At 44.2% G+C, this 115,343-nt stretch carries 102 protein-coding genes and 1 tRNA gene (2 of these 103 only partly in view); 35 read left to right on the top strand and 68 right to left on the bottom strand.

Annotated features, from left to right (window positions below):
- Positions 1-1,909, top strand: partial view of a YDG domain-containing protein gene (locus MD536_RS12340; protein WP_239600054.1) — the end only. 2,459 nt of this gene lie to the left of the window's left edge; only the last 1,909 of its 4,368 coding nucleotides appear in the window; its start codon lies beyond the left edge, outside the window; it ends in the stop codon at positions 1,907-1,909.
- Between the two features lie 53 nt (positions 1,910-1,962).
- Here the strand turns inward: MD536_RS12340 and MD536_RS12335 are convergent, their stop codons facing one another.
- The 6 genes from MD536_RS12335 to MD536_RS12310 form a co-directional block, all read right to left on the bottom strand.
- Positions 1,963-2,775, bottom strand: coding sequence for a penicillin-binding transpeptidase domain-containing protein (locus tag MD536_RS12335; protein WP_239600052.1), 813 nt, complete (start codon positions 2,773-2,775; stop codon positions 1,963-1,965).
- 46 nt (positions 2,776-2,821) lie between these two features.
- Positions 2,822-3,883, bottom strand: a complete 1,062-nt coding sequence (locus MD536_RS12330) for a bifunctional transcriptional activator/DNA repair enzyme AdaA (RefSeq protein WP_239600051.1) — start codon at positions 3,881-3,883, stop codon at positions 2,822-2,824.
- A gap of 72 nt (positions 3,884-3,955) precedes the next feature.
- Complete coding sequence (locus MD536_RS12325) at positions 3,956-5,482, bottom strand: sulfatase family protein (RefSeq protein ID WP_239600049.1); 1,527 nt, start codon at positions 5,480-5,482, stop codon at positions 3,956-3,958.
- Positions 5,482-7,353, bottom strand: coding sequence for a beta-N-acetylhexosaminidase (locus tag MD536_RS12320; protein WP_239600047.1), 1,872 nt, complete (start codon positions 7,351-7,353; stop codon positions 5,482-5,484). Before MD536_RS12320 ends, MD536_RS12325 begins: the two co-directional genes overlap by 1 nt.
- 77 nt (positions 7,354-7,430) lie before the next feature.
- Positions 7,431-8,087 carry an HD domain-containing protein gene (locus MD536_RS12315; RefSeq protein ID WP_239600031.1) on the bottom strand — a complete coding sequence of 219 codons (657 nt, stop codon included), beginning with the start codon at positions 8,085-8,087 and terminating at the stop codon, positions 7,431-7,433.
- Positions 8,088-8,097: 10 nt separating this feature from the next.
- On the bottom strand, positions 8,098-8,802 hold the full coding sequence (locus MD536_RS12310) for an energy transducer TonB (protein ID WP_239600029.1): 705 nt from the start codon (positions 8,800-8,802) through the stop codon (positions 8,098-8,100).
- A gap of 28 nt (positions 8,803-8,830) precedes the next feature.
- On the opposite strand from MD536_RS12310, the gene MD536_RS12305 reads away from it, so the two are divergent.
- Genes MD536_RS12305 through MD536_RS12285 form a run of 5 tightly spaced genes read left to right on the top strand, consistent with a single transcriptional unit; the run spans position 8,831 to position 13,327 of the window.
- The gene (locus MD536_RS12305; RefSeq protein ID WP_239600018.1) at positions 8,831-10,528 is read left to right on the top strand and encodes an amidohydrolase; all 1,698 of its coding nucleotides are present in this window, start codon (positions 8,831-8,833) and stop codon (positions 10,526-10,528) included.
- Positions 10,518-11,006: a peptide-methionine (S)-S-oxide reductase MsrA gene (gene msrA, locus MD536_RS12300; protein WP_239600016.1), complete on the top strand. Its 489-nt coding sequence runs from the start codon at positions 10,518-10,520 to the stop codon at positions 11,004-11,006. Before MD536_RS12305 ends, msrA begins: the two co-directional genes overlap by 11 nt.
- Positions 11,007-11,033: 27 nt before the next feature.
- Positions 11,034-11,909 carry a DUF2157 domain-containing protein gene (locus MD536_RS12295; RefSeq protein WP_239600014.1) on the top strand — a complete coding sequence of 292 codons (876 nt, stop codon included), beginning with the start codon at positions 11,034-11,036 and terminating at the stop codon, positions 11,907-11,909.
- Positions 11,890-12,855 carry a DUF4401 domain-containing protein gene (locus tag MD536_RS12290; RefSeq protein ID WP_239600012.1) on the top strand — a complete coding sequence of 322 codons (966 nt, stop codon included), beginning with the start codon at positions 11,890-11,892 and terminating at the stop codon, positions 12,853-12,855. Before MD536_RS12295 ends, MD536_RS12290 begins: the two co-directional genes overlap by 20 nt.
- The gene (locus MD536_RS12285) at positions 12,842-13,327 is read left to right on the top strand and encodes a GDYXXLXY domain-containing protein (RefSeq protein ID WP_239600001.1); all 486 of its coding nucleotides are present in this window, start codon (positions 12,842-12,844) and stop codon (positions 13,325-13,327) included. The genes MD536_RS12290 and MD536_RS12285 overlap by 14 nt, the downstream gene beginning before the upstream one ends.
- A gap of 8 nt (positions 13,328-13,335) precedes the next feature.
- On the opposite strand, the gene MD536_RS12280 is transcribed toward MD536_RS12285, so the two are convergent.
- Positions 13,336-14,286 carry a nitrilase family protein gene (locus MD536_RS12280; RefSeq protein WP_239599995.1) on the bottom strand — a complete coding sequence of 317 codons (951 nt, stop codon included), beginning with the start codon at positions 14,284-14,286 and terminating at the stop codon, positions 13,336-13,338.
- A 56-nt stretch (positions 14,287-14,342) separates the two neighbouring features.
- Here MD536_RS12280 and MD536_RS12275 point away from each other — a divergent pair, with 56 nt between their 5' ends.
- Entirely contained in the window at positions 14,343-14,720 is a 378-nt protein-coding gene (locus MD536_RS12275; RefSeq protein ID WP_239599993.1) for a hypothetical protein, read from the top strand.
- Between the two features lie 362 nt (positions 14,721-15,082).
- Here the strand turns inward: MD536_RS12275 and MD536_RS12270 are convergent, their stop codons facing one another.
- From MD536_RS12270 to MD536_RS12260, 3 genes are all read right to left on the bottom strand, one after another.
- Positions 15,083-16,519 (bottom strand): glycoside hydrolase family 27 protein, encoded by a 1,437-nt coding sequence (locus MD536_RS12270; protein ID WP_239599992.1) that lies wholly within the window; start codon positions 16,517-16,519, stop codon positions 15,083-15,085.
- Positions 16,520-16,530: 11 nt separating this feature from the next.
- A complete protein-coding gene (locus tag MD536_RS12265) occupies positions 16,531-17,628 on the bottom strand; it encodes a hypothetical protein (protein ID WP_239599990.1) in 1,098 nt (365 codons plus the stop codon).
- 89 nt (positions 17,629-17,717) lie between these two features.
- Entirely contained in the window at positions 17,718-19,094 is a 1,377-nt protein-coding gene (locus MD536_RS12260) for a hypothetical protein (protein WP_239599982.1), read from the bottom strand.
- A gap of 144 nt (positions 19,095-19,238) precedes the next feature.
- Here MD536_RS12260 and MD536_RS12255 point away from each other — a divergent pair, with 144 nt between their 5' ends.
- Genes MD536_RS12255 through MD536_RS12245 form a run of 3 tightly spaced genes read left to right on the top strand, consistent with a single transcriptional unit; the run spans position 19,239 to position 26,419 of the window.
- Positions 19,239-22,271, top strand: coding sequence for a SusC/RagA family TonB-linked outer membrane protein (locus MD536_RS12255; protein WP_239599980.1), 3,033 nt, complete (start codon positions 19,239-19,241; stop codon positions 22,269-22,271).
- A 30-nt stretch (positions 22,272-22,301) separates the two neighbouring features.
- Complete coding sequence (locus tag MD536_RS12250) at positions 22,302-23,981, top strand: RagB/SusD family nutrient uptake outer membrane protein (protein WP_239599978.1); 1,680 nt, start codon at positions 22,302-22,304, stop codon at positions 23,979-23,981.
- A 29-nt stretch (positions 23,982-24,010) separates the two neighbouring features.
- Positions 24,011-26,419 (top strand): hypothetical protein, encoded by a 2,409-nt coding sequence (locus tag MD536_RS12245; protein ID WP_239599976.1) that lies wholly within the window; start codon positions 24,011-24,013, stop codon positions 26,417-26,419.
- A gap of 386 nt (positions 26,420-26,805) precedes the next feature.
- Here MD536_RS12245 and MD536_RS12240 read toward each other — a convergent pair whose 3' ends face one another.
- The 5 genes from MD536_RS12240 to MD536_RS12220 all read right to left on the bottom strand — a co-directional run bounded on the left by MD536_RS12240 (position 26,806) and on the right by MD536_RS12220 (position 30,524).
- A complete protein-coding gene (locus tag MD536_RS12240) occupies positions 26,806-27,720 on the bottom strand; it encodes a helix-turn-helix domain-containing protein (protein ID WP_239599974.1) in 915 nt (304 codons plus the stop codon).
- 60 nt (positions 27,721-27,780) lie between these two features.
- Positions 27,781-28,617 carry an SDR family NAD(P)-dependent oxidoreductase gene (locus MD536_RS12235; protein ID WP_239599962.1) on the bottom strand — a complete coding sequence of 279 codons (837 nt, stop codon included), beginning with the start codon at positions 28,615-28,617 and terminating at the stop codon, positions 27,781-27,783.
- A gap of 365 nt (positions 28,618-28,982) precedes the next feature.
- Complete coding sequence (locus MD536_RS12230; protein ID WP_239599940.1) at positions 28,983-29,591, bottom strand: DUF6596 domain-containing protein; 609 nt, start codon at positions 29,589-29,591, stop codon at positions 28,983-28,985.
- Positions 29,588-30,175 carry a sigma-70 family RNA polymerase sigma factor gene (locus tag MD536_RS12225; protein WP_239599938.1) on the bottom strand — a complete coding sequence of 196 codons (588 nt, stop codon included), beginning with the start codon at positions 30,173-30,175 and terminating at the stop codon, positions 29,588-29,590. Before MD536_RS12225 ends, MD536_RS12230 begins: the two co-directional genes overlap by 4 nt.
- Positions 30,162-30,524 (bottom strand): YciI family protein, encoded by a 363-nt coding sequence (locus tag MD536_RS12220; protein WP_239599932.1) that lies wholly within the window; start codon positions 30,522-30,524, stop codon positions 30,162-30,164. Before MD536_RS12220 ends, MD536_RS12225 begins: the two co-directional genes overlap by 14 nt.
- Positions 30,525-30,612: 88 nt before the next feature.
- Between MD536_RS12220 and MD536_RS12215 the strand changes: the two genes are divergently transcribed.
- The 3 genes from MD536_RS12215 to MD536_RS12210 are packed head-to-tail and all read left to right on the top strand — an operon-like array spanning position 30,613 to position 31,720.
- The gene (locus tag MD536_RS12215) at positions 30,613-31,149 is read left to right on the top strand and encodes a Crp/Fnr family transcriptional regulator (protein WP_239599930.1); all 537 of its coding nucleotides are present in this window, start codon (positions 30,613-30,615) and stop codon (positions 31,147-31,149) included.
- Positions 31,150-31,206: 57 nt separating this feature from the next.
- Complete coding sequence (locus tag MD536_RS22165) at positions 31,207-31,506, top strand: SDR family NAD(P)-dependent oxidoreductase (RefSeq protein ID WP_369075804.1); 300 nt, start codon at positions 31,207-31,209, stop codon at positions 31,504-31,506.
- The gene (locus MD536_RS12210) at positions 31,421-31,720 is read left to right on the top strand and encodes a Rossmann-fold NAD(P)-binding domain-containing protein (RefSeq protein ID WP_239599928.1); all 300 of its coding nucleotides are present in this window, start codon (positions 31,421-31,423) and stop codon (positions 31,718-31,720) included. Before MD536_RS22165 ends, MD536_RS12210 begins: the two co-directional genes overlap by 86 nt.
- Here MD536_RS12210 and MD536_RS12205 read toward each other — a convergent pair.
- The 5 genes from MD536_RS12205 to MD536_RS12185 are packed head-to-tail and all read right to left on the bottom strand — an operon-like array spanning position 31,704 to position 37,517.
- Positions 31,704-33,941: a patatin-like phospholipase family protein gene (locus tag MD536_RS12205; RefSeq protein WP_239599920.1), complete on the bottom strand. Its 2,238-nt coding sequence runs from the start codon at positions 33,939-33,941 to the stop codon at positions 31,704-31,706. The two genes, MD536_RS12210 and MD536_RS12205, sit on opposite strands and share 17 nt — an antisense overlap.
- Before the next feature lie 45 nt (positions 33,942-33,986).
- Positions 33,987-35,060: a COX15/CtaA family protein gene (locus MD536_RS12200; RefSeq protein WP_239599914.1), complete on the bottom strand. Its 1,074-nt coding sequence runs from the start codon at positions 35,058-35,060 to the stop codon at positions 33,987-33,989.
- Positions 35,061-35,110: 50 nt separating this feature from the next.
- Positions 35,111-35,944 carry a universal stress protein gene (locus MD536_RS12195; RefSeq protein ID WP_239599912.1) on the bottom strand — a complete coding sequence of 278 codons (834 nt, stop codon included), beginning with the start codon at positions 35,942-35,944 and terminating at the stop codon, positions 35,111-35,113.
- A 21-nt stretch (positions 35,945-35,965) separates the two neighbouring features.
- Entirely contained in the window at positions 35,966-36,283 is a 318-nt protein-coding gene (locus MD536_RS12190) for a DUF202 domain-containing protein (RefSeq protein ID WP_239599903.1), read from the bottom strand.
- A gap of 34 nt (positions 36,284-36,317) precedes the next feature.
- The gene (locus MD536_RS12185; RefSeq protein WP_239599901.1) at positions 36,318-37,517 is read right to left on the bottom strand and encodes an NAD(P)/FAD-dependent oxidoreductase; all 1,200 of its coding nucleotides are present in this window, start codon (positions 37,515-37,517) and stop codon (positions 36,318-36,320) included.
- Positions 37,518-37,699: 182 nt separating this feature from the next.
- On the opposite strand from MD536_RS12185, the gene MD536_RS12180 reads away from it, so the two are divergent.
- Positions 37,700-38,584: a helix-turn-helix domain-containing protein gene (locus MD536_RS12180; RefSeq protein ID WP_239599898.1), complete on the top strand. Its 885-nt coding sequence runs from the start codon at positions 37,700-37,702 to the stop codon at positions 38,582-38,584.
- A 1-nt stretch (position 38,585) separates the two neighbouring features.
- On the opposite strand, the gene MD536_RS12175 is transcribed toward MD536_RS12180, so the two are convergent.
- Genes MD536_RS12175 through MD536_RS12165 form a run of 3 tightly spaced genes read right to left on the bottom strand, consistent with a single transcriptional unit; the run spans position 38,586 to position 45,624 of the window.
- Complete coding sequence (locus tag MD536_RS12175) at positions 38,586-40,994, bottom strand: glycoside hydrolase family 127 protein (RefSeq protein WP_239599889.1); 2,409 nt, start codon at positions 40,992-40,994, stop codon at positions 38,586-38,588.
- A gap of 29 nt (positions 40,995-41,023) precedes the next feature.
- Positions 41,024-42,619 carry a RagB/SusD family nutrient uptake outer membrane protein gene (locus tag MD536_RS12170; RefSeq protein ID WP_239599881.1) on the bottom strand — a complete coding sequence of 532 codons (1,596 nt, stop codon included), beginning with the start codon at positions 42,617-42,619 and terminating at the stop codon, positions 41,024-41,026.
- A gap of 17 nt (positions 42,620-42,636) precedes the next feature.
- Complete coding sequence (locus tag MD536_RS12165; protein WP_239599861.1) at positions 42,637-45,624, bottom strand: SusC/RagA family TonB-linked outer membrane protein; 2,988 nt, start codon at positions 45,622-45,624, stop codon at positions 42,637-42,639.
- A gap of 178 nt (positions 45,625-45,802) precedes the next feature.
- Here MD536_RS12165 and MD536_RS12160 point away from each other — a divergent pair, with 178 nt between their 5' ends.
- Positions 45,803-47,212: an APC family permease gene (locus tag MD536_RS12160; protein WP_239599852.1), complete on the top strand. Its 1,410-nt coding sequence runs from the start codon at positions 45,803-45,805 to the stop codon at positions 47,210-47,212.
- Here the strand turns inward: MD536_RS12160 and MD536_RS12155 are convergent.
- The 4 genes from MD536_RS12155 to MD536_RS12140 all read right to left on the bottom strand — a co-directional run bounded on the left by MD536_RS12155 (position 47,181) and on the right by MD536_RS12140 (position 52,796).
- Complete coding sequence (locus MD536_RS12155) at positions 47,181-48,419, bottom strand: NAD(P)/FAD-dependent oxidoreductase (protein ID WP_239599850.1); 1,239 nt, start codon at positions 48,417-48,419, stop codon at positions 47,181-47,183. The genes MD536_RS12160 and MD536_RS12155 overlap by 32 nt on opposite strands.
- A gap of 3 nt (positions 48,420-48,422) precedes the next feature.
- Entirely contained in the window at positions 48,423-50,015 is a 1,593-nt protein-coding gene (locus MD536_RS12150) for an aldehyde dehydrogenase (NADP(+)) (RefSeq protein ID WP_239599848.1), read from the bottom strand.
- The gene (locus tag MD536_RS12145) at positions 49,999-50,943 is read right to left on the bottom strand and encodes a dihydrodipicolinate synthase family protein (RefSeq protein WP_239599843.1); all 945 of its coding nucleotides are present in this window, start codon (positions 50,941-50,943) and stop codon (positions 49,999-50,001) included. The genes MD536_RS12150 and MD536_RS12145 overlap by 17 nt, the downstream gene beginning before the upstream one ends.
- A gap of 104 nt (positions 50,944-51,047) precedes the next feature.
- Positions 51,048-52,796 (bottom strand): DUF885 family protein, encoded by a 1,749-nt coding sequence (locus tag MD536_RS12140; RefSeq protein WP_239599833.1) that lies wholly within the window; start codon positions 52,794-52,796, stop codon positions 51,048-51,050.
- 183 nt (positions 52,797-52,979) lie between these two features.
- Between MD536_RS12140 and MD536_RS12135 the strand changes: the two genes are divergently transcribed.
- Positions 52,980-53,981, top strand: coding sequence for a 4-hydroxyproline epimerase (locus MD536_RS12135; RefSeq protein ID WP_239599832.1), 1,002 nt, complete (start codon positions 52,980-52,982; stop codon positions 53,979-53,981).
- A gap of 26 nt (positions 53,982-54,007) precedes the next feature.
- Here MD536_RS12135 and MD536_RS12130 read toward each other — a convergent pair whose 3' ends face one another.
- The 7 genes from MD536_RS12130 to MD536_RS12100 all read right to left on the bottom strand — a co-directional run bounded on the left by MD536_RS12130 (position 54,008) and on the right by MD536_RS12100 (position 58,240).
- Positions 54,008-54,535: a DUF6691 family protein gene (locus MD536_RS12130; protein ID WP_239599826.1), complete on the bottom strand. Its 528-nt coding sequence runs from the start codon at positions 54,533-54,535 to the stop codon at positions 54,008-54,010.
- A gap of 12 nt (positions 54,536-54,547) precedes the next feature.
- Positions 54,548-55,111: a YeeE/YedE family protein gene (locus tag MD536_RS12125; RefSeq protein ID WP_239599816.1), complete on the bottom strand. Its 564-nt coding sequence runs from the start codon at positions 55,109-55,111 to the stop codon at positions 54,548-54,550.
- A 36-nt stretch (positions 55,112-55,147) separates the two neighbouring features.
- A complete protein-coding gene (trxA, locus tag MD536_RS12120; protein ID WP_239599814.1) occupies positions 55,148-55,441 on the bottom strand; it encodes a thioredoxin in 294 nt (97 codons plus the stop codon).
- A gap of 5 nt (positions 55,442-55,446) precedes the next feature.
- Positions 55,447-55,698 (bottom strand): hypothetical protein, encoded by a 252-nt coding sequence (locus tag MD536_RS12115; RefSeq protein WP_239599801.1) that lies wholly within the window; start codon positions 55,696-55,698, stop codon positions 55,447-55,449.
- A 64-nt stretch (positions 55,699-55,762) separates the two neighbouring features.
- On the bottom strand, positions 55,763-56,068 hold the full coding sequence (locus MD536_RS12110) for a rhodanese-like domain-containing protein (RefSeq protein WP_239599799.1): 306 nt from the start codon (positions 56,066-56,068) through the stop codon (positions 55,763-55,765).
- Positions 56,069-56,108: 40 nt separating this feature from the next.
- A complete protein-coding gene (locus MD536_RS12105) occupies positions 56,109-57,524 on the bottom strand; it encodes an MBL fold metallo-hydrolase (RefSeq protein WP_239599798.1) in 1,416 nt (471 codons plus the stop codon).
- An 80-nt stretch (positions 57,525-57,604) separates the two neighbouring features.
- The gene (locus MD536_RS12100; RefSeq protein WP_239599796.1) at positions 57,605-58,240 is read right to left on the bottom strand and encodes a Crp/Fnr family transcriptional regulator; all 636 of its coding nucleotides are present in this window, start codon (positions 58,238-58,240) and stop codon (positions 57,605-57,607) included.
- 65 nt (positions 58,241-58,305) lie between these two features.
- Between MD536_RS12100 and rnhB the strand changes: the two genes are divergently transcribed.
- A complete protein-coding gene (gene rnhB, locus MD536_RS12095; RefSeq protein ID WP_239599794.1) occupies positions 58,306-58,902 on the top strand; it encodes a ribonuclease HII in 597 nt (198 codons plus the stop codon).
- Here the strand turns inward: rnhB and MD536_RS12090 are convergent, their stop codons facing one another.
- On the bottom strand, positions 58,903-59,517 hold the full coding sequence (locus MD536_RS12090; RefSeq protein WP_239599790.1) for an L-threonylcarbamoyladenylate synthase: 615 nt from the start codon (positions 59,515-59,517) through the stop codon (positions 58,903-58,905).
- Positions 59,518-59,546: 29 nt separating this feature from the next.
- Here MD536_RS12090 and MD536_RS12085 point away from each other — a divergent pair, with 29 nt between their 5' ends.
- Positions 59,547-60,413 carry a cupin-like domain-containing protein gene (locus MD536_RS12085; RefSeq protein ID WP_239599781.1) on the top strand — a complete coding sequence of 289 codons (867 nt, stop codon included), beginning with the start codon at positions 59,547-59,549 and terminating at the stop codon, positions 60,411-60,413.
- A 299-nt stretch (positions 60,414-60,712) separates the two neighbouring features.
- Here the strand turns inward: MD536_RS12085 and MD536_RS12080 are convergent, their stop codons facing one another.
- The 3 genes from MD536_RS12080 to MD536_RS12070 form a co-directional block, all read right to left on the bottom strand.
- Positions 60,713-61,756, bottom strand: a complete 1,044-nt coding sequence (locus MD536_RS12080; RefSeq protein ID WP_239599780.1) for a 2-oxoacid:ferredoxin oxidoreductase subunit beta — start codon at positions 61,754-61,756, stop codon at positions 60,713-60,715.
- Positions 61,757-61,823: 67 nt separating this feature from the next.
- Complete coding sequence (locus MD536_RS12075) at positions 61,824-62,912, bottom strand: lipase family protein (RefSeq protein WP_239599779.1); 1,089 nt, start codon at positions 62,910-62,912, stop codon at positions 61,824-61,826.
- Between the two features lies 1 nt (position 62,913).
- Positions 62,914-63,783 (bottom strand): META domain-containing protein, encoded by an 870-nt coding sequence (locus MD536_RS12070; protein WP_239599778.1) that lies wholly within the window; start codon positions 63,781-63,783, stop codon positions 62,914-62,916.
- A gap of 202 nt (positions 63,784-63,985) precedes the next feature.
- Here MD536_RS12070 and MD536_RS12065 point away from each other — a divergent pair, with 202 nt between their 5' ends.
- Entirely contained in the window at positions 63,986-64,999 is a 1,014-nt protein-coding gene (locus tag MD536_RS12065) for a LacI family DNA-binding transcriptional regulator (RefSeq protein ID WP_239599777.1), read from the top strand.
- Positions 65,000-65,084: 85 nt separating this feature from the next.
- Here MD536_RS12065 and MD536_RS12060 read toward each other — a convergent pair whose 3' ends face one another.
- Genes MD536_RS12060 through MD536_RS12050 form a run of 3 tightly spaced genes read right to left on the bottom strand, consistent with a single transcriptional unit; the run spans position 65,085 to position 68,111 of the window.
- A complete protein-coding gene (locus MD536_RS12060; protein WP_239599776.1) occupies positions 65,085-66,335 on the bottom strand; it encodes a DUF2264 domain-containing protein in 1,251 nt (416 codons plus the stop codon).
- A gap of 3 nt (positions 66,336-66,338) precedes the next feature.
- Positions 66,339-67,682, bottom strand: coding sequence for an alpha-L-fucosidase (locus MD536_RS12055; protein ID WP_239599775.1), 1,344 nt, complete (start codon positions 67,680-67,682; stop codon positions 66,339-66,341).
- Between the two features lie 60 nt (positions 67,683-67,742).
- Positions 67,743-68,111: a carboxymuconolactone decarboxylase family protein gene (locus MD536_RS12050; protein WP_239599765.1), complete on the bottom strand. Its 369-nt coding sequence runs from the start codon at positions 68,109-68,111 to the stop codon at positions 67,743-67,745.
- Positions 68,112-68,188: 77 nt separating this feature from the next.
- On the opposite strand from MD536_RS12050, the gene MD536_RS12045 reads away from it, so the two are divergent.
- Complete coding sequence (locus MD536_RS12045; protein ID WP_239599749.1) at positions 68,189-70,618, top strand: hypothetical protein; 2,430 nt, start codon at positions 68,189-68,191, stop codon at positions 70,616-70,618.
- Positions 70,619-70,664: 46 nt separating this feature from the next.
- Here the strand turns inward: MD536_RS12045 and rbp are convergent, their stop codons facing one another.
- Both rbp and MD536_RS12035 read right to left on the bottom strand, forming a co-directional pair.
- The gene (gene rbp / locus MD536_RS12040) at positions 70,665-70,973 is read right to left on the bottom strand and encodes an RNA-binding regulator (protein ID WP_234866546.1); all 309 of its coding nucleotides are present in this window, start codon (positions 70,971-70,973) and stop codon (positions 70,665-70,667) included.
- Positions 70,974-71,137: 164 nt separating this feature from the next.
- Positions 71,138-72,334, bottom strand: a complete 1,197-nt coding sequence (locus MD536_RS12035; RefSeq protein ID WP_239599746.1) for a TCR/Tet family MFS transporter — start codon at positions 72,332-72,334, stop codon at positions 71,138-71,140.
- A 92-nt stretch (positions 72,335-72,426) separates the two neighbouring features.
- On the opposite strand from MD536_RS12035, the gene MD536_RS12030 reads away from it, so the two are divergent.
- The 5 genes from MD536_RS12030 to MD536_RS12010 all read left to right on the top strand — a co-directional run bounded on the left by MD536_RS12030 (position 72,427) and on the right by MD536_RS12010 (position 79,000).
- Positions 72,427-73,704, top strand: a complete 1,278-nt coding sequence (locus tag MD536_RS12030; RefSeq protein ID WP_239599743.1) for a sugar MFS transporter — start codon at positions 72,427-72,429, stop codon at positions 73,702-73,704.
- Positions 73,705-73,783: 79 nt separating this feature from the next.
- On the top strand, positions 73,784-75,223 hold the full coding sequence (gnd, locus tag MD536_RS12025; RefSeq protein WP_239599728.1) for an NADP-dependent phosphogluconate dehydrogenase: 1,440 nt from the start codon (positions 73,784-73,786) through the stop codon (positions 75,221-75,223).
- A 29-nt stretch (positions 75,224-75,252) separates the two neighbouring features.
- Positions 75,253-76,773: a glucose-6-phosphate dehydrogenase gene (gene zwf, locus MD536_RS12020; RefSeq protein WP_239599725.1), complete on the top strand. Its 1,521-nt coding sequence runs from the start codon at positions 75,253-75,255 to the stop codon at positions 76,771-76,773.
- A 62-nt stretch (positions 76,774-76,835) separates the two neighbouring features.
- Complete coding sequence (gene pgl, locus MD536_RS12015; protein WP_239599722.1) at positions 76,836-77,567, top strand: 6-phosphogluconolactonase; 732 nt, start codon at positions 76,836-76,838, stop codon at positions 77,565-77,567.
- A gap of 263 nt (positions 77,568-77,830) precedes the next feature.
- On the top strand, positions 77,831-79,000 hold the full coding sequence (locus MD536_RS12010; protein WP_239599719.1) for a T9SS type A sorting domain-containing protein: 1,170 nt from the start codon (positions 77,831-77,833) through the stop codon (positions 78,998-79,000).
- Between the two features lie 101 nt (positions 79,001-79,101).
- Here the strand turns inward: MD536_RS12010 and MD536_RS12005 are convergent, their stop codons facing one another.
- The 8 genes from MD536_RS12005 to MD536_RS11970 all read right to left on the bottom strand — a co-directional run bounded on the left by MD536_RS12005 (position 79,102) and on the right by MD536_RS11970 (position 93,747).
- Positions 79,102-79,467: a Dabb family protein gene (locus tag MD536_RS12005; RefSeq protein ID WP_239599717.1), complete on the bottom strand. Its 366-nt coding sequence runs from the start codon at positions 79,465-79,467 to the stop codon at positions 79,102-79,104.
- Between the two features lie 79 nt (positions 79,468-79,546).
- Positions 79,547-81,235: a CRTAC1 family protein gene (locus tag MD536_RS12000; protein WP_239599714.1), complete on the bottom strand. Its 1,689-nt coding sequence runs from the start codon at positions 81,233-81,235 to the stop codon at positions 79,547-79,549.
- On the bottom strand, positions 81,223-82,575 hold the full coding sequence (locus tag MD536_RS11995) for a vanadium-dependent haloperoxidase (protein WP_239599699.1): 1,353 nt from the start codon (positions 82,573-82,575) through the stop codon (positions 81,223-81,225). The genes MD536_RS12000 and MD536_RS11995 overlap by 13 nt, the downstream gene beginning before the upstream one ends.
- 5 nt (positions 82,576-82,580) lie before the next feature.
- A complete protein-coding gene (locus MD536_RS11990; protein WP_239599696.1) occupies positions 82,581-85,901 on the bottom strand; it encodes a VCBS repeat-containing protein in 3,321 nt (1,106 codons plus the stop codon).
- Between the two features lie 72 nt (positions 85,902-85,973).
- The gene (locus MD536_RS11985) at positions 85,974-87,854 is read right to left on the bottom strand and encodes a RagB/SusD family nutrient uptake outer membrane protein (protein ID WP_239599695.1); all 1,881 of its coding nucleotides are present in this window, start codon (positions 87,852-87,854) and stop codon (positions 85,974-85,976) included.
- Between the two features lie 10 nt (positions 87,855-87,864).
- The gene (locus MD536_RS11980) at positions 87,865-91,101 is read right to left on the bottom strand and encodes a SusC/RagA family TonB-linked outer membrane protein (protein ID WP_239599692.1); all 3,237 of its coding nucleotides are present in this window, start codon (positions 91,099-91,101) and stop codon (positions 87,865-87,867) included.
- Positions 91,102-91,460: 359 nt separating this feature from the next.
- Positions 91,461-93,257, bottom strand: coding sequence for an acyl-CoA dehydrogenase FadE (locus MD536_RS11975; protein WP_239599689.1), 1,797 nt, complete (start codon positions 93,255-93,257; stop codon positions 91,461-91,463).
- A 49-nt stretch (positions 93,258-93,306) separates the two neighbouring features.
- A complete protein-coding gene (locus MD536_RS11970) occupies positions 93,307-93,747 on the bottom strand; it encodes a MarR family winged helix-turn-helix transcriptional regulator (protein ID WP_239599686.1) in 441 nt (146 codons plus the stop codon).
- A 96-nt stretch (positions 93,748-93,843) separates the two neighbouring features.
- On the opposite strand from MD536_RS11970, the gene MD536_RS11965 reads away from it, so the two are divergent.
- Genes MD536_RS11965 through MD536_RS11955 form a run of 3 tightly spaced genes read left to right on the top strand, consistent with a single transcriptional unit; the run spans position 93,844 to position 96,992 of the window.
- Positions 93,844-94,665: an alpha/beta fold hydrolase gene (locus MD536_RS11965; RefSeq protein ID WP_239599684.1), complete on the top strand. Its 822-nt coding sequence runs from the start codon at positions 93,844-93,846 to the stop codon at positions 94,663-94,665.
- Between the two features lie 12 nt (positions 94,666-94,677).
- The gene (locus tag MD536_RS11960; protein WP_239599681.1) at positions 94,678-95,820 is read left to right on the top strand and encodes a glycosyltransferase; all 1,143 of its coding nucleotides are present in this window, start codon (positions 94,678-94,680) and stop codon (positions 95,818-95,820) included.
- Positions 95,821-95,837: 17 nt separating this feature from the next.
- Positions 95,838-96,992 (top strand): ABC transporter permease, encoded by a 1,155-nt coding sequence (locus MD536_RS11955; protein ID WP_239599678.1) that lies wholly within the window; start codon positions 95,838-95,840, stop codon positions 96,990-96,992.
- A gap of 35 nt (positions 96,993-97,027) precedes the next feature.
- Here the strand turns inward: MD536_RS11955 and MD536_RS11950 are convergent, their stop codons facing one another.
- Together MD536_RS11950 and MD536_RS11945 are read right to left on the bottom strand one after the other, a co-directional pair.
- On the bottom strand, positions 97,028-97,444 hold the full coding sequence (locus MD536_RS11950) for a hypothetical protein (RefSeq protein ID WP_239599675.1): 417 nt from the start codon (positions 97,442-97,444) through the stop codon (positions 97,028-97,030).
- 160 nt (positions 97,445-97,604) lie between these two features.
- The gene (locus MD536_RS11945) at positions 97,605-98,072 is read right to left on the bottom strand and encodes an Lrp/AsnC ligand binding domain-containing protein (RefSeq protein ID WP_234866527.1); all 468 of its coding nucleotides are present in this window, start codon (positions 98,070-98,072) and stop codon (positions 97,605-97,607) included.
- Positions 98,073-98,214: 142 nt separating this feature from the next.
- On the opposite strand from MD536_RS11945, the gene MD536_RS11940 reads away from it, so the two are divergent.
- The 4 genes from MD536_RS11940 to MD536_RS11925 all read left to right on the top strand — a co-directional run bounded on the left by MD536_RS11940 (position 98,215) and on the right by MD536_RS11925 (position 100,481).
- Positions 98,215-98,334: transfer RNA gene (locus MD536_RS11940), tRNA-Asp, on the top strand.
- Positions 98,335-98,779: 445 nt separating this feature from the next.
- Positions 98,780-99,415: a porin family protein gene (locus MD536_RS11935; RefSeq protein ID WP_239599661.1), complete on the top strand. Its 636-nt coding sequence runs from the start codon at positions 98,780-98,782 to the stop codon at positions 99,413-99,415.
- Between the two features lie 55 nt (positions 99,416-99,470).
- Positions 99,471-100,139, top strand: a complete 669-nt coding sequence (locus MD536_RS11930; protein WP_498366312.1) for a YiaD family glycine zipper/OmpA-like lipoprotein — start codon at positions 99,471-99,473, stop codon at positions 100,137-100,139.
- Between the two features lie 6 nt (positions 100,140-100,145).
- Complete coding sequence (locus MD536_RS11925) at positions 100,146-100,481, top strand: hypothetical protein (RefSeq protein ID WP_239599633.1); 336 nt, start codon at positions 100,146-100,148, stop codon at positions 100,479-100,481.
- Here MD536_RS11925 and MD536_RS11920 read toward each other — a convergent pair whose 3' ends face one another.
- Positions 100,482-101,576, bottom strand: coding sequence for an alkaline phosphatase family protein (locus tag MD536_RS11920; RefSeq protein ID WP_239599625.1), 1,095 nt, complete (start codon positions 101,574-101,576; stop codon positions 100,482-100,484).
- A gap of 206 nt (positions 101,577-101,782) precedes the next feature.
- Between MD536_RS11920 and trmB the strand changes: the two genes are divergently transcribed.
- The 3 genes from trmB to MD536_RS11905 are packed head-to-tail and all read left to right on the top strand — an operon-like array spanning position 101,783 to position 103,074.
- On the top strand, positions 101,783-102,493 hold the full coding sequence (trmB, locus tag MD536_RS11915) for a tRNA (guanosine(46)-N7)-methyltransferase TrmB (protein ID WP_239599622.1): 711 nt from the start codon (positions 101,783-101,785) through the stop codon (positions 102,491-102,493).
- Positions 102,444-102,686 (top strand): C1orf53 family protein, encoded by a 243-nt coding sequence (locus tag MD536_RS11910; protein WP_317208123.1) that lies wholly within the window; start codon positions 102,444-102,446, stop codon positions 102,684-102,686. The genes trmB and MD536_RS11910 overlap by 50 nt, the downstream gene beginning before the upstream one ends.
- The gene (locus tag MD536_RS11905) at positions 102,661-103,074 is read left to right on the top strand and encodes an MGMT family protein (protein WP_239599585.1); all 414 of its coding nucleotides are present in this window, start codon (positions 102,661-102,663) and stop codon (positions 103,072-103,074) included. The genes MD536_RS11910 and MD536_RS11905 overlap by 26 nt, the downstream gene beginning before the upstream one ends.
- A 3-nt stretch (positions 103,075-103,077) precedes the next feature.
- Here MD536_RS11905 and MD536_RS11900 read toward each other — a convergent pair whose 3' ends face one another.
- The 14 genes from MD536_RS11900 to MD536_RS11835 form a co-directional block, all read right to left on the bottom strand.
- Positions 103,078-103,551 carry a hypothetical protein gene (locus MD536_RS11900; RefSeq protein WP_239599582.1) on the bottom strand — a complete coding sequence of 158 codons (474 nt, stop codon included), beginning with the start codon at positions 103,549-103,551 and terminating at the stop codon, positions 103,078-103,080.
- Positions 103,552-103,573: 22 nt separating this feature from the next.
- Positions 103,574-104,116, bottom strand: a complete 543-nt coding sequence (locus MD536_RS11895) for a DUF420 domain-containing protein (protein ID WP_239599580.1) — start codon at positions 104,114-104,116, stop codon at positions 103,574-103,576.
- A 5-nt stretch (positions 104,117-104,121) separates the two neighbouring features.
- Entirely contained in the window at positions 104,122-104,841 is a 720-nt protein-coding gene (locus MD536_RS11890; protein ID WP_239599568.1) for an SCO family protein, read from the bottom strand.
- A 101-nt stretch (positions 104,842-104,942) separates the two neighbouring features.
- Positions 104,943-105,392, bottom strand: a complete 450-nt coding sequence (locus tag MD536_RS11885) for a cytochrome C oxidase subunit IV family protein (RefSeq protein ID WP_234866517.1) — start codon at positions 105,390-105,392, stop codon at positions 104,943-104,945.
- Positions 105,393-105,411: 19 nt separating this feature from the next.
- Complete coding sequence (locus MD536_RS11880; RefSeq protein WP_234866516.1) at positions 105,412-106,083, bottom strand: cytochrome c oxidase subunit 3; 672 nt, start codon at positions 106,081-106,083, stop codon at positions 105,412-105,414.
- A gap of 50 nt (positions 106,084-106,133) precedes the next feature.
- Complete coding sequence (locus MD536_RS11875; RefSeq protein WP_239599564.1) at positions 106,134-106,700, bottom strand: cytochrome c oxidase subunit 3; 567 nt, start codon at positions 106,698-106,700, stop codon at positions 106,134-106,136.
- An 86-nt stretch (positions 106,701-106,786) separates the two neighbouring features.
- The gene (gene cyoE, locus MD536_RS11870; protein WP_239599561.1) at positions 106,787-107,713 is read right to left on the bottom strand and encodes a heme o synthase; all 927 of its coding nucleotides are present in this window, start codon (positions 107,711-107,713) and stop codon (positions 106,787-106,789) included.
- Positions 107,714-107,814: 101 nt separating this feature from the next.
- Positions 107,815-109,647: a cytochrome c oxidase subunit I gene (locus MD536_RS11865; RefSeq protein WP_438839267.1), complete on the bottom strand. Its 1,833-nt coding sequence runs from the start codon at positions 109,645-109,647 to the stop codon at positions 107,815-107,817.
- A gap of 28 nt (positions 109,648-109,675) precedes the next feature.
- Entirely contained in the window at positions 109,676-110,743 is a 1,068-nt protein-coding gene (locus MD536_RS11860; protein ID WP_239599537.1) for a cytochrome c oxidase subunit II, read from the bottom strand.
- 73 nt (positions 110,744-110,816) lie between these two features.
- Entirely contained in the window at positions 110,817-112,037 is a 1,221-nt protein-coding gene (locus MD536_RS11855; protein ID WP_239599534.1) for a quinol:cytochrome C oxidoreductase, read from the bottom strand.
- A gap of 33 nt (positions 112,038-112,070) precedes the next feature.
- The gene (locus MD536_RS11850; protein WP_239599533.1) at positions 112,071-112,718 is read right to left on the bottom strand and encodes a c-type cytochrome; all 648 of its coding nucleotides are present in this window, start codon (positions 112,716-112,718) and stop codon (positions 112,071-112,073) included.
- 21 nt (positions 112,719-112,739) lie between these two features.
- The gene (locus MD536_RS11845) at positions 112,740-113,333 is read right to left on the bottom strand and encodes a DUF3341 domain-containing protein (RefSeq protein ID WP_239599531.1); all 594 of its coding nucleotides are present in this window, start codon (positions 113,331-113,333) and stop codon (positions 112,740-112,742) included.
- A gap of 78 nt (positions 113,334-113,411) precedes the next feature.
- Positions 113,412-114,854 (bottom strand): NrfD/PsrC family molybdoenzyme membrane anchor subunit, encoded by a 1,443-nt coding sequence (gene nrfD / locus MD536_RS11840; RefSeq protein ID WP_234866509.1) that lies wholly within the window; start codon positions 114,852-114,854, stop codon positions 113,412-113,414.
- A 125-nt stretch (positions 114,855-114,979) separates the two neighbouring features.
- A protein-coding gene (locus MD536_RS11835; RefSeq protein WP_239599521.1) for a TAT-variant-translocated molybdopterin oxidoreductase crosses the window boundary here: on the bottom strand, positions 114,980-115,343 show its 3' portion. The gene runs 2,789 nt beyond the window's last position; the window shows 364 of its 3,153 coding nt (coding positions 2,790-3,153); its start codon lies beyond the right edge, outside the window; its stop codon occupies positions 114,980-114,982.

Raw genomic sequence — 115,343 nt, 5'->3', positions numbered from 1 at the left:
AGCCGGACAGGTAACTATTACTGCCAGCCAACCCGGAAATGCAGCCTTCAAGCCTGCACCTGCTGTAGATCAGTTGGTTACGATTCAAAAAAGAACGCTGAGTATTGAACGCAATACTACTGTAGCACTTGAAAAAACCTATGATGGAAATCATTTGCTGACGCTGCCTCAAAATGCATTAACCATTCAAAACACCGTAAATGGTGATGTACTCGAAGCTACTGCCGCTGCAAGATTTGAATCAGAAGCAGCAGGAACAAACAAAGCAATTACAATTGATAATTTCCAACTCACTGAAGATAATCTTGAAAACTATCTTCTTTCTACAACTTCGATCTCAACTACTGGCGCCATCAAGAAGAAAACCATTAGCGCACAAATCAAAAACAATGCGCAGTTGGTGAAAACCTATGATGGTTCTTCCGACCTGGAACTGGAAAGTAATCCTGTTGAATTAACCGGACTGGTAGGATTAGATGAAGTGTTTGTACAAACTGCTGCAGCTTTCGACAACAAGCATGCAGGCACTAATAAAACGGTCACCCTAAGTCTTCAGGCTCTTGTCGGAAACGATAAAGACAATTATGAACTTTCCTCTACCACGCTTACTACACCAGGAACGATTCAACCTAAACTTGTCGCAGTTACCCAAAGCACCCAGCGTGGTTTGTACAAAACCTATGATGGCACCACTTCTATGAACCCGAACGATCTTTCCCTGGAAATTTCGGGTACGGTAGCAGGTGATGAACTGAGTGTACTGGCTGCTGCTGATTTTGAATCTAAAAATGTTGGCACCAATATTCCGGTTGATATTCACTCAATCCAACTGGATGGTAAAGACAAAGACAATTACCAGTTAACTAGTCAGCATACAACCGCCGTTGGAACAATCGAGCCTTATGTATTGACGCTGACGTTCAGCCAGGATCAACCAATTTCCAAAATCTACGATGGCACCACAAAAGCCGCTATCAGTAAAGAACACCTCGTGCTTCCAACACTTTTCGGAGAAGATGAGGTAAGCCTGGAAGTACCAGCTTTTGCTTCTTACGACAGCAAAAATGCTGGCACCGGCAAGCAGATCACAGTAGAGGGCATCAGCCTTTCCGGAAAAGATGCAGGTAATTACACGTTGGAAGCTGCATCCGTGAATGGTTCAGTTGGAACTATCTTACCAAAAGCAGCTACTGTTAAAGCTACAGCAGCAACGAAAGTATATGGCAGTCCGGATCCTGATTTCAGTTTCACCACCGAAGGAGTACTGGAGGGCGAAACCCTCGAAGGAAAACTTTCAAGAATCGAAGGAAAGAATGTGGGTGTATATGATATCACCATTGGATCCCTCACAGGCGGCTCTAACTATATCATTGAAAGCTTCGAAAAAGCGAGTCTGACGATCACCAAAGCAGACCTGTTAATTAAGGCCAATGCAACTACCAAAATACAGGGTCAGAGAAATCCTGCATTTACCTTAGAGTATATTGGTCTTGCAGGCGGAGATAAGCCATCCGACCTGAGCACAGAACCAATGGTTACCACGAATGCAGTTACCAATTCCCCCATCGGAATCTTTGAAATCAAAGTTGAAGGTGCAACATCTCCCAATTATAACATCAGTTACCAAAATGGAGCGCTCACAATTGCACCTGCTTCCAGTCAAAATTCCGTTCAGGCATGGAGCAGTGGTTCAGGTCAACTCCAGGTTCGTATTTATGCAGACCGGGCACAGAAAGCATCGATTGTTTTGTACACGGTAAACGGACAAACATTGATCCTGGAAGCCAAACAACTGAACCAGGGTATCAATACATTTACCCTGCGTACAGGTCATCTGACAACGGGCACTTATATCCTCGGGGTATACGGGCAGTATTTTAAAGAAGCCGATAAGCTGAATCTTAAATAAGTGGCAGGCATCATAAACACGAAGCTGCCTCAATTGAGGCAGCTTCTTTTATTTTAGTAGGCTCCAAACTCTTTCAGCATCGTCATGGTTATCCTTTTTCTACAAGTCCCAAAATCAGCTCGATTGTTTGTCCTCGGTTGTAATAACCGGGTCGCAAAAAAATAAACACCTTTTTTGGTTTCCATCCAGCCAACCCACCAGCCGGTATTGATACCAGCCTGGCGTGTCCAACCCGTTTTTGCATGGATTACATATTCAGCAGTTTTTTCGCTGATCATTATTTTTTTAACTAGCTCTATGGATCGTTTCGAAAAGGGCAGTTCATTCTTATACAAGCGTATCAAAAATTCTACCTGGTTTTTCGGACTTATGCCAAACACTCCATAATTCCAGAAATCATCTTCCGGGTGGGTAAGGTTTCCATTTCCATAACCAGCTTTCTGCAAATAACTGTGATAGCGCTCTTTACCAATACGCTTTGCCAGTTCGATATAAACCCATCCTGCTGAAACCTCAAATGCTTCACGAACGGTCATATCATGATAAATCTCAGGTCGATAGCCATACAAAACGGTATCGGTTTTACCAGGCCACCTGACAACTTCATTTTCATCTTTTATTACCCCGGTTTCCAATGCGATCAAACTGTTTATGATCTTGAAAGTGGATGCTGGTAGCGAACTTTGTGCTGCTTTGACTGTATCACTGATCAGCCACTTGTCTCTTGCAAAATCATACAGTACAATGGTTCCATCTACTTCACATTGTTTGCATAAGGTTTCAAAGGATTGAGCTTGTAAAGCAGGAATCAATACAAATTGCCAGCCCATTACCAAAAAAAGAAAAGGAAAGAATTTCAGTTTCATACCATAGATTCGAACTGCCAAATTCCATGTAAAAAAGAAACTGATTTTAAAAAAGTGATAAACGGATCGGCGCCCCTTCCAGTTGCAACAACTTCTCTTTCCTCCACAACCCGCCACCATAGCCGGTTAAACTTCCATCCGAACCTATCACCCGATGACAGGGCACGATAATACTTATCTTGTTCAGTCCATTTGCATTGGCTACTGCTCGTATCGCCAGGGGTTTGCCCAAGGCATCCGCCTGCTCTTTATACGAACGTGTTTTACCATAAGGGATCGTCAATAACTGATTCCAGACTTCCAGCTGAAACGGACTTCCAATCAAATCAATAGGTGTGGTAAATATTTTTAACTTTCCATCAAAATAAGCCGTGAGTTCTTTTTCCAGTAATTCAAAATGTGGATTGGGTCCCTGTACAATGGTCGCATTTAACCGCTTTGCTAAATACACCAGTTCTGTCTCCAGCATCCGGCGATCTGAAAACTCCAGCAGACAAATCCCTTTGTTTGTTGCACAGGCCAGCATGGTGCCTAAAGGTGTTTCAATTCGCTTACAGTCTATCATACCGGCATTTTTTGATTTAGAAGGTGTTACCCCAAAGATCGAACGAAATCCTTCTACAAAGCCACTGTTGGATTCATACCCCGCGTCGAAGGCAGCACCTGTTACCGATTCTCCCTGTTGAATTTTTTTGAATGCACTGTTGATTCGAAGCATACGCTGAAAAGCATGAAAACTCATGCCATGGTGTTTGAGAAACCAGCGGCGAAGCGTAGCAGGCTCAAAGCCTTTCTGCCTCAAATCATAATCTTTTAACCGGATGGATGGATCATTTTCCAGCTCCCTGATCAAGCCCCGGATAGCCTCCGGTGTTGCAGCAGGTTGCTCCATGGGGCGGCAAACTTTACAAGGCCGATAGCCTGCAGCAATGGCATCCCGTACTCCCGTAAAAAACTCTACATTCTCACGCTTGGGTTTTCGCGCCGTACAGGTAGGGCGGCAAAATATACCTGTCGTTTTCACGCCAGTGATAAAAATTCCTTCAAACTCCGGGTCCTTCTCTACCAGGGCCTGGTACCTGCGATCATCGGTGAGTGCGTTGGCCATGCATTAAATTTAAGCATACAAAAGAACACCACCGCAAGCACCCGCACCACCGAAAAATGAACAGGTATTTTTTTATTGAGGTGCTGAAGTTAACAATTTCAATGCTGCCGCCAGCTCCTTCACTTTCTCCGGATATTTCTCTGCAAGATTAACCCGCTCCCCCGGATCAGCCGATAAATCATACAACTGCGCCTGTTCCGAATGCCCCGATTCAATATTGGTTAACTGGTAAACAGCCGGTCCCCTGGATGGTGCAATATATTTCCAGTTATCCTGTACCAAAGCATAACTGGCCCCCTGCAGCACCAGGGATGTTCTTCCTTTTGAAGAACGGCCAATTAATGCCAGCAATTGATTCTGAGAATCCTGCGCATCTTCTGCAGTTAATTTAACGCCCAGCAAATTCGCAAAGGAGGCCAGCAGATCTACCTGGCTCACAAGGGCATTACTGACTCCCGACTTCACCAATGTTGGATGATATACAATAAAGGGCACCCTTGTTCCTGCCTCAAATATGCTATACTTTCCGCCTCTTAACACACCTGCCGGTGTATGCCCATTCAATTGGGTTACTGCGCCATCTTCATATCCATCATCCAGTACGGGACCATTATCACTTGAAAAAAGAATCAGGGTATTCTCCAAGTTTCCGGACTGCTCCAATGCCTTCAGGATTTCACCTACTGTCCAATCAATTTGCAGGATGGCATCTCCTCTGAATCCTAAGCCACTTTTTCCTTTAAACATCGTGGAAGGCATACGCGGCACATGAGGCTCTGTTAAGGAATAAAACAAAAAGAAAGGCTCGTCGGCACCTGCTCGTATAAATTCCTGCGCTTTCGAAAGAAAGGTCAGGGGCATTTCTTCATCTGTCCACCTGGCTGTTTTGCCACCCTTCATATAACCTATTCTGCCAATCCCATTCACAATCGTCTGATCATGCCCGTGATTCGGAGACGCTTTCATCTTCAACAACTGCGGGTGTTCTTTACCGGTAGGCTCATCCCCGATTTTCTCTTTATAACTCACTTCAATCGGATCTGAAGGGTCTAATGCCACTACCTTATGGTTCTCGACAAACACGGTTGGCACTCTATCGGCAGTTGCAGGAAAAATAAAAGAATAATCAAATCCCACTTCATTCGGTCCGGGTTTGATGGCTTCATTCCAGTTCTTTGCTACTGCCGTTCCCAATCCCAAATGCCATTTGCCCACTATCCCGGTTCTGTAACCTGCCTGCTTGAACACCTTTGGCAAACTGATTTTATCGGTTGGAACGATCAGTGCTGCATCACCCGGCAATACCCCGGTTCCGGATTTTCTCCAGGGATATTGCCCCGTCATCAGCGCATACCGGGAGGGGGTACAGGTGGCGGATGTGGTATAGGCCCTGGTAAACCGTAGTCCCTGCCTGGCTAGTTTATCAATATTCGGAGTTTGCAGCTTGGTGGCCCCATAACTACTGAGATCTCCGTAACCCAGGTCATCCGTATAAATTACCAGCACATTCGGCCGATTTTTCTGTTGCTGGGCTAAACCATTCCTGCTGCCAAATAACAGAACAACTAACGCAATTGTATATACGAATGTGGCCTTCATCAGAGCACAATCTGTTGAATGGTTGTCTTACCCACCTGCTTTCCATTTTTGAAACTTGCTGCTTTCACTGTTACCGAACGACGCACATCAAAGGGCTTTTTATACAGGGTTGATTTAGTAGTGGGTTCAGATCCATCCAGCGTGAAATAAATCTCCGGTTGATAACTATCTGTACTGAAACTTACTGTCGCTTTGCCCTGGTCACCATCTATTACAACTGACTGCTTCACGTTGTACGCACTCTGCGCTGCATTGTAATTCCAGAAGCGATACCGGTCGTACTGTGCTTCCAAACGTTGCGTGAAATCATTCCAGTCCTTCGGATGGCTTGTCCAGGCAATATCAGCTATCGCTGCCATCCTGGGCAGGGTCATATACTCCACTTTATCTGCACTGGAAATATATTCGGTCCACACATTGGCCTGCACGCCCTTGATATGTTTTGCTTCTTCAGCAGTTAAGGAAGCTGGTATCGGCTCATAAGAATATACTTTCTGCAGTGTCAGGTAACCCCCAATCGCCATGGGCTCCAATGCAGGTTTGCCCTGGAAATAATCAAAATACACATAATTGTTGGGGGTCATGATAACATCATGCCGTTGCTTGGCAGCTTCGATTCCACCTGCTTCTCCCCGCCAGCTCATTACTACTGCATTGGGGGCCAGTCCGCCTTCCAGGATCTCATCCCAACCTATCAATACGCGCCCTTTTGAATTAATGAATTTTTCAATGCGCTGTACAAAATAAGATTGCAGTTCATGTTCATCTTTCAGCTTCAGGTCTTTGATTCGTTGCTGACAACGAGGACATTTTTTCCAGTTGTCTTTCGGGCACTCATCCGCCCCGATATGGATATATTCAGAAGGAAAGAGATTGATTACTTCTGTGAGGATATCCTGCATCATATTGAATACCGTATCGTTTCCCGCACAGTATACATCGGTATGCACGCCCCAGGTTTCCTGCACCAGCTTACCACCTTTTTGCTTGCTCAGTTCTGATGGAAACTTATTGATAAAAGTCGGCTGATCCGGGAAACAACTCAGAAAAGGAAAAGCAGCAATCGCAGCAGATGCATGTCCCGGCATTTCAATCTCCGGTACAATGGTAATATGCCGTTGCGCAGCATACTGAATGATATCTTTCACTTCTGCCTGCGTATAAAATCCGCCATAGCGCTGATTGGTATTTCCCTGTCCCGGATAATTGCCAATAACCGTTCCGTTTCTCCAGGCACCTACCGAAGTCAGCTGAGGATATTTCTTGATCTCAATTCTCCAGCCATGGTCATCTGTAAGATGCCAGTGCAGGCGATTCATTTTATGCAAAGCTAGCAGATCAATGTATTTCTTGATGAAATCAGCAGGGAAGAAATGGCGACTCACATCCAGCATCATACCCCGATATTGAAAACGCGGCGCATCCTGCACCAGTATGGGAGCAATGGTTAACAGAGCAGCCGTATCTGTTGGTAACAATTGGATCAATGTCTGAATACCATAAAACACACCTGGTGCATCTGTTCCGGTGATCGTAATTGACTTCCCGGAAACCTCCAGTTGATATGCCCCTGAAACGGTAGAAGCTGTATTGCCCAACCGCAGTTGAATCGTATTGAGTTGCTTCCCTTTTTTAATTTTTGCCTGTTTTAAACCATACCGATCCAACAGGTAACTGTTCAAAAAATCAGCGCTGGATTGCAGACTTTTATCTGCCACAACCACAGCAGTTTGTGGAGAGATCAGAAAGGGATCTCCTGAACTGCCCATCACTATTTTTTCAGGCTTTGGGAGGAGGGAGGGTTGCGCCTGTACAAATTGGCTGGCAGCAACAAAAAGCATCAAACAAACAATACGAACTACTGACTTCATGGTAATCAAGCATTTTTATGAAGTCCTGAAAATACCGAATAACCGGGAAAGCCGCCGATGGAAACGTTTGCATAAAATCAGCGCTGCCCATCCCACTCGGCATAGAACTGCTCTACATAGGCTTCCATAAATGCATGTCGCTGTTCCGCCATCGCCTTACCTGTGGCTGTGTTCATGCGATCTTTCAGCAGAAATAACTTTTCGTAAAAATGATTAATCGTGGGATCATTATTGAATTTGTACTGCTCCACCGTCTTCTGTAGATTGGGTGGTTGAGCCGGATCATACAGGGGCCGATTTTTAAATCCGCCATAATTGAAAGCCCGGGCAATACCGATGGCTCCAATTGCATCCAGGCGATCCGCGTCCTGTACAATTGACAACTCAAGTGATTGATACGTTCCTTTATTATGTCCGCCTTTAAATGAGATATGCGAAATGATCAATTGTACTTCCTGAATAATTGCGGGATCAACTCCCTGCGATACCAAAAATTCCCCTGCTATTCTGGGACCCACCGTATCATCGCCTCCATGAAATTTGGAGTCAGCGATATCATGCAGCAACGCGGAAAGTTCCACTAGCAGCAGATTGGCCCCGGGCTCCTGCTCAGCAATATTGGTAGCAGTTTTCCATACGCGATGAATATGCCACCAGTCGTGCCCCCCTTCAGCATTAGCTAATTGTTCTTTTACAAAATCAACCGTACGGTTAATTAGTAGTTCATTATCCATCGGACTCAACTTATTGGAAAAAAGAAATGTAGAGGCGGTAATAGATTCGTTTTGGCTGACCATCCAATTTAGCACCCGATCGAAAACGGATTTTTTTCATGATCCGCATGGCTTCTTTATCAAGATAAACATTCACGCCATTTTCAACAGTAATCCTGGAAACAGTACCTTCTTCATCAATCTGTAATCCAATTAACACTCGACCATATTGTTTATTCACCATCGAATAGTAGGGAAAGACCAGGTTGTTCTGCATGAATTCCGACAGATCACCATCCCCGGTTGCAAGCACTGGCGCTACATATTTTTTCTCAGGTACATCAACCAGGAGATTGGTTATTTCAGGAAGGTTGGGCACAAAGAATGCTTTCTCAGCAGAATCCGGTGCTGCAGATCCATAGACTAAATTGAAATCATAATTCAGGAGGCGACCTCCATTGGCAAGATGATAGTACCACATCCCTACCGGTTCGTCCTTTTTCAGAAAAGCATCCAGCACAATCTGATCAAGTGTTATATGGCGGATCTCAACATGTGTGATGCTGTCTGCACCAACGGTTACCGTCTCCACAAAATCGGCTCCTTTTTGAGGGGATTTTACCCGATCGAAAAAGCTCTTGAAATAGAATTTCTTCACTTCTGGCATTGCCGCAGGCTGCTGTGCAAAAGAACCTACAGTCAATACTAGCAGTAAACTCAGGAATACTACACGCATGGCTGAAAGTTAAGTATTTTTAGATACTATGCGATTCCTCCTATCTATTACCGCACTACTCATTAGCAGTCAACTCCTGTTTTCTCAAAAGAGCGCAGCTCCCACCCTCATTTTATACAATGGGAAAATCTGGACAGGTAAAGATGCTCAGTTTGTCGATGCGATTGCCATAACAGGCAACACCATCACCCATATCGGATCAAACACCGACATCAAAAAACTGGCACAGAAATCCACTCAACTAATTGACCTCAACGGCCAACTCGCAACAGCAGGGATCAACGATGCCCATACCCATTTTCTTTCCGGATCCATGGGACTCACAGGTGTTGATCTCTACCAGGCAAAAACACTGGAGGAAGCCCTATCCGCAATTGAAAAATTTGTAAAAGAACACCCCAATAAAAAATGGATTACCGGCATGGGCTGGCAGTACAATCTTTTTAAAGGAGGGATGCCCAACCGCGAAGCTCTCATCGCCTTAGATAAAATCAGTCCTGACCGCCCGATTGTATTAGATGCCTATGATGGTCACAGTATCTGGGTGAACAGCAAAGCGATGGAACTGGCAGGCATTTCCAGTACTACCCAATTTGATGGATTTGGTTCCATCATTAAAGATCCGGAGGGAAAGCCAACGGGTGCCTTCACAGAAGCAGCCGGCAGCCTGGTTGAGAAAATAGTTCCTCCTCCCACTACAGAAGAAAAACTGGAGGCACTTCGCATAGGCATGAAATATGCAGCGCGACTCGGTATCACCAGTATTCAAAATGCCAGTGGCTCTGTTGCTGAATTCCAATTGTATGAAACCCTGCTTAAACAAGGAGAACTCACCCTTCGGTCTTCCACTGCCTTCAGTGCCGGCAAAAACACAAAGGAAGAAGACATCCAGCAATTCATACAAGTAAAAAACCGCACCAAAAGCCATCCCCTACTCAAAGCCGTTAGTATTAAATTCATGCTGGATGGTGTGATTGAATCGCACACTTCTCCCATGCTGGAACCCTACAGTGATGCCCTTCCTGATGGCACCCATGCCAACAGCGATTTTGCCTTGCCTTTGGAGAAATACCAGCAACTGTTAAACCGATTTGATAAAGAAGGATTCCAGGTATATACCCATGCTATTGGAGATCGCACGGTACGGGAAGCATTGAATGCCAATGAAAAAGCACAGCAAAAAAATGGCACCAAAGCCAGGCGCCATCGCATTGAACACATCGAACAATGTAACCCGCAGGATGTTCCCCGCTTTGCAAAGTTGGGCGTTATGGCTTCCATGCAACCTATTCATGCAGATCCGGGCAATATCGAAGTATGGGCAAAAGCTGTAGGAGAAAAAAGAATTCCGCATGCCTTTATGTGGAAGTCCATGTTGAAGAACAAGGCGCACCTGGTTTTCAGCAGTGATTGGCCGGCCTGTACCACCCCCGATCCTATACGTGGATTGCATATTGCGGTGAACCGGCAAACCCCTGAAGGACATCCGCCAGGCGGATGGGTACCCGAGCAAAGAATCACCATCCAGGATGCATTAAAAGCCTATACCCAGGGTGGCGCTTACTCCTCCTTCGAGGAAAAGATCAAAGGCAAATTGCAGCCGGGTTACCTGGCAGATATCATCGTGTTTAACCAGGATCTGTTTTCTATACCTGCAATGGATATTGCCAAAACAAAAGTAGTTTTAACAGTGTTTGATGGTAAACTAATTTTCAATGAGAACTGAAAAAGCAATATTGGCCGGTGGTTGTTTCTGGGGTGTGGAAGAACTGATCCGGCACCTGCCCGGCGTAAAACATACTATCGTTGGCTATACAGGGGGAGATGTACCCAATGCCACCTATCGGAATCATGGCACCCATGCTGAAGGCATCGCTATCAGCTTTGATGCTGATGTGCTGTCCTACCGGCAACTACTTGAATATTTTTTCATGATCCATAACCCTACCACTAAAAACCGGCAGGGAAATGATATCGGGTTGTCGTACCGATCCGCCATTTTTTACCTGGATGAAGAACAAAAGCAAACAGCCCTTCAACTGATCCAGGAGATGGAAGCTTCGGGTAAATGGCCGGGTAAAATTGTTACCGAAGTGGTACCTGCCACAGATTTCTGGGAAGCGGAAGAAGAACACCAGGATTACCTGCAAAAAAATCCGTTCGGGTATACCTGCCATTTCGAACGACCGGAATGGAAGTTGTAAATTACCTTCCTTAAAACCTTAACCAACATGAATCAACCACCCAGCCTGCAGGATTGGTCCCGTTTTGTCCGGATCCTGCTGCTGACCCTGGGTATTGGGTTTACAGTAGCTGGAATCATTTTCTTTTTTGCCTACAATTGGGATGCCCTTCCAAAATTGGCAAAGCTTTCGATAACAGGCGGACTGCTTATTGTAACCACGCTTCTTTCCCTGAGGCAGCAGTTTGATCCTATGATCCGAAACATCCTCTTAACCGCAGCTGCTGCTTTGGTGGGGGTATTGTTTGCGGTGTACGGGCAGATCTATCAAACAGGTGCAAATGCCTATGATTTTTTTCTCGCCTGGACAGTTTTCATCTCGATATGGGTATTGGCAGCAAACTTTGCTCCCTTATGGGTACTCTATCTCTTACTGATCAACACAACAATTTTACTATATGCCGATCAGGTAGCCAATCACTGGTCTGATCAACTGGTTTTCATCCTTCTTTTCCTCGTAAATCTGGTAGCATTAATCATAAGCAAATTCCTGTTGAAAGCAGGAAAGGCGATTCCTATTTGGTTCACCAACCTGGTCGCACTGGCTGCTATCAGTTTTTCTACCCTGGGTATCATCATTGGAATATTCGAAAACAAGCAGTTTGATTTCTGGTTGCTTGTCGCGCTGGCAGCATTAGCCTATGCTACAGGCATTTGGTATGGTTTTAAACAACATTCTCTCTTTTATCTGTCAATTATTCCGTTAAGCCTGATCATCCTGATTACTTCCTGTATTTTTAAAATCTCCGATAACTCAGGCGGCTTTCTGCTGGCAAGTTTTTTTATTATAGGCAGTGCTACGGTAACGATCAAGTATCTGCTGGACCTTCAAAAAAAATGGGCACATGAGCAACATGGAAACTAAACCACCGGTACAGGTTTCACTTCCAATAAAAATAATTTCAATTATTGGGGGTGTACTTGCCGGCTTCAGTTTTGTAGGATTTTTATTTCTCGTCGGACTGTTTGAATCTCCCGTTGCACAACTGGCGGGCGGATTGTTGTTTATTGCGATGGCCATCTGGCTGGATAAACAATACAACAATGTGCTGCTGGATACAATGAGTATTTCGCTTTTCCTGATTGGTGGTTTCTTAACCGGACTGGGACTGAGTGAATTTGGAGCATCCAATACAGTAATCTGCCTCGTTTACATTTTGATAGGGGCTATCTGCTTCTTTATAACCCAAAATTTAGTGCTGGCATTGGTTGCATTGTTGTCAATTCATGCAAGTATAGTATCCATCATACTGACCAACGACTTGCACGAAATGATTCTTGCTTACATTCCTATTTTAGCTGCAGGCTGCTATTATATTTACAGCAATCAGGATGAATTTAAAAAATATCCTGCCATTCGAACAGCCATAACTGTGGCCTTTTTAAGTGCATTGATACTCCCGGGTATCCGATATACAATACCCATATCGCCGGCGCATGTATGGATTGCTTCTGCAGGCATTATACTTATCGTTTTATACCTGGTTCATTCGATCAGCAAACAATATTTCGAACCAACTAGTGGATGGTCATTAAAGCTCCAGCTTGCAGTATTGCTATTCCTGCTGCCCACCTTGTTTGCGCCTTCGATAGCAGGGTCCATTTTCCTGCTGTTACTGGCTTTTCAGTTTGGATATAAAACCGGTTTCGTGCTCGCCATTATCAGTGGCATCTATTTTATATCGCAGTATTACTATGATTTGAGCTTTACCTTGTTAACAAAGTCAATGCTGCTACTGCTTTCGGGAAGCGTATTCCTTGTGCTGTATTTTATCCTATCAAAAAAACTACGACTGGATGAAAAAATTTAACTGGCTTATATTGATCAACCTGCTGTTAGTGCTGGGTTATTTTCTTTATTCCATCATGGAAAAAGAAAAGCTGTTGACAACTGGTCAACTGGTATTGCTGGAACTGGCACCTGTAGATCCCCGATCGCTTATGCAGGGCGATTATATGCAGCTGGATTATAAAATCGCCCGCGATTTCAGTGAGGATAGCGTACCCAAACGCGGCTTCCTGGTTGTAAAGCTGGATCAGGCCGGCATTGCATCACCAGTTAGAATACAAACCGATGGAACACCTATTCATCCCGGGGAACAACTGATACGATACACAGCTCCAGAACCCTGGAATATCAATATCGGTGCTGAGTCATATTTTTTCCAGGAAGGCAAAGCTGCCAATTACGATTCCGCCAGGTATGGAGGACTGCGGATAGATGCTAAAGGAAATAGTCTGCTGGTGGGATTGTATGATAAAGAAAGAAAATTGTTAAAGTAGGTGTGAATTTATTTCTTCTCCAGCCAAACTACTTTCTGCTCGGATTGATGCTCTTTTCCTATCAGGTCTCTGTACAACTCTGGGCGTCTTGCTTTCAGGTACCGATGCCCTCCTGCCAGGGTTAGTTTCTCAGGCGTCAGCGTTGCGATCACATAACTATCTTCAAAGCTTCTGCACTCCGCAATAATATCTCCATAAGGATCAAGGATCATGGAGCAACCATTTTTCAGCTGGTCATCATCCATGCCAATCGGGTTGGAGAAGATGGCATAAATCGCATTGTCATAAGCTCTTGCCGGCAACCATTTCATTAACCACGCTCTTCCCTTCATGCCATCGAATTCCAGTCGCAGTGAGGTTGGATCCGCTTCCCTGTTTGTCCATAAGGCAGGATCAACAAATCCGGCACCTGGACGTGTAGAGGGCGTACACATCGTAACATGTGGCATGAAAATAATATCTGCTCCCAGCAATTTGGTTGCTCGTACATTCTCGATGATATTGTTGTCATAACAAATCAGAATGCCACACTTCCAGCCCAACAGTTCAAATACGCAATATTCATTTCCTGGCAGAATATGCGGATTGATAAATGGATGCAGCTTTCTGAATTTAGCGATCAGGCCATTTCGATCTACACATACATAGGCTTTGTAAATGTTATCGTCCCGATCCTTTTCAAACAATCCTGCCAGAACTACAATATTGTGACGCGCGCTGATTTGCCTGAGTTGCGAAATGCTCTCACCTTCGGGAATCAGTTCTGCCTGTGCCAGCAATTCTTCCCGGGATAATTTACGCGCAAAACTGTATCCCGTAACCGAGCACTCATGGAAGGCAATTACCTGTGCACCATCCGCTGCAGCCTTAGCTGCCAGCGAATCCATTACCGACAAATTATAAGCCTTATCACCCGACCGGTTTTCAAATTGAGCAGTTGCTATTTTCAGGTTTTGCATATATTTTCTTTTTGTCCCTATTGCAGTTGCTAAATCTAATGAATATCTTGGCTCCGATGAAAAATTCAATACCAGTTTGTATTTCCATTTTTATACTTGTAGCAATCAGTTCCTGCAGTTCACCTGATTATGCAAAAACGATTATCGGCAAATGGGAGTTCTACCAGTTTTATTCCAAAGAGGATCTTTCAACCAACCAAAAAGAAGATTTGAAGTCCTTCAACAAGTCCAATAAAGGATTAACCATCCGGTTTTCACCCAACGGTCAATTTGAATCGGATCAACCCGGAGGCGTTATAGAAAACAATACCATAGCCGATTACAAGGTTCTGGAAGTAAGTGAAAAGTTTCTTCGCTTACATAAAGACAATAACAGTCCGGATGTGATGTTCAAACGTATCAATTTCACTGGCACAGAACCAGGGAGACAATAAAAATTCCCTATTTTTTAATCAGGCATAATGAATGCTTACTGAGGTATTGAATTTATACTCCGAATTCAGCTATTTAATCGGACACTAGTTATTTCTTTATATGTATTTTTGAAATTTATTTATTCGCTTCATAATATAGATTATCCAATTCGTCTTTTTTCTATTTTGTCAGTTATTCTTCCTCTGATTTAACTTCCTGGAAAAATGAATGAATTGCATTGGCTTCAACAAGAGGGAGTACTATTGTTGATTTAGATACGGGTAATGTATTTGAACGGCCCGCAAATGAGTTTTAAAAAACGTGAATTCATTGGTCATTTTTTTAATCAACAAGCGTTGCTCGTAGTTATGACAAGCTCAGTTCAGTTTTCAATTTTATATAGTCCAGCTCCATGTTTCGGTATTGTTTGTTCAAAATTTCCTTCAAATGCTCCCAGTTCTCTCTTTGCCCACAAGTCTCTTACCTTACATTTTCCGTTGATCCCCAATTTTGAAAAAGAGAAGGTAACTGGCTTTTCCTGTTCCGTCTGATTGAAAATAGCAAGATATTTTACTTTACCACCGGAATCGGTGGATTCCCAAACTACTATACCATTATCAGTATAAAGTTCTCTCGGTAACTGACCGTTTTTGTTCACTGCAATTACTTCCGGATTGGTAAGTACCTTCAGTGTTGCTTCATCATTTTGTGTAAGATCATTTCCAATAATCAGAGGCGATCGGGCTATACACCATAAAGTCATTAATGTTACCTGTTCTTCAGGTGTAAAATTTGAAAACCGCTCACCGCCAGCATCGCCCGAACGAGTTGCAATTTTTCCGAAAGGAATCATGTCCAGATCCGGCCAGTGGCCGGGGAAACTTCCTGCATGAACTGCCCATATTTTGGCTAAGCCAAACTGTTCTTTGAGGCGAGGCCAGCTATCCCAAAAATCAGCGGATATCCTGAACATATCAGCATTGGTTAAGACGTGATAACGGGCTGTTACAGGTGTAGAACCCGGAGATGTACTAAACACTATTTTTCTGCCACATTGGTCAATTGCTTTCCGGATAGCAGTTAATTCATCTGCCCGATACGGCATGGATAAATCATCCACTTTGATGAAATCTACCCCCCAGGAAGCGTACAATTTAAAAAGAGAATTATAATATTCCTGCGCACCTGGTTTCGACATATCTACTCCATAGGTAGCATTATACCAATCGCATATATCTGCTGCATTAGCAATATCTCTGGCCCTGAACTTAGAACCCAGAATAGGCAGGTCGCGTTCTACTGCCTGCCAAGGTATTCCACGCATGATGTGAATACCAAACTTCAAACCTTTCGCATGAACATAATCGGCCAGGTACTTGAATGATCCGTTAGCAGAAGGAAATTTATTCTTCGCAGGGATAAATCTGCCATATGCATCCAGTTCTGCATCGTGGCGTGGAAAACCAGGATGGTGAAACGGACTTCTGGGATCAGCAGACACACTGGGAGAATACCAGGAAATATCAATTACCATGTATTCATATCCGGCATCCTTGAGATAGTTTGCAGCATAATCAACCTGTTCAAGAAATTCCTTCTCCGTTATATCACATCCAAAGTTATTCCAGGAATTCCAGCCCATAGGAGGCGTTGGAGCTACTACCTGCTTAGGTGTATTATTAAGGCGTTGTGTTTTTTCATCCACAGGCGTACGGATATTAGCCACCTTAGAGATGGCATATTGTGCAAAACTGCTCCCAGCCTGAAATAAAAGAATCGCAGTCAGTAACCTGCTTTTGTTCCTGAGTTTATTCATCATATAAAAGTTGATTAAAAATTAGGTGCCATAGGTGCTAAACGATTGATCCAATCATGTGTTGGACCTCCCCCTAATAAATCTTTCTGATTATTGCTTATAACATAGAGCGCTTTAAAAATTCGCCGGAGATCACGACCCCAGGCAGATTTTTCCAATCCCCCAGATACATTGATTTCAAAACCAAATTGCTTTTTGAACTCGTTCCGAACCAATCCGTCAGGACCATTTTCAATAATAAATGCATAACAATCCCATGCGGTATTATCAACCGTATAGGCCCCATATTGCTGAAGTGTCCTCGCAATGATTAGTCCGGGTTCCGTTTCCAGTCCAAGTGAGTTATTGGAAATTGAGGAAAGATCCAGGCCTTTATGTAGTGCCAGGAGAGCGCCAATTCGCATCTCAGGATTTTTACCACCGTAATAATTAAAGTCAGTAGGATCATCAAAACCAGTATCTGCCTTCACAGCCGGCCAACGATATCCACCTCCACCTTTATAAAAGTTCTTCTTCCCCCACAAATTAATCTTAAGTACGTGTGGAATTCTACCTGCTGTAAATTCTCCTACCCGAATGGTACCACCAATCGCAGAGAGCCCGCTTCCCCCGTGCGCTCCGATTATGCATTCTCCTTTTAATACACAACTATCTTCTGACCAGGTATACTGTGAGGTAGCAAAATCAGTACTACACTTTGCAAAGGGTTGTGTTTGCTTAATCTTACCATTGGGAAGTAAAATAGCAGCTCCTGCATTAGGCGTTCTTCCATACCATACAGTTGCATCATACTTCCATGCGGCAGGAATAGGTGCGGTGAATAAGGTTGGGCCAGTTGCTACACATCGATCTGCCCCTGTCCATCCAGCAGTATTGGTCTTTATACTTAAAAAGGTAGCCTGTGGATATAGAATAATAATATCCTCATCGGCCTCAAAATTGTTGGCATCCTCAATACAGGCAGGCTTATAAATCGCCTCCTTATGAATAGGCATATTCCAGATGGATGTCTTGTCAAAGGGCCATTTCAGGGGATCACGGGTTTGTCCCAACAAATCAACACATAAAAAATGCAAAAGAATGGCAAAAGCGTTTATTTTCAATTGATACATATAGAGGATAATAAATGTAATATATACAATTATTTAATTTCCTCTGTCTTTTAGCAGCAACATCTGCTACTTTATACTTGCCGAAAATTTCACTGCATTTCTGTTAATTCAACCTGCTCAATCGATCCGGTTCCGGAAAAGTTTATTCCTATTCCCTGAATAGTTCCGATCGATTTAGCATAATTGGTAGTAAATATCTGTTTACCGTTTGTGTATACAGCCGCCTTTTTATCTTTTACCAGAATTTGTATTTCACCTCCATCTGATAAATCAACCCCCAGGGACCGTAGATCAGAGCTTCCACCATAAAAACGTTTTTCTGAAAATCCAACTGTTGACCAATTGGTACATCCAGGTTTGAGTATTAAAACTTCATGGTAATATTGGTCGCCAAAAATCTTTGTCCATACTTGTGAACAACGTACGCCTGGTCTATCCCGGGAGGTTTTTAGCTTTATGGTTAATTTAAAATTATCACCCGACTTACCGGACGAATCACCACGATAAAAACTAACCAGAAAGGTTTTATTTGTATCAATGCCGGAAGCGAAAAGTGCTGGCGGCGTAACCTGCAGGTTGTCATTTTGCCGGATATCATCAGCAGAGATTGGATATACCCGGGTTGTATCCCTTAAAATACTGGCTGTAGCTGTCCATTCATTGGATTGCAAGCTAACACGGGAAGTATCAATAGGTTGATTATTATAATATAAAATGGGATAATATACACCCGGCATCTCAAAATAATGATTCAATAATTCACCTGGCTGAATCGCTCGCTTTGATTTTCCATCATTAAAATCAATGGAAAATCCTCCGCTGGTAGTCATCTCTTCTTGTTCAGTTTGAAGTTTGAACAAGGCTGTATGAGGATTAGCCCCCTCTGGATTCAGACACAATAAACGGACACTTCCCTGCAAAATTCTATCATCTTTCATTTTTTGAAGAAATAAACTGAATGCAAGTAATACAAGCACCCCTATCAATCCGAAAATCCATTTACGATAAGCCCACCAAAAAGCGAACCTTGATTTCTTCATTTCCTGTTCAGCTGGTAACTGCTGGTGAGTAGTAACAACTGCTCTTTTACGTAAGATTACATCTTTGTCAACAGATTCTCCTGGCTCCGTAAGTGTATCCTCTTTGGTGGGAAGAACGGGCTGTGGTATTTGTTCAACCATCGCTGCCCAATCAGAATAACCGGAAAATTTAGCAAGTGCATCTCTTGTCGCCTGTTGAGGAAAATAATGGGAGTTTGTATGAATTTTTCCAAAAATCCGCTTCAGCGTGTTTGGACTGATCAGAATATTGGTCTCATGTGATATAGTATGACTTAAATAAATATAATCCCGATTGGTCCATTCACCAACTTGCTTATTGCCATACCGACGTTCAATCTGCTTACAACAGAAAAGCAATTGTGCCGATTGAACTGGTGTTGCGACTTGTCCAGAATCCCCAAGCATTATTTCTAAGTTATTGAAAGCAAATTAGTTAAGTTATCCATTTTTTTGGTCAGTCTTTTGGACAGGGCAAAACTTGTAAAGCCATTTCAGAGTTCCGAATTTACTTTTTCTTTCTAGTCCACCAACCAAAACGATTGTTTAGTCATGAAAAAAAAGCAGCTCTTTCTATTAGTATTGCTGGTTTTTACTACGGTCATCGGTAGAAGCCAGAACCGAACCATCAACGGTCGGATTATTGACAGTACCAGTCAACAGGTACTTTCAGGTGTTTCAATTATTCTGTCCGGTAGTTCCATCGGAACCCAAACCGGCGCAGATGGCCGATTTGAATTAAATGTTCCAACAGGCAATCAGGTACTCGTGATTTCGATGACCAATTATCAACCCCTTCGGATTTCACTTGATCAGTTTGTCGATGGCAATCCTCTTACTATTTCGCTTACCCGCAATGCTACAGAAATGGAACAGGTTATTGTTGTGGGATATGGTACCCAACGCAAAAAAGACCTTACTGGAGCTGTATCTACCATCAGTGCGGAAGATGTAGGCGGAAGGCAAACAGTTCAGGTTTCTGAAGCCTTACAAGGTGCTGTAGCCGGCGTTTCCGTAACCCGGGGCAGTGGAGCACCAGGGGCCTCTGCCAATATTCTCGTTCGAGGTATTACAACGCTTGGGACCAATTCACCTCTGATAATTGTGGATGGGATTCCTGTTAGTAGCATCGATAATGTGAATCCTAATGATGTTGCCAGCCTTACCGTGTTGAAAGATGCAGCTTCCGCTGCCATTTATGGTTCAAGAGGTGCGGCGGGTGTTATCCTGATCACCACGAAAAGAGCAAAATCCGGACAAGCTCAAATGGAATATACCTATGAATATGGGGTGCAGCAGCCTACCCGATTACCAGAATTTGTGAGTGGTCCGGATTACATGCGCTATTTTAATGAACAACAAACCAATGATGGCGCCACAGCAGGCTCCTACCCACAAGCTTTCATTGATAATTTTGCAGATAGCGCCCGTCTTAATCCAGATCAGTTTCCTTTTGCCAATACCAACTGGCAGGACCTTCTGATGGAAAGAAAACTGGCTCCCCGTCAACGACATGACCTGGTTTTTACCATGGGTACAGGAAAACTGAAGACCAAGGCATCCATGGGCTATACCAGTGCGGGCTCCTTTTTTGATCAGCAACAATTTGATCGCTACCAGATAAGAATCAATAATGATTTGCAGGTACTTGACAACCTGCTGGTCAGCCTTGATATTGGATATCGCCGCGTATATCAGGAGAATCCGATTTTAAATCCATTTTATGAAGCAAGGATTATGCCCTCTATATATGATGATTTCTATTCTGATGGCAGGTACGCATTATCAAAAGACGGACGAAATCCTGTTGCACAACTAAGAGAAGGGGGGTCGGATGAAGCTTACAGTAATCAAATGACAGGCCGACTTTCCTTACAATATCGCCCGCTCAAAGGTCTTACACTTACTGCACTTGTAGCGCCAACCCTGGATTTTAACAAGGGAAAACGTTTTTCCAAAAGGATTGATTTTACCAACCCGGATGGCACACCAAGTTCATTGAGCAATTTTCCAAGAACGACCCTGACAGAAACCCGGCAGGAAAGTATTTCATTAACTGGTCAATTCCTGGCTGACTACTCTACTGAATTGGGTGATGGTCATAGTATCGGCGTTTTAGGTGGTTACGAAGAATTGTATTTTTCCAATGAATTTGCCATGGCTTCCAGAAGTGGATTCGCACTTACAGATTATCCTTATCTGAATGCAGGTTCACAGGAATTTCGGGATAACTCCGGAACAGCTTCCGAAAATGCACTTCGATCATTTTTTGGCAGATTGCAATACAACTACAAAAACAAATATTACTTGCAGGGTAACCTTCGGTATGATCAATCTTCCCGCTTTGCACCACAATACCGTGATGCCCTTTTCCCTTCCATAGCCGCTGGCTGGACGATTAGTGAAGAAAAATTTATGCAATCTTTTAATTGGTTGTCTTTTCTTAAACTAAGAGCATCATATGGTACAGTAGGCAATGAAAGAATTGGAAACTATCCATATCAATCACTGATCGCATTTTCAAATGCCCTTTTTTATCAGAATGGTGTTGTTGTTCCTTTAAACGGTGGCGCTCAACAAGTTTATGCAGTAGAAAATATATCATGGGAAACTACGCAAACAACTAACTATGGATTAGACGCCTCCTTCTTCTCCAACCGATTAAGTGTTTCTGCCGATTATTACAACAAGAAAACAAGAGATATTTTATTATCGCTCGATATTCCTTTGTTTATAGGATTCGATAAGCCCAGTCAAAATGCAGGAACGCTGGAAGTTAAGGGATGGGAAGTGGAAACTTCCTGGAGAGACAAAGTAGGCAAACTTCGATATACCATTGGCTTTAACCTGAGTGATTCCAAATCTAAAATTCTGGATATGAGAGGTACTCAGATCCTTGGAGCCCAATCAACGTTTGAAGGAAGTGAGTTTAATGAGTGGTTTGGGTATCGTTCTAATGGATTGTACCAAACTACGGAAGATACGGTTGGCTCTCCCCGTTTGAATAACAATGTTACAGCAGGGGATGTACGATATGAAGATATAAACAAGGATGGTCGGATTACTCCGGATGACCGGGTACTCTTAGGGGGATCTTTGCCCAGGTATCTATATGGCGCCACCATTCGACTGGAATACAACAGGTTCGATTTCGGTATAGTGGTGCAGGGTGTGGGTAAACGAAACAGCCGTTTAAACGAAGATTTGATTCGACCATTTGCAGAAGCATTTGGAAATGTACCCAGTGATATCGTTGGTAAATTCTGGAGTAGGAATAATAGTCCGGAGCAAAATATGGCAGCCCGCTATCCAAGATTATCCACCAGATCTCTTGGTAATAATTATGAAATGTCTGATTTCTGGTTGATCAATGGCGCTTACTTCAGGATGAAAAATATCACACTTGGATATACTATTCCATTACCAGCAAAAAATGCGAATACAGCGAAAACCTGCAGGGTATATTTCTCCGCGAATGATGTTTGGACCATCAGTAATTTCCCCAAATATGCAGATCCTGAATCAAATTCTTATTCCTATCCAATCGTCACTACCATGATGCTGGGAGCTACAATAAGACTCTGATTATTCTTCATACAGATTAAAAATATTGAAATGAAATACTATTCTTATATACTGCTCTTATTTTTACTTACTGCCTGTGTGAAGCTGGAACTTACACCACCGGCTGAACCATCTACCGCTTCCTTTTACTCCAACCAAACTCAACTGGAACTCGCAGTAAATGATTTATACAAAATCGATTTCTGGGGAAATGACAACGAACAATATACCGACAATTACTGGCATCGTGGACAACTTGGAAACGCCGTTACCTTTGGCACCATGAATGCAGATGATGCCATGGTCCAAAACTATTGGAGTCTGGCATATAAAGCAATAGGACGTGTGAATGCCTTTCTGGAAAACAAGGACAAGGCAGCAGCTAATACGCCAGCTGAAATAATGACCCGACTGGAAGCTGAAATGCGCCTGATCAGAGCCTACCAGTACAGTCGCCTTATTACCCATTTTGGTGATGTGCCGTTTTTAACTACTCAGCTTTCTCTGGACGAAGCATCTTCTGTTACTCGTACGAATAAGGAGGAAATACTAACCTTTATTTTTGCAGAACTCGATTTCGCTGCTAATAACCTACCCGAAACCTATCCGGCTTCTGCCATTAAACGATTCACCAAAGGGGCAGCACTTGCAATCAAAGCGCGTACGGCACTCGAGATGGGAAAATGGACAGTTGCAAGGGACGCCTCCAAAGCCATACTTGATTTAACCGCAGCGGGTGTATATGCCTTGAATCCAAATTATGAGCAGTTGTTCCTAAAAGCAGGTGAAACAAGCAAAGAAATCATTATCAGTATTCCACGTGATGAGGCACAGAAAGTATTTACCTCTGGCACTCCCGTACAAGACCAATTACCCCGAAATACAGGAGGATTTGGTGCGCAAATCCCTACCCGGGAAATGATGGATGCCTATGAATGTATTGATGGCTTACCAATTGATGAATCACCACTTTACAATCCTTTGGATCCATTTGCAAATCGGGATCCGCGATTGAAAGCTACCATCGTTCCCTTTAATAGTTTGTGGCTTGGACATTATTATCAACCACATCCGGATTCAATAACAGTTTTTAGTACTACACAGAATGCTCGCGTGAGTAACCGCGATTGCAGAACAGTTGCCACTTTCGCCAGTTATACCGGTTTACTCTGGAAAAAAGGTATTGACCAGTCCTGGGCAGATAAAAAATCAGAAGATAATGACCTCATTTTAATTCGCCTGGGAGAAATACTTTTAACCTATGCCGAAGCAAAATTGGAACTGGGTGAATTGGATGCGAGTTTATATGAGGCGCTGAACAAGGTTAGGGCAAGAGCCTACGGGGTGGCAGTTGCTGAAACAGGTTTATATCCAGCCATCTCCACTGTTGATCCAGTGGAATTACGAAAAATCATCCGTAGGGAAAGAAGAGTTGAGTTGGCTAAGGAAGGAATTCGCTACATGGATTTGATTCGCTGGCGCCTCGCAGAAAAAGCGTTGACCAAACCCGTAATCGGTTTGCCGGATCCAACTGTGCAGGATCGTTCAAAATGGCCATTCCCTGGAGTAACACCTTTGGATGAAGATGGTATTGCCGACTATTCAGGTTTTGGGAATCAGGTAAAAGTAGTAGCACAAAGAAATTTTGATCCATCTCGTCAATACCTATGGCCCATCCCCGCATTAGAGATACGGGTGAATCCCAACCTCGAACAAAATCCCAATTATTAAATCTCTCCCAATCGCTTAAGTTTCTATATATGTTTAAGAAAACAGTTTGGTCAATAGCTCTGCTGGCAGGTAGTTATTTTTCTTTTGCACAACCCGGGGCCCATGAAAACCGTTTAAAAATTTCGGGTGTTTATCCTCACCTGGCAGTTTTCAATGAAGGATTTGGATTGCCTTGTACCGGAAATGGAAATGAAGGGGGAATAGGTGCTATTACCCCCTGGGCAGGTAAATTATGGATGGTCACCTATAGTCCGCATTGCCCCTATGGGAGCGCCGATAAACTTTATAGCATTGATTCAAATCTGAATCTCGTTATTCATCCCGAAAGCGTTGGTGGCACACCCGCTAATCGGTTAATTCATAAAGAGTCGAAACAACTCATAACCGGACATCATTTCATAAATGAATATGGTCGAGTGCGAACCATTTCTCCTTCGGTTATGCCTGGACGTATGACAGCAACCACCAGACATTTGACGGACCCTGCCAATTGGGTATATTTTTATGACATGGAAGGCATGTTGTATGAAACAAATGTAAATACGCTTGAAGTCCGTAAGCTCTTTCATAAACCGGTGCCGGGATGGCATGGCAAAGGTGCCTATGTAGCTCAAAAACAACTACTGGTTGCGAACAACGGAGAGCACGCAGTATTTGATATTAAGTCTACTGATTTGAAAGCAGGCGGCCCTCCACGCTCTTCAGAAGATATGGGCGTATTGGCTAGCTGGGATGGCAACAAGTGGTCTATTGTAGAGCGTAAACAGTTCACCGATATTACTGGTCCGGGCGGCATTTATGGCAACAGCTCAGAAAATGATCCTGCCTGGAGTATTGGCTGGGATAAGCGGTCGGTAATTTTGAAACTATTAGATAAAGGAGAATGGCTTACGTATCGTTTACCCAAGGCGACACATACCTATGATCATATTGGCGGATGGTATACAGAGTGGCCGCGTATACGAGAAGTAGGTGAAGGAAAAATGCTAATGGATATGCATGGTATGTTTTATTCCTTTCCAAAATCTTTTGCTAAAACAACTGCGGGTGGAATACATCCGTTGGGCAGCCATCTAAGGTATATTCCCGACTTCTGTGAATGGAATGGTGCCCTTGTGCTGGCAACAGATGAAACCACGATTCTGGAGAACCCGCTGGCGGGTAGATCACAATCCAATTTATGGTTTGGAAGCTGGGAGGAACTTAGTACCTGGGGGCCCGCATCAGGCTGGGGAGCGGTATGGATGAAAGATTTGGTGGAGGCAGGCAAAGCTTCTGATCCTTTTCTGTTGAATGGATTTCAGCATCGTACAATGCATATTACGAATGATGGTTCAAAGACAGTGGAGTTTACTATTGAAGGCGATATGTCAGGCAATAACCAATGGCAGGTTTGGAAAAAGGTATCAGTAAAGGCAAAGGGCTATACCTGGATCAATTTACCAACCGACTGGAAAGTACAATGGGTACGCGTTAAGGCAAATCAACATACAACGGCATCGGCAGTGTTCCAATTAAGTGGAAAACTGCAACCAACGGAGTCAGATCCAATGTTTCAGAGTGTTATGCGGATAGATGATTTAGCTGCAACCGCATCAACATACCAGTCAGCAATTATTCGTCCTGCTGGCCATAATAAAAATTTGCAGGTACTATTTAGCCAAGCGGGTAATAAATACCGTTATGAAGAAGTAAATGAAGAATTGAAATTTTCCAAACCACGTTATGATAGTACGGACAGGATATTGGCAATTGGCAAAACAAGTCAGGATTTTCAGATGGATGAAGCCTCTGTATTAGTAACCGATAAAACCGGTACCTGGCGATTACCGAAGACGAACACACGCTATGAACAGCCATTTCCAGGAGGTTGGCCACGTGGAAAAAGAGAACTGGAGTCAGAGCGATTTATGTTGAACGCCCATGGTACTTTTTATGAGGTGGGTCGGGAATCGGGATATGCAGCCATCCGACCTGTATCCACGCATGAAAAAGCAATCATGGATTTTTGTACCTGGCGAGGCTTGCTGGTCTTAAGTGGAACTTCAACAAATGCACAATCAGACGGCCATTATTTTCCTGGCATGAAAACAGATTCGGGTTTATGGTTTGGTGCTATAGATGATTTATGGAAACTGGGAAAACCCCGAGGAGAAGGTGGCGCCTGGAAGAAAACTGCTGTAAAGGCACAGGAGTATTCCATTCCTTATCTGATGAGAGGATATGATAAAAAGAAACTTAGCCTGACTGCTGATAAGGATGTCATAATCACCATTGAAGTTGATGTGGATCAGGGAAACTGGCAAACATACCAGCAGGTGAAATTAGTAGCTGGCAAAACTGTGGAGCTTACATTTCCAGACTCCTACCAGGCGAACTGGATTCGCTTTAAGAGCAATAGGGATTGTATTGCTACTGCATGGTTATCGTATTATTAGTAAAAGTTGTTATTTGCCTTATTGCATTTTAGGTATTCGCAACCTATTCCAGATTTCTTACGCAGGAAGATACCACCATGTTAACCGATATGCTGACTGACCTTAAAATACCGTATAAGATTGAAAAAGAAATCAATCAGGTAGCCAGCGTTTTTATGGGTGAAACTCCTGAATCTGTAATTGAAGTGAAAATTCAACAGCAGGATTTTCCTAAAGTTACATGTTAGTTTTTGGATGCATCAGCTCACTGTTCATTATTCTGTACAAACTTAGAGGGGGATATTCTTTTTGGTCAATTCTTCCACTCTAATTTAAAGATCTTAATACCTTACCCAGGTGGGCGCACGAAGCCTTTGTAAGTTGTTTGGCAAAACCCGGCATGTGTATTATGACATGCTTCTGAATTCAGTCGGCGTCAACCCCTCTTTTTGTTTAAATAGTCTACTAAAGTATTGCGGGTATTCGAATCCAAGGTCAAATGCAATTTCAGCTACTGATTTATTTGTGGTGAGTAATTCTGTCTTAGCTTTTTCAATTAAATGCAAATTAATATGCTCCTGTACACTCTTGCCTGTGTATCTTTTTAAAATATCAGACAGGTATTTTGACGAAAGATTCATTTTTTCTGCAAAATATTTAACTTCAACAAGTCCATTGGCAAATTGAGTATTTTTTATAAAATACTCTTTTAGTAAGCTTTCAAATTTTGAAACAGTATCAGTATTTAATGTTTTCCTGGTTATATGTTGCCGTTCATAAAATCTATTTGAATACTTCAGCAATAGTTCAATATTATGAACCAATACCTCCTGTGTATGATTGTCTATCCGGTCAGATATTTCTTCTTCAATATTTGAAAAAATAAGACTCATTTTTTGTTTTTCAGCATCCGAAAGATGCAAAGCTTCATTGGTTCGATATTCAAAAAACGAATAATTTGAAATAGTCTTCGAAAGAGAAGTTCCTGAAAGCAAATCAGGATGAAAGTAGAGTCCAAATCCTGAAAAATTATTATTAAGATCGATATCTGGAATTGAATAAACCTGATTAGGTGCCATAAAAATCAAACATCCTTCTTCAAAATCATACTTGCTTCTTCCGTACCGAACATCCTTTGGGCCAATATTTTTAATGCTAACCAGGTAAAGATCATTCACAATATTATAATCTGATAGTGCCTGAATTGGTTTTACCTTGGAATAGTCAATAAGTGAAATTAGCGGATGTCTTGGGCTTTCAAAACCAATAAATCGATGTAAATCTGCAACTGATTTAATTCGTATAAAGTTGGTGTTTTTCATTTTACAAAAGAAAATTGCAATTGAATAAAATCATACTATAATTTACCATTATTTATTTGGTTAGTTTAATTTCAATTGTTTTAAGAGCATATTATCAAAAGATCTGTCAGACATAAGCCTCTTCATCAAGAGAATCATTTTTGCCGCACTCCCTATTCTATATCTTGTTTTTGGTTTTGAGTCGTTTATCGCTTCAATTATTACGCTTACTACCTTATATGGAGTTAATAGAGCAAAACTACTCTTACTGGGGTCCAAAATCTTATCTAACATTTCATTATACTTCTTTCGCTGTATTTCGTAAGGGTTACCTTTAATTGGATTGGGGTAGTTTGATCTCGAATTAGCTGTAAAATCTGTTGCTACACCACCTGGCTTGATGAGTATAACATCAATACCAAATGCTTTTAACTCTTGGCGCAATCCATCAGTAAAGCTTTCAATTGCATACTTTGATGCATGATATGCACTTGCTCCAGGTGAGGTAAAGTCACCTCCGATAGAACCAATATTGATAATTTTACCTTTTCTAGCTTTCCGCATAGAAGGTAATACCATTTGTGTGACTTTAATTAAGCCAAAGACATTCACCTCAAATTGATAACGAAGCTGATCTATTGATAATTCTTCAATAAAGCCATTTTGTGAAAATCCTGCATTGTTAATTAAAATATCAATCTGAGGATATTTTGAGAATATTTTATAAAAGGCAAGTTCAACGCTATTGGTATCGGAAATGTCCATGTCATATAGGTCGATACCTTTAGACTTAAGTTCCTGCGATTTTGAAATTGACCTTGAGACAGCAATTACGTTGTATCCCTGTTCTTTGAACTTTAAGGCAGTTAGTTTTCCGATTCCTTGTGACGCTCCTGTAATTATGACTGTTTTGCTCATTTTGATAATAATTTTTATGTGTCACAAAAGTCAGTCACTTTCTAAAGCTTGACTTATACATATTTCGGTAACATGTATACTTTTTGCGGGTTCAAATAAAATGCCCCATTACAATACAAGGCCTGGCGTATTTTCATCAGAATTTATGTAAATTGCACTAAGCAAATAGATTCTAGTTTTTTTACAACTGTACAGTTCTTTTTGGTCAGACAATTTTTCCATTCGGCAGCTTTTAATCGTCCATTCGGCACTGTTTGATCGTTCAAGTACCGTTCCGCAACCGTTCAGGTACCGTTCTGCAACCGTCAGTGAACCGTTCTGCAACCGTTCTGCAACCGTTCCAGAGCACTCAAAAAAACAAGCAATCAACCCATTTCCTTTAACCGCTTTTCAATAAAACTTCGATCAGCCTCTGTATTCGCTAATTGAAATGCTTTCCTGAAACATTCCCGTGCATACTGTTTATCCAATTCACTGTGTAGTTCCCCAACCAACATGTAGTAATACGGATTGCCGGACATCGTCAACTGCTCTGCCAATCGAATGGCTGCTGGAGCACCCTTCAGTTTGTACACTGCAAAAATCCTGTTCAATGCTACAATAGGTGATGGCTTTAATACGATCAACTGTTCGTATAGCCCTACTATAGCTTCCCATTTTTCAGCACTATCCTCTGGCCGCGTATACCAATAAGCAATCGCTGCCTCCAAATGATAAAAACTGATCTCTTCACCCACACTCGCCTTGTGCAACCACTCCACTCCCTTTGCAATCAGTTCCTGGTCCCACAAGGAACTATCCTGCTGATCATAGAGCAACCATTCCCCCGCTTTATTCCTGCGCGCAGTAAACCGGGATGCCTGAAAACAAAACAAGGCCAGTAAGGCCCGCACCTTCGGGCTATCAGTTGGCGACTGCTCGGTTAACAGATAAGCCAGGCGCATGGCTTCAAAACACAACTCCTCGCGTATCAATTCCTCCTTTGTTTCTGAATAATACCCTTCTGTAAAAGTCGCTCCTGCAATGCAATACCAATTGGCATTTCCAGCACAATCCCTTGCTCCTTCAGCGTCTCCCTTCCCCGATACAATCTTTTCTGAATAGTCTCCTTACTGATAAATAAGGCAGATGCGATTTCATCCAGTCCAAATCCCCCCAGTATGCGAAGCGCCATCGTCACCTGCGTTTCTTTTGACAAAGCAGGATGACAGATCGCAAACAACATCCGCAACTGATCCCCTTCCGCTTCCGGATAAGGAATATCCTCCAACTCCACTGCCGGTAACTGAGCTTCCACCTTTCTTCGCGTTGCTTTTTGCTCCAGGCGGTTCATCGCTTTGTTCTTAGCCACCCGGTATAACCAGGCAGCCGGATTTGGAGGTATCCCTTTATACGGCCAGCTTTCCAGTGCCGCCAGGAACGTTTCACTTGCAATATCCTCCGCTTCTCCCAGGTACTCCAACCCATAAAGGTGGCAGAGATGCGTAGTTATTTTCCTGAATTCCGTCCGGAATAAATGAGGCACCAATTGCGCAGTATCCTGCTTAATGGATGCCATCCCCACTTGCAATTTTGCGAACTTCCACACTGTTGCCAATTCCCTGCAAAACCGGACTTCCCTTTGCAAATTCAACCGCTTCTTCCACGGAATCCGCTTTAACAATGATGTACCCGCCGAGGGTTTCCTTGATATCCCCAAACGGACCATTGGTTACCATCAATCCCTTATCAGTTGCCTTCACCACTTTTGCTTCCTCAAAGGGAAGACCCGTTCCACTTACAAATTTGTTTTTCGCGGCTATTGTGCCAATCCAGTCCATGGTTTGCTTCATCCATTCCTGCATTTGCTCAGGGGATGCTACTGCTTGTCCATCTTCATGACGGAAGATCAATACATACTCTTGCATACTGATTAGTTTTATCGATAACAGGTGAAGTACTCAAAACCGGACAGCTATTTTAGTAAATTTAAGCACCTAACACGAGGAACCCACTATGATTGATGCGTCGCATTTAGCTATACTACAGGATATCGGCCAGCAAACCATCCTGCAAAAAGGTGATTTTTTTATTCGGGAAGGACAGATTCCCAGGAAGTTTGCACTTGTTCAATCCGGTCTCTTTCGTTATTACTATCAGAACGATAAAGGCATCGAATTCACTAAAAGTTTTATTGCTCCCGGTAATGTATTAGCTTCTTATACTTCCATGCTCAAGCAATCTCCCTCCTTATTTTTTATTCAGGCGCTCGAAACTTCTACCCTGCTTGAAATCAATTATCAAAACTGGCTCACTTTACAGGAGCAAGATCCCTACTGGGATAAATTCCTCATCAGGGCTCTTGAAAAAGGCTATGCATCCAAAGAAAAACGCGAACGCGATCTGCTATTATTAGATGCCGAAACACGCTATCGAAACTTTCTGCTGGAATTTCCCGGACTCGAGCAACAAATTTCGCAACAACAAATTGCTTCTTACCTCGGTATACAACCTGAATCCTTAAGCCGTATCCGCAAAAAAATGATCGGTTAACATAGATCAATTTCCGGGTCTTGGCTGCAGACTAGCTTCGTTGCAAAATCTATCAGGATGCAACGCTCTGGCAATACGATTCTCATCACTGGCGGCAGCTCCGGAATCGGACTGGAAATGACGAAACAATTCAGTGCACTCAATAACACTGTAATTATTTGCGGAAGAAATAAAGAAACACTTTTACAAGCGCAGTGGCAAGTCCCCGGTATTCATATTTACACCTGTGATCTTTCCATAGAAAGCGATCGACTCAAACTAGCTGCATGGCTTGCAGATAATCTACAACGCCACCAAAGCTGCTCTTCATTCTTTTACCCAGGTATTGAGAGAACAAATCCAACCCGATCCTATTGAAATTATTGAAGTCTTGTTTCCCGTTGTAAATACCCCCTGGCACAAAGGAGCTGCACCCAGGATTGCCATTCAACCACAAGAGGCAGTTGCAAAAATGCTGAAAGGAATAGAAAATAATAAAACAGAAATTCGGGTTGGTGCTGTGCAGCTACTCTATTTTTTACACAGAATAGCACCTCGATTTGCGTTCAAAAAAATCAATCAGCTTCCGTAGTTATTGATTCCTTAAACCGTATAAACCCTAACGCATTGAGTTCATTATCCAACGCATGCCGGATATCCACTTTCTCGCGTTGCGTTAAATGAAAATTCAGCGCTGCCTTGGTTTCTTCTTTCTCCGGCAGATAATGAAAACTGATACGGTTGAATTGTCCGGGTAATAAATCACTCACCATGCCCAACTGATCCTGGTGATTGTACTGCTGCATTTTATACCAGTTCAGTTGCAAGAGCAACAAGGGCTTGGTTACTATTTCAGATACCGCCTTCGATTCAAAAGGATGCTCCCATCCACCACCCTGGCGATCCTTGATCTGCAAAAGCGTTACACCGGTAGTATTCTCCTTGATCCAGTTCCGAAAAACATGAATAAACCGTACCGCTGTTTCAATGCCATAATTATCTCTTAACCCCGCATCCATCACATCAATAACCGGATCTGTTGGCAACCATACATTTGGTAACACATAAGGAAAGGTAGCATTCATACGCAATGCCGTGAGTAACCGAAGATTCATCGGGTCCTGCCTTTCTAACAAGGCTGCAAAATCCACCGCATCCGGATCTGTTGGGTGCTGCAGACGCGGATCACCCGATGGCTTCATCAAAAAACTCAACGGATGCGTGCTGATCAACATTTTCCTGCCATCCCTCGTAATGACGGAATTGAAGATCATGGTTGGCATCAGGGCCTCTTGTTCCTCCTTTGCCAGCGCACTGAATTCTTTATCCAATAAATAACGGGTATTGATGTTTAATTGCTGCTCAAACGCATACGCACGGTCTTTTACATACTCGTATTCACCAACACTGAACTTCTGTGCAGGTGCGGCCAGGTCGCGCGCCACAAAGGAAGAAAAAGTCGGATTCAGCAAATCTTTAGAAATATCATCCACATAAACCGGATCCTGCAACCGAAACGGTTTGCCCAAATCACGTTCTCTTGACAAAGCCCTGAAATACGCCGCTCCCAGCATACCACCGGACGCCCCTGTGATCATAAAGGTTTTCCGCATCAATTGCCCACCGCAGATACTATCCAGTTTTTGCATCACGCCCATAGTAAATGTGGCACTTCTGGTTCCGCCGCCACTTACATTAATGATATAGAGATGTGGCTTCTCCTCTGTTTGTCTTCTTTTCCAGTTCTCCAGCACCTGCACCATTCGTAAGGAATCTGTACGCACCCGTTTAGCTGAACTCAATGCTGCAAGATTCGCGGGTGTATACGCCGCTTTCCAGATCTCTTTTCCATAATTCAATCCATACGCTTTATTGGTTGGATCGATTACCCCATACCGGTACAACAGATTCAATACCACAATCAACACCACGGCAAAAGGAACACTCCAGCTTTGTAAAAAATAGGAAAACGCTCCTGCTACTGAAACCAGTATTGCAAAAAAGATGGTGATGCTGGCTGCTGCCGGCAGTTTGAACATTTCATAATCAAGCAGAAATCCCACCAGCATCAAAAACACAAAAGCTATAAAGATGGATAAGACCGCAGCAAAATGATGGCGACTGAAAATACTTTCCAGGAATTCTTTGCTATAGTGGGTTACATCTCGTACTGCTTTTACATTGAGGCGGCCACTCAGGTAGGTCGTTACCTTGATTAACCGGCTGCCTCCACTGTTTAACACAATATGCGGTTTCACTCCCCTGTGCAAGGCCATGGGGGAAGGATCCAGGCTGATCATGTTCCTCGCAATCGTGATATCCGCACCAAAAAAATAACCCAGTGAAAGAAAAATGACCAGGACCAGTCCCATTAAAAAACCTCCTACCAGGGTCATCACTTCACTTACTGATAATAATTCCTTGTGCAGATCAAAATCAACCGCGTTCACAAAATAAAAGACCAGGAATAGCAATGGAATAACTGCATTGTTGATGCAATACTTTAGAAAGGGTCTGGTAGTAGTTGCCAAAAACCGGAAATGCCGGCAGAAGAGGATGAACGTAGTAATGTTCCAGCTCATGATGAAGATGCCGACCGACATGCCTACAATCCCGGCTGAAATGGCATTCACACTGCCCAGGTATTCCGGTGATAAATACAGGGAATCTACTCCAAAACTGGCCATGAAGTTGCCACTTACCGCCCCAAATAATGCCAACCAGAAGATCAGCAGGATCTGGAATTTCTTGAAATGCAGTAACACCAGTTGTACGGCAAAGGAATAGAATATGGCTTTCAGGCGTTGCTTCATCGCGGTTCCAAGATACACTCTTAGAACGTTTAGACAAGTCTCAAATTATGCGCGCTGCCTGCGCTCACCGAAAAGATACAACATGCCCACCAGTGACAGTACCAGGAACATCGCTACCAACTGGTGCAATTGAGCCATCCATTCAAAATTGCCCCACTGATTGGGCACGATGGATTTGCTGGTTAATAGGGATAAAATTCCCAGCAATACCTGCACCACCACAATCATCAGGGGCCAGCGCAGATAAGCACGCGCAGCGGGAGAGATACTTTCAAGACTAGCTTTCCGGTACCAGAGAATCACCATTATGGTAATCAGGTAAGCCAGGTTCCTATGTATAAAATGAACCGTGATGGTATTATCAATCAGGTTGATCAGCCAGGGACTGTGACTTCCCATTCCTTCCGGCACCCAGGCCCCGTTGATGGTTGGCCAGGTAGATGCTACTGCCGCAGCTTTATGTCCGGCCATTAAGGCCCCATACACCAATTGCAGGGCCAATAAACCAAGTAGAATCCAGGTGAACTTTTTTACCTGGGGTGCAAAACGCCGCTCCTGGTTGGGAACCAGTAATTGTAAGGCAAACCAGAAAGTATAAGAGAGTAATCCGAGTGCCAGCACAAAATGCATGGCCAGCCGGGTAGGCTTCACGTATACTGCATCTCCGGTTAAGCCACTTGCCACCATGATCCAGCCTACAGCTCCCTGCAGTGCTCCCAGCACAAAGAGAGTCAGGAGGGGATTCACCATTTCACGTTTCAGGTAACGCTTTGAAATCAGGTAAACAAATCCCACTACGAATACCACTCCAATAAGCCTGGCCCAAAACCGGTGAAACCATTCCCAGAAGAAAATAAACTTGAAATCATCCAGGTTGAAATCGGTATTCAGCAGGCGGTATTGAGGGGTTTGCTGATACTCCCGGAATTTATCCAGCCATCCGGCTTCATTGAGGGGCGGCAGGGTGCCAGTCACCACTTCCCATTCAGTTATGGAGAGTCCTGACCCGGTTAAGCGGGTTATTCCTCCCAATAAAATCTGTACGATGAGCATCCCTACCCCAATGAGCAGCCAGATGGCTACGGCTCGTTGTCCTCTTTGCTGACGAATGGTTTCCATGGCCCGCAAAGTTATCCTATCGGGGTGGTTATGCCAACCGCTGTTGAAACTCAGGACTTTTTAGTAGTAGGAATTGCCAACAGCGGTATATGAATGCCATCCGCTACCTTAGAAGTAATGCTATAATTGAAAAGTTTATCAAATACGTTCCGCTCATGAACAAACATCAGTAGGGCTGCCTTTTTGCGATCTGCGGTATAATTCACCAGGTTCTTCCACATGGGCAGATCGTCTTTCTTGGGAACCAGGTGTGCAGTGATCTCGGGATAGGCCCTTACAGCAGCCTCCATTTCATCCTGGTCGGCTTCAGGTACTGAAGTAAGTGAAATAACTTCTGCCTTAACGTTGAACCAGTTGGCCCATTCTGCCAATTTCGGCAGGCAGGTTTTTGCTTCCTTCAGGGAGATGGCTGCCAGTAATTCCTCAATCTTCATGGGGTGCCAGTCGCGCGGTACAGCCAAAATAGGAAACAAGCTATGGTTGATCATAGTGCTGGTATTGCTACCCCAGAAACGCTCCACGGCATTGGAGGCACCATGGGTGCCCATTACAATTAGTTCGGCTTTGTTTTCCAGCATATGGTTGATGATCCCGCCATTGATCATCACACTTTCCCGAACCGAGGTAGTCACTGTAGGAGTCGCCTCACCACAGCAGGCTGCACTGCGTTCGGCAACAATCTCTGCCAGCTTTGCTTCAATCGCGCCTAAATCAACATGATGCGGATCTATATGCCATTCATTGGGATAATCATGTGCCGCTTTAAAATTCAGGATATGCAATACTTCGATTGTCAATCCCTTGTCATTTGCAATGTATAAGGCCTGGTCCAATGCACTGATGGCATTGGGGGAAAAATCAAAAGGAACTAAAATATTCGCCATGTGCTTCTTTTATTCAATACGTTAAACTTCTTCTTCCATTAATAAATGCCATCGCTTTTGCGCAAATGCTGAGATATTCAGTTTTTTCGCAACCCGACGGTACCGGATGATCCCACTGATCAGAATCCCTGCTGCTACCAACCAGAATGCAAGTTCCAGCAACCAGCCGAGTTCCAGTTGAAAAAAACTATTCAGGGTAAGTCCGGCGATGGAAAAATACAAACTTGATCGGATATAGGCCAATAAAGTACGTTCATTGGCCAGGCGGGTCCTTTCTACCGCCAGTTCGTCTGTTAACGATAGCTTGGTGCGTGTAGGAGTAGGTTTGTCTGCAGTCATGCCGGCACTTTCACCCAATTTACGCAAGAATTGATTAGGCTGTTCCCTTCAGGATTTTATTCCAGTACATCCAGGGTAAGACATATTTTTTCAGCGCCCACATGCTCCAGCGCGGCTTGGACTGGTCAAAGGGAAAAGTCTCCATAGGTTTATTCTCATAACCAAATTCGGCAAGAATCAACTTACCGTAGCCCACTGTCAATGGACAACTACCATACCCGGTATAATTTCCTACCAGTGGCTGTCCATCTATGACAGCTATCAGGTTCTTCACCAATACCGGAGCCTGCTTGCGAACTGCTGCACCAGTTTTAGCATTGGGTGTGCTGGTAGCATCTCCTAATCCGAAAATATTGGGGAAGCGATTGTGTTGCAACGTGAACTTATGTACATCCACCCAGCCGGCTTCATTGGCGAGCGGACTGTTTTTAATAAAATCCGGTGCACTTTGAGGGGGCACTACATGGATCATATCAAAATGTTTGGTGATATAACTTGCCACGCCTTCAGAATCGGTTACTTTAAAAGTCGCGGTTTTACCCGGACCATCAATCTCAACCAGGTCGTGTTTGAAATGCAGCTCAATACCATACTCATTCACTTTTTTCATGAGCTGATCCGCATATTTTTTGATGCCAAAAATCACACCGCCTGCAGTAACTAATTCAACTTTTGTTTTGCCCTGCAATCCGTGTTTACGCAGGTAATCGGCTGTGAGGTACATGATTTTTTGAGGCGCTCCACCACATTTTACCGGGGTACCCGGACTAGTAAACAAAGCCGTATCGCCTTCTTTTATACCTTTTAATAGTTCAAATGTATAAGGTGCAAGGTCAAAGGAATAATTGGAAGTAACCCCATTTCTGCCCAATGTTTCGGGTAAGCCTTTCACCTGGTGCCAGTTCAGTTGAATACCCGGTGCAACGATCAGGTAATCATACGTGTATTCATTGCCGTTAGCACTGATCACTTTGTTGGATTCCGGTTCAAATTTGGCCGCAGCCTCCTTGATCCAGCTTACGCCGGATGGCATTACTGAAGCCTCGGACCGAACTGTGTCATGTATATTAAACGTGCCGGCACCTACTAATGTCCAGGCCGGTTGGTAATAGTGCTTTTCAGATGGCTCCATGATCGCGATCTGGAGCGATTTTCTTTTACGGAGCAGTTGAGCGGCTACCGAAATACCAGCATTGCCACCTCCAATTATTAAGATTTGATGATGTTGTTGCATAGTGGTTGCATTATGGACTAAAGGTACCCAGAGAGTCAGCGGGCAATTGTGACCGGGGTCACCCCCAAAGCTGATTTTGGTTTGCCCGTATTTTAACCGCTTATCATCATATTTTCACTATTGCAGGATAATTTAATGGAATACAGTAAATTACTGTCATTCCTACACTTAATTAACTGAACATGAAAGTCCTGCAATTCACCATTCCGGTTCCGGGCGAGAAGAACATCATTGTTCAACGAGACAGGCTCCCCTTTATGTACCAACATTTACACCGGCACGATGAAGTTCAACTGACATGGATTATTAAGGGTGAAGGAACCCTGGTAGTGGAAAACAATATGTATCCATTTCGGGCGAATGAAATCTTTTGCATAGGTGCCAACCAGCCCCATGTATTTAAAAACGATCCTGTTTATTACGGAGGGAACCTGGAAGTGGAAGCCCTTACCATTTTCTTTAATCCATCCGGCAAGCTGCATTTCCTCTTTGACCTAATGGAGACCAAACTGATTCGTCAGTTTCTTCAGAAATATCGTTCCGGTTTTATGCTGCAAGAGGAGATGACGGATGAAATCAGCAGTCTGATGTTAAAAATGGAGCAGCAATCCGGCATTGATCAGATCATCAGTTTTCTGGAATTGCTGCGAGCCTGTTGTGCATCTTCCCAATTGAAGGAATTGGGAAGTGTTTCTGAAATGGCCCAGTTCAGTGAAAATGAGGGACTGCGACTTGGCAGGATCTACAATTTTATCCTAAGCAATTATGCAGAGCAGATAACCCTGGACGATGTGGCGAAACAGGCACATATGACGCCACAGGCTTTCTGCCGGTTTTTCAAAAAAAGAACCCGCCATACCTTTGTTTCATTCCTCAATGAAGTGCGGATCAATGAGGCTTGTAAAAAACTCACGGAAGGCGGGTTCGACAGTATTTCAACAGTTGCTTATACCTGCGGATTCAACAGCATTACCAATTTCAATCGCGTGTTCAAAGCTGTATTGGGCAAATCACCCAGCGAATATGTGGAATCCTATACGTTGCATGCCTATGATGTTGCGAGCTAAATCAGTTCACGATCCATTCATGAATACCGGCAGAATGTTTCTCGGGTAATTTAACCTCCAGGCGAAGCCCTTTGGTCTTAACTGGTTTAAACCGGATGCTGTTATACGCATCCTTTGTGATCGCATCCTGCTGCTCCACTTCCACTGGTACCCAGTTGCCCTCTTTTTCATAGAGCAGCTGGTAGCCGGCAGGAATCCTGCATCCTCCAAATGGTCCATCATCAAACCAGTAGAATTTACTGGACTGTACGGTTTGCGGCTGATCAAAATCATATTGCACCCACTCTGTGGTATTTTCTTTCGGCCACCAATGCAGATATATGGAATTGCGATCCTGTGAACTGGATGGTTCATACTGATCGTTCATCCCTTTCAGCATACGGGGATTTTTCTGTGATGAACTCACGGTACTTTTGGATGCAATGGTTGGCGCCGGCATTGGCATAGCTGCTGATTCTGCATAGGGAATCCAAACCTGCATTTCTCCCGCACCACGATTATTCCAGGAATAGTAAGGAATAGCCTTTACGGTTTGCTCCGAACGCAGGAGAGTACTTGTATTCACCTGTCTTTTTGTACTGCTTCCTTTTGCAGTCAGCACCATTACACCATTTAACAAGTCCGGCTCATAGTTGGCCTGAATACCGGCAGAACGATCCACCACAATATTATTCACCGCATTGTCTTTATTGTCGGGGCCTTCAATACAATATACGATTGGTCCTCGCTGCAGAGCAAAACGATTGATATTATCCTTTACCTGCTGGTTGGCGATCACTTTTTCAATTTCCAGGGGCAGCTCCAGTTCCAGCTTATCTCCTTTTTTCCAGCTGCGATTGATTACAGCATAGCCTTTCTCCATCTTATATTCAATAGCCTTCCCATTCAGGAGGATTCGAATGGGCTTTCTTTGAGTATCCAGGAAGGCATACAAACTTCCAGGAACTGCTTCCTGCCTTGCCCAACCGGGAATACGCAACCGTACGGTAAAGGATTTGGAGGGTGCCTGCTTTATCAGTAAACCAACCTGCCCTTTCCAGGGATATTCTGTCACCTGCTCCAGTTGTAGTTTGCCCGCAGGCAGCTCTATATCCGAAGTGCTGGCCACGTATAAATTCACATAGAGATCATTCTCTTTTTTCGCATATACATATCCGGGAACTGAAGGCATAAAGCGGGTCATATTGCTGATACAACAGGCACAACCAAACCAGGCACTTCGCTGGTGCTGCCCCATTGATGCCAGTGGATTGGGATAGAAAAACCGGTCGCCGCTCAAGGATACTCCTGATAACAAGCCATTGTATAAAATGCGCTCCAGTACATCCACATACTGCGCATCCCCGTTCATTAAAAACATGCGACTGTTCCAGTACACATTGGCAATGGAGGCACAGGTTTCTGCATAGGCCGACATATTGGGTAACTGGTATGCAGCGCCAAATGCTTCACCATGACCGGTTGCACCAATACCGCCGGTGAGGTACAGCTTGTGTTCCATCACGTCTTTCCAGATATCCTGGATGGCGTTAATATACTCTTTGTTTCCGGTGAGTGCAGCAACATCCGCCATACCGGTGTACATATAGGCTGCACGAACTGCATGCCCAACTGCTTCGTGCTGGTCGGTGACCATCTTGTGCGACTGACTATATTCTGATCCCTTGATATTGCCATTGCCCCGGATATCGAGGAAAAACTTGGCCAGGTCGAGGTACTCTTTTTTGCCAGTGACGCGATACAGGCGCGCCAGTCCCATTTCTACCACCTGGTGACCAGGAAAATAGGCTGCTTTACCCGGACCGAAATCACGCAATAAGAGATCTGCATTTTTTAATGCGATGTCCAGAAAATTGCGCTTCCCAGTTGCCAGGTAATGGGCAACCGCAGCTTCAAACAGGTGTCCGCTATTGTATAATTCATGGCTCAGATCAGGATCCTTTTCCCAACGCTTCGGACTGATCCATGGATGCAGGGTATCTGGTTTCATGGTGCGGAAAGTATAGAGATAGCCATCCGGTTCCTGTGCGTCAGCAATGATACTGATAAGGGTATCCAGTGTTTTTTCAAGCTCCGGATCAGGTTTGGTCTGCAGCGAATAAGAAGCTCCTTCAATCAGCTTGTAGACATCTGTATCGTCAAATGGATACTCTGTGATTTTCCCCACAGGCATTTTTCCCGCAGCTTTCAGGAAATTATCAATGCGTCCGGTTTCCCGGCATTTCTGAAGAGTATAGGGAATGCTAACTTTTGCATTCACTTCAATTTTAGGTGCCCAGAAAGCATCATGAAAATGCACTTTTGTAAATGGCACCGGTTGTATCGGATAATCGTGTTGAGCGTCCTGTGCAATTCCGGTCTGTGTTATCAAACCAGTGGCGAGTAAAATCGATAAACAGAAATTTCTCATGCTTTTTTCAGTTTAACATATAAATGTAATCATCTGTAATCAGGGTTTTGCGCCAGATTGGGATTCTTATTCAATTCCGCTTCCGGAATCGGGAACAGGGTTCTCATCTTGCCATCATTTTTGGGCCGGTGATTGAACCAGGTTTTGCGATGGAATACACCAAACCGGATCATATCCTGCCGGCGGTGTGCTTCAGCTGCAAACTCCCAACCCAGTTCATCATAAAAGCGACCAAAGGGAATATCTGAACCACCCTGCACTTCTGTAACGGCGCCATCTTTCCAGTAACCATAATTGTAAACACTTCCTTTGGTAAGCTCATCAGCTGTTACGGCAGCCTTAGCCGGATTGGTTGTTGCAAATGCACGCTGTCTAACCTGTGTTACCAGGGTTGCTGCATCTGCAGCATTTCCTGTTCTGAGCAACGACTCGGCTTTCATCATGAGGATATCCGCATATCGGAATACCGGAAAATCTGTGCTTAAACCACCACGTGCACCAACTTTGATTTCATATTTACCGATGCGGTAACCCTGGAAAAATCCTGCTAGCGCTATGCCATCGACATGGCGGGTATAATTCAGGATCTCTTCACCGGTTGTTACACTGTATTGAGGTCCCATGATCCAGGTATCCTTCATTCTTGAATCATCCGGGTCATAGGTATCAATGAATTGAGGTACTGCACAGTTGCCACCCCAGGGCTGCGCTGCCATGTTCAGCACATTGCGATGTGCTGTTGCCAGGGTTTTCATATGAATGGAATTCTGAGTTGCAAATACTTCATCATAAGGAACTGCCAGAATCAATTCTTTTGAATTTTCATTCGCCGTTACAAAATTGTTCTTGTAATTCGGCTCCAGGATATAAATGTTTGCATTGATGATATCATTGCACTGTTCCATACATTTCTGCCACTGCGCCGTTCCAGTATATACTTCCGCATTCAGGTAAAGGCGTGCCAGTATTGCTTTAGCTACCCATTTATTAATGCGTCCATACATTGACTTATCCGCAACTACACTCAGGTTATTCATATTCTCCAGTAATTCCTTCTCTACAAATTCATATACCTGCTGCCGTGTTGCCTGTTGCGGCAAGGTAGCATCCGAGAAATCCGTTACCAATGGAACATTGCCATGCGTATCCACCAAGAGTGAATAATAAAATGCTCTCAGCGCTTTCAATTCAGAAATCAGGGCATCTTTTCCATTGGCAATTGGAATAGAGCCAGACTCAATCTGGAACAAAATCCGGTTCACTGTATTGATCCCATTGTAACAGTTATTCCATAAGTTCTGCGGTTGCCATTGCACCTGGTTCCACTCGTGGTTGTGCATCCGCTGGTAAGTACCACCATCATACCATCCATTCGGACGCGCCGGTGTTACAATTACATCAGCCGGTTCTTCCTGCAGATCAAAATTTCCCTGCCAGCCCGCATACATGGGACGCATGATGGTATAAGCCGGACCGATAATTGCCGGTATATCCTTTTCAGACGGGCGAAAAGAAGTTTCCAATACCTGGTCGTATACTTCCTCATCCAGTTTGGTACATCCTGTATTCAGCAGGATTCCGCCTGCCATCAATACTGAGATACTTAAAATTTTATGTTGTTTCATGATTACTCTTTTTAACATTAAAAACCAATGTTTACTCCCACAGTGAAGGTTCTGGTAGTAGGATACTTATCTCTTGAATCCACGCCCGGATCCAACCCCAACCGGTTTACTTCTGGGTCGATTCCCTTGTAACCGGTCAGCACAATCAGATTAAGCGCTGATGCATATACCCGTGCGGTACGGAAATACTTGCTGTTTGTTACATTAAAGCTGTATCCAAGCGTTACGTTATCCACTTTCCAGTGGTCACCATCCTCTATGTAGTGGGATACATAAGCCAGGTCATTATCCAGCATTCTTTTTCCATAAACCGGGTCCAATGCTGATTTAAGCATATTGTACTGCTTGATCTTGGGGTTCTCATAATACATGCGCTGGAAATTCAGAATCTGGTAACCAAATGCACCACGCATGTTTACAGCGATATCTGCTCTTTTGTATCGGAAATAGAGATTGAGTCCCGCAACATGTTTTGGAATACCATTACCCAGCACTTTTTTATCTGAAGGGGTAGACTGTCCGATTGGCTTGGGTTTGCCATCCTCCCCTTCAATGATCCATTTACCATCTTCATCCACATCAATGGTTTTGTAACCCCAGAAATTTCCAATGGATTCACCCACTTTCACACGGTGTGTTGCTTCCTGGATGGGTTCACCGGTATACCCTGCAAAAAAGAAATCATTGGTAGTCTGATACAAATCATTTGAAATGGAGATCAGTTTATTCTTATTGGCCGAATAGGTAAGATTGGCTCTGAAATCCATATCCTTCTTGCGGATAAAATCATAATTCACCAATACTTCCACACCACGGTTTAACATGCTGCCTGCATTTGCCAGGGTGGTACCAAACAAGTTGGGTGGAACCGGAACCGGGAAGTTGTACAACATATCCTTGGTATTACGCTGGTAAAAATCAATACTACCACTCAGGCGACCGCGGAACATTGCATAATCCAATCCGATATTGTATTCCTCCTTTTTTTCCCAGCGTAAATCTGGGTTGGGGTTCCTGGTGGGAGAAATTGGCTGGATCCACTGACCATTGTACAGGTAGCGGTTATTGCTATATGTTAGTGAAATGAGCGACTGATAAGGATCTGTCGGAACAGTACCAGTTACACCAAATCCTGCCCTGAGTTTCAGGTCATCCAGGAAATCAGCATTGGCCAGGAATGATTCCTTGTTAAGGCGCCATCCAACTGAAACTGCCGGGAATGTACCCCACTTGTAGTTGGCTCCAAACTTGGAAGATCCTTCATAACGCATACTGGCCATGAGCAGATATTTTTCACTGAGTGAATAATTCACACGACCAAAGAAGCCGATCAGTTTGTGATTGGTTTTAAAGGATCCCAATCCAAATGCGCTGTTATTCTGTAACAGAAGGGCATCACCGGCGGCGAGGTTATTATAGGTATAGAGATCTGTTGGGAAATTGGAGTTGGCCGCGTTAAATCCTTCATTGGTTACATCCTGCCAGCTATATCCACCCAGCACTGTTACCCGATGCTGACCAAAGGATTTGGTATAATCAGTAGTAAGTTCCAGCAGGTTGTCCTGGAAGAGGTTGGTAGTACGCGATGCATAACCAGTTCTGTTATTCACCACAGATGCGCGGTGATTAAAGGTCTCGGAATAACCCGAGAGTGAATTGATCTTCACATTGGATACCAGCAGCTTGATATTCAGATCCTTTATAGGAGAGAAGATCACACTACCGTTCAAACGAAGTTCTGAGGTTCGGAATTCACCAGATGTTTCTTCAATGCTGCGAACCGGGTTGTCATAGTTATAGGCGTTGGGATCTTCTTTCCAGCGACCTAAATAATCATATACACTGTCGGTTGGATTGCGAATGATTGCCTGACGATAGATATAATCGTAATTGGGGCCAGAGAAATACTTCCGGTTTCTGCCTAACAAACTAACGTTAAAGCGCAAGCGGTTATCCAGCATGGAATGATTCAGGTCAATACGACCTGTAAACTGTTTGTTATCCGAACGATTGAACAACCCTTCCCAGTTACGGAGGTTCAGCGTTGCAATATAATTGGATTGGGCAGTGCCACCCTGCAGCGATACATTATGTACATGGCTTACAGGATTGCGACTGATTTCCTTTAACCAGTCGGTGCTGGTTCCTTTATCATAAGACGCAGGATAAAATCCATCATTCACCAGTTTCCGAACATCACCTGCTTCCAGGAATTCCATGCGCCGGGCAATCGTCTGCACACTAACATAACTGTCGTAACTCAGTGTAGCAGGCATTTTCCCGCTTCTCTTGCGCGTAGTGATCAGGATTACTCCATTGGTACCCCTGGTTCCATAAATCGCAGCAGCAGATCCGTCTTTCAATACATCAATGGATTCAATGTCTTCCGGTGCAATCGTATTCAATGAGCCTGGGATACCATCAATCAGTATCAGCGGTTCAGTGGAAGATAATATCGTACTGTTACCTCTTAATGATATCTGCGTGGTGGCATTGGGGTTACCACTGGGACTAACAATTGCGAGTCCGGCTACCTTACCCTGGATCAATTGGCCCGCATCCCGCGCAAAGCCCTGAGTGAAATCTTCTCTTTTTACATTCGCCACCGCACCTGTTACTTCACCCTTTTTCTGCTTGCCATAACCCACTACTACCACATCATCCAGGCTGGATTGAGCTGCACTCATTTGTATAGTAAAAGTGGAACGACCGGCAGCATCAATATCCTGGCTCGCAAATCCTACAGAACTGATCCGGATCTTTGAGTTGGCCCGGGTAAGTGTTAAAACAAACTCTCCTTTTTCATCTGTAGTGGTTCCATTCTGTGTACCAATTTCCGTTACGGAAACACCCGGCAACGGAACACCCTCCTCATTGGTAATTTTTCCATTTACCTGGTTGGGTGATCTTTCCTGGGCACGGAGTTCTAACCCCGCACCAACAAGAAATACAGTCAGTAGTAGAAAGAAAAGCAGCGTGCTGATCCTCCCAAATGAAATTCTCATAGCTTGACAATTTTTGGTTGTGACAGAAAGCAATCGGTTAATTGTAATTTTTACACTTAAATGTAGAACGAGAAAACAGCTATGGATTCACACATTTTATTTAATTGTTACCAGATATTAGCCCTACTGGCTTTCTAGAAAACGAATTCCTTAATTTCCCTTTATCTAAACGAACTGTATGCAGGATTCGAACTTTAAGCCTACCCTTAGATTACTGGATGCAACTATGATTGTTGCCGGCTCAATGATTGGTTCCGGAATCTTTATCGTCAGTGCAGACATCACCCGCAATGTGGGAAGTGCCGGCTGGCTGATCGCCATCTGGTTGATCACCGGCTTTATGACCATTACTGCAGCGCTCAGTTATGGAGAGTTAAGTGCTATGTTTCCGAAAGCAGGTGGTCAGTATGTTTACCTGAAAGAAGCCTATAATCCACTTATCGGATTCTTATATGGCTGGAGTTTTTTCTCCGTCATCCAAACAGCTACGATTGCAGCAGTAGCTGTAGCCTTTGCAAAATTTACCGCTTATATTTTTCCGGCTGTTGGAGAAGATTCCATCCTGTTATCCATAGGCAGTTTCCATTTTTCAGCAGCACAGTTGCTATCAATTGTAATTATCATACTGCTGACTTTTATAAACACCCGCGGTATTCAAAGTGGAAAACTGATTCAAACCACGTTTACCCTAACTAAGATTCTCAGCTTGCTCGGATTGATCCTGTTTGGTTTATTCGCCTTTCAACCTGAGGTGTGGAAACAGAACTGGGAATTGCCCTGGCTCCTTGGCAAATTCACTCCGGGTGAGGGTACTGAACTATATTCAGGGATCGCTGTGTTAGGTGCCATTGCTGCAGCCATGGTTGGCTCAATTTTCAGCAGCGACTCCTGGAACAATGTCACGTTTATTGCAGGTGAAATTAAAAATCCACAACGTAATATCGGTCTGAGTTTATTTTTCGGAACGCTACTGGTTACTATCATCTATGTGTGTACCAACCTGGTATACCTGGCTGTGCTTCCGCTTGATGGTATCGCCGGTACTGAAAAAGACAGGGTCGGTGTTGCTGCTGCACAGGTAATTTTTGGTCCTGCAGGAACTATTATTATAGCAGTCATGATAATGATCAGCACGTTCGGATGCAATAACGGACTGATCCTTGCGGGAGCAAGAGTATATCATACCATGGCCAAAGACAGACTTTTTTTCAAAAAAGCAGGTACGCTGAATGGCAACAACGTGCCCGGTTATGCGCTTTGGTTTCAGTGTCTATTTGCATGTGCCTGGAGCGTAAGCGGGCAATATGGTCAGTTGCTGGACATGATATCCTTTGTAGTTGTTGGCTTTTATATGCTGACCATTGCTGGCATATTTATCCTCCGTAAAAAAAGACCGGATCAGCCAAGGCCTTACAAAGCCTTTGGTTATCCGGTTTTACCAATTCTTTATATACTGATGGGATTGAGTTTCTGTGTACTGCTGATCTTTTTTAAACCGAATTATACCTGGCCGGGATTGATCATCACCCTGCTGGGAATTCCTATCTATTATGCGATCAGGAAAAACGATTCGGGTCAAACGCACTGATATCAACGGAAGTGCTTTGGGATTGTGCTAATTCAGCAATGAGCTTACCGGTGGCGGGACCTAAACTGAGTCCCATCATGGCATGCCCTCCTGCTACCAACAGGTTCCTTACATTTTTTGCATACCCGATAAAAGGCAGCCCATCCGGAGAACAGGGTCTGAATCCATACCATACTTCCTTTTCCCGGGGCATTTCCAGCTTCATCGCCGGAAAATACCTGGGTACTGATTCCACAATACCTCTAACGCGGTTCATACTTACCTTATGCTGGAAGCCGGCCAGTTCCATGGTTCCTCCAAAACGCAGTTGGCCTGCCATTGGCGTAATTGCAACCCTGGCTTCACATAGGATAGCTGGAATACGTAATGCAGGTCCGCCTTCATTTCCTGTAAATGAATATCCTTTGCCCGGCATCAGGGGAATGGATATGCCTGCCTGCTTCATTGTTTCAGGTAACCAGGAGCCACTGGCCATTACAAACAGATCAGCTTTTATCGAATCACCCCCTGCGATGATTTCTTTGATCTGATCCTGATCCCGCACCATTTTTTGAAGAGGTTTACCAGCTGATAACCTGACACCTTTTTGCTTCAGTATAGTAATCATTTCACGCATCAAAGAGTTGGGATGCAAATGCGCATCACATCGATAATGCACAGCCCCCAATACATCCGGCTGTTGCTCCGGTTCGAGATGAAGTACTTCCTGCCTGCTCAGGTAAACGGCATCCAGCCCCATCGCTCTCGCCTTTTCAGCAAGATGATTTTCTTCCTCCGCAACCGACTCCGTTTTGAAATACATCAGGATGCCCTTTTTCTCCAGGCCGAAATTCAGGTGCGTTGCAAGTTCTTCATATAGTGATTTGCTGAACAGGTTTAGTTCCAGCAAAGGTCTGGCTGCTGCTTCCGCCTGCTTTGCATTTGCACTGCGAAGAAATTTTAAGCCCCAGTTAATCAGTTTTGAATTCAAGCCAGGTTTTATATAAAACGGACTGCTGGAATTGAACATCCAGCGAACTCCCTGTGCTACTATTCCGGGTGCTGCCAATGGTACAAAATGACTGGGCACAACCATGCCGAGGTTACCATAAGAACAGTTATCGGCAAAATCTCCAGCCTCCAGCACTTCTACTTCCCAACCCGCTTCCGATAAATAATACGCACTGCTCAGACCAATGATTCCTCCTCCTATTATTAGCGCTTTCATTTTTTAACTGGTTATCGAATCCCTGGTGTACTGACCATTGATCTTGCGCATGATCCCTAATGGATTGTTGTTTTGTAAGGCCTCCGGAAGAAAATCAGCCGGACAATTCTGCCAGCATACCGGCCGCAAAAAACGTTCTATGGAAGAAGCTCCCACGGAAGTTGAACTTGCATCAGTGGTTGCAGGAAAAGGACCACCATGTACCATCGCATGGCAAACTTCCACACCGGTTGGTACCTGGTTAAAGATCAAACGACCCACGCGACTTTGCAGCATCGTAATACAATCTTTGAAATCATCCAGCTCCGTTAATTGCCCAAAGACAGAGCCGGTTAATTGTCCCTGCATATGCTGAAGGGCCTGCAGCATATCTGCTTTTGATTTACATCTTACTAACAGAGATGCAGGACCGAAAACCTCTTCCTGCAAAGCTGGTTCTTTTAAAAAATCAGCAGCACTTACTTCATACAAAGCAGCGCTTCCTTTGCAACTGTCAGATGCATCCTCCCCTTCCAGTAATGCCTTCACACCGGCTATTCCTTTAAGCTGGGTTCGGTTCGTATAATAACTCCGGCAGATGGAAGGATTCAGCATTACTCCGGCGGCAGCTTTTTTCAATGCTTCTGTGAGTGCATGTACGAGCTTGTCTGTAGTTGCATCTTCCAAAATGAATAATAATCCCGGATTGGTGCAAAACTGTCCAACACCCAGTGTAATAGAAGCTGCCATTTGTGCTGCAACTGCCTCCGGATCCGCTTTTACAAGAGCAGGTAATAACAGTACCGGATTGATACTGCTCATTTCAGCATACACAGGGATGGGTTCTTTTCGCTCTTTGGTTGCTGTATGAAACAGGGCCATACCTGCCTTAAAAGATCCGGTAAACCCGATTGCTTTGATGCGTTCATCTTTTGCCAGTTGCTGACCCAGTGCAGCGCCTTCACCATTGAGGGAAGAAAACACACCTTCCGGCATTGCACATTTAATAGCTGCGTTTTGTATGGCAATAGCAACCAGTTCATTGGTACCTAAATGCGATCCATGTGCTTTTACAATAACCGGACAACCTGCTGCCAATGCAGCTGCTGTATCACCTCCGGCCGTTGAAAATGCCAGGGGAAAATTGCTTGCAGCAAAAACTGCTACCGGCCCAATCGCCACCTTCATCTTACGGAGATCAGTCCGTGGTAAAGGTTTGCGATCCGGTAAGGCAGTATCAATAACAGCTTCCACCCAACTTCCTTCGCGTAATACAGCAGCAAATAATTTTAACTGATTAACGGTACGGTCTCTTTCTCCACTCAGCCTTGCCTCCGGTAAACCGGTTTCAAGATGCGCCCGCTCCAGCAAAGCCGGACCGATAGCCATGATCTCTTCTCCAATGGTTTCAAGAAATGCTGCCCGTTGTTCCGCTTTTATGGCACTGAATTCAGGAGCAGCATTTGCCGCCAGTTCCAATGCCCGGTTAATTTCATCCGGACTTGCTATATGAAATTCCTCTGGTAAGGATTGACCGGTAACCGGACTTTTTGCCTGTAATTGATGTGCAGTTACTGCTCCGCGGTTCCGACCAATAATACTAAGCCCACTGAGCATTGGATACGGTTTGCAGGTTGAGATAATCTGGTAATTCAGGGCGACAGGCTAAAGCATCATCTATTACTTTCTGTACACGTGTCAACTCCTCTCCTTCCAGCAATAAACGGGGCGCTCTTACAAATTCAGATCCGATACCAGTTGCTTTTGCAGCAAGCTTAATATATTGTACCAGTTTCGGATGAATATCCAGCTCACAGAGGGGAAGGAACCATCGGTTAATGGCAACCGCTTCCTCATACCGACCTGCTTTTACCAGGCGGAAAATCGCAACTGTTTCACGCGGGAATGCATCTACGAGTCCGGCTACCCAACCATGAGCACCTAACAGCAGGCTTTCCAGAGCAATCGGATCAACGCCGGTTAAGATTTTATACCGCTCACCAAATCGGTTAAGCATTCTCGTTACATTCATCGTGTTGCGGGTGGATTCTTTTACAGCCTGGATGTTTTCAAAATCAAGTAACTGTTCAAACATATCCAGCGTGATCTCAATTTTATAATCAACCGGATTATTATATAAAAGGATCGGTAGGGAGGTATTTCGTGCCACCGCTTTAAAAAACTCCACTGTCTCGCGATCATCTGCTTTGTAACGCATAGGTGGCAACAGCATTAAGCCATCTGCTCCATGCTGTTCAGCCTCCTGTGCCAGGGCTATTGCCACTTTTGTACTTTGCTCTGCTATATTCACCAGTACCGGAACATGAGCAGGCGCCACTTCTTTTGAAAAAATGAGTAAGTCTCTTTTTTCTTCACCTAAAAGCGTGCTGGTTTCACCCAGCGATCCTCCGATAATAACTCCATCCACACCTGCCTCCACCTGAGCGTCCAGGTTGATTTTATATAGATCGAAATCAATTTCTTCCTGCTGATTGAAAGGCGTAAGCAGAGCAGGGTACACCCCGTTCCAGTTTATACTTGCCATAGTATGTAGTTTTGCTTGTTATGATGTTTCGAAATTAGAATATGTGTTTGCAGTCAGCTATCCGGCATTTAATTAAAAATTTACCAATTTTAACTGGCATCTTTTTATTTGAGTTTGGGATAAAAACGCCATTCCGTTTTAAAAGCTTTCTTCGGCGGTTGGTTGGTTAAAATTTGGCGGATCATTTCCACCGGCATCTGGTGTTCCTGCAGAATCCGGTCATGAAACTGCAGATAACTCATTTTTCCCCCATCCACCAGTTCCTTTTTCAACTGGTAAAACTGTAGGCCACCAATCATGTAAGCCAGCTGGTAAAGTGGTCCATAATTGCCCTGGAAGGACCTGCGCACTTCCCCTTCCGCATTGGCCCTCTCATGACCCACCCGATCCACCAGGAAATCGATGCACTGCTGAGGTGTCCATTTACCCAGGTGATAGTTCAGGGAGAAAATGATCCGCGCACAACGATGCATCCGCCAGAATAACATCCCGATTTTATCTTCCGGCCCGCGAGGAAAATTCATATCCCAAAGGATCATCTCCCAATACAGGGCCCATCCCTCAATCCAGAAAGGTGTATAAAAATTACGATAAGTTTTATAGCGCTGGTTTTGGTATAGCTGCAAATGATGCCCTGCAATTAATTCATGATGCACCGTTGCTCTTGAAAAATGCGGATTATTACCCCGCATGCTCATCAGCTTATCCGCCTGCGCCATGGTATGCGTGGGATAGGAAATGATAATACTTTCTCCCCCCAGGAAAAAGGGATTGATTAATTGCCTTTCCGGCGACATCATATTCATCCTCCAGGTCTCTTCTGCAACAGGTGGTATGGTTACCAGTTTATGCTTTTTGATAAACTCTACACTCTGGTTAAACAGATCCAGAATCATCTCTGGTTGTCTTCCTTCCGGTACATAACTGTTCTTCACTTTCTCCATAGCTGCTTTCCAGTCGGTTCCAAAGCCCATCTCTTTGGTAGCCTTTAATAATTCCTTATCACACCAGGCAAATTCTTCCTCCGCTATCTTTATTAATTCTTCAGCTGTATAAGGGATGAATTCCAGTTCCAGCTGTCGCTTCAGTTCAGCAGCTCCTATCGGTCGGCCCAGGATCCCGCTACCATCATCTGCCGCCGCCGAATTTTTTCTTGCCTTAGCCATTACAGCACTGCTGTACCGTTTGATCAGGCTGTCGGTTCCTTTATAGGGTTGTTCCATCCACCAGCTGAATTGAGGATCATAGCCATAATAAAAATCATAAATAGATTTTGCAGCTGCCTGAATATCTTCCAGCCTTTTCTGAACTGCATAAGCCATCGATAGCGTTAACTGCTGATCTTTTTCTATTGCAGAAATGCGTTCTTCCAACTGTTTTTTCCAACCCTGCCATTCGCCGGCCAGGGTTGCTGCAGGCAATACCGCACCCCTTCTTCTTTTTCTTTCATAGCTAAACAAATCATCAGAAAAAGGAACATAGGCTTTTGCGATAGGCAGTTCTGCTTCACCGGTCTCCAACAGGTTCCATTCATTCTGCAGATTTCGGCTGAATAATACATAGTCAACCTTGCCATCCATACTGAGCTGGTTGAAAGAAAAGCGATCCAGCAAGTTTTGGTATTGCTGCGTTAATTCTTTCATCCGCTTAATACGTTCCGGTGAAGTTTCCAGGAAATAAAACCGGCTCAGACTGCCTCTGTCCGCTTTATACTGCTGTATGGTATGGGTCAGCTCCGATGCCTGGCTGGAAATTTCTTTCTTCGTATCTACCTGGGCAATTACACTGCCTCCTGTTAACACTGCAAGCAGTATTCCACTGCAAAAGATCATTCGGAATAAATAAGTACTCATAAGTAAAGCGGCCTGTTTGCATCAAACATACTGGAAATCGAATGGAAGATATAAACCTGGTTTAGCCTGTCATTCTCAGAATTTAACCAGTAAAGGGATTGGCTAAAATCTGTAAAGTTTTCACTAAATACAGGTGATTGCACTAGAATAACTACCCGTAATTTCGGATATTCAGGATTCTATATGAAGAAAACTTTTTTCTGTATTGATGCGCATACCTGTGGAAATCCGGTTCGACTGGTAGCTGGTGGTGGACCAACACTGGAAGGCCGAACCATGAGTGAGAAGAGACAGCATTTTCTGAACAAGTTTGACTGGATCCGCAAAGGCCTGATGTTTGAGCCTCGCGGGCATGATATGATGAGTGGCTCCATTTTATATGCGCCACATGATGCTGCCAATGATGTAGCAGTACTTTTTATAGAAACCAGTGGCTGTTTGCCTATGTGTGGCCATGGCACGATTGGTACCATTACCATTGCAATTGAAGAAGGATTGATTACACCAAAGATTCCCGGTAGTATCAGAATGGAAGCACCGGCCGGATTGGTGGAAATCAGCTACAGGCAGGAAGGCAATAAAGTAAAATCTGTAAAGCTCACTAATGTAGCTGCTTACCTGGCGGCAACTGAATTAACGATAGATTGTCCGGAACTCGGAGAACTAGTGATCGATGTTGCTTATGGAGGTAATTTTTATGCAATCGTGGATGTGCAGAAGAATTTTGCCGGACTTGAACACTATCCTGCCGATAAGCTCATTGCCTGGGCAAGGGAATTGAGAAAACGAATCAATCAGCAATATGAATTCGTTCATCCGGATGATCCAACCATCCGGGGTTGTTCTCATATTCTCTGGACGGGTGCTGTGCTCAATCCCGCATCCACAGCAAGAAATGCGGTTTTCTATGGAGATAAAGCCATTGATCGCAGTCCCTGTGGCACCGGCACTTCTGCAAGAATGGCGCAATGGTACACCAAAGGTTTATTGAAAAAAGGAGATCCGTTTATTCATGAAAGTATAATAGGATCCACTTTCATAGGCACGATCGAAGAGGAAACAACGATAGCCGGTAAACTGGCTATCCGTCCAGGTATTGAAGGATGGGCCAAAGTGTATGGATACAATACCATTACCATTGACCCCGAAGACGACCCTTATGCCTACGGCTTCCAGGTCCTCTGATTTTTCACGTCTCACGTTTCACGTCTTTAGTGCGGCAACTTCTCCCTAAACCTTCCATACACCCAGGTTCCCGCAATAGCGCTCAGCAAGGTAACTACTACAGCTGTTGCTCCGGTTCCGATCTGTGCAAACAGCGGACCAGGACAAGCACCTGTGATCGCCCAACCTAAACCAAAGAGCAGTCCTCCATAGATCTGTCCCTTGTTGAATTTTTTATCGTGGAATTCAATTTTCTCCCCATGAATGGTTTTGATATTGAATTTCTTGATCAGGAAGATAGAAAGCATACCAACTGCTATGGCAGATCCGATCACACCATACATATGGAAACTTTGCAGGCGGAACATTTCCTGGATCCGGAACCAGCTGATGATTTCAGCTTTTACAAATACAATCCCGAATAACACACCTATTACGAGGTATTTCAGATTGCCATACCAGGGTTCTTTAATTTCTGTATCACTCACACACATGGTGTCGAGTGAACGGACTTCAAAATCCGTATCATGAACCTTGGGTTCCTGGTTTTGAACAAATGTATTGGTAGTTGACATTTTCAATAAATCTTAAAGTGATAAAATGAAGGGAAGGATCAGGTTTGCCATGATAAATCCGCCTGCCATGAAACAACAGGTAGCAATCACAGAAGGCATCTGCAGGTTACTGATACCCATAATGGCATGACCGGAAGTACAACCTCCTGCATAGCGGGTACCAAATCCAACCAGGAAACCACCGGCAACCATCATAATAAATCCTCGCGGAGTAAGAAGGGCAGGCCAGTTAAAAACTTCAGTTGGCACCAGGCCACTGTAGTCAGTAATTCCATAACCAGCCATCTCTGCCTGGAGATTCGGATGTACTACCATAGGGTCAGGATTTGACAACAACCAGGCTGCCAGCACACCGCCAAAAAATATCCCAAGCACAAAAAACAGATTCCATACTTCTTTTTTCCAGTTGTACTGGAAGAATGGAATTTTGGCAGGCAGACAGGCTGCACAAACATGCCGCAGGGAGGATGAAATCCCAAAACTTTTGTTTCCTAAAATTAACAGTGTAGGCACTGTAAGCCCAATCAGCGGACCAGCTACATACCAGGGCCAGGGCTGCTTTAACCATTCAAGCATATAGATCAATTAATAGTTACGATTTGAATTTATTGTTTAGACTGAGCTTAAAACATGTTCTATCTGACGCGCTTGTACAACGCCGCTCTGGCGCCATTTGACTTCTCCCTTTTGAAAAACCATCAGCGTGGGTACTCCCTGAATATTAAACTGACGGGCCGCATCGGGATTTTTATCCACGTCCACTTTTACAATGGTAACCGCATCACCCAGTTTGTTTTTCACTTCTTTGAGTATGGGGGCCATCATTTTACAAGGGCCGCACCATTCTGCAAAAAAGTCAACCAGTACGGGTTTCTCAGAATTGATGAGTTCCTGAAATTTATTCATGGTACTTAGTTATCTGATTTTACTTCTTCAAATTGGATGGAAGTTCCGGTAGCCTTATTGCCTGAGTTTCTCCTGGGCATAGGTGCACAATAACCGCCTGCACAACATCCGAATCCAAACACTGCCATTGCTGTCAGAAAAATTCCTGCAACGCCAAGTATCAATTCCTGTTGCTGCACCGCAGCCACCAGCGCATACACCCCAATACCCAATCTCAACCACCGCATGAAATTCCAACCCCTTACTACTCTTTCCATTTTTACTAGTTTTTTAATCCTCCTTCTTCCATTCCACCCTTTTCCATTCCCCCCTCTTCCATGCTCACAACTTCCCCTGCAAGCTGTTCCATGCCCCACCATTATACGCTTCAATACCAGCTGCTTTCAACTGGGAAACCGCCATAGCGCTTCTGTTTCCAGACCGGCAAACAGCAATGATTGCCTTTCCTTCTTTCTTCAGACTGTTCAACTGCTTGTTGAGGATGTCCAGCGGAATGTTTACAGATCCCTTTACGTGTCCGGATTGAAATTCACCAGGAGTTCTCACATCCAGCACAATTGCTCCGGCTTCTTTGAGGGCTTTAAAATCTTCAGCCGGCCCAAACATTGATTTAAAAATATTCATCATAATTTTTCTTTTTTACATTTCACTTCTCACATCTCACATCTCACAGTAACGTACTCGGACACACATACTCCGTCACTTTCAACTTTTCGCTCTCTTTGATTGCTTTAAATCCACCTTTTACATCAATCAGGTTATCATATCCTCTTGCACGCAGAATGGAATTAAAGATCATGGAACGATATCCTCCTGCGCAATGCACATAATAGGTTTTGTTTTTATCTACTTTGAGCATGCTTTCATTAACATAATCCAATGGTGCATTCTCCGCATGCTCAACATGCTCACTCAGGTACTCACTGTTTTTGCGCACATCCAGGATATGTACATCCTCTTTTGCGGCAATCGCAGCCAGTTCTTCAGCAGTAATAGACTTAATACGATCCACTTCCTTACCTGCTTTCTCCCAGGCTTCAAATCCACCTTCCAGGAAACCAATGGTATAATCATAACCCACACGGGCCAGTCGGGTAACCACTTCTTCTACGCGGTTGGGTTCTGCCACCAGGAGGATCGCCTGTTTTACATCCGGAACAAGGGCACCTACCCAAGGGGCAAAGTTTCCGTCAATCCCTATATTGATAGAGTTAGGTACAAATCCTTTTGTAAACACCTGTGGATCACGGGTATCCAAAATCAAAGCACCCGTTTCATTCGCAGCTACTTCAAACGCCGCAGGTGATAAGGCATGTTGGCCGCGCTCCAGCACTTCATCAATGCTATCATAACCCTCTTTATTCATCATCACGTTCAGTGGGAAATAAGCCGGAGGAGGCATTAGGCCGGTCGTTACTTCTTTTACAAATTCTTCTTTTGTCATATCCGCTCTCAACGCATAATTGGTTTTCTTCTGATTGCCCAATGTATCCGTTGTTTCCTTACTCATATTCTTTCCACAGGCACTGCCGGCACCATGGGCAGGATATACGATGATATCATCCGCCAACGGCATGATCTTGTTTCTCAAGGAATCAAAAAGTGTTTCAGCTAATTGTTCCTGTGTCATGTGTGCTGCTTTTTGCGCCAGATCAGGCCTGCCCACATCCCCAATAAACAGGGTATCACCTGAAAACAGTCCGATATGTTTTCCCTGGGCATCTTTTAACAGATAACAGGTACTCTCCATCGTATGGCCAGGTGTATGGATAACTTTGAAAGTCAGTTTACCCACTTTAAATTCTTCCCCGTCTTTAGCGATATACGCATCAAAACTGGGATTGGCATTCGGTCCGTATACAATCGCGGCTCCGCTTTTCTTTGCCAGATCGATATGACCGCTTACAAAATCAGCATGGAAATGGGTTTCAAAAACATATTTGATGCTGGCACCATCTGCTTTTGCACGTTCCAGGTAGGGTTCTACTTCGCGAAGCGGATCAATCACCACTGCCTCTCCTGCACTTTCAATATAATAAGCACCCTGTGCCAGACATCCCGTATATATTTGTTCGATTTTCATGTTGCTATAATTTGGCTGTTACGAATACAAATTTGATACTAATTAAAGCCCTGGTCTATGACTTTTGTCACATTGTTCCACTAGCTCAGGTGAATCACTTCTATTGAGTTTCGCTGCAGCTTCACCTTGCCCAATTGTTCCATTTTCTTTAACAATCGGGAGATCACTTCACGGGATGAATTAAGCTCGTCCGCAATCTCCTGGTGACTGATGGGGATGATCTTTGAGCCCAGGGTCTGGACATGTTTTTTCAGGTAAAATTCAAGCCGTTCGTCCATCGCCCTGAACGCAATATGATCAATCGTAACAAGCAGTTCTTCAAACCGTGCGCGATAGGTCTCCAGCACAAAATGGTACCAGGATTTGTACTTGCCCATCCATTCGTCCATATACGCCAGCGGAATACTGATCACCTCGGTATCTTTTACTGCCTTAGCCATAATCTGGCTGGTTTCCTGCTTCACAGCACATACCATACTCAATGCACAGGCCTGCCCAGGCTGCAGGTAGTACATGAAAAACTCGTTCCCCTGGTCATCTTCCCGGTACACTTTTACGAGTCCCTCTACAATCAGCATGGTACTTTTAAAATACTGCCCTGTGCGCATCAGTTGCTCCCCTGCGGTAAAAGAGCGGATTTCACTTTTTGCTTCTATATCGTCGATCAATTCCTTTTCGAAAGTTGGAAAATGCTCCCTGATTTCAGTTGCTGACATATTTCTGAGTTTTTGTAAACCAATAAAAATACGACAAAAGATTCTTTCTATTTTTGAGTCTGCAGATGCTTAAAAACTACTACCAGACGGAATTATTGGAAGCCGGAATAGATGAAGCCGGACGGGGTTGTTATGCCGGCCCGGTATTCGCTGCAGCAGTTATCCTGCCTTCCGATTTCTATCATCCCTTACTCAACGATTCCAAACAGGTAAAGGAAAAAGACAGGTATGAATTACGTGCATTCATCCAGGAAAAAGCATTGGCCTGGGCTGTAGCATCCGTGGAAGAAGCAGAGATCGATCGCATCAATATTCTGCAAGCTACCTGGAAAGCCATGCACCTCGCTATTCAGAACCTGGGCACAAAACCGGAACTTCTGCTCATTGACGGAAATCGCTTTCGTTCTTTTTCGGATATTCCTCACCGTTGTATTGTCAAGGGTGATTCCCTCTATGCATCAATAGCTGCCGCAAGCATTCTTGCCAAAACCTGTCGCGATGATCACATGAACCAATTACATCATTCTTATCCGCAATACGGCTGGAAACAAAATAAAGGGTATGGTACAAAAGTTCATCGTGATGCCATTCTGCAATACGGACTCTGTGAATTCCATCGTAAAAGTTTCCAGATCAATCCACTGATCCCATCCCTATTCTGATCAATCTGATTCGGACCATTCTCCTGCTCCCTGGCGAACCAGTTCCGGTGGATCCTGTGTGCAGTCTATGATAGTGGAAGGAGTCCATCCTCCAATCCCCCCATCTACCACTACATCAACCAGCTTGCTGAAATTGCTCTGCATCATTTCCGGGTCGGTATATTCTTCTACCATTTCCCCGGGCAGAGAAGCACTTAAAATGGGATGTCCCAACTCCCGAACGATGGTACGGGCTATATTGTTATCGGGTACACGAAGTCCAATGGTATCTTTCCGGCTTTTTAATATTTTTGGGACCTCTTTACTGGCCGGAAGAATAAAGGTATACGGACCAGGTAAATGACTTTTCAACAAACGATACAGCGGCGTGGAGATGGATTTGGTATACTGGCTCAGATCACTCAGGTCGTAACAGATAAAGGATAACTGTGCTTTGGCAGGATCGACCTGTTTGATCCGGCAGATACGTTCAATCGCTTTAGGTTGAAAAATATCACAACCAATACCATAAATCGTATCGGTTGGATAAATGATGATCCCTCCCTCTCGTAAAGTATCAACAATGGTCCGGATCGCCCGCGGTTGCGGATTATCAGGATGCACATGAATAAGCATATTCTAAGTTAAGAAGAAACACCAGACCTATGTTATTGAAATCAGTTGATGTTTGGGATTCAATCAGCCCGGATGAGTTTAAAAAACTGTATTACAACAAAGGAATCCCTGTTGTTATCAAAAAGCTTTCGCATCAATGGCCTGCTTATCAGAAATGGAACTGGGATTATTTTAAGGATGCTGTGGGTTCCATAAAAGTAGGAGTGTACAATAATAGCAAGAGCGATGCCCGAACCCCCATCAATACAGCAGACGATTATATGCTTTTTGGCGATTACATCGACCAGGTAAAACAAGGCCCGGTTGAACTACGCATTTTCCTGTTCAATCTCTTTACCCATGCACCCCAGTTAGTAGAGGATTTTTCCTGGCCGGATGAATACCTGAAAGGATTTGTGAAGCGATTTCCCATGTTGTTTGTTGGCGGGGAAGGCTCCGTTACTCATATGCATTTTGATATTGATATGTCGCATATTCTGCATACCCAATTTGTTGGCCGTAAGCGTGTTTTGCTGTTTCCATACAACCAGCATCGGTATATCTACCGCAAACCCTGGGAAGTATTGAGTTTTGCCAACTTTGAAAAGTATTATGACCCTGCTTTATCCAAATTGAACCTGGAGGAGTTTCCGCTACTAAAAAAAGCAGCCGGATTTGACCTGGTACTTGAACACGGCGATACACTCTTCATGCCAGCTGGTTACTGGCATCATATGGAATACCTGGAGAGTGGCTTCGCGATGAGTCTCCGCGCTTTGCAACAGTCCCTGGAAGGCAAACTACATGGCGCCTGGAACCTGTTTGGTATGAGAAATATTGACACGCTGATGAAAAAAACAGTACCGGACTGGTGGTATGCGTTCAAAAGAAAGAAAATAGCTAATTTTTCAGATTAATTTTTGCGTTGTATTGCTTCAGGCTTTAATTTTAACCAGTCTTTTAGACATTTTAACTGATTATCCAATTCCTGCGACTCCAATCCCTGCCTTTTCTCTGTATCGTTGCGAAGCTTGCCTTATCCTGACAAAGCCATCTGATTGATTACTCCCTTTATTTATTGTGTGCAATCCGTTTGCATACCAAATTAGATTATTGAAAACCCATATATAACCTCTTTCTTTTTGTGGTTTCAGAGGTAAGCACAGGCCGGCGATTTCCATCGCTGGCTTATTTTTTATACTATATAATAGACTGATTATTGAATGGTCCAAACTTCTGAACCACGTAACAGGCGGTCAAGATCACCGCTACCCTTAAGCGAAATTGCCTCTTCAATCTGCATTGCCATTATATCTTCATAACAGGCACGATCCGTTTCATAGAAAACGCCGAATGGCCTTGGCATATGTCCTTCAATCCGGGGATCATCAAAGAGACGAACCAGGATCTGGGCTTTGTAAAAATCTCTTTCATCATGAATCCAGCAATCCTCGGCACTGAATCCTTCATTCAGGTCTACCAGAACAGGTTTCAATCCATCCAGCTTTATGCCCTTGTCTTTATTTGCGCCAAACAATAGCGGCTTACCCTGTTCCAGGAAAAGGGCCTGCTCCTGTTTGGTTGATTTCTCAGTAAAAATTTCAAAGGCACCGTCGTTGAAAATATTACAGTTCTGGTAGATTTCCAGGAAAGAAGAACCTTTATGTGCATGACTGCGGATCAGCATTTCCTGTAAGTGCTTGGGATCACGATCCATGCTCCGGGCAACAAAACTGGCATCCGCACCCATTGCCAGGGCAAGTGGGTTAAAAGGATGATCAATTGACCCAAATGGCGTACTCTTGGTAATTTTATGCTCCTCCGAAGTGGGCGAATACTGCCCCTTGGTCAGACCGTAAATCTGGTTGTTAAAGAGCAGGATATTTACATCAAAATTGCGGCGCAACAAATGGATGGTATGATTCCCTCCGATACTCAATCCATCCCCATCTCCGGTTACAATCCAAACACTCAGTTCCGGGCGGGTAGCCTTTAATCCACTCGCAATGGCAGTGGCTCTGCCATGAATGGAATGCATTCCATAGGTATTCATGTAATAGGGGAAACGGCTGCTGCACCCAATGCCGGAGATAATGACAATATTTTCTCTTGGAACACCAATTCCGGGCATCACTTTCTGCACCTGGGCCAGGATAGAATAATCCCCGCATCCGGGGCACCAGCGCACTTCCTGGTCTGTTGCAAAATCTTTGGGTGTCAATCCCGGTATTGGTGCCGGGGCCGCTTCAATTGTACTCATATCCTCAAATAATCCGCAAAGTTAGGTTTTTCGATCCATCCACCCGTCGGGTACCCGACGGGTAAAATCAAGGAAGTTTATGTAGCAGGAAAAGATAAGGGCTGTGCAGGTGATGCACAAACATATCCGTTTCACTATCCTGCCAGCGCGCCCTGTATTCTTCATCCGGATGCAATACGATAGTAGTACCTGTTCGAACGTAATGATTTGAATTATAATATCCTGGAGCCTGGAATCCATTCAATTTTTTTCCTACTATTTTGGAAGTATGTTTACCCAGGTATTTCTGGTAATTCCGCTGCGCCCGAATGCTAGGCTTACTCAGCCGGTTGTAAACATATTTCAAGACCAGTTTATCCGGAAATTTCTGCTTCCTGATCAGGGATTTGGCATTGGTAAAAGGATTAGTTGTGTTGAAATCCTGGATCGTTTGTATAGAAAGTGGAACCTCCGGCACCCAGTCGGCCGCATTCACCACATTAAATGCCCATCCCCCATAGGTCATGGCTTCATAATCATACGCGAAATACAGATTACCAGGTTTTGGTCCGGCACTGCAGTAGGTTTTAAAACGTATATCCGCCGGTAATTTCCCCGATTGTTGCAAACTGTATAAATGGGCCGTCAGCAGATACGCAATTCCTCCCCCCTGGCTATGCCCCATAATCAGGATATTTTTAGTACCCGACCGGTAGGTTGAATCAAGTTTTGGTAAGATATCCCGGACCAGGTAGCCGGTTGCCAGCAACCAGCCCACATGAACGGCCGCCTGGGGATGTGAGGCCAACTGGTAATCAAAATTATATCCTTCCTCCAACTGGAGCGCGCCCCTGGCAGGAACCATGGCTGCATAAATATTCGCAAGCCAGCTATCCATATTGGTGGTGGTACCTCTTACACTGATCACCGCCTGCCCATTGTTGTCTGTCCATAAATCCCAAAGATTTTCCAATCCCATCACAGGCGATTCATATACCATCTGAAAACGCTGAGGCTCCGGGAAAGTATCGGCATAGGCTTTTGCCTTTGCTGTTCGAACTGAAACTTTTAGCAACTCCTCATATTCTGCCTTATCAAAACCGGCTTGAAGCGATTGGGCAGGTAGTTCAATAAAAAACAGCAGCAATCCTGCTAGCCATACACTATGTTTTGCCATATTATTTGTTTGTAACAGACTGGAATAATGCCAGATTAGAGCCATCCTTTTGCAGGTATAACACATTGTTTACAATCTTCCATTGATTTACTTCAGCAAGTGTTTTCAGGAAAATTGCTTCCTGCTCCATATCCGGACAAGCCATTTTGGTACTGGCAATTGCCCCAAATTTCAAACCCCTGTTTTCCAACAATTCAACATTGCCGGTAATCCGGTTACAACCACCTTTTCCTGAAACCCTGCCAACCTGACCAGGTGTAAAGAGTATAAAAAACTGACCCCGCTTGGCTTCCTCTATGGAGGCACCATTCAGCTCTTTTAACTCCCACCGGTACATATACAACACTTCACTACCCTGTTCCACCTGGATTGGGGTGTTTGATGCACCCGTACTGGAAGCAGCATTGGGTTCATCACAATTCACTTCCTTTAATTTAATCCCGGATCCAAAGGAAAGTTGAGTCCTGTTGACAAAACGCAGTTTTCCATCCACTTCCTCACTGGCACCGTATCCTTCTACCAATAAACTATCCTGTTTAATAAATACAACCTGGCGGGATGATAAACTTCCCTCCGACTGATACATATAGTCAAGTAATAATGTATCGCCAAACCATTCTCCGTTTACAGAACCTTCGTTTCTGTCTTTACCGCGTATGGCATAGAGCAATTCACCAGACACATCAGTACCAACCAGGTCAATACGTAGACGGATGGAATCCGTTCCAACTGCATTTTCATAACAGTAATGATTAGTGGAAGACTGAATACTGTCAATCAATGGCACGCCACTGCTCACTGATTGGTCTGTAGCATTGTTACAACTGACCAGTATAATAAATGCACTAGAAATCCGGAGAAGCTTTCTCATATGTTATAAGGTTAAACTGATTTAATATTTGATGTTGGAAATACTATGTGTAAGAAGTAGCAGTCAGGTTGAAATAAGTTCATTTTGTAAAAAATTTACTGCTGCTATCAGAGGCGAAAAACCAGGAACAATATTACAATTTAAACCGCCTTCGGTTTCGTTTATTTATGGTTATTTTTAGGATTCGAACCCACTTCCAAACATGAGTAAGGTACCAACGATCAAAGAAATTGCCAAACAGCTGAAAATCTCGGTTTCAACTGTCTCCCGCGCCTTACATGATCATCCCAGTATCGGCCTGAGAACTAAAACCAGGGTGCAGGAACTTGCGAGGGAATTAGGCTATGAACCCAATCAGACCGCTATTTTCTTCAAACAACGAAAAACCTTTACAATTGGCGTAATTCTTCCTTACCTGATTGAAGATTTTTTTGCAGGCGCCATCAGTGGTATTGAAGAACTTGCCATGCAGCATAAATACAATGTGCTGATCGGACAGTCCCAGGATAATGTAGAGCGGGAAATAGCCATTCTAACTGCAATGAAAAACCAGCGGGTTGACGGCATCATTGTTTCTCTTTCCAAACACACCAAGAACCTGGATCATTTTGCAGTACTTGAAAAATATGGAATTCCTGTTGTTTTCTTTGACCGCGTACCAGCCTCCAACGCTTATAACAAAGTTGCTTTTAATATGCCCCAGGGTACACACCAGGCAATCACCTACCTGATGGAAAAGGGGCATCGGCGGATTGGTATCATTAATGGCCCGAAAGAAATGAAATCTTCCAAGGAAAGAACGGATACCTATATGGAAGTGTTGCAGAAAAAACGACTTAAAATTGACCTCACCCTGGTTGCCTATTGCAATCTCACACGCGAAGGCACAGCCGAAGCAATGGAGAGTCTGCTTAGCCTGAAACAGCCACCCACAGCCGTTTTGGCGATCAATGATTATGTTGCACTGGATGCCATTCAATACTGCAAATCCAAAAAAATAAAAAACAATAAGGATATCTTTTTCGTCAGTTATGCCAACCTGCCTATCACGAACTACCTGGAAAGTCCCCCCATGGCTTCTATTGAACAATACCCCCGAAAACAAGGCATCAAGGCCGCTGAAATTTTGCTTCAGTTAATCGAAGCACCGGAAGACCAGCAACCTGCACCTCAAAACATACTTATAGATGGTGAACTGGTGGAGCATAAAAGGTGAGTATGGAAGGGGAGGAATGGAGGAAAAGAGGAATGGAGGAATGGAGGAAAGGAGGAACGGCGACAGGAAGAAGAAAATGGAATAGTTAAAAATTGACCGCATAATCTTTATTGAAGGGTTGCCCTGACCAGGCTTTTCGGGAGGTCCAGTCTTCCGCTGGGGCTGTCCAGAATGCATGATCCGCCGGTAAGCCGAGGTGAAGAAATCCTAAAGAAGTCAGATACATACTTCCTGAATTAGAATAAGAATCAGCGATAGCAGGTTGATGGCCTGCAAACCCCAATCTCAGATAACCCTTGTCTGAAAAATTCCCCTCCACTCCAAACATACGATTTGCAACAGCCGACAAAGCGGCTCTTACCTGCCCTTTCGAAACCCCATCCGGCAATTGATCCATTAGTGCCAGCTGTGATAGTGGTTGGAATGCCCCCAACCGATACGTGATCGACCTTCCAAATGCAGGAAATGTTCCCTCAGGAGAAATCAACCGCTCTAAGAATGTAGAATAGCGCTGCATTCTTTTAAGTTCAAGCCTATACTTTTCTTCCATTTGTTTTCCCTGTACCTGTAATACGGAAAGGATATCCAGTAACATCGGATGGATCACATAACTGTTATAATAATCGAAATGAAATACCGGTCCATCTTTAAACCACCCGTCTCCGGCATACCATTCCTCATGTTTACGTAATGCAAAATCTATTCGGGAAGGATCGTATGCTTCTCCAATTGAAAACAAAAATGTTTCCAGCATCGCAGCAAACAGCAACCAGTTGTTATACGGAGTTTTTACCCTTCGAAGAGATATAAAATGTTCGATATACCGTTTTTTGGTAATGCTGTCCAGCGGCTCCCAGGTTTGTTTGGGTGCCCGAAGAAAACTATGGGCAATAAAAGCCGCATCTACCAGTGGCTGTCCTTCTTTATGCCAGGTCAGATAATCCTTGGCAGCAGGATTAACAGCGTGAGTATGCGATTTCAACAGAAGCTCCAATATTTTAGTACGCAACTTTCCCTCCGGTGTCTCATCCTGAGGCAGGGCCAGCCAGGGTGTGAGCCCTGCTATCAATCGTCCAAATGCTTCCATATAGGCCACCGTTTTATCACGACCATCCCAGGCAGGACTGTATTCTAACTGCATACTTGCCTTTAACTGTCCCCTGCTCATTGGATCGAGTATGGGAATAGCTATTTTAGTTAATAATTCATACCAGAAAACCCTGCTATCTGAGAGGACAGGCCCATCAGCTACCCTGCCAGGCACCATCTTTTCTGGAAAAATCCATCCCAGACCCAGCAAAGAGGCTGTTTGCAGAAATTTTCTTCTTGCAGTCATTGCTTAACGCAGTTCTATCTCTATAACTTCATCTGCACCATCAAATGAAATTCCTTCGGATTGTAGTATCAACCCTTCCGCCTGCTGCTTAAACTTTACCGGCTCTCGATTGATAAATACCTGTACCTGCTTTACTTTCTCTTTAAATCCTGGTAACAGTATCATGTTTCCATAGGGCTGTTTGAAAACATGCAGATAAATTTTTCTGCCCTTCTGTGTGCTCACTCCCCAGGGCTGCGGCGCTATCGGCCCCCCACGTGTTCCATAAATGGTTTCACCATATTTCTCCAGCCATTTTCCTGCTGCAGCCAGGGTATCAGTAAACTCCGGTTGTATTTGCCCGTTAGGCATGGGACCTACATTCAACAAGAGATTGGCATTTCTTCCCGCAGCACCCACCAGTAATTGAATCACCTGGCTTACTGTCTTATACTTTCGGTCTGTAATATTATATCCCCAGGCACCATTGATGGTTTCACAGGTCTCCAGCGGTACTTCCTGCGAAGCTTCCTGGAAACTCAAGCCCGATTTATTCTCACCGGGTAAATCCCGTTCAAACATCTGGAAATCTTCTCCAGGTAAGGGAGTCAGGTGATGATTATTCCCAATCATACATTGCGGTTGAAGGGAATGAATCAATCCATATATCTCTTCATAACGCCAATCTATACGCGAACTCCTGTCATGTGCTCCTTCCGGATTGGTCTGATCCCAATGCCCATCAAACCAGATTGACATAATCTCTCCATAATTCGTCAGCAATTCGGTGAGCTGGTTCTTCATAAACTGCAGGTAAGATGCATAATTTCCCTTTCCGGTACGCCCTGTTCCTTGTCCGGTACGGCCGGTTTCATGCGGATAATCATCCCGGTACCAGTCAAGCGTGGAATAATACAAACCCAGCTTAATCCCTTCCTTTTTACAGGCAGCCGCCAGTTCTTTCAACACATCCCGCTTAAAGGGAGTATTGGTGATTTTCCAATCCGATTGTTTGGTATCCCAATTGGAAAATCCATCGTGGTGTCGTGTAATGAATACGATGTATTTCATCCCGGCATTCCTGGCTGTCTGCACCCACTTATCCGCATCAAACTGTGCGGGATAAAATGCCGGCAACAATCGTTTGTAATCTTCTACCTTGATATTCCGGTTATTCATTACCCACTCTCCATCGCCCAGCATGCTCGACAAACCCCAATGGATGAACAATCCGTATTTGTTGTCCTGAAATGTTTTTCTGGCTTCCAGGTTGGCTGGAGCAGGCGTATACACCTGGGCTTGCAATGAAATACACAGGGCAAGCCCGCCTATACAGGCCGAGAATTTCGAAAGGACTGAAACTGGCATCAGAATATCGTTTGTTGCCCTGAAATTAAGGGTAATTTCAACGGTATCCGGGTAGCGATCTTATTGGTTTTTACCTGATCCTTCTGATGCTTTCACCAACTCCTCCCAATATTCAGCGGCTCTCCGGGTATGCGGAATTACAATCGTACCTCCAACAATATTGGCTACCGCAAATACTTCATATACCTGCTCCGTGGTTACCCCGAGCTCGAAACTTTTTCCCAGGTGATATTTTATACAGTCGTCACAGCGCAATACCATACTGGCTACCAATCCCAGCATTTCCTTGGTTTTCTTATCCAGCGCCCCCTCATCGTAAGTATTGGTATCAAGATTCCACAGTCTTTTCATTACCAGGTTATTCTTACTGAGGATGACCTCATTCATTCTCGTCCGGTAATCATTAAATTCCTGAATTAACGTACTCATACATTTTCTTTAATTTGGCAAATGTAGGAAGGCAAAAAAAAATTAAGGATATTGAGCCTTCTTGAAGTTTACCGATTATGAAGCTACTGAACTACAGATTTCTGGCCGTACTGGCAATGGTAATTTCCTGCTCCCTCGGAGCCAACGCCCAAGTGATTGACTCCATCCTGATTAAACTGGATAATGAATACCCCCAGGAAAAAATCTATGTACAATACGATAAAGCAGCCTATACCCCCGGGGAAACTATTTGGCTGAAAGCTTATATAATGGTGGGCTCAACCATCACCACCATTAGTAATAACCTCTACACGGAACTGATTGACGCGGGAGGAAAAATTCTCGACCGGCGCATCAGCCCTATTGCAATCGGTGGTGCCGCCGCCGCTTTCGATCTGCCCGAAAACCTGAAGGATTCCATTGTGTACGTTCGGGCCTATACCCGCTGGATGCTCAATTTCGATTCCTCCTTCCTTTATACAAAAGCGATTCCGGTTTTACAACCCGCAGCCAATGCGGGCGCTACGGCAAAACCTGCAGCCACCAATACACCTCAGTTTTTCCTTGATTTCTTTCCCGAAGGCGGCGACCTGGTGCAGGGTGTTCCCTCCCGGGTGGCTTTCAAAGCAACTGATAAAAGAGGACTACCAATTACCATTAACGGGGATATTCAGAACTCAAAGGGGACTAAAGTAGCCAGTTTCTCCTCCACTCATAATGGTATGGGATTCTTTGAACTAACACCCCTGGCAGGTGAATCCTATAAAGCCAGCTGGAAAGATCCCGTCGGAAAAATGCAGCAAAAAAACCTGCCAGCCAGTAAGTCCCAAGGGGTTGTGCTGAAACTTGAAAACAACCTGGCCGGCATTCAATACAGTGTGAAAAGAAAGGATGGAGAAAATCCGGCAATAGAAGCAGTGCAGGTGGTGGCACAAACCCAGCAACAAATGATTTATCGTGCTAAGGTCAACCTGACAAAATCCGCAGAGGTGAAAGCTATTATTCCTATTGAAAATGTACCTGCCGGTATTGTACAGGTAACGCTGTTCACAGAGGATAATAAACCACTGGCAGAACGGATTGTGTTTGTAAACCGCCAGGATTATTATTTCATTACCGATCTGAATGTGCCCCTGAAAGGAATGACCAAGCGGGATCGAAGTGTAATCCAGATTGATGTTCCAGACGAAATTCAATGTAATCTCTCCTTGTCCATAACTGATGCGGATATCAACCCGGTTCAAAAGGGCGAAGAAGATATTTACTCCGGTTTATTGCTCAGCCCTGATCTGAAAGGGTATATCCATCAACCAGGTTATTATTTTTCCAGCGAAGCTGATTCAGTAGCAAGGCACCTGGACCTCGTTATGATGACCAATGGATGGCGCCGTTTCAAATGGGAAGAGGTGCTGGCTGGAAAATTTCCAGAAATTAAACACAAACCAGAAGATTACATCACTGCAATTGGTAAAGTAAGTGGCCTCACCAAAAGTGAACTTACCAATCAGGAACTAACAGGTATCCTTACACTAAAAGGAGGCGGACAGCAATTCCTTTCCATTCCGGTTGCCAATGATGGGAATTTCAAACTGGGAGGTATGGTCTTTTATGATACTGCCAAACTCTACTACCAGTTCAATAATGATAAAAACAAATTGCTGACCACCAAAGCGCTGGTTGATGTCAAACCCGCCTTTTTACCGGGCGCAATTCCCTTCTCCACAGCCGGCAGACCGGTTCCTGTATTTACCAGGCTGGATCCGAAAGCAATTGAAAAATCCTTGCTGATGGGAGAAAAAAATCTCGCTGCAGCAGAAGCCGCACGTAAAGTTCAAACCCTGGAAGGTGTAACTGTAACTGCAAAAGTTAAATCCAAACAGGAAAAAATGGAGGAAGAGTATACTTCCGGATTATTCCGCGGGCAAAATGATTATACGTTTATCGTTGAAGATGACCCGGCTGGAAGAGGAGCCATGACCGTGCTGCAATACCTGCAGGGCAGAGTGGCGGGACTACAGATTTCAGGCATGGGCACAAATATGTCGATGAGCTGGAGAGGTGGAGTTCCTTCTCTCTTTTTGAATGAGATGATCAGTGATTTATCGATGGTACAGAATATTCCAATGACCGATATTGCCATGGTAAAAGTATTCAGACCGCCCTTCCTTGGTGCTCCTGGCGGTGGTAGCGGAGGTGCTATCGCTGTATATACCAAAAAAGGTGCGGCTGCCAATGATAATATTAAAGGATTAAACTTTGCCACCATTCCGGGATATGTGCCTCAAAAAGAATTTTATTCTCCTGATTACATGCGTTATGATCAACGACACGACCAGGCAGACAACCGCACTACACTATTCTGGAACCCCTTTATTATAACGGATAAAGACAACCGAAGAATTCTGTTTACCGTTTATAACAACGATATCACAAAACGCTGGAGAATAATTGTGGAAGGAGTTAACGTGGAAGGAAAACTGACACGTATGGAACGCATCGTAGAATAAATGAGAAAGAATAACCGGTCAGGTTAACCTGACCGGTTAAATCAGATTACCAGCGGCTTCCGCTGTTGCTGAAAGAACGACGGTTACCACCACCACCGTTGTTGCTGCGCTCTTCACGAGGCTTGGCAACAGTTACGCGGATAGCACGACCTTCTACCATACCACCATCCAGTTCAGCGATTGCTTTCTGGGCAGCTGCATCATCAGACATTTCAACAAAACCGAAACCACGGCTCTTGTTGGTGAATTTGTCCATGATAACACGGGCAGATGTTACTTCGCCATACTCAGCGAAAAATTCTCTCAGGTCTTCGTCTTCAACATTGAAGCTCAGGTTTGAAACGTAAATGTTCATGTAAATAAAAAAATGATAATAAAAAATGAGCGATACGATACGGGCGGGAGAAATCAGATAGCAGAATTTGCGTAGCAGAATAACTCGATCCTAACCGGGATCAATAACTCAATAACGCGGCAAAGCTAGACTATATTACTGGTTCCGCCAAATGTATCCTTATTCTAAGCTTTTCTTGCCAGCAGTCCGCTTATCAATACCAATACAGCAGCGGCCAGGAAGGGAGCTCCGGGAAAATACAACGGTGTGCCGGTTTTCGTAAAAAAAGAAAACAACCTGGTCATCAGGAGTGGGCCAACAATGGAAGTGGCGCTCATCAGGCTGGTTAGTCCGCCTTGCAATTCGCCCTGTTCACTGGGAGGAACCACTGTAGATATATACCCTTGTATGGATGGCATCGTTATGCCCCCCAGGCAATACACTACAGAAAAAACAAACATCATCCAGGTCTCCGTAGCAAAAGCGAATAGCAGAAAACCAAGGCTATACAGAAATAATCCGGTATAAATACTTCGCTGATACCCAAGCTTTGGCATTATTATCCTGATCAAACCTCCCTGCACCAGGGCCACCATCAATCCCACCAACCCCAGTGAATACCCGATCATTTGCTCTGACCACCCAAACTTTTCTATATTATAATAGGTCCAGGTCGTTTGCACCGCATGCGCTGCTACATAAATCAATACCAGCGATATAACAAGCCCGGACACCTCCGGATATTTGCGCAGTTGTTTGAACGATCCCAGTGGATTTGCCCGCTTCCATTCAAACTTTCGCCTGTTGGCTACCGACAAAGATTCAGGTAATACAAAATAACCATACAACGCATTCAGGAGACTTAAGCCCGCAGCTGCAAAAAACGGTATACGCGCTCCGTATTCTCCTAAAATGCCGCCTAGTACAGGTCCAATGATAAATCCCAACCCAAATGCAGCTCCAATCATTCCAAAGTTCTGTGCCCTGTTTTCAGGCGTACTGATGTCAGCAATATAGGCAGAGGCCGTAGTAATACTGGCACCAAACAATCCTGCTATAATTCTGCCTACAAACAGCCACCCGATAGTTGGAGCAAATGCCATCAGAATATAATCAATACCAAATCCCAATAAGGAGAATAACAACACCGGCCTCCTGCCATACTTATCACTCAGGTTACCTAACACCGGGGCACAAACGAATTGTGTAATTGCATAGGCAAAGCCTAACCATCCGCCATAATCTGCTGCGTCACTAACATTTCCATGAATCAGTTCACTTATTAATTTGGGTATAACCGGTATGATTATAGCTAATCCGGTTACATCAACAATGAGAGTAATGAAAATGAAGCTCAGCGCGGCTTTCCGGTTCTTCAACATATATGCATTAAGGACTGCAAATTACATACGGAATCGATTGCGTACGATTTATTATATCAAACATTGTATTTTAATGGTTTGAACACAGTAGCATGAACCAAACCCAAACACCTAAGAGTCAGGCCTATGCGCTGGCAATTATCGCCGTTTTGTTTTTCATTTTTGGCTTTATTACCTGGTTGAACAGTACACTAATTCCCTTCTTAAAACTTGCCTGCGAACTGGAATCCGATATGCAGGCTTTCTTTGTTACTACCGCCTTTTATATGGCCTATTTTTTCCTCGCCATCCCCTCCGCCTGGATATTGAAAAGATCCGGCTATAAAAATGGCATGGCACTCGGCCTCGCAGTAATGGCGCTGGGTTCCCTGGTTTTCATACCAGCTGCCAACGACAGGAGTTTCCCTCTCTTCCTGATTGGGCTTTTTGTACAGGGAGCCGGACTCGCTCTTTTACAAACCGCTTCCAACCCATATGCCAGTATACTCGGGCCAATTGAAAGCGCTGCCAAACGTATTAGTATACTTGGCGTTTGTAATAAGATTGCCGGTATCCTAAGTCCGCTTATACTTGGTGCCATCGTGCTCAAAAATGCGCAGGCCATTGAAGAAAAGGTTCTGGCAACTTCTGATCCCTTGCTCAAATCCGAACTGCTGACCGAACTTACCGGCAGGATCATTCCACCTTATATTGTAATCGCTGTCTGCCTGTTTATACTAGCCTTCCTGACCTATCGCTCCGGATTGCCTGAAATTGAAGAACCCAAGGAGGAAGCTTCCGGTAACAATCCTACGCGCGCGTCTGTCTTTTCCTATCCACATCTGCTCCTTGGCGTACTTTGCCTTTTTCTATATGTTGGAGTGGAGGTACTGGCCGGTGATGCCATCGGAACCTATGGCAAAGCAATGGGCATGAGCCTGGATGAAACCAAATATTTTACTTCCTATACCCTGTTCGCTATGTTGTTGGGTTATATCATCGGCATTTTCACGATTCCAAAATACCTTTCCCAACAAGGAGCACTTCGCTATTCAGCCATTCTTGGGCTGTTGATCTCCATCGGTATCTATTTTGCTTCTGGATACACCGCTATTTTACTGATTGCAGCACTGGGACTCGCGAATGCACTTATGTGGCCAGCCATCTTCCCGTTGGCAATCGACGGTATTGGAAAATATACGCAGATCGGTTCTGCCTTTTTGATCATGGGCATTGCCGGTGGTGCAGTAGTGCCCCCTTTATACGGATGGCTTAAGGATACGCAAGGCCTCTCCAACCAGCTTTCCTTCTTCCTTTGTTCAGCTCCTGCTTATCTGTATATCCTCTATTACGCAGCCAAAGGATATAAAGCCGGTAAAACGTTTGCATAGGTTTCGGAAGTCTTCGGGAGAATGCTGACCAATGGTTCGGCATTGCTGCTTACCTTTGCGGCCAATCCAACCAACTGCAATGGACAACCAAACCTTTGATTTCGGTATGGTAGGGCTCGGTGTAATGGGCCGCAACCTCCTGTTAAATGTTGCCGATCACGGCTTTAAAACCATCGGTTTTGATAAAGATTCCCAGAAAACACGGGACTTTGAAGCTGCTGCCACCCCCGGCACCACAGTAAAAGGTGTGAATACCCTGGAAGAAATGGTGGCGCAACTTTCTTTGCCCCGCCGCATCATGATTCTCGTTCCCGCCGGCAAACCCGTTGACGATGTAATTGAAAGCCTCTTACCACTTATTAGCCAGGGCGATATCATTATTGATGGTGGTAATACCTACTATACGGATACACTTCGCCGGTATGAATACCTGCAACCCAAAGGAATCCATTTTATCGGGATCGGTGTTTCCGGTGGCGAAGAAGGTGCCCGAACAGGTCCTTCCATGATGCCTGGTGGAGATGAAACCGCCTGGCAACAACTGAAACCTGTCCTTTCTTCCATAGCAGCCAAAGTAAACAATGAGCCTTGCGTGGATTATATGGGCAAGGGCGCTGCTGGCCATTTCGTGAAAATGGTGCATAACGGCATCGAATATGCGATCATGCAGCTCATCTGTGAAACCTACGACCTTTTGCGTCGGGGTGGAAACTTCAGCAATGAAGAACTGCACCAGCTCTTCACCACCTGGAATGAGGGCGAATTGAAATCCTACCTCATTGAAATTACCGCTGCCATCTTCCAACAGATGGATCCTGAAACAGGGACTCACCTGGTAGATCAGATTCTTGATAAAGCAGGTTCCAAAGGCACTGGTAAATGGACTTCCCAGATCGCGATGGACCTGGGAGTTGCTATCCCTACTATTGATATGGCCGTAACCATGCGCGCCATCTCTGCCTTAAAAACCGATCGCTTAACCGCTGAAAAACTACACAGTGAGTTAAGCAGCCGACATACCCATGCATCCGCATCTGAATCGCTGTCACTTGATAAAAACGCATTGGCAGAAGATTACCGCAAAGCACTTTTTGCAGCAGTAATTCTTTCCTATGTGCAGGGTTTGGCCATGCTGCATACCGCCTCCAAAGAATTGTCGATGGATATTCCATTGCATAACGCCGTTAAAGTATGGCGCGGTGGGTGTATCATCCGGTCTACCTTGCTGGAAACTTTTTACGAAGCCTACCTGCGAAACCCTGCTATAAGCAACCTGCTGCTCGATGACAAAATCGCAACTGTTGTAACCAGTCAAATCAGCTCGCTGCGGAAAACGGTAAGCCTGGCTGCATTGAATGGATTTACGGCAGGTGGACTCATGACAGCTCTTAGCTATTACGATGCGTTTACTACCGGCAGATTGCCGCTGAACCTCTTACAGGCCCAGCGCGATTATTTCGGTGCTCATACCTATGAAAGAGTGGATCGCGAAGGGAAATTTCATACTCAATGGACCTGAGAACTGCAAATTCAACAAACTCAAAAATCATGTCTGCTACTCATAAAAGACCTGCCTCTTCTCTGATTTTTATCTTCGGTGGAAGTGGTGATCTCAATCACCGTAAACTTTCTCCTGCCCTCTATAATCTCTTTATCGATGAATGGATGCCCGAAAAATTTGACATCGTGGGTATCGGCCGCCGGCCTTATGATAATGAATCTTATCGCGTTCACCTCTTTAACGGGATTCAGCAATTCAGTCGCCGTAAAGATGACCAGGGAGGAAAATGGCAGGTATTCGCCAATCATGTTGCCTACCTCCAGATGGATGCCGAAAAAGAGGAGGAATATGAAAAGATTGCAGAGATCGTAAAAATCAAGGAGGCTGAATACGGAGAGCACCCCAATGTGATTTTTTACCTGGCTGTAGCACCCCAACTCGTGCCCGGAATCGTTAGCAAACTGGGACCGCTCAATATCTGTGCAGACACCAAATGCACCCGTGTTGTTGTAGAGAAACCATTTGGTCACGATCTCGCTTCTGCCCTGGAGCTGAATAAGCTGCTCGCCGGTATGTTTGATGAAAAACAGATTTACCGGATCGATCACTACCTGGGAAAGGAAACCGTTCAGAATATCCTCGCAATGCGTTTTGCCAATGCACTATTTGAACCCATCTGGAACCGGAATTATATCGATCATATCCAGATAACTGCTTCCGAAACAGTAGGAGTAGAAGGAAGGGGCGATTTTTATGAAAGCTCCGGCGCCCTTCGGGATATGGTACAAAACCATATCCTCCAGCTGCTTTGCATGGTAGCCATGGAAGCACCCGTAAGTTTCGATGCCGACGAGATCCGGAATAAAAAAGTAGATGTATTGCACGCCATCCGGAAGATTTCCAAAGAAGACGTTCATAAAATGGCAGTACGCGGCCAATACAGTGAAGGCTGGATGAAAGGCCAGGAAGTGGCAGGATATCGTCAGGAAAAAAATGTAGCTGCCGATTCACCGGTGGAAACCTTTGCAGCAGTCAAGTTTTATATCGATAACTGGCGCTGGCAGGATGTTCCATTTTATGTACGCACGGGCAAACGAATGGCGGACAAGGAAACGATCGTAACCGTTCAATTCAAAGCTGCTCCGAATTATGCTTTCCCACCGGAATCTGCTGAAACCTGGAGAGCAAATCGCCTTACCATCAGTATTGCTCCGGAAATGGATATCCGCCTGCGGTTCCAGGCCAAGCGACCCGGACAAGATCTGACTCTGAGCCCGGTAGATATGATTTTCAGTTACCAGGATGCTTACGAAGAACATGAACCCGAAGCGTATGAAACTTTGCTCCTGGATGTGATGGAAGGAAATGCTACACTTTTTATGCGGGAGGATCAGGTGGCAGCTGCCTGGAAAGTGATTATGCCTATCCTGGAAGCCTGGCAACAACGCCCACCGGTCGACTTTCCGAATTATGCACCAGGCTCCTGGGGACCAGAAGACTCCGAGGCCCTGATCGCAAGGGATGGCCGAAACTGGGCTTCCCTGCCAGAACCCCATAAAGAACGCTAACCCTCACCAGTCGGGTGCTATCCGCCATAGGCGGACAAGCTCCGACTGGTAAAACAAAGTATATGCAACTCCATGTTTTCTCCAATGCAGAAACAGTAGCAACCGAAGCAGCACATTTCATTGTTCACCGGATCAAGGAAGTGCTGAGCCAACAGGATCGGTTTACGATCTGTTTATCAGGCGGTTCCACACCCAAACGCCTGCACCAGTTATTGGCGGAAGATCCCTTACAAAGCCAGGTTGATTGGAGTAAAATCCATGTATTCTGGGGAGATGAACGGTATGTACCCCTTGAAGATGAGCGCAATAATGCCAGGATGGCCTATGACACCCTCTTAAATAAAGTGAATATCCCGGAAGAGCAAATCCATGTTATGCGGACGGATTATAATAGTCCGGCTGATGCGGCCGATGCCTATGAAAAAATTCTACACCAGTACTTTGATAATCAACCACATAGCTTTGACCTCCTAATCCTTGGTATGGGAGATGACGCTCATACGCTTTCTCTTTTCCCAAATACAGATGTAATTCACGAGAACACGCGTTGGTGCAGTTCCTTTTTCCTGGAACAACAGGATATGTTCCGGGTAACCATCACCCGGCCGATCGCCAACCGATCCAGCTGTATCTTATTCCTCACCACCGGGGAGGGCAAAGCAAAAGCATTGGCTAACGTATTGGAAGGACCAAGAAATATCGACCAATACCCTTCCCAATCTGTTCAATCCACGGAAGGATCCACCATCTGGATGGTGGATGAGGCTGCGGCAGCAGCACTGGAACGTCGTTGATCCCTCTCCCTGAATTCCTGCAGAAAATACGGTTAGGCCCGAAGAACTACGGTTTTTTTTGGGTAAAAATGCTATTCATCGAAGAAAATCGCCTTATCATCGAATATAGGTGCTTACCCTTAGTAAAATTCATCTAAGTGTTTACCTTTGTGTTGTCATCGGTAGAAACCTTAGACCGATCTACAGATTAAGCCTTATCAACCCTATACCAGAATCGATCCTCGTCCTACCAAAAGCCGATTAAACAATTAATCGTACCAGAAATGAAAACTATTTTTTACAAGAGCATGCTCGTGCTCTTCCTGACCATCTTATGCGCTGTTTCCAGCCAGGCGCAGTTCTCTAACGGAGCTATTCCCGCTAACAGATCAAATGCTTTATTGGCTCAACGTTTTCAGGGTCTTCATCCAAACGAAGGTGACGCTGAAGTAATTTATGGGACACCGGACTTAACAGCAAGAGGAAATAGTGAAGATTTTGATTTTGAAAATGAATCGGAAATCCGTTTCACAATTAGCTATAACCCCTCAAGAGATGAATTCACCAATAATGTGGATACTTATGACAACAGAGGACGTCGTGAAGACAGAGGAAATGGAAGAATTAATAACCTCCGCAACTTTTTAGGGAATCGTAAAAGTGCAGATCTGGCCAATATGAATTACCTGCAATTAGATATGGGTATTGGTAACAATGGAAATAACCGTGGCACTATGACCATCGATCAATTGGTATTGAATGGAAGGAATATTCAGGAGACCTATACTGTAAGCCGTGGTGATAATAACTCAGTGTATCTTCTTGATGCTACACTTGCCAATGGATTTACACTGACTGGTCGAATCCGTACTTCTGGAAGCTTTCAAAGTAATGGCAACCAGCGTCGAAATAATTTTGTTCAGTTTTCAACCGGTTACTTCTACGACTTTGCAACTCTTCCCCTGGAATTCACCAGCATCAAAGGATTTGCAGAAAACGGTCAGAATCGTATCAACTTTACTACCGCCGATAACCACGAGGCTAAAACTTTTTATATCGAGCGTTCCGAAGATGGTATGAAGTATGAAACAATCGGCCAGGTGGCTACGGTTAATGGTCGCACCGGTCAATATACGTTCATTGACAAAACGCCTTTACAGAATGGATTCTACCGCGTACGTGGTGTAAATATCCTGGATCGTATGGTTTATTCAGGTGTTATCCGGATCAATCAAAGCTTCAGCACCATGCGTGTTATCAACCAGGTTGGCCGCACGGAATTAATATTTTCTGAGTCGAAAGCAAGAAATATCAAATTGTTCTCCTTCTCAGGTCAACTTGTAAAACAAATCAATTTCAATAGCAACCGTCACGCTTTTGATCACCAGGGACTGCAAAAAGGTATGTACGTTATGCAGGTAAATGGTGAAGCCATCAAAATCATGGTGCTTTAAAATACTACACGGTTCGATTAATTTGGAAGGTGTAGAGGATCACTTCTGGTAGAGTTCCTGGACTGTCCGTTTTCTAACAAGCGCAGCCAGGAATCTTTTTTTTATTTGGCCTGAACACTATCGTACACCACCACTTTCTCCCAAAGCATGCTGCATTCCTCAATAAACTTGAGATGTATGGGATCACTCTGGTAAACTTCCTGATCTGCATCATTTTTAAACACCAGCAGCCAGGAAACCTGATAACTGCGTTCAATCACCTCCCGATTGGTTGTTGCCGGAACACCGATATGAGCTGATTCAATTGTTTTAGCCTTGGTCAGTTTTTGTAAACCCGCTATCAGCTTTTGTTTGTCTTCCTGGCTATCAGGATTTTTAAGCCAAAAAAATACATGATGAATAAACTTGTTCTTAAGTTGGGCAGTATCTCCTTCCATAGAGGCAGCGCTAAGTCCAAATCCGCTCATAATTGTAAGTTTTCCGCTTGACGAAATAAATTCCCGACGGGATTGTGTATCCATATTTGCTTGCTTTAAAGTGTTGAAACTACGATTTTTTTTTGCGCAGCGCCCACACTGAAAATCCAGCCAGCACAACCCCAAAACCTATCAGCCAATACATCCAATTCATTTTTTTTACCGGCTTTGGTATTTCCCTGATCACCAAAAACTGGTTGGCTTTCACATTCGTGAGTACCTGCGTATTTCCTCCTGTCCATTGCACAATCAGAGAATCAATTAATTCACTAGATCCTACCCCGAAATGTGCATGAATGGAATTCTGAGAAACATGACTGGATCCGCCGCCATCAATTTCGCGGATCATCGCGGTTTTTCCGACTACCAGTTTAACCCGGGAGCCAATCCCGTTGGACTCTGCATCTGTACCTTGCAGCGCTACGGAGATCCAGTTCCCTGTTTTCGAATCATTGCGGTATAAGCGGGTAACAGAACTTGCTGGGTATTCGGGGCAAATTGCTTCCTGGTTAACTACGAGAATATCAAGATCGCCATCTTTATCATAATCAAATACCACGGAGCCTCTGCCCATACCATAATCCTGCAAGCCAACAAGCCTTGCAATTTCCTGAAATTTACCTCCCGTATTTTCGAAAAAATAATCGCCAATGGGATTACAATTGGGATTCAGATCGCCATTAGCTACATATAAATCCAAATCACCATCCTGATCAAAATCTGCAAAATTGGCACCCCAACTAATGGCGATATAATTACAACCCAACTCCTTAACACGATTTACAAAAAATTTCCCTTTCCCCTCATTTACCATAAACCAGTTAAACCGGATATTGGTCATATAATAATCCATCCAGCCATCATTGTTGAAATCACCCGCAGCTGCACTCATTGAGTTGATCCGTAAGTCCATTTGTGTAGGTTTACCTACTTCCTGAAAATAAACGGAAGGGTATTTATTTTCATACATGAGGTTGGGAGTACGTTTATATCCAAAATCATGATTGATATACAAATCCTGATCGCGATCATTGTCAAAATCGGTGAAGATCCCGCCAAATCCAAACCCTGCTGTATTCAAGCCATACCCTGCACCTACTTCCCTAAATCGTTTTCCTTTTTCATTAAGAAATAAATAACCCTTAGCTATCTGATTCGCACCTACCACTGTTTCATCAGTAATGCTCGCCAGGTTACCTGTAAACTCATTGAAATAGTTACCAATATAAAGATCCGGCCAGCCGTCTGCATTGATATCGCCAAAACTTGCAGCAGTACTAAATGAAAGTAGTTCTCCGAAACCAAATTCTTTGGTTACATCCAGAAACCCTCCTTTCCCATTATTTAAAAACAGCAAATTAATCGCGCGCGGAATAGCAGGTGGGTTCTTAATGGTGGTCATTGTAGTGACCACCAGATCCGGCCAGCCATCCCGATTGATATCCGCACTTGCCACTCCATTGGTAACATAATTCCGGGTAGTAGTTAACCCAGATGCCTCCAGCATCTCGCTAAACGTTCCATCCCCATTGTTTTTATAAAGCTGATCCGAATTTTTACCCCCTGTAATATACAGGTCTTCCCATCCATCTTTATTAAAGTCAAACACACAGGCACCACCACCAAACAATCCCTCATGTACTTTATATACATGCCGGATACCTGCTTCTGAACTAATATCAGTAAACTTCAATTGCGCCATTAAGGGAGAAAATGCAAGCAGTATTAAGCCGTTCAACAGGACAATTATTTTTTCCATTTCAGGCGATTTACATTTTGACCAATTTCTTTTCCTTTCTCTAATCCTTTTTCATTATCCATGGGTACATGAATACCTCCATAAAAACGTGAATTAGCCGTTTCCTCAGCAGCAGCCCAAAAGGAGTTAAAGGTTCTTATTTTAAAACCAACTTTGCGAATTGGATCTTCCGGTTTCCCCACATGTGAGCTATCCGTAAACCGAAAGGACTCTCCATACAAGTCTGTAAGAACTGTTGCTGCCGCTGCTGCTTGAATAGCATGCCCTGAAGGGAAGGCTGGAAATGGAGGATCCGGCCAGAAAGACTCCCAGCCTGGATCAATATGTTCTGGTATATAGGTATTGGCTCTCTCCGTATAATATTGAAATTTCCACTTCCAGCAATTTCTGAAAGCATCTGCAACGGCAATGCCTATGCGAGCATAGGTTTCTGCACAAGTGATCAGATCCGGCTGCTGCTGCCGGATTGCTATCGTTCCTAATGAGTAGGAGTGACCAGGTGGGGTAAAACTTACATCAGGATCATCGCCCCACCAGATAGCGGCTTCCTTTTCCTCCAGGGTAAGCATTTTATTTTTTTCATACACCTGACGGAACTGTTCAAAATACGGAGATCCGGGTGTCGTATCATAGGGCAACGGCACCGGTGCCTCTATCACTGAATCCGCTACCAGGAAACAACGGTTTTTACCCCAATGCGGATGAAGTGGATAATGACTGAATGACTGGGCATACAATGGTGGCTTCCATGAGCCTGGAAATGTCCGGATTGGCAACTCCTTGTCAAAGTTTTTTAAATAGGCCCTGTGACCACCATCCGTTTTTGACCACTCAAAGATTTGCCTGGCGATGGTTCTGCCATATTGAATGGATCGCGAGAGCTGCACTTCATCTTTCACCTGTTTTCTCCATCGCTGTTCAATTGCTGCTTCCAGTGAGTCAATTCGCTTTTTATTGGCAGCACTGGTTTGTATATAAATAGATCGGAGTATTTCTGCTTGTCCTGCATTCAATGCAAGTTGCCAATTGTAAACAAACCCTTTTTCAGGCAGGGCCAGTAAACCCAATCCATTTAATTGTGGGGCAACTGATTGGTGATCAGAATACCCCTGTACGATCGACTCGTACATCGTAAGTCCGATATATCCAAAGGCTCTGGACGCAAATGTTGGTGAATTGGAAGGTGTGTTTTGCGTCAGGTAAGTTGTCATTTCTGCCCATGTCGTGGTCAGTTCCGCATCCGTTGGTGGAGGCAATACAGAGGGCTTGCAGGCACAAATTAGAATCGTCCACAATAAAAGTGGCCAGCAATACTTTCGGTTATTGACTCCGTTCAGCATTTTGCTTATTTTCTTATTGTTACTGCTTTTATTCGTTCACCAACTACTCCAATTAATATTTTATCATTTACCTGAAGAATGGATCGGATGTTTCCACGAATAGCCAGTCCGGATTTTCTATTGGAAACCCATTCAAATCCTCCCTTCCCATCCCCCTGCAGTATTCCGCCATAGGAGGCATCCATCTTGCCCAACCGGATTTTGGCTGATCCACTGTTGCCACCGAATAAAATATCCAGGTGACCGTCACCATTGAAATCCAGGGGTTGAATGGCAAATACCGGCGAGTATTGTACCTCAGCAGGCAAGGCTGATTTCACCCATTTTCCATTTGCAGAACTTAGGTAAAGGACCGTCTCCGTTTGAGTTGCCTGTAAATAACCTGCTTTATCCATTGCTGGTTTGTCCAGTAAATCTTCCATTGTTATGTCCGCATAACTTTTGAAACTGGAAAATCGCTTACGCATCACCGGTAGCTGTCCTATCAATTCATCACGTGTGAGATAAGGGTACTGTTTCCCCTGCAAATACGTACTGAATATGGGATCAACTGAACCATTCCCGTCAAAATCGGCATAATACATTTCAGCAGGTTCCTTTTTACTGATACGTATTTGTGTATTCAGTCCCAGGTTACCTGCCAGTAAATCCGGTTTCCCATCTTCATTTACATCGGCTGTCACTATTGTATTCCAGAATCCTGATTCAGCATCCGGTAAAAATTCAGCAGTACGATTTTTTAATTTTCCATTTTGATTTCCAAATACGGATACCGGCATCCATTCACCTGCTACAATCAATTCTTTTTGCTTGTCGCCATTTAAATCCACCCATACCGACGTTGTTATCATGCCTATTTTTTCCAGCTCCGGTGCCAGTTCTGCGGTAGCATTCCTGAAATTACCCTTTCCGTCGTTCACCAGTACAGCAGATACCGGAGCTTCCGGATACCGGCCGGGTACCACCCTACCTCCTACAAATAGATCCAATGAACCATCTCCATTGATGTCTTCAACAACAACTGTAGAACTACTGGAGCGCAATTCCGGCAATCCGGGCGATTTCAAAAACTCCAGTTTACCAGAGTTAATATACAACCGATCCTGCAGCCTTTCGTCCCCAGGCTGAAAATCATGATACCCGCCACTTGCTATATAAATATCCGCATATCCATCTCCGTTAGCATCAAACACAGCTATTGCTGCATCCTGGTATTGTTTATCCTGCTCAAATATGGGTATTCTTTTTTGCGTAAAGCCTCCCCCTGCTGTCTGAATAAACAAAGTAGTAGGTTCACCCGGAGCACCTCCTATCAATATATCCTCCAGTCCGTCCTGGTTGATATCGGCCTTCACCATACAGGTACCCTCATTTGAAAACTGGTGCAATAACAGCGATTGCCGGTTAAAATCATTGATTGTATTGTCTGCCATGCTATGTCTAACCGGACTTTCAATTGATCTGAAAATGGGAGCGGATGCATCTGGTAACCGGGGTTTTTCAAGTGCTTCTTTCTCCAGTAAGGTGACAACCTGATTTATGCCAACCTGCTTCAGGACCTGCACCTTTCCACTGTTCCATGTTACAACCAATGAATCCACTATGGAATCCTTACCGGTTCCAAAATGTAACTGATAACTTACATTGGATAAATAACCCCTTGCAGGATATTGCTCCAGCACCTGCATACCCTGCTTACCGTAACACACCACCTTTGCTCCAATACCTAAGGTATTTGGCGCATCGCCCAGTAATTTAACTCCCAGGTAGTTATTGTCATTTTGTGCAGCAGCAGTATTCCGATATACAAAAGCAGGCTGGTTGATATTATTAACAATCAGGTCCAGGTCACCATCCTTATCAAGATCGGCATACACGGCACCATTACTATTGGATACCTGGTCCACTCCCCAACTGGAAGCCATATTTTTAAAACCGGATGTCCCGGTATTTTTAAAAATGTAATTCCTTACATTGGAAGATGGCATTTGCTGAATAATTTCCATTACATCCTCCCGTTGCAATCTTCCCTTTTGTTCTATATAGGAATTCATGTAATGAATAAAATCAAGGTTGGTAAAATCCTTCAGGTAACCATTTGTTATATGAAGATCTTTCCATCCATCATTATCAAAATCAGCCAGCAGGGCCGACCAGCTCCAATCCGTGTTGGAAATCCCCGCTTGCTGTCCTATTTCACTAAAGGTTCCATTGCCATTGTTCAGGTGCAACATGTTGCGCATATACTGGTAATAGAAACCATTATTCAGGTTCACAGAAAACTTTTCGTAATTATCAGGCGACATCAGCAGTTTTTGCCTGCGGTTATCTTCAGGGAGCATGTCGAGGGTAAAAATATCCGTCAACCCGTCGTTATTAATGTCTGCCACATCATTGCCCATTGAAAACTGACTGATATGTCCCATGGCTGTTTCCAGCTGGTTGATAAACCCTCCTTTCTGATTGTTGATATAGAGAAAATCAGGCACTGCATAATCGTTTGAAAGATAAAAGTCAGGCCAGCCATCATTGTTGAAATCACCAATTCCAATTCCCAATCCGTAACAAAGTTCAGAACCATTAATACCCGAACCAACAGTTACATCTGTGAACCTTCCATCCTGCTGCTTAAAAAGCCTGACTCCTTTCTCGGGATTATCCTGTTCGTTCATCTGCTTTGTCTGAACATTGTTCAGAATGGGAAGATTCTTGGGATTGTGATTCATCAACAGCATATCCAGATCGCCATCCCGATCATAATCAAGAAAATAGGATTGATTGCTGAAGCCCGTTTGTGCAAGTCCGTAAGCTTCTGCTTTCTCTTCGAACACCGGAATACCCGACGGAGTATTGCCGGTATTGATAAACAATTGGTTCTTTCTTTTTTCCGCCGGCATGGCACCGGAATAACAAAGATAAATATCCAGCCTCCCATCCCCATTGATATCTATAGCATTCACGCCGGATTTCCAGGGTCCGGGTCTGCCACCTGCCATTGATTGCAGGGTGATATCTTCAAACTTAAAATCACCCCTGTTGAGGTAGAACTTATTCTCTCCCATATTGGAGCTGAAGTATAAGTCCTCGAGTCCATCTCCATTGAAATCACCGGTTGCAATCCCTGCCCCATTGTAAAAATATTCATACATCAGGATGTTTGTATTCAACCCTTCCGTAAGTCGGTTCTCAAAGGCAATTCCGGTTTGTTCTGCCGGTAATAATTCAAAAAGGCCGTTTTCAGCCTGAGTGGAAGCCGGTTCGTTTCGGTTATTGCAAGCCGTTAAATAAACGATCAGTAGTAGTATGAGTGAACAAGGTGATTTCATGAAACAGTTCTATATAAAAAGAATCTATCCCAATTTAGGAATAGATTCTTTTTATTCATGTGATCTTTCTTATTAGTAACCTGGATTCTGAATCAGCTTGTCATTCCGATTCATTTCATCCCTCAGGATTGGACGGTAATACATTTTATCGTCCCATTTCCTCCGTTCGTTTTCGTTATTGTCCACCACGGTATAGGTATAGTTATACCGCGATTTATCATGCCGATACGGAATATGCGGAGTGGCTCCACTTTTCAGTGTACCATTTACGATGATGCTCTTAATACCTCTGCCTACTGTTTCAGCTGCAATCATCCACCTGCGGGCGTCATGATACCGATGCTCTTCGAACGCTAGTTCAACCCGCCTTTCGTTGCGATAGCGGTTGACCAGGTCCTGACCGGCATCCGTTACACCCGGCATACCCGCACGGAAACGAATTTTGTTAAGCCATGCCCGGGCCTCAGCTTCTTCACCCAGTGCCAAACAGGCTTCAATATAATTCAAGACAACTTCTGTGTAACGCACAAACGGCCAGGGTACCAGTTGGAAATTGGACTGATTATCCGGTAACGCCGGGTTTGGATCAATAAACTTCCGGTTGTAATAGTGCGTTCTGGATCCATTCCAGTTTTCTACGGAAGAGGAACGGGTATCAATACCATTGATTGTTCCGGATCCGTTGTTATAATAACCAGCTTGTATCTGGCTTACCGGATCAAGTCCGATTACATCTGAAGGCCGGGGTTTCCAGGGCGCACCATCATACAGAACTGTTGCATAAAAGCGGGGATCACGACCTGTATAGGGGTCGGCTTTATGATCCGGATCATTCCAGTCAAATTTGCTGCCATCCATCATTTCATAATCATCTACCAGTTGCTGAATTGGCGTATTACCTCCCCAGTTATGATAACCATTCGGGCCATTGTTGATTCCAAAATGCAAACCACCCAGTGGCCAGTTGCTTTCCTGAGTATATAAGCCGGAAAGTGTTCTGAAAAAGATCAGTTCAGCTGCAGCAGCTGCATCCGCTTCCGCAGCCTTACTGCCACCTCCCATTGATAACGAAACATAGTTATTCTTGCCTTCCTCGGCAGATACCGGAGCTGTAAGATCAAGTTTATATCCAGTGCCTGCATCCAGCACTGCTTTCGCTGCATTTTTTGCTGCTTGCCAGCGTGCTGTTCGATCGCCACCATTGTATGCTACCAATTCAATATTAGAGAATGAACTAAGTGTAGCAGATTTAGATTTTGCAGTATTCGCATCGTGTAAATCACTGGCTGCATACAGCAATACTCTTGATTTTAATGCCATTGCTGACAATTCAGAAGCACGACCTGGTGTTACCGGCTTACCGTCAAGCAATAGCGCTGCACTATCCAGGTCAGAAACAATGGAAGCCACAGTTGCTTCAAAGCTGCTTCTCTCAATGCTGTAATCTTCATTCAATCCATAAGGACGTTTCACCAGTGGAACACCTCCATAGAAGCGCATTAGTTGCTGGTAATAATAGCCTCTCAGGAAATAGGCTTCTCCCAATAGACGATCCTTTAATGGCTGATCATCAAAGGATGCGCCAGGCAATCTGTTGATGGCAATATTTGCATCCCGTATAGCTTCATACATGGTATTCCAGCTATAGGTGCCACTAAACCAGGCAGGGTTCGAAGGTGTTTCGGCTCCTTCCGTGAACGTGTTGATGTTTCTTCCTGCGTGAGTAAACATCGCTTCATCTGTATAAGCTGCCAGCATCTGTTCCTCAAACCCACCATAACCCAGGTAGGAGTATAAATTGAACACGAATGCCTGTGCGAGCGGACCATCGGTCCAGGTCGACTCACTTGAGAACTCGTTCTGAGGTTCCGTGTTCAGGAAGTCTTTCTTACAAGCACCGGCTGTCACTAAAACTGCCAATGCGATCGTGGTAATTATTTTCCCGTTTTTCATCTGTACTAGTTTAAAAAGTTACACTAAAGCCCAGGTTGATCACTCTCGCCTGTGGATAATAAACACCACTTTCAACGGTTGCTTCCGGATCGTATACTTTCATCTTGTCGATGGTAAATACATTCAATCCATTCGCAAAGACGCGGAGATTGCTGATCTTAATGCGCTGCAGTAATTCAGGAGATAAATTATATCCGATTTCAATATTCTTCAAACGCATATAATTTTTACTGAACATATAGTAAGTGTTATTACCATAGTTTCCTCCAGTGAAATAAGTATCACCCCTGCTGGCTAACCTTGGATGCACACTGCTGGGATTGTCAATGGACCACCTGTTCTTATAGAAATATTCCAGGTAGTTACCAATGTCTCCGGACTCAGTTTGAATTCTGATCAACGCCCCGGTTGCTCCCTGGAACAACATACTCAGATCAAATCCCTTGTAACGAAGATCAAAGGTTGCACCATAGTTGAAAGTGGGTGTATTATTTTTATCCAGCCGCACTGCATCATCGGCATTGATCACATTGTCGCCGTTCACATCCCGGATCTTCATGTCTCCTGGTAACAACTGACCTGTTACCCCACTGTAGTCAACCGTATTTTTATTGATGTCTTCCACATCACGGAATACTCCATCGTACTGGAAGGCCAGGAAGGCTCCGATCTGCTTGCCTTCCATCCGCTGATAATCGGGAATACCAGGCGTTTCAGACATGAACACAACTTTATTTTTCGCATAACCACCGTTAATACCTGCACGGATAACCAAGTCTTTGCCCGCTCTCGCGTTGTAATTCAAGGCAAATTCAAATCCTCTGTTGTCTACTTCACCCAGGTTCTGAGGTGGCAAACGATCCGCAATACCAGATGAACCCGGCGTAACACCCGTATTGGGTATCAGGATTTTTGTCCGGTTATTGTAGAAGTATTCCAATGTCAGATCAAACCGGTTATCCAAAAAGCTCGCATCCATACCGATATTATAGTTCTGCGCACGCTCCCAGGTAAAGAAGGGGTTGGGCAGCAACCGCTCGAACAGCGTATTCTGTACCTGGCCGTTGATCGGGTATTGTCCGCTTCCATAAATGGATAAATAAGCAAACTCCTGTAATACGCCATTATAAAGGATCTGGTCATTACCCATCTGGCCATAGGAGGCTCGTAATTTCAGGTTATTAACGGCCTTCACATTCCACCAGTTTTCATTGGAAACGTTCCATCCCAATAAAACCCCGGGGAAGAAACCAAACCGGGAATCTTCCGGGAACATATAGGAACCATCATAGCGCCAGATAAATTCTGCCAGGTATTTTTCTTTGTAGTTATACTGCGCACGACCATAATAACCCAAACGGGCGCGCTCATAGGCTCCTCCATCCGTACGTTGGTTGGCCGTTCCACCAGCTGCAATCTGCGCTACTGCTGTAGACAGAAAATCTCTTCTATAAGCAAGAAATCCTTCACCCGAAAAAGTTTCACGGGTAACCCCCACCAACACTCCTATTGAATGATCATCCCCGATACGGGTATCATAATTCAGCATCCCTGTCAGGTTGGTATTCAACACAGAAGAGTAAGACTGTGTCAGACGTGGATCCGTAAAATTCGAACGTACTGCCCCAACCAGTAAAGGAGTTACTCCATCTGCCTCGTAGGAGATCTTATCCCAGCTGTAAAGTTTCCAGGGAGTTTGCCAGGTTTTGTTGGTGGATGTGGTTTTATCCACAGCGCCCGACAACGTAAGCTTCAGCCCTTTGATCCAGGGATTGGTAATTTCCACGGAACCATTGCCCTGCACAAAATCAGTGGGGTTTTTCTGGTAACCCGTGGCATTGGTTGTAATTACATATGGGTTCTGTCCATTCTCAATATCCGGCCCCGGCAATCCATTGGGCCACACTTCCGGCTCAGTAGGGCGACCTCTCATCAACATTCTGAAGATCGCACCAGCGCTTTCTGTAGGAAAGTTTCTGTCTTCTCGCCTGGCCAGAATTCCTACATTGACATTTATGTATGGATTTACTTTAGCCGTCAGGTTAGTGCGGAAATTATACTGCTTGTAATAAGTGGCTGAGTTCTTATAATAAGCATCCTGGTGAACATAACCTAATGAAGTAAAATACCGGATGTTCTCATTACCCCCTGTCAACTGTAAATTATGTCTTGATTGTGGAGACCATGTTTTGAATGCATCCCCAAACCAATCGGTATCAGGATGACCCCAGGGATCACTTCCATCCTTGAATTTCTGTACAGATTCAGGAGAATATTGAACACTGGGTACACCTGGATAGGTTCCAGTGGCCTGAATGGATTCCCAGGCTGCGGCCCAGTTGGCTGGCGCCACATTTCGGTAAATTGGCAATTCATTCATGATGGTGGCATACTGATAAGCGTTGGCCATTTTTGGAATTCTTGCCGGCTGGCTCCAGCCCTGGTTGAAATCATAGGTAATCTTTGGTTTGCCGGAAGCCCCTCTCTTGGTAGTTACAAGGATCGCACCGTTTGCCGCACGTGCTCCATAAATAGCAGCAGATGCATCCTTCAATACGGAGATGGACTCAATATCTTTGGGGTTCAAACGCCCCAGACCACCATCCCGGTCCGGAATACCATCAATTACAATAAGCGGACTGCTGTTACCAAGGGTATTATTACCCCGGATACGCAAGGTGGCACCATCGTATCCTGGTTCACCACTGGTTTGAATTACTACCAGTCCGGGTAAACGACCTGCCAGTGAATTCGATAAATCTACTGCCGGTGATTTTACCAGAGCTTCGCCCTTTACCGCTGTTACTGCACCTGTTACTGTAACCTTTCGTTGCGTTCCATATCCCACAACCACCACATCTGATAACTGCTCATTGGCAGCAGACAGCGTGATCGCAACAGAATTGGATGCTGTCAAATCATATTCCAGGGTTTTGTATCCAACAAAACTGAAAACAAGCGTTTTATCGCCTTCTCCAATAGTCAGTTTAAATAAACCATCGTCATTTGTTGTAGTACCGGAAGAACGTCCTTTAACCGTTACACTTGCATTGGAAATTGGATTTCCTTTTTCGTCCGTTACACGTCCACTGATTTCACGCCCCTGCTGATAAGGAGCTTCCGCATAACCATCCGGTGCAGCAAGAACGGGATATGGAGACGAAACCCCAAGCCCGAGCGTAGCAGCAAGGAGCAGCGCAGCAAAGCCCTTTCCAGTTAGCTGGTTGAGTTTAAATGAAGCATTCATTTAAGTAGATTAAAAAATGATTGAATTGGATTAGAGTTAATTGATGCGCAACACGCACCTCTTTTGTATCGTCAAAATCAGACGTAAAACATTAACTATCAATAGATAAATAGGGAACTGTCTTATAGAATGGTACAAATCGCCCCGAACATGGCGGAGCCAGAGCAGCAATCGTGACATAAAAATGGTTTTAGCTTGGTTACAATGTTGAATATATGTTAAAAATTATAACAGTCAATCAAACACTTAATATTTATTTTGGCAAATGTTAAAATAAGCTAAACATATGTCAATTTATTGCAGGTATAAAAAAAGGAGCCTTAGGCTCCTTAAGTGTAAACATTTATAAAATATGATTTTTAGAGGGGATAGCGATTGTCCGCAAGTATTTTCGCCGAGATCCTTCTCCTTGCTTCCTTACTGTTAAAGGCCGCTGCTTTAGTGAAGCGTTTCAGCCCCAGTAGCATCATACGTTGCTCATCACCATCCGCAAAAGCATTAATGGCGTCTTTTCCATATTTATTGATCTTATCAGCCACGTCGTAAAGGTAGGTCCTTGCCATATCTGCTTCCAACTGGCATTGGCCTTCTCCACGCTGGTCAGACAGCTTCATAAGGCGCAGTAAGGCGGATTCTGCATTATAGGTCAGGATGGCCATATCGGCAATATTCATCAGGATTTCCTGTTCAGCTTCGATCTTCATCTGAAGCTTCTGAACCGCAGCCCCTGCAGTCATCAGGATCGCCTTTTTGAAATTGGCAATGAGTTTTTTCTCAGCATCAAATGCTTGCTCGTCCCCCGAACCAAAATCTGGAATGCTCATGAGTTCTTTCATTACTGCCATAGCCGGATTTAGCAAATCCAGCTTGCCTTTCATGGCACGCTTCAAAACCATATCAACGGTAAGTAACCGGTTAATTTCATTCGTTCCCTCATAGATCCGGTTAATCCGGCTATCGCGATACGCTTTTGAAATAATGTATTCGTCACTGAATCCATTTCCACCATGGATCTGTACCCCTTCATCTACCACGAAATCTAATACCTCACTTCCAAATACTTTTAGCATGGCACATTCAATGGCATACTCCTCTGCAGCGCCTAACAGCGCTTCATTAAATGGTTTACCGCTGCCAAGTAATTCCACTTCTTTATTATCAATCCATTTACTGGAACGGTAAAGTGCCGATTCACATACCCAGATCTGGATGGCCATTTCCGCAATCTTGTTTTTGATTGCACCGAAATTGCTGATGGGCTGCTTGAACTGCTCCCGTGTATTGGCATACTCGATGGAGGTATTAAAAGCCCGCTTGGCTCCACCCAGTGCGGCGGCACATAATTTAAGGCGACCAATATTCAGGATATTAAAAGCAATGATATGCCCCTTACCGATCTCTCCTAATACATTTTCAACCGGCACTTTGCAATCCTGAAAATACAATTGAACTGTGGAGGATCCTTTAATACCCATTTTGTGTTCTTCCGGACCCTGCGTAAACCCTTCCATTCCACGCTCTACAATAAAACCGGTGAACTTATCGCCATCCACTTTAGCAAACACGGTATAGACGTCCGCAAAGCCGCCATTGGTGATCCAGCATTTTTGCCCGTTCAGGATATAATATTTTCCATCTTCCGATAGCTTAGCTGTTGTTTTGGCGCCTAATGCATCAGACCCGGAGTTTGGCTCTGTCAATCCGTATGCACCCTTCCATTCTCCGGTTGCCAGCTTGGGTATATACTTAGCTTTTTGCTCCGGTGCTCCAAAATACAAAATGGGCAGTGTGCCAATCCCGGTATGTGCCGCTACCGCTACAGAAAAAGAAAATCCACCGCCCAGGCCTTCATTCACCAGGGTAGCAGTTATGAAATCTTTCCCTAGTCCGCCAAATTCCTCAGGAATAGATGTTCCCAACAAGCCCTGCTCACCCGCTTTCTCCACCAGGGAAGGCATTAAGCCCTGCTCCAATTTATCAATCCGGTCTACAATGGGTAAAACTTCCGTGTCCAAGAAACTGGCACACATATCTTTTACCATTTGCTGCTCTTCGTTAAAATCCTCAGGTATAAAGGTTTCAAACGGGGAACTTTCTTTGATCAGCCATTCGCCACCCTTAAGGATGGTCGCTTGTTGTTGGGATGCACTGGACATTGTTATAAGATTAAATAGTTAATAGATCTCTCATTTCACGTCTGACGTCTCACTTTAAATTGTCATAAACAATCTGCAACACTGCTTTACATATCTCCACCTGATCAGCCGGTACACCGGTAAGCGCTTCATTCAAGGTCTCTTCTGCCAGCTCCATTGATGCTTCCTGCATCTTACGTGCTTCCGGTGTCAGGTAAATCATATTCATCCGGCGGTCTTCTTTCGATGCTACCCGCTTTACCAGTTTCAGCTTTTCCAGATTGTCCACCAGCCTCGTAATACTGGGTTTATCCCGGAAAGTGGCATTACATAATTCCTGCTGACTAATCCCATCCTCTTTCCATAGATGATATAATACACTCCATTGCTCTATGGTCAGGTTCAGTTGAGCCGAGTTGAATTTTTTCTGTAACCGCCTCGCTATTGCTGTCGATGCCTTACCCGTGATAAAACTGTATAACTCGCCTTTCTTAAATTGGTTGTTTGGCATATAGTTAGTTAAACAACTATTCGAATGTACTAAATTTTCTTGACTCCTGCAATCTTTTCCTGCTAATTTCGGACGGAAAAATATTCGCTATCCAACATGAAGATTTCCTTCCGGAATCAATACCTCCACTATCAGCTGATCGGGAACGGTCCCCGTTGGGTGATCGCTCTTCACGGGTATGGTGAAAGCGGAATTTCCTTTCACTCCCTGGCTGCTGAATTGAGTAGGGAGTTTACATTTATTTGTCCTGATCTGCCGCTTCACGGAAAATCAGTCTGGCAAGCTGCCTCCCCATTTGCGCCCAAAGACCTGGAAGAAATAATTCGATTGCTGATGCAGGAGCATGAGTTTAATTCCATGGTACTCGCAGGCTATTCAATGGGAGGGCGTTTGGTCAGCTGCCTGGCAGCCAACAGCAGGTTGCCAATAGAAGAACTCTGGTTGTTTGCACCGGATGGTTTTCATCGTAACCCCTGGTATTGGATTGCCACCAAAACAGGTTGGGGGAATCGCCTCTTTAAGTTTACGATGCAACAACCTCAATGGTTTTTGAAAGCCATGAAATTTTCAAGGTCACTAAAACTGCTTCACCCGGGAATTTATAAATTCTCTATTCAGTTCCTGCTTCAGGAAAAGGCCAGGAAAGATTTGTATGAACGCTGGACCTTCTACAAAAACTTTAACGTTAACAAGGTTAAATTAAGAGATCAATTGATAACAAATCAAATTCCACTAAGGCAATTCTTCGGAAAATTTGACCGGATCATTCCAGTTTCGCATGGCCGGTGGATGGAGGAAAATAATGCTGACTTATCAACTACCATCCTGCTTAATTCAGGTCACCGTTTGCTTGATCCGGCCATTACGCCTAATATTGCCGCAGCAATCCGGCTGCCTATTCACGAACCCGGCGCCTGATGCTTCCACCTCATGACCATCCTGGTATTCATAACATTGCTGCTGCTGGTTTTATATGCTGCACTTATAGCTTTCTACCACCGGAGCTGGAAGGCAGTAGCCGGGCAGGATGAGATTCCGTCAAACTTTACTCCTGCATTAAAAATTACTGTTTTGATTCCGGCCAGGAATGAAGGCTCGAATATCCGAGCCTGTATAGAATCTTATCTGAAACAAAGCTATCCTTTTGAATTGCGGGAATGTATGGTAATAGACGATCATTCCGAAGACAACACAGCTGCAATTGTGGAGGAATATGCGGGCCAGGGAATTAAACTGATCCGGCTGTCAGACAAGCTACCCGTACTGCCAATCAATTCCTACAAAAAAAAGGCACTTGAAACCGGTATTGCCTTGGCATCCGGAGAACTAATACTAACTACAGATGCAGATTGTTTACTGCCGCCCGACTGGATCCTCCAGCATGTTTTTTTCCAGCAGAATACAGGCGCCTGCTTTATATCCGGACCGGTAAAAATTAGTTGCGGCACTTCATGGCTTACCCATTTTCAGGCACTTGATTTCATTAGTCTCCAGGGAATCACTGGTGCTTCCATTTCCAAAGGCTTTCATGCTATGAGCAATGGCGCAAATCTATCTTATCTGAAATCCGCTTTTCTCGATGTCAACGGATTTGAAGGAATTGACCAGCTTGCATCCGGAGATGACATGTTTCTTCATCAAAAAATTGCTGCCCGCTTTCCAGGAAAATCCGCTTACCTGAAAAGTAAAAATGCAATTGTTGAAACAGCTGCCATGCCCGATATTACCAGCTTTCTTCAGCAACGAATACGCTGGGCGAGTAAAGCCCGAACTTATCAGGAATCCCGACTCAAATGGGTGCTTTTGTTAGTTTACCTATTAAATCTGCTCTTGCTGATTCTATTGATCTCAGGAATCTTTATCCAAAAGCTATGGTGGATTGCGCTGCCTGCAATACTGATTAAAACACTCATTGAGTGGCCCTTCATGATCCGGGTTGGTGAATTTTTCGGTTACTCCCGCCTCGTTACTTTCTTCCCCTTTTATCAACCACTTCATATTTTGTATACGGTAGCAGCAGGAACCTTCGGACAGTTCGGAACCTATCAATGGAAGGGTCGTCAAGTTCGCTAATTGTTTATTTTTATCACATGTCAGCTGCTGAATCACCCTCTGTCTGGTTGAAATTAATACGACAACCTTCCACCATTATTGGAGGCTTGATTACTATCCTTGCTGTATTGCTGGCAATATTCGGATATTGGATTAGTCCGGATAGCAGTCCGGATGCCAACCGAATGATCGTAGAAATTGCAAGTCGCCCTCCCGGCTTCCGGCAGCAATTTCTCTTACTCCCAAAATCTCCTCAACCCCCAGAAGTATCCTGGTGGAAACGCACCCTGTTCGGACAACCCGATCGCTTCACCTTTATCCCGATTGGTAGTCATGAATGGGACCAGGATTCAGTGGTTGTGCAACAATTCATCGATGAAGACTTATACGATAGAGTCGCTTTTTCGCTTACACTATTTTCGGTTGATCAGCATGCCTCTACCCAGACAACAAGCTCCGATCAAAAACTGAACAACCAGCAATCGATTGTTTCGGTTAACCCCGATCGCTATATTAAAGAACAACGTTTTCTTTTGGGAACGGATAAATTTGGCCGCGACATGCTGAGCCGGCTCATCATCGGTACCCGGATCAGTTTATTGGTGGGTGGTATCGCGATGGTGCTATCACTCACAATCGGGCTTTTGCTCGGAAGCATTGCCGGATTTTATGGGGGCAAATCAGATCAGGTAATTATGTGGCTGATCAATGTCATCTGGAGCATTCCCACACTCTTACTGGTATTTGCGATAACATTGCTGTTGGGCAAGGGTTTCTGGCAGGTGTTTATTGCGGTGGGACTAACCATGTGGGTGAATGTGGCCAGGCTGGTCCGTGGGCAATTGATTGCAACCCGAAACCTGGAATATGTGGAAGCTGCGAGAGCACTGGGCTACCGGGATTTCAGAATCCTTGTAAAACATATCCTTCCCAACATAATGGGACCCGTGTTGGTAGTGGCCGCTGCAAATTTTGCTTCTGCCATTGTGGTGGAAGCAGGACTCAGTTTTTTAGGAGTGGGCGTACAGCCCCCTCAACCCAGTTGGGGAGCCATGATTAAGGAGAACTATAATTTTATTATAACAAATAACCCGATGCTTGCATTGGCACCGGGTTTTGCAATTATGTTATTGGTTCTCGCTTTTAATCTTATTGGCAACGGCATTCGCGACGCCCTCGACGTTCGCTCCTGATATCTTCTCACGTCTCACATCTGACGTCTCACATCTCACTTGCGTGAATACAGATAAAATCCCGTCTTATTATTACTTGGTTTTGAAACGGAAGTAACAGTTACGGTAACCCGTGAAACCGTCAATTGAGGCGTATTCGTTATTGTGAAATTGGTAGTGGCATTGGAGGTAGTCTGATTAGCAGTAAAGAAAGCCGTTGTACCGCTTCCATCCGGGCGTGCAGAAACTTCAATACGTACTCCCTGCGGAGGCATTTTGGAAGTCACAGTTACAGTCAATGGGAAATTGGGTCCCGGAGCCACTGCTTCCTGCTGACCATTTAAAACAGGGGTAGTTGTGATTACAAGGTTTTCTTCTGCAGGTTCCGGATCATCTCCACCGCCACTACAGGCAGGTAAAAGGATAACAGTAGTTAAAGAGGCAAGCAGTAATCTGGCAAAAACGGATTTCATGTAATGTGTAAATTATACGTTTAGTTTAAAGATAGGGCTTCTCGCCAAGAACCGCAAGAAATGTGAAACGCAAACGTGAGACGTCAGATGTGAGACGTGAGAAGAACTTCCACAATCCCCTCCTCCCTTCCTCCCTCTTCCTTTCCTCCCTCTTCCATACTCATATCCGTACTTCCACATTCCTGTTCAAACTCTCATCCAACGAAATAAAGGTTTCGGTTCGCTCAATTCCTTTGATTTTCTGCAACTGGTCGTGTAATACATTTCTTAAATGATTGATATCCTTACAAATAATCTCTGCCAGGATGCTGTAATTGCCAGTTGTATAATTCATCCGAACAATCTCTGGAATCTTGCTGAGTTCCTTCGCAACATTGTCATACAACGAACTTTTTTCCAGGTAAATACCAATAAAGGCAATTACATCGTACCCCAGTAATTTCAGATCTACGTTCAGGCGGCTCCCTTTTACGATGCCCATTTCCTGTAATTTTTTGATGCGAACATGAATAGTTCCACCGGAAACAAATAACTTTTTACCTAAATCAGCATAGGACGTTTCGGCATTTTCCATCATCTCCTGGATAATCTGATAATCCAGTTTGTCTAAATTCAATTTACCAGCCATTTTAGAAAGTATTTTTTGATAAATTCTATTGCAATATACAATTATTTGAATGATTTCAATATATTTTAAATTTTGTTTGAAATATTTGCAATGAATTGGCCTTTTGCTGTATGTTTGCACTATCAAAGTTCTTAGAATATACTGTGGGATGATGAAATTTTCGGCAGACATGCCCCCTTGTCTCGGGGGTGGGGATTACAGGATAAAGAAGTGAAAACTTACTAACTGCCCCGTGGAGGTTCGACTCCTCCTCCTACAGCCAGCTTTTAATAGTTGCTCTTTACACTGTGGGGTGATGAAATTTTTGGCAGACATGCCCTCTCGTCTCGGGGGTGGGGATTACAGGATAAACGTAGCATAGAGCCGACTGGTATTGCTGTTCAGTGCAAACTGGACTGTAATAAAGCCGACCAGGGTTGACCACTAAGCATTGTACTACGGCTAACTGCCCCGTGGAGGTTCGACTCCTCCCCCTACAGCATTTTAAAATCCCGGCCTAAACGCGGGATTTTTTTGTACCGTCGCATCGGTTTCGATTGCATGCCATTGGTACACACAGTTTTTTCTCATGTGTGTGTTTACAGCTGTTAGGTAGCCCCTCCGTTCACTGAGGGGCTTTTTTCATTTCTCACTTCTGACGTCTCACATCTCACGTCTCACTTCCTCCCTGGCATAATTTTTTTTCATGCCCTGAAAAACTTCAGAACATGAAAAAAAGCATCCGCATTACCCTTGCTGCACTTACCATCAGCGGTAGCATATTTGCACAAGACAATCTATCTCTCGGCGGAACTGCCGGATTTGGCCATACCTGGCTTTCCAATTCAACGAATAGCCGCTATCAGCCAGCTGGTAACCTGGGCCTAAGTTTAACCTACAGTACAGAAACAAACTGGGGATTTGGCGCAGACCTTAAATGGTCCATAGAAGGGGGAAAAACTTCCACAGCCAATTTTACCAGCACTACGCGACTCGACTATGTACGTGTTCCAGTTAAAGTCATGTACTTTTTTGGTGAACGCGGAAACGCTTTCAGACCCAAATTAACGGTGGGCCCCTCTGTTGGTTTTCTAGTTGGAGGTAAAAACGAAGCAACTACCATTGCAGGCGATACTAAAACAACTGTTGAAACCAACGCCTCCGATTTTGCTAAATCAGTTGATCTGGGAGTAGCTGCCAGTGCAGGATTTAACTACCGATTGGTTGAACGCACCTGGCTAAACGTTGATCTGAACTACTATCATGGATTAACTGACGTACTTGAGGCAGCTTCCGTTGATCAGAAAAACAGAAATATCGGAATCAACGTAGGTGTAAGCTTCGGCATCGGAAAAGTTCAGTAATCGCATATTTATTAACGTTATACTATACCATATGAACTATAACATAGGAAAAAAAATAAGGCAGGTTGCATGGGCTGCAGCTGCGTTCAGCCTCGTGAGTGCAACAACCATAGGATGTAAATCCATGAATAAAACACAGAAAGGAGTAGCCATCGGAGCAGCTGGTGGTGCTGTACTGGGTGCAGGCGTTGGAAAAGCTGCAGGTAATACTGCAGTCGGCGCCATAATTGGGGCTGCAGTTGGCGGTGTAACCGGCGGTATTATTGGTCGGAAAATGGATAAACAGGCAGAAGAGATTGAAAAAATTCCTGGTGCAGAAGTTAAACGAGTAGGTGAAGGTATTAATGTAACCTTCGACTCAGGAGTACTCTTCGGTTTTGACCAGTCCAATCTTACAGGTGTAGCATCTGAAAGAATTGCCGATCTGTCTGAGATCCTGAAGAAATACCCTGATACCTATATTCTTATTGAGGGTCATACAGATGATAAGGGAAGCCATTCATATAATGATCGGCTCTCCAGACAAAGGGCGCAGTCTGTCGCTTCTTATCTTGAACAAAAAGATATTAAAGGCAAACGGATACGTACATCCTGGTATGGTGAAGACCAGCCAAAATTTGATAACAGTACCGAAGAAAACAGGGCAAAAAACAGGAGGGTTGAGTTTGCCATCTATGCCAATGAAAAAATGGTAGAGGATGCTAAGAAAGAAGCCACAAAATAAACCAGTATGACAGTTTATAAAAAACATAGCATTCTTTCAGCTCTCAAAAATTGCAGTATCGGTACACTCAAGGAAGCTGTTTCGCAGTACCCTGATCTGGTTCTGCGCACCATAATAAAGGATTTTAATCTGCAGGATTCCAACATCCTTCAGGCCGAAGTACAGGACGATCAGTTCTTATATAAAAATGAGCAGAGACCTCTTGAGGTCTTTGCTCATTTTCTTACTCCGGATTCCAGGATGCTGGTAGTCATTAACGGACGATCCACCATTCATTCCAGGAACGGTAAATCAGCCCTGGTTAATATCGAAATTCAGTCTGTCAACAGTTTAAAACGTTGATTACTTTTCCCAGATTTCTTTCACTGCTGGTGCAATGGGATGAGTTGCAGTATAAGTCTGACCCAAAAAATTCGCAACTGTCTGCGCAACCTGTTGCTGATATAACTGCAACGGTTGTTTTACTTCTCCTTTTGCAGGGATACCGGGTGCCAATACAGCTATCCAGATTTCATCTGCACCTACGATTTTGCTACCATGGTGTTTCCACTCTTCTTTAACCTCATCACCCCTTCCATGATCTGTTGTAATGATGATGGCAGTTTTGTTTTTATAATGCGGATCTGATTGAACATAGTTCCAGATATCCCCAATCCATTTGTCAACCATATGGGCAGCATTAAGGTAGTTCTTATACATCCCGGCATGGGCCCACTCATCTGTTTCACCATAAGAGATTTGCATCACTTTTGGTTTACGTACTTTCAGGTTTTCCATCGCTGCAAAATGTGTAAATACATCCAGGCATTCATGCAGATCCCAGGGCTTAAACACATCTTTTTGCATTTGATTGATCAGCTGTTCAGTTGCTGTTGGTTTGCTTCCACCAACCGGATCAAATGCACTTATAACAGGAATGCCTGAGCGCTGTTCATTTACAATGCGATCAAATGCATCCCAGGCCCCGAATACTGCAATTTTATTTTTAAAAGCCGGCTGCTTGTGCAGAAATTCCAACACGGTAACATGAGGATTCGGAGGAAAATCATTTGAATTGATCTTCTCATCTCCATAACCGGTAAGTATCTCACTATAACCAGGATAGGAGAACCAGTGCGGATTTGAATTATTCACCTTATTACCATAGGCACGGTTTCCATATAGTTGTCCATTTTGTGCTATGATTGACCAGAAAAAAGGCATCAGTTTAGTCCTTCTTTCAACCGCGTCCGCAGCCCAATACGCTTTGTAAATATCAGCGCTGTCGCCCTGGTTAAAGGCACGGTCATTTGCCAGCACAGGATCCATTCCCTGGAATACTTCCTGCCACCGCAGTCCATCAGTAGTAATTAGGATAACATTTTCAATCTTGGATTGAGCCTGTATGTTAACAAGCAACAACAATAAAAGGTATACCAATAATCCAGCCTTTTTCATTTGCTACCGGGTTTAGTGTTACCAAATGTACTGAATGCAATCCTTCACCTATTCGCAAATTGCGCCCAACACACCTCATTTCACGAAAACTTAATCCCCCCTTCCTCCACTCCTCCCTTTCTTCCTTTCCTCCATCTTCCCTTCCCCCTTTGTCTCCCGTATCCTTTGTCTCCTCTTCCATTCCTTCCCTTCCTATCTTTGCCGGTATGGGACAAAAAAAACTCATCCGTTTTGAAGCTATCAAAAGTTTTTCCAATGTTTTCCAATATCCTGAAGGAATGGCTGGTAAGTGGTCAGCACATTTCGGCAATACCAATCCCCTTGTCCTGGAACTTGCCTGTGGAAAAGGCGAGTATACGGTTGGATTATCTGCGCTGCACCCAAGCCAGAATTTCATTGGTATTGATGTGAAGGGCAACCGCATTTACATTGGAGCAAAAAAATGTCTTGATAACAACCAGACCAATGCCGCCTTCCTTAGAACCAAGATCGATCAGATTACCAACTATTTTGCTCCTGCAGAAGTTTCTGAGATCTGGATCACTTTCCCGGACCCGCAGTTGAGACGTTCACGTCACACCAAGCGACTTACTCACCCGAAATTCCTCCGCAAATACCAGCAATTATTGAAACCCGGCGGACTCATTCACCTGAAAACAGATTCCCCTGTACTATTCCAATTTACTTTATGGGTTATTGAACTCTATGGGCTTGAGCTTGTTAACAAAACAGACGATCTCTATGCTCTGCCGGATATCAGCCCGGAATTGAAAATTAAAACGCATTACGAAGGACTGGATATCGCTCAAAGCAACCGCATTCATTACCTGGCTTTCCGTCTACCGGCTACCATACTGCCGGATTTTGATGAAAAGCTACACGACCTGGTTTTTGAACATGAAAAAGCAACTGATTGAAGGCGAAGATTTTTATTATAACGAATCCGGTTTCGTCGTATTAACAGCGAAATACCATCTTGACAAAGGCTTCTGCTGTGGTAACGGCTGTTTGCATTGCCCTTTTGATTATATTAATGTTCCGGAGCCAAAAAGATCGCAACTTCGATTAAACCGGGATTCCAGCCATGGCCAGTCCGAAAAAGAAAAATAGATCAGCAACCACCAAATCCAGCAAGGGAGACAAACTCAAACAAGTTGATCCCTCCGGAAAAAAATCCGTCTCATTCTTTGAACAGGTATATGACCTGGTAGAGCAGATCCCCAAAGGCAGAGTTACTACATATGGTGCGATTGCCCGCAGTCTTGGCTCAGGACTATCTGCAAGAATGGTTGGGTGGGCACTTAATGGATCCTTTCTTTCCGATCGAAAAATTCCCGCTCAGCGGGTAGTAAACAGAAATGGACAATTATCCGGTAAAGCACATTTTCCAACTCCCACTCGCATGCAGGAGTTACTCGAAAAAGAAGGTATCACAGTACTAAACGATACCATTCAGAACTTCAGCAAAGTATTCTGGGATCCGGCAGAGGAACTCTAAATTTTACAAACCCGCCACTTCCTGCTCACTAAGACGCAATTGAATCATCACTTTATGTTTGAAAGGATTCAACCCTCCAAATATAACCAGGAGCGTAAAGGACAATGCTAGAAAAGCCCAGTTACCGGTAAGCAGATAACAAAGTGTACTGAATATTGCCGCAGATTCCATCAGCCCCCATTGAAGAATGGAAGCAGACTTGAATCGGTTTAGTTTTTCCCTGGCCGTACTGTCACTGGTCTTGATCTGTTCCAGCTTTCGGCGAAACAACTGCAATCCCGCAAACACAGCAGCGAAACAATACAAAACAGCCACAACCTGCAGCAGCCGATCCGTTGGAATATCTACAACAGGATCAATAATGTTAAACTGAACCAACAGAAAAGCTGCCAACATGGATAATACCAGCACATACAATAACGTCTTGTACAGATGTTGAAGATCCCTGAAAATGGAGGGCGCAGTTGCTTTGCTCATGGCACAATTTACAGGTTTTCGCTCAGGTGTAATAGGGGTTGATCATCAGGTATACCAGCACCCCGGTTACAGCTACATAAAACCAAATTGGCCAGGTAATTCTCGCAATCTTTTTGTGCGCCGGCCATTCTGCTATCATAGCCCGGTAGGCAGTAAACAAAATAAAAGGAAGTATGATGGCGGCCAGAAAAATATGAGTAATAAGAATAAAATAGTAGACAGTCCGCATCCATCCCGTACCACCATATAGTGTTTGCTCCGACAGCAGGTGATGTGCAATATAGGAGATCAGGAATAAGGAAGATAGCCCAATCGCCAGGAACATCAGCCGCTTATGCCATTGAAATTTTTTCTGTTTCACCGCAATAAGCGCAGCTACCAGCAGTACTGCAACAGCACTGTTCAGGAGGGCATTAATGCGTGCAAACACATGTACATCGAAACCAAGTTGAAAATCCAGTTTAACCCTGGACAAAATAACCACTGCAATAAAAACAACAAAAGAAACCAATCCGATCAACCACTTTGCTGTCACATCATTCTTTTTGATCATTGCTGATAACATAACTTCTATTTTCTAAAGAGATTTCGTTTTTTCTTTTTGTCCTTCTCGATGAAGATCTTCACGATATCACCAGCCAGGTCAGCCATTGCCATACTGTCCAGTCCATTGTAATAACCCCGTACTACCCGATCCCGATCCATCAATACAAACTTTTCGGTATGAATAAAATTCGAATCCACTCCCTCTCCATCAATTGCAGAAAGCTTTACTTCATTTAAAGCGAAATCATAAATGGTTTTTTTATCTCCCGTCAGCATCCACCACACATCATGATTAACTCCATACCGGTCCGCAAACTTCTTTAATTGTACTGCCGAATCCCGCTCCGGATCCACACTGAACGATAAAAACTGAACAAAAGTGGTATCAATTTTACGGGTAACATCCTGCAGCTTTAATGCATTCTGCAATCTTTTCATATTGACCGTCAAAGTCGGACAAATAGATGGGCAGCGGGTAAAGAAAAAATTGGCTACTATTACTTTGCCCTGGATATCATCCAGACTCACTTCTTCTCCCAGCTGATTGGTAAGCTGGATATTAGCCACTTTATGCCAAACGGTATCGGTAATTTCTTTTCCGCCTTCAACTTTGGTCAGCACAGTATCCACATAATACCGGCGAGGCATATCCACAGCATCTGTACTATAATGATCAACGATAAAATAACAGATCACCGGAACGATTACCGCTAAAAAAATCCCTGCTAATGCTGTTTTATTCAAATCCGATAGTATTAATAGTAAAAACCATCCGCAGCAGCGGATGGTTCAGTTGTTTAATAAAGTTATTACCCTGTTGGTCAGTATCTAATCCGCCTCAAACCTTAATGTCCAACTTTGGTATCCGTTTCCTTGCTACCGTGTTCGGTCTTTTGCACTTTTGTCTCGCTCTGTTCCTTATGATACGGATCATAGGTATTCTTCAGATTCCGGTACGAATTGCCATCCGCCAGGAAAGCAATGATAAACCAAACGAAGAGCAGCAAAGGAACAACAATTGTCATAATCATGTTGCGCAATTCATGCTTCAGGTGCATGAAATAAGCAACAATGTAAAAGGCTTTAGCCAGCATGAGAATTAAAATCACCCCCTTGATCAAGTGAACCATAAACGGACCCAGACTCTGATGAGACAGGTATAACCAAAAGCCAAGTGCCAGTTCTATAAGTGTAATTACAGAAAGGATTACAGTAATCTTAATTACTTCTTTTCTGCTGGCCTCCCTATCATATTCATGATGGAAGGTGATTTCAGTGTTATTATCTTGATGCATAATTGCGTTTCTTAAATGGTTATACGAGATAGAATACAGTAAATACAAACACCCACACCAGGTCCACGAAGTGCCAGTATAAACCCGCTTTTTCAATCATCAGGTAATGACCTTTCCGCTCAAATACGTTATTGAGAGTCATGATCAGCATGATAATATTGATCACCACACCGCTAAATACGTGAAAGCCATGGAATCCCGTAATCGTAAAAAAGAAATTGGTAAAGTTGGTAGTAGCTTTTGTTCCATCTGCATTCAGGAAGGGATTGCTTCCCCACCAGGCACCTTCATGGTGTAAATGTGTCCATTCCCAGGCCTGGCAGCTCAAAAATGCAATACCTCCAATAATGGTAAGTACCAGGTTTCTTACTACTGCTTTCTTGTCCATCGCATGACCAGCCTGTACGGCCAATACCATGGTTACAGAGCTGATAATCAGGATAAAGGTCATTAAACTCACAAACATGAGTGGAAGCCCGTTTCCTAGACCGGGAAAAGACTGGAAAACTTCATTGGGATCGGGCCATGAGTTGGAGGCGAAACGGATGGTGCCATAAGAGATCAGAAACGCACCAAAGGTGAACGCATCACTCATCAGGAAATACCACATCATCAGTTTACCATACTCCACGTTGAAGGGGCTTTTTCCACCACTCCACCATTTTTGTTCTGCAGGTACTGCTTGTGCCATGTTCAGTGTTTAAGATTGGTTCGCAAATTTAATTGGATATACGGAAAATACTATTGCAATAACATAAAAAATACCATCAGGTAGAGCCATAACAGATCTACAAAATGCCAATAGGTACTCATCACCTCCACCGGTACCGGGTTATAATTCCGGAATCGGGTACTGAAAGCCTTAAAAAACAGGACGATCAACGCAATTACTCCTCCTACCACGTGCAATCCATGAAGCCCGGCAATGATATACAAAAACTGCCCCCCACCTGCTCCGGAAAAGCTGATACCGGAGGCCCAGATCTCCTTAAAGCCCAGGTACTGAAGTACAACAAACAACACCCCAAGCACAGCCGTAACCGTTATCAGCTGCCGGTACTTTACCCGCTCGCGCTCACGAAATGCATTCAGTGCAAGATAGATCGTAACACTGCTCGCCAACATCACCGCGGTTGAATACCAGAAGATTACCGGCATTTCAAAACTTGTCCAACTCGGCTGACTCCTCTTTACGATATAAGCACTGGTCAAACCTGCAAACATCATGGTGATACTTGCAATCGCCACCCACATCGTGAATTTATTGGGATGTATTCTCTTTCGCTGCTCCATAGCTTCTACCCTCATACATTAAATTTTAATTTCTCCTCCTTTTCTCCCTCTTCCATTCCTCCCTTCTCCTTTGTTTCCCCGTCTCCTTTGTTTCCTCTTACCTACACCTTATCCGCCAACAGGGCGAAAAAAACAATCATCAGGTACAGGTAACTCCCAAACATCACACCCCGGGCTGCAGACTTTTCCATTTTCATATACAACCTGACACTCAGGGCTACCATCAGCAGGTTGCATACCAGAATTATCAGCAGACTTACCCAGCCAGTAATACCTGTGAAATAAGGCATCAACCCTACCGGTATCAGAAACACTGAATAAATAATCGACTGCATCGCCGAGTACTTGGTAGGACCCTTTTCTGATGGCAACAACCGAAAACCAGCTGCTTCATAATCTTTGTGCGACAGCCAGGCAATCGCCCAAAAATGAGGGAACTGCCAGAAAAACTGGATCGCAAACAAAGCCCATCCACCCAGGTCAAGCCATCCATGCTCTCCAAAAAAGATGGTATCATTTCCGGCTGCAAACCCAATCAGACAGGGTAACCCTCCGGGAAATGCACCTACCAATACGGAGATGGAATTCACCTTTTTTAGCGGAGTATAAATAAAAGCATAGAGAAAGAGGCTGAATGCTGCAAGACCAGCGGATAAACCGTTAAAAAAATACCAGAGGAGAAATACCCCCAGCAATCCACTAATCACTGCAAAAGCCCAACCCTCCGTTACTGACATGCGACCCGATGCTATGGGTCTGCTGGCAGTACGCTTCATCAGGGCATCTGTATCTTTTTCCACTACCTGGTTAATGGTATTGGCACTTCCTGTTACAAGCATTCCTGCCAGGAACAGAACTAAGATCATCGCCCAGTCATACTCCACAATTTTTGGTGCCAGCAGGTAACTAATTACCGCTGAAAACACCACCATTGTTGTCAAAGAGAACTTTATCAGCAAGAGGTAATCACGCAACCGCGCCATTACGCCATTTTCCTTACCGGGTTGAACTGATTCACTCTGCTGCATTCATCATTATTAAACAAAAATCGTACACTCTAAAAAAACGCCCCGATTGCTGATCAGGGCATTTTAACTCGATTCAGTATTCATCAACTATCACCCCCGAATCAATGCTTGCTTTCCGGACTTTCATTGGGCGATATAGCCTCAGTTTGAGGAACAAAATCGCGGCCATCCTTACCATAATCATAAGCCCAGCGGTGAACTTCCGGAATCTCTCCCTCCCAGTTTCCGTGTCCCGGATTAATTGGGGTTGTCCATTCCAGCGTAGTTGCTCCCCATGGATTCTGGGTAGTTACCCTGCGTCCTTTGAAGATGCTATAGATAAAGTTGAATACAAATAACAACTGTACTGCGAATACCATGATTGTCACGATGGAGATAAAGCGGTTCAATCCATCAAACTGGTTGAAAGATGCCCAACCGCTGAAATCCAGGTAACGGCGAGGTACACCTGCCAGACCCTGGTAGTGCATGGGCCAGAAAATCAGGTAAGCACCTACCAACGTAATCCAAAAATGGATATAAGCCAGTGTATTATTCAAATAGCGACCATACATCTTGGGGAACCAGTGGTAGATTCCGGCAAACATGCCAAAGAACGCTGAAACACCCATCACAATATGGAAGTGTGCAATTACGAAGTACGTATCGTGCAGGTGAATATCAAGAGTAGAGTTACCCAGGAAGATACCAGTAAGTCCACCTGAAATGAACAGACTCACAAATCCGATAGAGAACAACATACCAGGAGTAAACCGCAGGTTGCCTCTCCATAGGGTCGTTATCCAGTTAAACACCTTTATCGCAGATGGAACCGCAATTAACAATGTCAACAATACGAAGAAGGCACCAAGGAATGGATTCAGTCCGGTTACAAACATGTGGTGTGCCCAAACCAGGAAGGCCAGTACTGCAATCGCGAACATAGAACCAACCATCGCCATATATCCAAAAATGGGCTTACGCGCATTAGCGGACATAACATCCGATACCAGACCCATGGTTGGAAGAATGATAATATATACCTCTGGGTGACCAAGGAACCAGAACAGGTGTTGGTACAGGATCGCACTTCCTCCCTCATTCGGTAATGCTTTCTGAGTAGAGGCCAAAAAGATATCAGAAAGATAGAAACTGGTTCCGGCATGACGGTCAAACAACAACAGAATGAAACCAGACAGCAATACCGGGAAGGATAATACTCCCAATACAGCTGTGAAGAACAATGCCCAGATGGTAAGCGGCATACGGGTCATACTCATACCCTTGGTCCGCATGTTCAAAATAGTGGAAATATAGTTAAGACCTCCTAGCAGCGAAGACACCACGAACAAGGCCATCGCAATCAACCAGAGATCCATACCAATTTTTGATCCTTCTGATGCATCACCTAGTGCACTCAATGGCGGATATACGGTCCATCCACCACTAGCCGGACCTGTTTGAACAAACAGGGAAGAAACCATTACGATACTGGCAATAAAGAAAAACCAATAGCTGAGCATATTCATGAATGGAGAAGCCATATCACGTGCACCCAACTGTAATGGAATAAGGAAGTTGGCAAAGGTACCACTCAAACCAGCTGTCAACACAAAGAATACCAGTACGGTACCATGCATGGTTGTCAGGGCGTAGTAGAATTCAGGCTGGATCTTACCACCTGCTGCCCATTTACCCAGAATATCTTCAAGTATCGGGAATGTTTCATTAGGAAACCCGAGTTGCAGTCGGAAAAGTACCGAAAACAGACCTCCGATAATTGCCCAGATCATACCCGTGATCAGGAATTGCTTGGCAATCATTTTGTGATCCTGGCTGAACACATACTTCGTAATGAAGGTTTCCTTGTGGTGATGACCATGGTGCTCATCATGATGAACCTCATGCGTGGTCATCGCTCCCACCTGCTCGTGCAAATTCACTTCTTGGCTCATAAAAATCTATTTGTTTTTCGGTACGACCTTAATTTGAATTAGACCCTGCAATTTTTGCAGCAGCTGTAACTGTACTGTCTGCCGGTGTTGCTACCGGTACGGCAGGTTTGGTTTCCAGCTCCGGATTTGACATTACATAGTTGGGCTTTTGCTTGGCCAGCCATAACAGATATTCTGCAGGCTCAACCACTTTTACAATTCCCTTCATGGAATAATGTCCCTTACCACACATCTGGTCACAGGAAATTTCATATTCAAAATCAGGATTACCAGTTTTTTCTTTCATCTGCGCCGTGGTATATTTTGGCGTGAACCACATGGTTGTAGGTGTTCCAGGCACTGCGTCCATTTTCATACGGAAATGTGCCAAACCCACATCATGCACCACATCACGACTATTGATGATCAATTTTACAGGTTTACCAACAACCAGGTACATGGCTTCGTTGGTTACTACATCATCATGAGCAGCTTTATCATCCCAGATCAAACCGAGCTGGTTTAACTTGCCCTCATCAATGTTCTTATAATATTTTTTACCAAAAACTTTGTCTTTACCTGGATAACGATAAATCCAGCCAAACTGTTTTCCGGTGATCTCAACCACATTCGCTTCTTTTGGAGCATCACCGGTAATCTTGAACCAGTAATACAAACCAAATCCAACCAGAACAGTCAGGGCGATTGCAGGTATTACAGTCCAGATTACTTCCAGTTTGTTGTTGTGCGGATAGTAAAAGGCTTTTCTGCCTTCCTTATACTGGTATTTGAAAGAAAACCAGAACAGCAGGATCTGCGTGATGATGAATACTACCCCTGTAATGGCGATAGTGATATACAACATCGTGTCAATTTTCTCCCCATGATCAGATGCTGCTTCGCCAAGAATTTTACCCTTGTACAATTCATTGCACCAATACACTCCGATCAGCCCCAGGATCATGAAAGCCAGGAGCAGAAAACCATTAATCTTGTTATTCTGCTCAAAGGTTTTCTTTTCACCTTTCAACACAGATACATATTCGCTGGCTTTTGCGATCTGAAAGACCACTATAAAACCCAACAACAGGATCGCAATGATTAATAATGTTGACATGTCTTATTCCGTGTTTATACAAAGTTTTGAATGAAAGCTTATATGCTATGCTTTTGTTTAATCTTCCTTTTTCTTAAGTATGGTGAATTATACTTTCCTTAAGGAAGGGATGGTTCCGGTTTATCAGGGAATGCTTACTTAATGCATTTCCGGTTGCCCACATGATCAGTCCGATAAATCCGGCCGCCACACCAAAATCAAATAACCCCAATTCCACATGCTCTTTGGATACAGAAGCAATTACCATCTGGTAAAAATCGATCCAGTGACCGAAGATGATCAGCACCGACATGAATACCAGCAAGGTATAGTTACGCTTTGAACTTCTTCTCATCAGTATCAGCAGCGGAGCAATAAAGTTGATGATTAAGTTCAGGAAGAAAATTCCACGATAAGGACCCTGAACACGATGTTTGAAATAAACGGTTTCTTCCGGAATATTTGCATACCAGATCAGCATATACTGACTGAACCACAAGTAGGTCCAGAATACAGAGAATGCAAACATGAATTTACCCAGATCATGTAAGTGCTCCTGGTTTACCAATTCGAGGTAACCCTGGTTCTTCAGGTAGATTACATAAAGTGTAATAAGTGAAATACCAGCAACAAAGGAAGATGCAAACGTATACCAGCTATACATGGTGCTGTACCAGTGTGCATCAATACTCATGAACCATAACCAGGGTACAGTAGACGCAACAGTCAGACCAAACCATACCAGGTAAAGGGATCCCCAGATCGTATTCTTGAAAATGTATTTCTTTCCTTCTTCAGCGCTAAGCGGACCACCGTTGTCAATCTCGCGACTAACAGAACGCATTTTGGCACCCAGGAAAATCCATCCAATCAGCGTGAGGCTGGTCCAAACGATGAAGAATGTTGGATTCAGGAATCCTGTTTTTCCCATCAGGATATGATCGTTTGGATCAGGTGTAATCCAATGGTAAATATGATGCTTGTGACCTACTACAAGCGCTATTAAAATAACACCTGTAATAATTCCGATAGGAATAACTGCTGTAGAAATTGCTTCGGCAACCCTGCGGAAGCTCATTTGCCAGCCACCCATAGCAAGCGTGGTAGCACAGATAAAAAACATCGCAGCATTTACGATCAGCAGAAAATAAACACTGTTATACAGTAATACAGCCCAGAAACGTGCATTCGTATGCTCATCACCCGTGCCATACATAAAATATCCTACAAGGATGGAAACCAATCCCACCGCCATCAGAATCAACGACCACATCTTGTACTTGGCAGGTATTTCAAATTGCTCTCTGAAAGACATTCTCAAAAATTTATCGTTTGGTCAAATTGGTTTTTATTTCATCGCAGTTGCAGTGCCGGCAGGAGCAGCAGCAGCTGTACTGTCGGTAGCAGCAGCTCCCGGGGTTTCTCCATTTTGTTTCATACGTATATACTGCACCATCATCCAACGTTGCTTCGGTGTCAGGTGTGAAGCATAGGACCCCATCAGGTTCTTTCCATACGTGATGGAATGAAAAATGGTACCATCTGCCATCTTTTTGATTTCATCAGAAACAAGATTCTTAGGGGCCAGCGGATAAGGTCCTTTTCCATCATTGTATAAAGGTCCATTGCCATCCAGTTTGGTACCGTGACAAATACCACAATTGATCAGGTACAATCTCTCGGTTTCTGTATATTCTTCCTCTGTCAATTTGGTAGTCATTGGATTGGTGAGCGCTGCGGAAGTCACATAGGTGCCAGTTGTGTCTTTTAACATCCGGTAAATTACTTCTTCGCCTCGGGCAACAGTTCCTGCTACCGGTTCGGCATTGTAATTAATACCTTCAGCCTGCAACTCCCGGTTGTCATTGTAAGTCTCTACAGCGCGGCTATATGCCATGTCAGGCATGTAAATCTTACCTGGTGTGCGCTTCACGTCGCTACAGCTGCTGAAAGCCACTGCACCGAAAACTACCGCTATGATGGATTTCTTATTCATGCTTCTTGACTTCTTCTAGGGTTATGCTAAACTATTTTCTGATGGCGTACTATACAGTTTTTGCTCCTTAGCATACCTGCCAAGCCACCAGCCATCTTCTGCTTCCTGAACATTGATCTCTTTTGCACCAACAGATTCCAGAAATGCTTTGGCATCCGCCTCATTAGTTCTGGATGTACATTCCAATACCATCACAAACAAATCATCAGTAGCGCGCGCATGGAAATGATGCTTCTTTACGAAAGGAGCGAGCTGACAGAGATAGCAAAATGTCAGCACCATGCCCACAGCAGAAAATAAAACGGTTAATTCGAACGTAATGGGAATAAAAGCAGGCAGCGGGAAATGTGGCTTACCACCAATATTCAAAGGCCAGTCTTTATTGAATACCCAGCTCATGAAAGTCAGGGCAGTTGTGGTGCCAGTGATACCATAAATAAAACCCGCTGTGTGCAAACTAGTATCCCGTAATCCCATAGCCTGATCAAGTCCGTGAATAGGAAAGGGAGTGTACACATCATGAATTTTATAGCCGGCCTTACGAACCTTCTTCACTGCAGGAAAAAGGACTTTTTCGTCATCAAAGCATCCAACTACGAATTTCTTTTTTGCCATTTTTATTCGAATTCTTTGTTGTTAATTTTTTTCGTCTCACTTCTCACGTCTGACGTCTCACATCTGACGTCTCACTTCCTAATGGTGCGCATGCTCATGTGTGAAATGCTCCACTGTAGCTTTTTCTTCCTCGCCCATATTGTCTTTGTAGCTTTCGCCATTTTTCTTCAGGATATGTTTGATCTCAGCGATCGCAATAACCGGGAAGTATTTGGCAAATGCGAAGAAGCAGGTAAAGAACAATCCAAACGTACCAAGGTAAAATCCGACCTCCCATACTGACGGAGTATAGTAGGTACTCCAGCTACTGGGCAGGTAATCGCGATAAATGGATGTAACGATGATTACGAAACGCTCAAACCACATACCTACGTTCACAATGATACTCATGAAGAACGTGAAGATGATATTTCTTCTCAGTTTGCGGAACCAGAAGAACTGGGGAGCGATTACGTTACAGCTCATCATCAGCCAGTAACTCCAGGCATATGGGGTACTCAGGTCATAACGGTTTTTGAACGCCGCCATTTCATATGGGTTCTGACCATACCAGGAGATAAACAACTCAGTGATATAAGCAATACCCACGATGGAACCGGTCAGAACAATTACTTTGTTCATTACCTCGATATGTTCCATGGTAATATAATCGTTCAGGTTCAGCACCTTTCGGGTAATGATCAGCAGTGTTTGTACCATCGCAAATCCAGAGAAGATCGCACCCGCAACAAAGTAAGGCGGGAAGATCGTGGTATGCCATCCGGGAATTACTGAAGTAGCGAAGTCGAAGGATACGATGGTGTGTACAGAAAGTACCAGTGGTGTACTCAAACCAGCCAGTACAAGAGAGAGGGCTTCATGACGCTGCCAGTGTTTGGTAGAACCGGTCCAACCGAATGAAAGCACCCCGTACAGATTTTTTCTCCACTTTACTTTGGCACGATCCCGTACAGTTGCCAGATCAGGTAACAAACCAGCATACCAGAAAAGCAGGGATACCGTAAAGTAGGTTGAGATCGCAAATACGTCCCACAAGAGTGGTGAGTTAAAATTCACCCACAAAGGACCGCGACTGTTAGGATATGGCAGTACAAAGAAAGCCATCCATACACGACCCATGTGGAAGATGGGGAACTGGCCCGCACACATTACCGCAAAAATCGTCATCGCTTCTGCCGCACGGTTTACACCGGTACGCCATCCCTGGCGGAAAAGCAGCAGGATCGCGGAGATTAGGGTACCCGCGTGACCGATACCAACCCACCACACGAAGTTGGTGATATCCCAACCCCATCCAATGGTCTTGTTCAGGTTCCATTCCCCGATACCGTAAACCACTTCACGATATACAGAATAAACCCCAAATAACAACAGTAATACAGAGATGGTAAAACCGATCTTCCATAACCTGGATGGAGCCGCTTCAATTGGCCGAACGATGTCTTCTGTTACATCGTGATAAGTCTTAGCACCTGTTACCAGTGGCTCTCTAACTTGCGATTCGTATCTTAATAATGCCATATCGTATAAGCATTTAGCGTCGGCTCTAACCCCTTCGCTTGTTGGTTTTTATAAGTTCAGTTTCTTCTTTCTACAACTTTCTTTTCGTTCCCACTTCTCACTTCTTACTTCTCACTTCTTACTTCTTAATGGTGTCCTCCTTCCGCTGCATGTCCACCCTCATTCATAAAATGAGGTTTTCCATACTGCTCATGCGCACTAATTTCACCGGTATTCCGAACCTTGGCCAGGTAGCTCACATTCGGTAATACGTGGATTTGCTCCTGCACATAGAAGAGACGGTTTTTGTTATCAGCGCGGTGTTTGGATACTGCACTTTCAGCATTGTTCACATTACCGAATACTATCGCATCGGCAGCGCAAGCCTGCTGACAGGCGGTTTTAACATCACGATCTTCCAATGGGCGACCAGCTTTCTTCGCAGCCAGTTTGCCTTCCTGGAGACGCTGAACACAGAAAGAACATTTTTCAATTACACCACGGCTACGA

The sequence above is a fragment of the Flavihumibacter cheonanensis genome (genome assembly GCF_022352215.1).
Classification (GTDB): Bacteria; Bacteroidota; Bacteroidia; order Chitinophagales; family Chitinophagaceae; genus Flavihumibacter; species Flavihumibacter cheonanensis.
The sequence above is the reverse complement of the archived record's forward strand: the minus strand, read 5'-3'. Positions and strand labels throughout refer to the sequence as shown.

Excerpts from the sequence above, each read along its gene's own strand:
- MD536_RS12265 (WP_239599990.1), bottom strand. The coding sequence starts at position 17,628 with ATGTATCAATTGAAAATAAACGCTTTTGCCATTCTTTTGCATTTTTTA.
- MD536_RS11990 (WP_239599696.1), bottom strand. The coding sequence starts at position 85,901 with ATGAAATCACCTTGTTCACTCATACTACTACTGATCGTTTATTTAACG.
- MD536_RS12130 (WP_239599826.1), bottom strand. The coding sequence starts at position 54,535 with ATGTCAACTACCAATACATTTGTTCAAAACCAGGAACCCAAGGTTCAT.
- MD536_RS12030 (WP_239599743.1), top strand. The coding sequence starts at position 72,427 with ATGAACCAAACCCAAACACCTAAGAGTCAGGCCTATGCGCTGGCAATT.
- cyoE (WP_239599561.1), bottom strand. The coding sequence starts at position 107,713 with ATGCAGCAGAGTGAATCAGTTCAACCCGGTAAGGAAAATGGCGTAATG.
- MD536_RS12135 (WP_239599832.1), top strand. The coding sequence starts at position 52,980 with ATGAAGAAAACTTTTTTCTGTATTGATGCGCATACCTGTGGAAATCCG.
- MD536_RS11845 (WP_239599531.1), bottom strand. The coding sequence starts at position 113,333 with ATGGCAAAAAAGAAATTCGTAGTTGGATGCTTTGATGACGAAAAAGTC.
- MD536_RS12090 (WP_239599790.1), bottom strand. The coding sequence starts at position 59,517 with ATGCTTATTCATGTGCATCCTGATAATCCGCAACCGCGGGCGATCCGG.
- MD536_RS12205 (WP_239599920.1), bottom strand. The coding sequence starts at position 33,941 with ATGAAGCAACGCCTGAAAGCCATATTCTATTCCTTTGCCGTACAACTG.
- MD536_RS12305 (WP_239600018.1), top strand. The coding sequence starts at position 8,831 with ATGCGATTCCTCCTATCTATTACCGCACTACTCATTAGCAGTCAACTC.
- MD536_RS12085 (WP_239599781.1), top strand. The coding sequence starts at position 59,547 with ATGTTATTGAAATCAGTTGATGTTTGGGATTCAATCAGCCCGGATGAG.
- MD536_RS12060 (WP_239599776.1), bottom strand. The coding sequence starts at position 66,335 with ATGACTGCAAGAAGAAAATTTCTGCAAACAGCCTCTTTGCTGGGTCTG.
- MD536_RS12000 (WP_239599714.1), bottom strand. The coding sequence starts at position 81,235 with ATGGAAAAAATAATTGTCCTGTTGAACGGCTTAATACTGCTTGCATTT.
- MD536_RS12050 (WP_239599765.1), bottom strand. The coding sequence starts at position 68,111 with ATGAGTACGTTAATTCAGGAATTTAATGATTACCGGACGAGAATGAAT.
- MD536_RS11860 (WP_239599537.1), bottom strand. The coding sequence starts at position 110,743 with ATGTCAACATTATTAATCATTGCGATCCTGTTGTTGGGTTTTATAGTG.
- MD536_RS12075 (WP_239599779.1), bottom strand. The coding sequence starts at position 62,912 with ATGGCAAAACATAGTGTATGGCTAGCAGGATTGCTGCTGTTTTTTATT.
- MD536_RS11885 (WP_234866517.1), bottom strand. The coding sequence starts at position 105,392 with ATGCATCAAGATAATAACACTGAAATCACCTTCCATCATGAATATGAT.
- MD536_RS11850 (WP_239599533.1), bottom strand. The coding sequence starts at position 112,718 with ATGAATAAGAAATCCATCATAGCGGTAGTTTTCGGTGCAGTGGCTTTC.
- MD536_RS11865 (WP_438839267.1), bottom strand. The coding sequence starts at position 109,647 with ATGAGCCAAGAAGTGAATTTGCACGAGCAGGTGGGAGCGATGACCACG.
- MD536_RS12070 (WP_239599778.1), bottom strand. The coding sequence starts at position 63,783 with ATGAGAAAGCTTCTCCGGATTTCTAGTGCATTTATTATACTGGTCAGT.
- MD536_RS12150 (WP_239599848.1), bottom strand. The coding sequence starts at position 50,015 with ATGCTCAGTGGGCTTAGTATTATTGGTCGGAACCGCGGAGCAGTAACT.
- MD536_RS12225 (WP_239599938.1), bottom strand. The coding sequence starts at position 30,175 with ATGGCATCCATTAAGCAGGATACTGCGCAATTGGTGCCTCATTTATTC.
- MD536_RS12155 (WP_239599850.1), bottom strand. The coding sequence starts at position 48,419 with ATGAAAGCGCTAATAATAGGAGGAGGAATCATTGGTCTGAGCAGTGCG.
- msrA (WP_239600016.1), top strand. The coding sequence starts at position 10,518 with ATGAGAACTGAAAAAGCAATATTGGCCGGTGGTTGTTTCTGGGGTGTG.
- MD536_RS11985 (WP_239599695.1), bottom strand. The coding sequence starts at position 87,854 with ATGAAAAACGGGAAAATAATTACCACGATCGCATTGGCAGTTTTAGTG.
- MD536_RS12240 (WP_239599974.1), bottom strand. The coding sequence starts at position 27,720 with ATGAAAAACACCAACTTTATACGAATTAAATCAGTTGCAGATTTACAT.
- MD536_RS11910 (WP_317208123.1), top strand. The coding sequence starts at position 102,444 with ATGAAAAGCTACACGACCTGGTTTTTGAACATGAAAAAGCAACTGATT.
- MD536_RS12185 (WP_239599901.1), bottom strand. The coding sequence starts at position 37,517 with ATGCAACAACATCATCAAATCTTAATAATTGGAGGTGGCAATGCTGGT.
- MD536_RS12110 (WP_239599799.1), bottom strand. The coding sequence starts at position 56,068 with ATGATGAATATTTTTAAATCAATGTTTGGGCCGGCTGAAGATTTTAAA.
- MD536_RS12255 (WP_239599980.1), top strand. The coding sequence starts at position 19,239 with ATGAAAAAAAAGCAGCTCTTTCTATTAGTATTGCTGGTTTTTACTACG.
- MD536_RS12215 (WP_239599930.1), top strand. The coding sequence starts at position 30,613 with ATGATTGATGCGTCGCATTTAGCTATACTACAGGATATCGGCCAGCAA.
- MD536_RS12275 (WP_239599993.1), top strand. The coding sequence starts at position 14,343 with ATGAAAAATTCAATACCAGTTTGTATTTCCATTTTTATACTTGTAGCA.
- MD536_RS12180 (WP_239599898.1), top strand. The coding sequence starts at position 37,700 with ATGAAAGTCCTGCAATTCACCATTCCGGTTCCGGGCGAGAAGAACATC.
- pgl (WP_239599722.1), top strand. The coding sequence starts at position 76,836 with ATGCAACTCCATGTTTTCTCCAATGCAGAAACAGTAGCAACCGAAGCA.
- MD536_RS12010 (WP_239599719.1), top strand. The coding sequence starts at position 77,831 with ATGAAAACTATTTTTTACAAGAGCATGCTCGTGCTCTTCCTGACCATC.
- MD536_RS12330 (WP_239600051.1), bottom strand. The coding sequence starts at position 3,883 with ATGGCCAACGCACTCACCGATGATCGCAGGTACCAGGCCCTGGTAGAG.
- MD536_RS12280 (WP_239599995.1), bottom strand. The coding sequence starts at position 14,286 with ATGCAAAACCTGAAAATAGCAACTGCTCAATTTGAAAACCGGTCGGGT.
- MD536_RS12160 (WP_239599852.1), top strand. The coding sequence starts at position 45,803 with ATGCAGGATTCGAACTTTAAGCCTACCCTTAGATTACTGGATGCAACT.
- MD536_RS11950 (WP_239599675.1), bottom strand. The coding sequence starts at position 97,444 with ATGAAATCCGTTTTTGCCAGATTACTGCTTGCCTCTTTAACTACTGTT.
- MD536_RS12320 (WP_239600047.1), bottom strand. The coding sequence starts at position 7,353 with ATGAAGTCAGTAGTTCGTATTGTTTGTTTGATGCTTTTTGTTGCTGCC.
- MD536_RS12250 (WP_239599978.1), top strand. The coding sequence starts at position 22,302 with ATGAAATACTATTCTTATATACTGCTCTTATTTTTACTTACTGCCTGT.
- MD536_RS11965 (WP_239599684.1), top strand. The coding sequence starts at position 93,844 with ATGAAGATTTCCTTCCGGAATCAATACCTCCACTATCAGCTGATCGGG.
- MD536_RS11960 (WP_239599681.1), top strand. The coding sequence starts at position 94,678 with ATGACCATCCTGGTATTCATAACATTGCTGCTGCTGGTTTTATATGCT.
- MD536_RS12310 (WP_239600029.1), bottom strand. The coding sequence starts at position 8,802 with ATGCGTGTAGTATTCCTGAGTTTACTGCTAGTATTGACTGTAGGTTCT.
- MD536_RS12165 (WP_239599861.1), bottom strand. The coding sequence starts at position 45,624 with ATGAGAATTTCATTTGGGAGGATCAGCACGCTGCTTTTCTTTCTACTA.
- MD536_RS12260 (WP_239599982.1), bottom strand. The coding sequence starts at position 19,094 with ATGCTTGGGGATTCTGGACAAGTCGCAACACCAGTTCAATCGGCACAA.
- MD536_RS11975 (WP_239599689.1), bottom strand. The coding sequence starts at position 93,257 with ATGTCCAGTGCATCCCAACAACAAGCGACCATCCTTAAGGGTGGCGAA.
- MD536_RS12190 (WP_239599903.1), bottom strand. The coding sequence starts at position 36,283 with ATGACTGCAGACAAACCTACTCCTACACGCACCAAGCTATCGTTAACA.
- MD536_RS12035 (WP_239599746.1), bottom strand. The coding sequence starts at position 72,334 with ATGTTGAAGAACCGGAAAGCCGCGCTGAGCTTCATTTTCATTACTCTC.
- MD536_RS11920 (WP_239599625.1), bottom strand. The coding sequence starts at position 101,576 with ATGAAAAAGGCTGGATTATTGGTATACCTTTTATTGTTGTTGCTTGTT.
- MD536_RS12245 (WP_239599976.1), top strand. The coding sequence starts at position 24,011 with ATGTTTAAGAAAACAGTTTGGTCAATAGCTCTGCTGGCAGGTAGTTAT.
- MD536_RS12170 (WP_239599881.1), bottom strand. The coding sequence starts at position 42,619 with ATGAAACAACATAAAATTTTAAGTATCTCAGTATTGATGGCAGGCGGA.
- rnhB (WP_239599794.1), top strand. The coding sequence starts at position 58,306 with ATGCTTAAAAACTACTACCAGACGGAATTATTGGAAGCCGGAATAGAT.
- MD536_RS11895 (WP_239599580.1), bottom strand. The coding sequence starts at position 104,116 with ATGTTATCAGCAATGATCAAAAAGAATGATGTGACAGCAAAGTGGTTG.
- MD536_RS12220 (WP_239599932.1), bottom strand. The coding sequence starts at position 30,524 with ATGCAAGAGTATGTATTGATCTTCCGTCATGAAGATGGACAAGCAGTA.
- MD536_RS11900 (WP_239599582.1), bottom strand. The coding sequence starts at position 103,551 with ATGAGCAAAGCAACTGCGCCCTCCATTTTCAGGGATCTTCAACATCTG.
- MD536_RS12295 (WP_239600014.1), top strand. The coding sequence starts at position 11,034 with ATGAATCAACCACCCAGCCTGCAGGATTGGTCCCGTTTTGTCCGGATC.
- trmB (WP_239599622.1), top strand. The coding sequence starts at position 101,783 with ATGGGACAAAAAAAACTCATCCGTTTTGAAGCTATCAAAAGTTTTTCC.
- nrfD (WP_234866509.1), bottom strand. The coding sequence starts at position 114,854 with ATGGCATTATTAAGATACGAATCGCAAGTTAGAGAGCCACTGGTAACA.
- MD536_RS11875 (WP_239599564.1), bottom strand. The coding sequence starts at position 106,700 with ATGAGGGTAGAAGCTATGGAGCAGCGAAAGAGAATACATCCCAATAAA.
- MD536_RS11945 (WP_234866527.1), bottom strand. The coding sequence starts at position 98,072 with ATGGCTGGTAAATTGAATTTAGACAAACTGGATTATCAGATTATCCAG.
- MD536_RS12335 (WP_239600052.1), bottom strand. The coding sequence starts at position 2,775 with ATGAAACTGAAATTCTTTCCTTTTCTTTTTTTGGTAATGGGCTGGCAA.
- MD536_RS11935 (WP_239599661.1), top strand. The coding sequence starts at position 98,780 with ATGAAAAAAAGCATCCGCATTACCCTTGCTGCACTTACCATCAGCGGT.
- MD536_RS11980 (WP_239599692.1), bottom strand. The coding sequence starts at position 91,101 with ATGAATGCTTCATTTAAACTCAACCAGCTAACTGGAAAGGGCTTTGCT.
- MD536_RS12285 (WP_239600001.1), top strand. The coding sequence starts at position 12,842 with ATGAAAAAATTTAACTGGCTTATATTGATCAACCTGCTGTTAGTGCTG.
- trxA (WP_239599814.1), bottom strand. The coding sequence starts at position 55,441 with ATGAATAAATTTCAGGAACTCATCAATTCTGAGAAACCCGTACTGGTT.
- zwf (WP_239599725.1), top strand. The coding sequence starts at position 75,253 with ATGTCTGCTACTCATAAAAGACCTGCCTCTTCTCTGATTTTTATCTTC.
- MD536_RS12315 (WP_239600031.1), bottom strand. The coding sequence starts at position 8,087 with ATGGATAATGAACTACTAATTAACCGTACGGTTGATTTTGTAAAAGAA.
- MD536_RS11855 (WP_239599534.1), bottom strand. The coding sequence starts at position 112,037 with ATGTCTTTCAGAGAGCAATTTGAAATACCTGCCAAGTACAAGATGTGG.
- MD536_RS11995 (WP_239599699.1), bottom strand. The coding sequence starts at position 82,575 with ATGCTGAACGGAGTCAATAACCGAAAGTATTGCTGGCCACTTTTATTG.
- rbp (WP_234866546.1), bottom strand. The coding sequence starts at position 70,973 with ATGAACATTTACGTTTCAAACCTGAGCTTCAATGTTGAAGACGAAGAC.
- MD536_RS12195 (WP_239599912.1), bottom strand. The coding sequence starts at position 35,944 with ATGGCGAATATTTTAGTTCCTTTTGATTTTTCCCCCAATGCCATCAGT.
- MD536_RS12080 (WP_239599780.1), bottom strand. The coding sequence starts at position 61,756 with ATGAGTACAATTGAAGCGGCCCCGGCACCAATACCGGGATTGACACCC.
- MD536_RS12270 (WP_239599992.1), bottom strand. The coding sequence starts at position 16,519 with ATGATGAATAAACTCAGGAACAAAAGCAGGTTACTGACTGCGATTCTT.
- MD536_RS12175 (WP_239599889.1), bottom strand. The coding sequence starts at position 40,994 with ATGAGAAATTTCTGTTTATCGATTTTACTCGCCACTGGTTTGATAACA.
- MD536_RS12125 (WP_239599816.1), bottom strand. The coding sequence starts at position 55,111 with ATGCTTGAATGGTTAAAGCAGCCCTGGCCCTGGTATGTAGCTGGTCCG.
- MD536_RS12115 (WP_239599801.1), bottom strand. The coding sequence starts at position 55,698 with ATGGAAAGAGTAGTAAGGGGTTGGAATTTCATGCGGTGGTTGAGATTG.
- MD536_RS12140 (WP_239599833.1), bottom strand. The coding sequence starts at position 52,796 with ATGAGTACTTATTTATTCCGAATGATCTTTTGCAGTGGAATACTGCTT.
- MD536_RS12105 (WP_239599798.1), bottom strand. The coding sequence starts at position 57,524 with ATGAAAATCGAACAAATATATACGGGATGTCTGGCACAGGGTGCTTAT.
- MD536_RS11955 (WP_239599678.1), top strand. The coding sequence starts at position 95,838 with ATGTCAGCTGCTGAATCACCCTCTGTCTGGTTGAAATTAATACGACAA.
- MD536_RS12005 (WP_239599717.1), bottom strand. The coding sequence starts at position 79,467 with ATGAGCGGATTTGGACTTAGCGCTGCCTCTATGGAAGGAGATACTGCC.
- MD536_RS22165 (WP_369075804.1), top strand. The coding sequence starts at position 31,207 with ATGCAACGCTCTGGCAATACGATTCTCATCACTGGCGGCAGCTCCGGA.
- MD536_RS11925 (WP_239599633.1), top strand. The coding sequence starts at position 100,146 with ATGACAGTTTATAAAAAACATAGCATTCTTTCAGCTCTCAAAAATTGC.
- MD536_RS12200 (WP_239599914.1), bottom strand. The coding sequence starts at position 35,060 with ATGGAAACCATTCGTCAGCAAAGAGGACAACGAGCCGTAGCCATCTGG.
- MD536_RS12045 (WP_239599749.1), top strand. The coding sequence starts at position 68,189 with ATGAAGCTACTGAACTACAGATTTCTGGCCGTACTGGCAATGGTAATT.
- MD536_RS12290 (WP_239600012.1), top strand. The coding sequence starts at position 11,890 with ATGAGCAACATGGAAACTAAACCACCGGTACAGGTTTCACTTCCAATA.
- MD536_RS12100 (WP_239599796.1), bottom strand. The coding sequence starts at position 58,240 with ATGTCAGCAACTGAAATCAGGGAGCATTTTCCAACTTTCGAAAAGGAA.
- MD536_RS12235 (WP_239599962.1), bottom strand. The coding sequence starts at position 28,617 with ATGAGCAAAACAGTCATAATTACAGGAGCGTCACAAGGAATCGGAAAA.
- MD536_RS12145 (WP_239599843.1), bottom strand. The coding sequence starts at position 50,943 with ATGGCAAGTATAAACTGGAACGGGGTGTACCCTGCTCTGCTTACGCCT.
- MD536_RS11970 (WP_239599686.1), bottom strand. The coding sequence starts at position 93,747 with ATGCCAAACAACCAATTTAAGAAAGGCGAGTTATACAGTTTTATCACG.
- gnd (WP_239599728.1), top strand. The coding sequence starts at position 73,784 with ATGGACAACCAAACCTTTGATTTCGGTATGGTAGGGCTCGGTGTAATG.
- MD536_RS12055 (WP_239599775.1), bottom strand. The coding sequence starts at position 67,682 with ATGCCAGTTTCAGTCCTTTCGAAATTCTCGGCCTGTATAGGCGGGCTT.
- MD536_RS12065 (WP_239599777.1), top strand. The coding sequence starts at position 63,986 with ATGAGTAAGGTACCAACGATCAAAGAAATTGCCAAACAGCTGAAAATC.
- MD536_RS11880 (WP_234866516.1), bottom strand. The coding sequence starts at position 106,083 with ATGGCACAAGCAGTACCTGCAGAACAAAAATGGTGGAGTGGTGGAAAA.
- MD536_RS11905 (WP_239599585.1), top strand. The coding sequence starts at position 102,661 with ATGGCCAGTCCGAAAAAGAAAAATAGATCAGCAACCACCAAATCCAGC.
- MD536_RS12325 (WP_239600049.1), bottom strand. The coding sequence starts at position 5,482 with ATGAAGGCCACATTCGTATATACAATTGCGTTAGTTGTTCTGTTATTT.